The sequence below is a fragment of the Streptomyces sp. NPDC044003 genome, assembly GCF_056435185.1.
Window position 1 is genome coordinate 1 of sequence record NZ_JBWKFA010000020.1, and the last position, 82,858, is coordinate 82,858.

56 protein-coding genes, 1 tRNA gene and 11 pseudogenes are annotated in these 82,858 nt (G+C 70.1%); 32 read left to right on the forward strand and 36 right to left on the reverse strand.

All coding sequences use genetic code 11. The annotated features are described in order from the left end of the window. Positions 1-462: 462 nt before the first annotated feature. Entirely contained in the window at positions 463-1,056 is a 594-nt protein-coding gene (locus AC07AW_RS40035) for a TetR/AcrR family transcriptional regulator (RefSeq protein ID WP_478820389.1), read from the reverse strand. 109 nt (positions 1,057-1,165) lie between these two features. Between AC07AW_RS40035 and AC07AW_RS40040 the strand changes: the two genes are divergently transcribed. Further along, entirely contained in the window at positions 1,166-2,077 is a 912-nt protein-coding gene (locus AC07AW_RS40040) for a TIGR03620 family F420-dependent LLM class oxidoreductase (RefSeq protein ID WP_478820390.1), read from the forward strand. 273 nt (positions 2,078-2,350) lie between these two features. Here the strand turns inward: AC07AW_RS40040 and AC07AW_RS40045 are convergent, their stop codons facing one another. Together AC07AW_RS40045 and AC07AW_RS40050 are read right to left on the reverse strand one after the other, a co-directional pair. After that, on the reverse strand, positions 2,351-3,625 hold the full coding sequence (locus AC07AW_RS40045) for an MFS transporter (protein ID WP_478820439.1): 1,275 nt from the start codon (positions 3,623-3,625) through the stop codon (positions 2,351-2,353). 17 nt (positions 3,626-3,642) lie between these two features. Continuing rightward, positions 3,643-4,182, reverse strand: a complete 540-nt coding sequence (locus tag AC07AW_RS40050; RefSeq protein ID WP_478820391.1) for an ArsR/SmtB family transcription factor — start codon at positions 4,180-4,182, stop codon at positions 3,643-3,645. Positions 4,183-4,551: 369 nt separating this feature from the next. Here AC07AW_RS40050 and AC07AW_RS40055 point away from each other — a divergent pair, with 369 nt between their 5' ends. Next, on the forward strand, positions 4,552-5,064 hold the full coding sequence (locus AC07AW_RS40055) for a recombinase family protein (protein ID WP_478820440.1): 513 nt from the start codon (positions 4,552-4,554) through the stop codon (positions 5,062-5,064). 796 nt (positions 5,065-5,860) lie between these two features. Continuing rightward, entirely contained in the window at positions 5,861-7,069 is a 1,209-nt protein-coding gene (locus tag AC07AW_RS40060; RefSeq protein WP_478820441.1) for an alpha/beta hydrolase family protein, read from the forward strand. A gap of 524 nt (positions 7,070-7,593) precedes the next feature. Here AC07AW_RS40060 and AC07AW_RS40065 read toward each other — a convergent pair. Continuing rightward, positions 7,594-7,818 (reverse strand): hypothetical protein, encoded by a 225-nt coding sequence (locus AC07AW_RS40065; protein WP_478820392.1) that lies wholly within the window; start codon positions 7,816-7,818, stop codon positions 7,594-7,596. 387 nt (positions 7,819-8,205) lie between these two features. Between AC07AW_RS40065 and AC07AW_RS40070 the strand changes: the two genes are divergently transcribed. Beyond that, positions 8,206-8,460: a hypothetical protein gene (locus tag AC07AW_RS40070; protein ID WP_478820443.1), complete on the forward strand. Its 255-nt coding sequence runs from the start codon at positions 8,206-8,208 to the stop codon at positions 8,458-8,460. 20 nt (positions 8,461-8,480) lie between these two features. Here the strand turns inward: AC07AW_RS40070 and AC07AW_RS40075 are convergent. After that, positions 8,481-8,691 (reverse strand): annotated as a pseudogene (locus tag AC07AW_RS40075) (IS481 family transposase); the annotation flags it as partial. 56 nt (positions 8,692-8,747) lie between these two features. On the opposite strand from AC07AW_RS40075, the gene AC07AW_RS40080 reads away from it, so the two are divergent. Beyond that, positions 8,748-9,287, forward strand: coding sequence for a 2'-5' RNA ligase family protein (locus AC07AW_RS40080; RefSeq protein ID WP_478820393.1), 540 nt, complete (start codon positions 8,748-8,750; stop codon positions 9,285-9,287). Positions 9,288-9,658: 371 nt separating this feature from the next. Further along, a complete protein-coding gene (locus AC07AW_RS40085; RefSeq protein WP_478820394.1) occupies positions 9,659-10,342 on the forward strand; it encodes a Clp protease N-terminal domain-containing protein in 684 nt (227 codons plus the stop codon). A 138-nt stretch (positions 10,343-10,480) separates the two neighbouring features. Here AC07AW_RS40085 and AC07AW_RS40090 read toward each other — a convergent pair. Next, a pseudogene (locus AC07AW_RS40090) lies at positions 10,481-10,644 on the reverse strand (ATP-binding protein); the annotation flags it as partial. A 65-nt stretch (positions 10,645-10,709) separates the two neighbouring features. On the opposite strand from AC07AW_RS40090, the gene AC07AW_RS40095 reads away from it, so the two are divergent. Continuing rightward, positions 10,710-10,946, forward strand: coding sequence for a hypothetical protein (locus AC07AW_RS40095; RefSeq protein WP_478820395.1), 237 nt, complete (start codon positions 10,710-10,712; stop codon positions 10,944-10,946). A gap of 92 nt (positions 10,947-11,038) precedes the next feature. Here the strand turns inward: AC07AW_RS40095 and AC07AW_RS40100 are convergent, their stop codons facing one another. Continuing rightward, complete coding sequence (locus AC07AW_RS40100) at positions 11,039-12,388, reverse strand: tetratricopeptide repeat protein (protein WP_478820396.1); 1,350 nt, start codon at positions 12,386-12,388, stop codon at positions 11,039-11,041. Between the two features lie 335 nt (positions 12,389-12,723). Next, positions 12,724-13,182: a hypothetical protein gene (locus AC07AW_RS40105; protein ID WP_478820397.1), complete on the reverse strand. Its 459-nt coding sequence runs from the start codon at positions 13,180-13,182 to the stop codon at positions 12,724-12,726. Positions 13,183-13,500: 318 nt separating this feature from the next. Here AC07AW_RS40105 and AC07AW_RS40110 point away from each other — a divergent pair, with 318 nt between their 5' ends. Together AC07AW_RS40110 and AC07AW_RS40115 are read left to right on the forward strand one after the other, a co-directional pair. Continuing rightward, a complete protein-coding gene (locus AC07AW_RS40110) occupies positions 13,501-13,917 on the forward strand; it encodes a hypothetical protein (protein ID WP_478820398.1) in 417 nt (138 codons plus the stop codon). Then, positions 13,914-17,963: a WD40 repeat domain-containing protein gene (locus AC07AW_RS40115; protein WP_478820399.1), complete on the forward strand. Its 4,050-nt coding sequence runs from the start codon at positions 13,914-13,916 to the stop codon at positions 17,961-17,963. Before AC07AW_RS40110 ends, AC07AW_RS40115 begins: the two co-directional genes overlap by 4 nt. A 247-nt stretch (positions 17,964-18,210) precedes the next feature. Here the strand turns inward: AC07AW_RS40115 and AC07AW_RS40120 are convergent, their stop codons facing one another. Together AC07AW_RS40120 and AC07AW_RS40125 are read right to left on the reverse strand one after the other, a co-directional pair. Beyond that, complete coding sequence (locus AC07AW_RS40120; RefSeq protein ID WP_478820400.1) at positions 18,211-22,380, reverse strand: nSTAND1 domain-containing NTPase; 4,170 nt, start codon at positions 22,378-22,380, stop codon at positions 18,211-18,213. Then, positions 22,377-22,733 (reverse strand): CU044_2847 family protein, encoded by a 357-nt coding sequence (locus AC07AW_RS40125; RefSeq protein WP_478820401.1) that lies wholly within the window; start codon positions 22,731-22,733, stop codon positions 22,377-22,379. Before AC07AW_RS40125 ends, AC07AW_RS40120 begins: the two co-directional genes overlap by 4 nt. 1,441 nt (positions 22,734-24,174) lie before the next feature. Here AC07AW_RS40125 and AC07AW_RS40130 point away from each other — a divergent pair. Further along, positions 24,175-24,603, forward strand: coding sequence for a nuclear transport factor 2 family protein (locus AC07AW_RS40130; RefSeq protein ID WP_478820402.1), 429 nt, complete (start codon positions 24,175-24,177; stop codon positions 24,601-24,603). Positions 24,604-24,833: 230 nt separating this feature from the next. Then, a pseudogene (locus AC07AW_RS40135) lies at positions 24,834-24,893 on the forward strand (hypothetical protein); the annotation flags it as partial. A gap of 37 nt (positions 24,894-24,930) precedes the next feature. Here AC07AW_RS40135 and AC07AW_RS40140 read toward each other — a convergent pair. Beyond that, a pseudogene (locus tag AC07AW_RS40140) lies at positions 24,931-25,480 on the reverse strand (transposase); the annotation flags it as partial. Between the two features lie 251 nt (positions 25,481-25,731). Here AC07AW_RS40140 and AC07AW_RS40145 point away from each other — a divergent pair. Further along, positions 25,732-26,078: pseudogene (locus tag AC07AW_RS40145) on the forward strand (Tn3 family transposase); the annotation flags it as partial. Positions 26,079-26,175: 97 nt separating this feature from the next. Here AC07AW_RS40145 and AC07AW_RS40150 read toward each other — a convergent pair. Both AC07AW_RS40150 and AC07AW_RS40155 read right to left on the reverse strand, forming a co-directional pair. Then, the gene (locus tag AC07AW_RS40150) at positions 26,176-26,760 is read right to left on the reverse strand and encodes a DinB family protein (protein WP_478820403.1); all 585 of its coding nucleotides are present in this window, start codon (positions 26,758-26,760) and stop codon (positions 26,176-26,178) included. Positions 26,761-26,879: 119 nt separating this feature from the next. Next, on the reverse strand, positions 26,880-28,130 hold the full coding sequence (locus AC07AW_RS40155; RefSeq protein WP_478820404.1) for an MFS transporter: 1,251 nt from the start codon (positions 28,128-28,130) through the stop codon (positions 26,880-26,882). 89 nt (positions 28,131-28,219) lie between these two features. Between AC07AW_RS40155 and AC07AW_RS40160 the strand changes: the two genes are divergently transcribed. Then, positions 28,220-29,197: a winged helix-turn-helix domain-containing protein gene (locus AC07AW_RS40160; protein ID WP_478820405.1), complete on the forward strand. Its 978-nt coding sequence runs from the start codon at positions 28,220-28,222 to the stop codon at positions 29,195-29,197. Positions 29,198-29,248: 51 nt separating this feature from the next. Here the strand turns inward: AC07AW_RS40160 and AC07AW_RS40165 are convergent. Beyond that, positions 29,249-29,566 (reverse strand): annotated as a pseudogene (locus tag AC07AW_RS40165) (transposase); the annotation flags it as partial. Between the two features lie 145 nt (positions 29,567-29,711). Between AC07AW_RS40165 and AC07AW_RS40170 the strand changes: the two are divergent. Then, positions 29,712-30,542 carry a M55 family metallopeptidase gene (locus AC07AW_RS40170; RefSeq protein ID WP_478820406.1) on the forward strand — a complete coding sequence of 277 codons (831 nt, stop codon included), beginning with the start codon at positions 29,712-29,714 and terminating at the stop codon, positions 30,540-30,542. A 344-nt stretch (positions 30,543-30,886) separates the two neighbouring features. Here AC07AW_RS40170 and AC07AW_RS40175 read toward each other — a convergent pair whose 3' ends face one another. Next, on the reverse strand, positions 30,887-31,519 hold the full coding sequence (locus tag AC07AW_RS40175; protein ID WP_478820407.1) for a M15 family metallopeptidase: 633 nt from the start codon (positions 31,517-31,519) through the stop codon (positions 30,887-30,889). A gap of 209 nt (positions 31,520-31,728) precedes the next feature. Next, entirely contained in the window at positions 31,729-32,547 is an 819-nt protein-coding gene (locus AC07AW_RS40180; RefSeq protein WP_478820408.1) for an SDR family NAD(P)-dependent oxidoreductase, read from the reverse strand. A gap of 198 nt (positions 32,548-32,745) precedes the next feature. On the opposite strand from AC07AW_RS40180, the gene AC07AW_RS40185 reads away from it, so the two are divergent. After that, positions 32,746-33,174 (forward strand): hypothetical protein, encoded by a 429-nt coding sequence (locus AC07AW_RS40185; RefSeq protein WP_478820409.1) that lies wholly within the window; start codon positions 32,746-32,748, stop codon positions 33,172-33,174. A gap of 61 nt (positions 33,175-33,235) precedes the next feature. Here the strand turns inward: AC07AW_RS40185 and AC07AW_RS40190 are convergent, their stop codons facing one another. Genes AC07AW_RS40190 through AC07AW_RS40200 form a run of 3 tightly spaced genes read right to left on the reverse strand, consistent with a single transcriptional unit; the run spans position 33,236 to position 35,560 of the window. Continuing rightward, positions 33,236-34,327 carry an IS630 family transposase gene (locus AC07AW_RS40190; RefSeq protein ID WP_478820410.1) on the reverse strand — a complete coding sequence of 364 codons (1,092 nt, stop codon included), beginning with the start codon at positions 34,325-34,327 and terminating at the stop codon, positions 33,236-33,238. 43 nt (positions 34,328-34,370) lie between these two features. Further along, positions 34,371-35,174, reverse strand: coding sequence for a low temperature requirement protein A (locus AC07AW_RS40195; protein ID WP_478820411.1), 804 nt, complete (start codon positions 35,172-35,174; stop codon positions 34,371-34,373). After that, entirely contained in the window at positions 35,114-35,560 is a 447-nt protein-coding gene (locus AC07AW_RS40200) for a low temperature requirement protein A (RefSeq protein WP_478820412.1), read from the reverse strand. Before AC07AW_RS40200 ends, AC07AW_RS40195 begins: the two co-directional genes overlap by 61 nt. A gap of 1,403 nt (positions 35,561-36,963) precedes the next feature. On the opposite strand from AC07AW_RS40200, the gene AC07AW_RS40205 reads away from it, so the two are divergent. Continuing rightward, positions 36,964-38,025 (forward strand): alpha/beta hydrolase family protein, encoded by a 1,062-nt coding sequence (locus AC07AW_RS40205; protein WP_478820413.1) that lies wholly within the window; start codon positions 36,964-36,966, stop codon positions 38,023-38,025. A gap of 891 nt (positions 38,026-38,916) precedes the next feature. Here AC07AW_RS40205 and ppk2 read toward each other — a convergent pair. Beyond that, positions 38,917-39,714: pseudogene (ppk2, locus tag AC07AW_RS40210) on the reverse strand (polyphosphate kinase 2). A 265-nt stretch (positions 39,715-39,979) separates the two neighbouring features. Here ppk2 and AC07AW_RS40215 point away from each other — a divergent pair. The 3 genes and pseudogenes from AC07AW_RS40215 to AC07AW_RS40225 form a co-directional block, all read left to right on the forward strand. Further along, positions 39,980-40,246: pseudogene (locus AC07AW_RS40215) on the forward strand (CBS domain-containing protein); the annotation flags it as partial. A gap of 46 nt (positions 40,247-40,292) precedes the next feature. Beyond that, entirely contained in the window at positions 40,293-40,478 is a 186-nt protein-coding gene (locus AC07AW_RS40220; protein WP_478820444.1) for a hypothetical protein, read from the forward strand. A 409-nt stretch (positions 40,479-40,887) separates the two neighbouring features. Next, the gene (locus AC07AW_RS40225; protein WP_478820414.1) at positions 40,888-42,195 is read left to right on the forward strand and encodes a chloride channel protein; all 1,308 of its coding nucleotides are present in this window, start codon (positions 40,888-40,890) and stop codon (positions 42,193-42,195) included. A 33-nt stretch (positions 42,196-42,228) separates the two neighbouring features. Here AC07AW_RS40225 and AC07AW_RS40230 read toward each other — a convergent pair whose 3' ends face one another. From AC07AW_RS40230 to AC07AW_RS40255, 6 genes and pseudogenes are all read right to left on the reverse strand, one after another. Next, the gene (locus AC07AW_RS40230) at positions 42,229-42,519 is read right to left on the reverse strand and encodes an SHOCT domain-containing protein (RefSeq protein WP_478820415.1); all 291 of its coding nucleotides are present in this window, start codon (positions 42,517-42,519) and stop codon (positions 42,229-42,231) included. Positions 42,520-42,670: 151 nt separating this feature from the next. After that, a pseudogene (locus AC07AW_RS40235) lies at positions 42,671-42,943 on the reverse strand (DUF6325 family protein); the annotation flags it as partial. A 45-nt stretch (positions 42,944-42,988) separates the two neighbouring features. After that, complete coding sequence (locus tag AC07AW_RS40240) at positions 42,989-43,117, reverse strand: hypothetical protein (RefSeq protein WP_478820416.1); 129 nt, start codon at positions 43,115-43,117, stop codon at positions 42,989-42,991. Between the two features lie 372 nt (positions 43,118-43,489). After that, the gene (locus tag AC07AW_RS40245; protein WP_478820417.1) at positions 43,490-46,429 is read right to left on the reverse strand and encodes an FtsX-like permease family protein; all 2,940 of its coding nucleotides are present in this window, start codon (positions 46,427-46,429) and stop codon (positions 43,490-43,492) included. Next, entirely contained in the window at positions 46,429-47,166 is a 738-nt protein-coding gene (locus tag AC07AW_RS40250; RefSeq protein WP_478820418.1) for an ABC transporter ATP-binding protein, read from the reverse strand. The genes AC07AW_RS40245 and AC07AW_RS40250 overlap by 1 nt, the downstream gene beginning before the upstream one ends. A gap of 94 nt (positions 47,167-47,260) precedes the next feature. Then, a complete protein-coding gene (locus AC07AW_RS40255) occupies positions 47,261-48,478 on the reverse strand; it encodes an MFS transporter (RefSeq protein ID WP_478820419.1) in 1,218 nt (405 codons plus the stop codon). Positions 48,479-48,755: 277 nt separating this feature from the next. Between AC07AW_RS40255 and AC07AW_RS40260 the strand changes: the two genes are divergently transcribed. The 3 genes from AC07AW_RS40260 to AC07AW_RS40270 all read left to right on the forward strand — a co-directional run bounded on the left by AC07AW_RS40260 (position 48,756) and on the right by AC07AW_RS40270 (position 55,478). Continuing rightward, complete coding sequence (locus AC07AW_RS40260) at positions 48,756-50,453, forward strand: NAD(P)H-dependent oxidoreductase subunit E (RefSeq protein WP_478820420.1); 1,698 nt, start codon at positions 48,756-48,758, stop codon at positions 50,451-50,453. Next, positions 50,450-53,158 carry a formate dehydrogenase subunit alpha gene (gene fdhF, locus AC07AW_RS40265; RefSeq protein WP_478820421.1) on the forward strand — a complete coding sequence of 903 codons (2,709 nt, stop codon included), beginning with the start codon at positions 50,450-50,452 and terminating at the stop codon, positions 53,156-53,158. The genes AC07AW_RS40260 and fdhF overlap by 4 nt, the downstream gene beginning before the upstream one ends. A 274-nt stretch (positions 53,159-53,432) precedes the next feature. Then, the gene (locus AC07AW_RS40270; RefSeq protein WP_478820422.1) at positions 53,433-55,478 is read left to right on the forward strand and encodes a SpoIIE family protein phosphatase; all 2,046 of its coding nucleotides are present in this window, start codon (positions 53,433-53,435) and stop codon (positions 55,476-55,478) included. 39 nt (positions 55,479-55,517) lie between these two features. On the opposite strand, the pseudogene AC07AW_RS40275 reads toward AC07AW_RS40270, so the two are convergent. Further along, positions 55,518-55,700 (reverse strand): annotated as a pseudogene (locus AC07AW_RS40275) (universal stress protein); the annotation flags it as partial. A 41-nt stretch (positions 55,701-55,741) separates the two neighbouring features. Here AC07AW_RS40275 and AC07AW_RS40280 point away from each other — a divergent pair. Beyond that, positions 55,742-57,187: an ISL3 family transposase gene (locus tag AC07AW_RS40280; RefSeq protein WP_478820423.1), complete on the forward strand. Its 1,446-nt coding sequence runs from the start codon at positions 55,742-55,744 to the stop codon at positions 57,185-57,187. 9 nt (positions 57,188-57,196) lie between these two features. Continuing rightward, a complete protein-coding gene (locus AC07AW_RS40285; RefSeq protein WP_478820424.1) occupies positions 57,197-57,616 on the forward strand; it encodes an FHA domain-containing protein in 420 nt (139 codons plus the stop codon). A gap of 676 nt (positions 57,617-58,292) precedes the next feature. On the opposite strand, the gene AC07AW_RS40290 is transcribed toward AC07AW_RS40285, so the two are convergent. Continuing rightward, positions 58,293-59,087 carry an IS5 family transposase gene (locus AC07AW_RS40290; RefSeq protein ID WP_478820442.1) on the reverse strand — a complete coding sequence of 265 codons (795 nt, stop codon included), beginning with the start codon at positions 59,085-59,087 and terminating at the stop codon, positions 58,293-58,295. Between the two features lie 283 nt (positions 59,088-59,370). On the opposite strand from AC07AW_RS40290, the gene AC07AW_RS40295 reads away from it, so the two are divergent. The 3 genes and pseudogenes from AC07AW_RS40295 to AC07AW_RS40305 form a co-directional block, all read left to right on the forward strand. Continuing rightward, positions 59,371-59,733 carry a ferrous iron transport protein A gene (locus AC07AW_RS40295; protein WP_478820425.1) on the forward strand — a complete coding sequence of 121 codons (363 nt, stop codon included), beginning with the start codon at positions 59,371-59,373 and terminating at the stop codon, positions 59,731-59,733. 492 nt (positions 59,734-60,225) lie between these two features. Then, complete coding sequence (locus AC07AW_RS40300; RefSeq protein ID WP_478820426.1) at positions 60,226-61,545, forward strand: outer membrane protein assembly factor BamB family protein; 1,320 nt, start codon at positions 60,226-60,228, stop codon at positions 61,543-61,545. A gap of 227 nt (positions 61,546-61,772) precedes the next feature. Beyond that, positions 61,773-62,073, forward strand: a pseudogene (locus AC07AW_RS40305) (hypothetical protein); the annotation flags it as partial. 167 nt (positions 62,074-62,240) lie between these two features. On the opposite strand, the gene AC07AW_RS40310 reads toward AC07AW_RS40305, so the two are convergent. Continuing rightward, positions 62,241-64,448 carry a HEAT repeat domain-containing protein gene (locus AC07AW_RS40310; RefSeq protein ID WP_478820427.1) on the reverse strand — a complete coding sequence of 736 codons (2,208 nt, stop codon included), beginning with the start codon at positions 64,446-64,448 and terminating at the stop codon, positions 62,241-62,243. Positions 64,449-64,944: 496 nt separating this feature from the next. On the opposite strand from AC07AW_RS40310, the gene AC07AW_RS40315 reads away from it, so the two are divergent. Beyond that, complete coding sequence (locus AC07AW_RS40315; RefSeq protein WP_478820428.1) at positions 64,945-65,685, forward strand: PP2C family protein-serine/threonine phosphatase; 741 nt, start codon at positions 64,945-64,947, stop codon at positions 65,683-65,685. 120 nt (positions 65,686-65,805) lie between these two features. Here AC07AW_RS40315 and AC07AW_RS40320 read toward each other — a convergent pair whose 3' ends face one another. The 4 genes from AC07AW_RS40320 to AC07AW_RS40335 form a co-directional block, all read right to left on the reverse strand. Then, positions 65,806-67,275 (reverse strand): NUDIX domain-containing protein, encoded by a 1,470-nt coding sequence (locus AC07AW_RS40320; RefSeq protein ID WP_478820429.1) that lies wholly within the window; start codon positions 67,273-67,275, stop codon positions 65,806-65,808. A 204-nt stretch (positions 67,276-67,479) separates the two neighbouring features. Next, the gene (locus AC07AW_RS40325) at positions 67,480-68,532 is read right to left on the reverse strand and encodes a phosphotransferase (protein ID WP_478820430.1); all 1,053 of its coding nucleotides are present in this window, start codon (positions 68,530-68,532) and stop codon (positions 67,480-67,482) included. Positions 68,533-68,680: 148 nt separating this feature from the next. Continuing rightward, a complete protein-coding gene (locus AC07AW_RS40330) occupies positions 68,681-70,573 on the reverse strand; it encodes an ATP-binding cassette domain-containing protein (protein ID WP_478820431.1) in 1,893 nt (630 codons plus the stop codon). Between the two features lie 191 nt (positions 70,574-70,764). Next, positions 70,765-71,772, reverse strand: coding sequence for a hypothetical protein (locus AC07AW_RS40335; protein ID WP_478820432.1), 1,008 nt, complete (start codon positions 71,770-71,772; stop codon positions 70,765-70,767). 734 nt (positions 71,773-72,506) lie between these two features. Between AC07AW_RS40335 and AC07AW_RS40340 the strand changes: the two genes are divergently transcribed. Beyond that, positions 72,507-74,345 (forward strand): hypothetical protein, encoded by a 1,839-nt coding sequence (locus AC07AW_RS40340; RefSeq protein WP_478820433.1) that lies wholly within the window; start codon positions 72,507-72,509, stop codon positions 74,343-74,345. 786 nt (positions 74,346-75,131) lie between these two features. Here AC07AW_RS40340 and AC07AW_RS40345 read toward each other — a convergent pair. Next, positions 75,132-76,211, reverse strand: coding sequence for a CU044_5270 family protein (locus AC07AW_RS40345; RefSeq protein ID WP_478820434.1), 1,080 nt, complete (start codon positions 76,209-76,211; stop codon positions 75,132-75,134). Further along, positions 76,208-76,840, reverse strand: a complete 633-nt coding sequence (locus tag AC07AW_RS40350) for an RNA polymerase sigma factor (protein ID WP_478820435.1) — start codon at positions 76,838-76,840, stop codon at positions 76,208-76,210. The genes AC07AW_RS40345 and AC07AW_RS40350 overlap by 4 nt, the downstream gene beginning before the upstream one ends. Positions 76,841-77,682: 842 nt before the next feature. Here AC07AW_RS40350 and AC07AW_RS40355 point away from each other — a divergent pair. The 3 genes from AC07AW_RS40355 (at position 77,683) to AC07AW_RS40365 (ending at position 80,474) form a co-directional block, all read left to right on the forward strand. Continuing rightward, entirely contained in the window at positions 77,683-78,177 is a 495-nt protein-coding gene (locus tag AC07AW_RS40355; RefSeq protein WP_478820436.1) for a hypothetical protein, read from the forward strand. 695 nt (positions 78,178-78,872) lie between these two features. After that, positions 78,873-78,946 (forward strand) — tRNA-Met (locus tag AC07AW_RS40360). A 739-nt stretch (positions 78,947-79,685) separates the two neighbouring features. Beyond that, positions 79,686-80,474 carry an alpha/beta fold hydrolase gene (locus AC07AW_RS40365; protein ID WP_478820437.1) on the forward strand — a complete coding sequence of 263 codons (789 nt, stop codon included), beginning with the start codon at positions 79,686-79,688 and terminating at the stop codon, positions 80,472-80,474. 933 nt (positions 80,475-81,407) lie between these two features. Here the strand turns inward: AC07AW_RS40365 and AC07AW_RS40370 are convergent. Next, a complete protein-coding gene (locus AC07AW_RS40370; RefSeq protein WP_478820438.1) occupies positions 81,408-82,286 on the reverse strand; it encodes an META domain-containing protein in 879 nt (292 codons plus the stop codon). Positions 82,287-82,858: the final 572 nt, after the last annotated feature.

The window sequence follows — 82,858 nt, forward strand, 5'->3', positions numbered from 1 at the left end:
CTGCTGGATCAGTTCCCTCAAACCGGGTGGAAATGGGACGACACCAATCCCACGCGCTCCTGACCACTGCCCTTACGGAATGTGTGCCAGAACCCGCTACCCGTGAACAAAGCCACAGGTTCGGCGATCGCGCGTATCCCATCTCTGCGCGCCATGCCTCCGGTGCCGGGCGGGTGCGGCCGGCGCTGGTGCCGCCTCTGCTGGCGGCGCCTCAAGTCATGGCGATAGGAGTTTCAGGGCATCGACGAAGCGGATCGGCCTGTCACCGCCTGGCTGGCCGGCCGCCCGGGCTTTGCGCCCCAGCGCGACGGCCCGACCCGAGACCGGTGGGATGTGCTGATCCCGGGGTGGCTGCCCGCCCGGAGTCTCACCGCCGGCGTTCGGCCCTCACCCTCACCCTCGCCCTCGCCTCGCCCTCGTCCTCGGCCGGAGGGGGATCAACGTGCCGGTCCGGGCGGGGAGTCACTTCCTCCGGCGCGGCGCCCCGTGCACGGCGTCCAGCACCAGGTCCAGCAGCAGTTCGGGCTGCCCGGCCTGCTTGCCGTGGGCCGTGGACAGCGCGATCCCGATGACGAGTTGGATGAGGTCCTCGGCGGTCAGGTCGGTCCGAGCTGTTCCGTGCTGTTGAGCTCGAGCGAGCAAGCCGGCCGCCATGTCCAGGATGCGGCGGTGGCAGTCGAAGCCCAACTCGCCCGCTGATTCCACCAGCAGGGCGCTGCCCATGCCCTGGTTCACGCGGGCATGGGCGAGAAAGGCCCGGAGCCATTGCTCCAGGGCGTCGTCGGCGTTCTGTGAAGCGAGCAGCTGTTCCGCGTGCGCGCACAGTGTCTCGATGCGGTCTGCGAGTACCGCGGTGAGCAGGGCTGAGCGGTTGGGGAAGTGGCGGTACAAGGTGCCAGGGCCCACCCCCGCCCGGCGGGCGATCTCGTTGAGGGACGCGCCGGGTCCGGCTTCGGCGAACACTTCTCGCGCCGCCGCCACCAGACGTTCCCGGTTCAGGCGGGCGTCCGTGCGTTGCGGAGGCTCGGCCGGGGTGTGGCCCTGTCTGTTCGTCATCGTCCCGCCCTTGGGTCAGCTCCCAGGATGGCAAACCGGAGAGGTTCTCCGTATCCTAGCCCGATATGAAACCGGAGAACCTCTCCGGATAGCTGTCTGAGGAGTACGGATGACTGACGACGCGCGGACCGGGCTCGGCCGTGTCGGGATCTGGACCTTTGCCTACGAGGGGCAACCCGCCGGACGCGTACGTGAATCGGCCGCGGAGCTGGAGGAGTTGGGTTATGGAGCGATCTGGCACGGTGAGGGGTTCGGCCGCGACACGGTCGGCCAGGCGTGGTTACTGCTGTCGGCGACCCGCCGGATCACCGTCGCGTCCGGTATCGCCAATATCGCCTACCGGGACCCGATCGCCATGGCCAACGCGACACGCACACTCGGTGACGCTTTCCCTGGACGCTACCTGCTCGGTCTGGGCGGGCACCGGGTCGACGACACCGTGCATCTGGTGGACGGCTATCCCGTCCCGGCCCGGGGCAGGGCGCTCGCCACGATGCGCGCCTACCTCGAAGCCATGGACGCCACCCCCGCCCACGGCCCGGTACCGGACCCGGCGCCGCGCCGCGTATTGGCCGCCCTCGGCCCGAAGATGCTGGAACTGGCCGCCGAACGCACCTGGGGCGCGCACCCTTATTTCGTGCCCGTCGAGCACACCTCGCTAGCCCGGACGATCATGGGACCGGATGCCTTTCTCGGGGTCGAGCAGGCCGTCGTCCTGGACGCCGACCTCGGCCGGGCCCGGGAGGTGGCCACCGCGCACGTTGCTACATACGTCGCAATGGCGGCGCACCAGCGGGCGAACGTCCGAAGGCTCGGCTTCGGGGACGAGGACATCACGGGCGGACCGAGTCGCCGACTGGTGGATGCGATCGTCGCGTACGGCGACACAGAGGCGATCCGCCGCCGGGTGCAGGAGCACCTCGACGCAGGAGCCGACCACGTCTGCCTGCAGGTACTGAGCGCCGATCCGACCGTGCTGCCGCAGCGGGAGTGGCGCGAACTCGCCTCCGCTCTCATCTGACCCCGGTCATCGGCCCGAGCAACAAGGCGCCGACCCGCTTGCACCTCTCGTACGTCGACGGGAACTATGTGCGCGCCTACGCCGCCGCGGGGCGAACGCCGGCATTAAAGCCGGCGGCCCCCCGGCCAGGGCCTGCACCCCCTCCGGGGCCCGGGACGCCGCTGGGAGCGACGAGGATTGGCGGCCATCGCCCCCCAACCGCCCAGGCCACTTGTCGCGTCCCTCGGGGGCCCGGCATCCGACGTGTTGTGACGCCTAAGCAGCAGGCAGGCGTCACAACACCACGGGTGCCTTCTCCTGGGCGGGTTCCTCGGTGGCCGGGTGATCCGGACCGTCGGCCGGGGCGGCGGCGCGCAATGCCGCTTCGACCCGGCGGTTGTTGGTCATGGTTGCGGTGACGGCGGTCATCGCCAGGAGGAGGCCGGCGGCGGCGTAGAGGGGGGTACGGATGTCGTACGTGGTGGCCAGCCAGCCGCCGAGGAAAGCCCCGATGGGGGCGGCGCACATGGCCAGCATGCGGGAGGTGGAGGCGACCCGGCCCATGAGGTGGGCCGGGACGATCGCCTGCCGGAGGGACGGCGCGAGCACCATGGTGGCGCCCATGCCGGCCCCGCAGACGGCGAGCGCCAGCCCGGCCACGTACGGGTTCGGAGCCGCGGCAAGCCCGAGGATGGCGAGTCCTTCGACGGCGGCTGTGCAGGTCAGCGCGGTGCCGGTGCCGAGTCGTCGGCCGAGGAAGGAGGCGATGCCCGCGCCGAGCAGACCGCCGGTTGCCTCCGCTGTGAGGAGCAGGCCGAAGCCGTAGGTATCGATGCCGAGACGTTCGCGTGCGAAGAGGGCGAGTACAGTCTCCACCGCGAGGAAAGCGATGTTCCCGACCGCGGGGCGGAGGGCGAGCCCGAGCAGCAGGCGGTCCCGGAAGACGTACGAGGCGCCGGCCCGCGCCTGCCGCAGCAGCGACTTGCGGATCTCCGGCACAGGCCGGGGCATGGCGGGCAGCGACCGTACGAGCAGTGCGGAAAGCGCGAACGACACCGCGTCGGCGAGCAGCGGAACCGCCCGCCCGAGCGTGAGCAGCGCACTGCCCGCGGGCGGCCCCGCGAAGCCGGACATGGCGGTCTGGGCTCCGCGCAGGCGGGAGTTGGCTCGCTCCAGGAGTGCGGGTTCGCGGCCGAGCAGATCTGGCAGATAGGCCGTGGCGGCCGTGTCGAAGAAGAGTCCGCCGAGGCCGAGCAGGAAGGCGACCGCCGCGAGCAGAGGAATGCTCAGCACGTCCAGCGCGGCCGCTGCCGCCGGTATCGCGAGCAGCACCGCACGCGCCGCATCCGTGACCCACATCGTGCGCCGGCGGTCCCAGCGGTCCACCAGCGCACCGCCGAGCACCCCGAAGAGCAGCCACGGCAGCGTCCCGGCGGCCGTGACGACGGCGAGCGCCATCGGATCCCGCGTCAACGTCAGCGCGATCAGTGGCAGCGCGGCATGCGACACCCCGTCACCGAGCGAGGACACCGTCTGCGCAGTCCACAGCCGCCCGAACCCGACCGGCAACTTCCCGGAGGCTTTGGTCACTTGGCGCCCCCCTCGGCCTGCTCGCGCGATGCCGGGTGGAACAGTGCGAAGACGAGTGACGCGTCCGGCAGCGACGGATCGGACAGCTCCCGGTACTCCTCCGCCAGTGCCTGCAGCCGCGCCCCCAGCTCTGCGAACTGCGCCTCGGTGAGCCGCAGATGCATCATCCCCACGTGCCGCTCGCCGTCCGCCGGGGACGCCTCCAGGTCCGCCACCGCATGCCGCATCAGCACATCCGGCCCTCCCTCACCCGGATCCGGCAGCACGATCGAACGCGCGGCCATCGCGTAGTACCGCTCGGTGACACCCCGCACCTTCCGCGTGCGTACCACCTTCACCAGGCCGGCCCGCTCCAGCAGCCGCACGTGATAGCTGGAACTCCCCTTTGCGAGGCCCACCCGCTCGGCGATCTGCGTGATCGTCGCCGGCTCGAAGCGGAGCACGGCCATGATCCGGTGGCGTGTGAGGTTGGAGACGGCGCGCAGCTGCTCGTCCGTGGTGACGTGAAACGTCTCGGGAACTTCGTCGGTAGCCATGCGAGCAATGGTCAACGATTCTTGACCATTGGGCAAGGGGATTTTCGCGTGGACCTCCACAACCTGCTTGCCTGGCGCGCGAGACCTTCTGTCAAGCCCCCACCTGCTGCCGACCGGGTAGCGGTCAAACAACCTTCGCCCTCTGAAGGCCTCTCCCGATGGCCGCCCAGCCCCTCGGGGTTACGCGCGATCACCCGTCCCCGTGGACTTCCCCTGCCGAACGGCAGAATCGGAGTCTGATGTGAGACTGGGCCATGACGACCATTCAGGAACCGACGCAGGACGCGGACACGCTCGCTGCCGAGCCACTAGGGCGGGCGCACCGGGATCAAAGTCGGGTACGCCCGGTCGCTGACCGGCGGGCAGAAGCTGGAGTGGCAGCTCGACGCGCTCACCGCCGCCGAGCACCTGAAGATCTCCACTGACCAGAAGTCCGGAATGGACGCGCTCCGTCCCGAGCTGAAGGTGTGCCACGCGTTCCTCGACGCAGGCGACATGCTCGTCATCCCCTGGCGTGACCGCTACGGCCGCGGCCCCCAAGACTTCATCAGCGTGGTCGTCGAGCTGCGCGAGCGCGGAATCGGCTTCACCTCGCTGCACCAGAACCGGGACCCCCAGGTGCTGGCTCGCCTTCCACGTCACGTCTTCGCCGCGCTGGCGGAGTTCGCTCGCGAACTCATCGTCATCGGCACCAAGGAAGGCCTCGCCGCCGCCCGCGCCCGTGCCCGCGCCGGCGGCCGTTCAGGGTCGCCACGGAGGAGATCATCCGGGCTGCCCGTGACCCGCTGCCCGACCCGGGCCGCTCGATCAACTTGGTCACCTCGATCGCCGAGCTGCTCGGCGTCTCGCCGGGCATGCTCTACAACCACATTCCGGACCTGAGCGAGCTGCACTCCGGCGCAGCGCCCCGCCGGGCTGGAAGCTCCCACGCAGTAGGCAGATCAAACCAACACCAACCCCGGCGGCACTTTCCGTACCTCAACCACTCACACCCGGCAACGGCGGGCACATCCCCCACTCCGCCGGTCAACCCCTGCCCGGATGAGGGACCCCGTCACACGTCCCAAACACGACCATGCCGTCCCGTCTCAGCGACAGCCGTCAGCCCGGCGGTCACCCCCTGCCTCCGAAACAGGTCGACACGCTGTTCCTGGAGATCAACGAAGCCAAGCCGCCCGGCCTCGACGTGGCCATGCGGATCACACACCCCCTGCGGGCCCGTACCTCTCCGACGAAAACCCCGCCCGCACACCGGCATGCGCACCGCTACAGGCAGGGGACACACCAGGAGGAGTACGGAGGCTGTCCCCACCACGCATTCGGGTGCAACCTCCATCCCCCGCCCGCCTTCACGGGAGAAGGATCAGGGCAATGAACGCAACGGCCACCGGGGCCCGTCGATGTGGGGGAATAAGTGAGAGCTGGCGGGACGAGATCAAAGGCAGTCCGGGCCAGGGTTCGGCAAGTCACCGAGGCAAGCCGGTCGGGAGTGCTCGTCCTGTTGCTGGCCGCTGCCATGGTGGTCCTGACGCCCGCGCCGGATTCGGCGGTTGCCGAGACCGGCGGCGCTCACGTGAGCCGGACGGATGTTTCCTTCACGAGCGATGACGGCACGGTTCTGCACGGAACAGTTCTGCTCCCGGATACGCCGTCAGGCACCCTGAGCCCGGGCCTGGTGATGGTCGGTGGCGCTGGTCCTGGCCCGAGAGCGGACCTGGCGGAGGCGGCGGAGGCGTACGCCCGGCGTGGGACGGCGACGCTGATCTACGACAAGCGCACGTCCGGATACTCGGCGATCCATCGGGATTACGGAAAGCTCGCCGACGATGCGCTCGCCGCCGTGCGCCTGCTGCGCTCCCGTGAGGGCGTCGAGCCGTCGCGGGTGGGCCTGTGGGGTCTTTCGGAGGGGGCGTGGGCGGTGTCCCTGGCCGCCATCCGGTCCGACGACGTGGCGTTCCTGGTTACCGTTGGCGCGGTCGGACTCAGCCCGGCGCGCCAGCAGGCGTGGGCTTACGGCGGATACCTCCGCCACGCGGGCGTCTCGGGATCGCTCCTGCCTGTCATGCAGGTGAAGACCATTCGGCAGCTCGTCGGTACGGCCCTGTTCCCCGAGGCGGAGTACGACCCGGTGCCCGTATGGGAACGGGTCCGCCAGCCCGTGCTGGCCGAATGGGGCGCACTCGACCGCGAGGCGGCCCCCGCGGAGAGTGCGACGATCATCCGGCAGGCTCTCGACCGCGCGGGCAACAGCCACTACACGTTGCGGACCGTCCCCGATGTCCGGCACAACCTGCACCGGACCTTCGCGGACGGCTACGACCGGCCCGACGAGCTGCCCTCCGACTACGCCGACTACGAGGCGGCATGGATCGACCGACTTGCCGTCGGCCCGCCGTCGGTCTCCGTCGACCGGGAACCCCAGCAGGCGACCCCGAGCCGTCCCCTCGCCCCGCTGGCCTGGTACGAGTCGCCGTGGCTGCAGACCACCGCCGTCGCGGGTTGCCTGCTCGGCTTCGCGGGCTACCTGCTGACCGGCGCCATCCGGCGGATCCGTCGGTGCACACGACCCTCCGCCATGCCGCGCGCGGCACGCTGGGCGGCGCTGGCAGGATCGGCGGCCATCACCGCAACGATTGGCTACCTGTTCTTTCTGTCGATCACCGCGGCGGCCGTCACGGGCCCTGTCCTGCTCGGACGCCCCTTCGTGTGGCTGAGCGTCCAACTGCTCGCCGTGCTTGCCCTCGTGGCATCCGGCTCCACCGCCGTCACCACCCTGCGCAGGTGGACGTCCCTCCCGATCAGGGCCCGTGCCCGGCTCGGCATGCTCCTCCTCGCCGGCGCGGTGTTCGCCCCCTGGGCCGGCTACTGGGGTCTTCTCCAGCTCTGACCCGACCTACCGTGGCGCCGTCCCGGAAATCCTCCGGGCAGAGCTCTTCGGGTGCTGTGACGTCAGTCGGCCGCCTTGACATTCAGCCCGTGCGGCGGGGCCGTTGGGTGGCCGACGTCTTGAGACGGGACGCGGTGGTGCCCGTGCCCGTCTTACGGGTCACTTGGCGATCTTCTTGATCTCACGGCGTTCTGGAAGGGGGAACGTCTTACGCCGGCACACCCTTGTACGTCGGGTGGAGGAAGTCGAAGCCCTCGTCACTGATGTTTGTGGATCACGTTCCGGATCGGTCTGCGCCGGTGAACGGCACCGGCCTCCCCTCTGCGGGGATGGTGCCAGGAACACCGTGCCCTCGAGCCGGTAGGCCCGCTGCTGTCCGCCCGTGCACGGGAGTTGGAGCGTGGGGGTGGTTCGGCAGTTTCGGTGAAAGTGGTGGGGAACGGTTTCGCGGCGCCGTAGAGGCGCAGGTTGTGCGGTTTACTCCCCGTGCTTGTGGGGTGGCGGGGGAGTGCGAGGTCGGCTGTTCATCGCTTTGCCTGTGTTGCCGAGCAGGCGTCCCACAGCAAGCGGGAGGTCCCGAGCGGCGGGTCGAGGGGGAGCGCCACCCGTACCGCCCTGAAGAACGCCTCCTTGTCGGTCCGCCCGGAGATGGAGAGCGTGAACACGGGAACGCCTTCGCAGGCGGCCTCGTCGAGAATCCCTGGAATGTCCGCACCGGAAACCTCGTGGAAGCCTCTGCCGATCACCATGCCCAGAACCGTACCGGTGCGTTCTGCCGGTCCGAACCGTCCTGTTGATCGCGTGCGAGCGGCCGGTGTCCGGGGTGTCTGGTCCGCGCCCTGCGGGGATGGCTAGACAAGAAGTCATGGTCCGTCGCCGTCATCTGCTCATCCCCGTGCCCGCGGGGATGGTCCTTGTTCCTTCAAAAGGGGGCGGTCGAGGATCGTCTGTTCAACCGGTATGAGCGGTTACCCCGACGCTGGTGAGCAGCGAGCCTTATATACGCCGACCGTTTCCTGGGTGAGTTCCGGGAGCTGGAGCACGGCCGCCCGGACGGCCCGTCCCTGTACGCCTGCGTCCGCGGTATAGGTGATCCGTACGAAGAAGATCTGGTCCGCTACCTTCGTGCCGGCCGGGTGCTTGCTGCGACCGTATCAGCCGTCTATGACGTCCTCAGTCCGACGAAGGAGGCGATCGACGCTCTCCGTCTGCTCACGGATGGTGAGTGGTTCTGGCACACGGACCTCGTTCACTACGTCGAGCGGTACCACGTGCCGGTGGATGCGCGATTCGTCGAGCACGCACGCCTGCGAGGGTGGTCGCCACCACAACTGAGCGCTGCTGAGATGCTCCGGATCGAAGACGCCTTCTTCCCTGACGGCGAGGACTGACAGCCGCGCCATCGGGGGCTGCGGTAGGCCCAAGCAGCGTCGGCCAGGACCCGTTCGATCCGGTCGCTGCCCTGGCTGTTGAAGAACGCGGCCGCTGGTGAGGAAGCGTGCGCAGGTCGCGACCTTCTCGTCGCCGCGGATCTCGCTGCAGGCGAGGCGGGAGTGGTCGTCGACGGCGGAGTGGACGTAGCCGAGAACCATCTGGCTGCGGGTGGCCCGGCCGACCTGGCGGTCCGTGTCCCAGTGGAGTCGTGCCGTCTGCGGCAGAGGTGACATCATGCGATGTCATGGCAGATGACAGCACCAGTGCGTTTCAGGCGGGCCAGACGGGGCTCATCGTCCGGATCCCGGAGGCGGAGCCGGCCGTCCGCGGGTGGCGTGAACGGCTCGACCCCTCGGCCCGGGCCGGGGTCCCCGCTCACATCACCGTGCTCTTCCCGTTTCTCGACGCAAGCCGAATAGATGCGCGCGTCTACTCCGCTCTCGCGGAGGTGCTGGGCAGCCACCCGGCCATTGACCTGCGGTTCGAGAGATGCGGACGGCTGCCGGGAGTGCTGTATCTCGTCCCCGAGCCTGACACGCAGTTGCGGCGGCTCACGGAGGCGATCGCTGACCGTTGGCCTGAGGCTCCGCCGTATGGCGGCCGGTATGCCGAGATCGTGCCGCACCTGACCATCGCTCAAGGGCAGGAAGACACCGTCTTGGAGGAGATCGAGGACGATCTCTCCGGCAGGCTCCCGTTCACGTCTCAGGTCTCGTCGGTTGAACTCATCGTTTACGACGGTGTGAAGTGGCAGGAGCGGGCGTCGTTCGCACTCGGTGAATGAAGCAGGTCCCAGAGGCTTGGCTGCCCCCGCTGCTCCCTGCGCGCGCGGGGATGGCCCCCCAGTCGAGTGCCTGGATGCCCCCTGCGCGCACGGGGGTGTGGGTGGTTCGTCGGTTTCGGTGAAAGTGGTTCAGATGGGGGTCGGCGTACTGGTCTATGTGCAGAGCCCCGTACCCGTCGAACGTACAGAGCAAGGGGGCCGGCGAGGCGCCGGTGTCCTGTCTCTGTGATGTTCGGGCAGTCTCGGAGATTCCCGGGTAAGCGAATTGACGTCTTGATCATGTCCAAGCACTACCTCGGAAACGAGAGAGGCAAGTACACCTTGACAGTTTTGAAATGGCAAGGCGTACTTGCATCATGGCTCTCCCAGACTTGGACGATCTCATCGCGGAAGTCGACCGGAGGTGCGACACCGCACACCGCCCCGGCGGACAGGAACAGCCCGACTGGCTCGCGCTGCTCACCGTCGCCGCCCAACTCGCAGGCCAGCTACAGGCGCTGGCAGACGACTTGGTCGAGGACTACGTCGAACACTGCCGGATGCACGGCAGCTCATGGACCGATATCGGAACCGCCCTGGGCGTGACCCGACAAGCGGTCCAGCAACGCTTCCACGCCCCGCACAAGCGCTACAGTCCCGAGGTCATGACTGACGACCTCCGTCAGGCAATGGTTCACGTCAAGCAGGTGGCGGTGCACCACCGCAACAACTACATCGGCACCGAGCACCTGCTCTGGGGACTGACCGCGCAGGACAACAGCGCCACCCGTCTCCTGCAGGCCGCCGGCGTCTCACCGGACACCGTCCACCGATCCGTCGGAACCCGGCTGAGCATGGGGGCATCCCAGGCAGCCGAACGGATCGCCTGGACTCCCTACTCCCGCAAGGCCATCGACATCGCGGAGGCGCGGTCCGCGCAGAACGCCTCCGACCGCATCGACTGCGACGACCTGCTGATCGGCCTCGCCCAAGTCGGCCGCGGAGTTGCCGCCGACGTCCTGACCGACGCCGGCTTCGACCCGGCTGCCCTCGACACCGCACCTGCCGAGGCCTGAACCTTCACGGCTCCGGCACCCACTACTCCTTGCACTGCGGGAGCACGGCTCCGTGTCTGCACTTGAGTGAGACACATCGGCAAGTCTCGTCTCACTCAAGTGCGGGCCCGATAGGTCAGCGCAGCACGATGCCCGGACCTATGCGAGATGGGACACCGGTGTACTGATCTCAGCGGGTGAGGCCACGTCGTTCTCTCGCTCGATGGCCTTGAGACGGTTCTTCGGGCGGTGGCTGGGCCGTTGATGGGGATGACCTCACAGTGGTGGAGGAATCGGTCGAGGATGGTGGTGGCGAGGACCTGCCGAGCTCAACGCATCCTGCACGCCGCCGCCGAACGCCAAGACGCAGCTCGGGCAGGAGGTTCGCGTGACGGATGGCGAAGGCTCCGTCCTTGGCACTGGAATGATCGAGGGGAGCGGCATCACGCGGGGCCGGGCCTTGGTCAAGGGCTGTTCGGTCGGCTTCTCGTTCAAGGTTCCCGGTAGGTCTGAGAACTACCGGCTGATCATCGGCGACTTCGAACCGATGCCGTACAACCGAGAGGACATCCGCCGCGGACTCTCCTTCTACGAGACAGAACAAGGCACCCTGACCGCGAACTGACCTGCCGCCTGCTGGTGATCCGGAAGCCCTTCAGGGCTCTGCGGCGCTTACTAGGCATTGGCCGCATCGCAGAATTTGTGCCAGGCAGATCTTCAGAACGGAGGTTCTTCGCTCCAAGCTGCGGTGGTCGAAGGCTGTGGCGTACGAGGTTTGTCCTGGTGCAGGACGGCCACGGCCTCTTCGATGCGGCCGAGGTCGATGAGGTACCCGGCCAGGTCATTGCTGTTCTTGGAGGCGTGCTGTTCGAGAACGAGGACAGCCTCCTCGATGCGTCCGGCGCCGGCGAGCAGCTCGGCAATGTGTGATGCCGCGTACCAGGTGGCGCCCTCGGGATGGGAGCGGGCCTGTGCGATCGCTTCGTCGACGCCGTCGCGGGCGGCGATCAGCGGCAGCCGTATCCAGTACAGGTCCCAGTCCTCATCGCCCCCGCGGGTGGCGGCGAGGGCGTCGAGGAGTGCCAGGCCCTCCCCGGGGCGGCCCTGGCCGAGGCACAGGTCGGCGAGGGTATGGAGGATCCAGTCGTCCCCGTTGTGGGCGTCGGCCTGAAGGCGCATCACGTCGATCGCTTCGTCCCCCCGGCCGTGCCGCGCCAGGAGCTGCGCGAGGTCGAAAGCCGAGTTGGCGTTGTGGGCCACGGGTCCGTCGGCCTGCCCGTATGCCGCGATCGCCCCCTCCACGTCGCCGCGCTCCTCCAGCAACAGCGCGAGCCGTTGTACGGCGTACCTCGAGTCATCGGTCGCCGCAGCTGCGCGAAGCTCGTCGAGCCGGCCGTGCCGTGCCAGCAGCGCGGCCAGTTGCCGACGGTTGAGCAGCGTGTTGCCGTCGGGGCGCAGCAGGGCGATCGCCTCGTCGATGCGGCCCTGGCGCTCGCGGATGGTGGCGAGCAGCCCGATCGCCGTATCGCTATCAAGGCCCCGGCAGCACCACGGGAAGTCGGAACACCGATGCTCGGTCCGGGCGGCGAGCAGCTCGGCCGCTTCCTCGTCGCGGCCGGCGGCGCCGGCGACGTCGACCAGAGCCACGGCCAGGGACGGCTCGCCGATGTATGGGCGCAGCAGGGTGAACGCCTCCTCGGCGCGGCCGTGCCGGGCGATCAGGCGGGTGTAGAACTCCAGCGCCATGGGGTGTCCGGCCTCCATACGGACCCGGGTGATCTCGATCGCCTCGTCGACTCGGCCCCAGCCCTCCAGCAACTCGGACGTGGCTGCGACGGCCGTCCACCAGCCGGTTGCCAGGTACGGGGCGAGCACCTCCAACGCGTCGGCCTGCTCGCCCTGATTACCCAGCAACCGCGCCCACGCCAGCGCGCAGAACCAATCCCCACTTCCGGCCTGCAGCTCCACCACGTCGACGTGGCCGCGCTCGAGCAGCCGCGAGACCAGCTCCGGCGGGATACAGCCCGACCGCGTCCGGGTCCGGTAGTCAAGATCAGAAGCGTCCACGGCCACGCACCATAACGCTCGCCCCTGACAGCGTCTGCGCCGGCTCCAGCGGACAGTCAAACGCTGTGCCAGTAGCGCAGGCGAGCCTCAGACCCATTGATACGCACCGCGCAGTTCTTGAAGAGCTGCATCGGAGGCTGCCGGCCCTCCACCGGAGCCAGTGTGAGCTCCAAATCCTGCAACGGCTTGAGTACCGCGACGAACCTGGACCCATCCGGGTCCGGGCCTCTGAGGGCCGCCCACGCCTCGAACAACGCCCTCACGCTCTCCCAGCCCGGTCCCGGGGTGAAGCGTGCCAGGAAGAAAGGCTGATCGCAGCCGTACCCGTGGAGCGGCTATACCGGCCCCTCACACGTGTCGATCTCGGCGGGCCTGCGATCAAGGAGCGGACCGAGATGCTCCGCCATTGCAGCGGACCACCTGTCGAGGTCCGCATCGGTGTCGTAGAAGAACCAGGAGTTGAAACTTCCCAAGGCGTCCAGGTCCACTGCCGGCGCGTAGCGGAGCTCGCAGTGAACTTGCACGTAGTGGTCGTGCTCGCCATCTTCGCTGACGTTGAACTGCCTCGTCAGGTCCACAGTGAACATAGGTCGCCCGCTAAAGGCGTACGTGCCGTACTGGAAGAGCAAGCCGTCGGAGTCGGATGTGGGTGCTGTGTGAAAGCGCCTCCGCCCGAAACGCATGAAGGCGAGCCATGCATCCCGAGTCGTACCTTCGGCCGTCGTCGACTGCCCGGCCGTCAGCTCGGCACGCAGACAGTCGAGGGCGTCTGTCGGCCGCGATCTGTTGGGCATGCCGACTCCCTGGCTTGGTGAATGAGCACCATAGCTTGTGGGGGCGGATCGAATCCCACCTTGAGTGATGGCTGTAGTGCGCTGTGCCGTCTCGTGGTTGCCATCGGATCAGCGACGTCCAGTACCTCCAAGCCTGCATGGACCGCGGCGCTGCCGGTGTCGCCGGCGCAACCTTCTGATCGGCCCCGCTGGACCGCCAGGTCGCGGGATTGGCCCATCGGGCTGATGTAGGGCCGCGTCGGTGTGATGTCGATCGCGGTCAGGTGGAGGCGTCGACTTACGGTGCTTGTCTCGGGTGGTCCGGAGTGAGGGTGCGGGATGGATCCGATGGTGACGGCCGCGGGCACGGCATTGGTGTCGGCGATGGCGACCAGTGCGTGGGAGCAGGCCCGGGACGCGGTCGTCGCATTGTGGCGCAGGTGGCGTCCGGAGCGTGCCGAGCAGGTGGGCACGGATCTTGAGGCCGTTCGGGCGGAGGTGTTGGACGCCCGTCGGGCGGGCGACGCGGAGGCCGAGCGGGCGTTGGCCGGTGCCTGGCAGAGCGAGTTCCAGCGGTTGGTGCGCGAAGACGCTTCGATGGTGGCCGAGGTGCGGCGACTGCTGGAGGAGGGGCTCGTCCCTGTGTTGCCGGTCGAGGAGCGGACCCGGATCGGGAAGCTGGTGATGAAGGCGGAGGCGTCCGGCCAGGCGCGGGTGTTCCAGGCCGGCCGCGACCAGCACATCACCGGTTCGTGAGCGAGCCCGAGAGCGGTGAGACCGGCCTGCACGCCTGGGCCGCCGACCGGAGTCGGATCTTTCAGGCGGCTCGGGACCAGTACGTCGCCGAGCGGGACCTGCACGTGCACTACGAGGACGGGCTCCGCAGGACCCGGCAGGCCGTGCGGGGCGGCGAGCCGGACGGCGAGTGCCCGTACCCGGGGCTCGCGGCCTTCGACGCCGAACAGGCCCGGTGGTTCTTCGGGCGGGACCGCCTGACCGCCGAGCTCCTCCTCCGGCTCGACGAACGACTGGTCACCGGCGGGCCGCTGGTCGTGACCGCGCCCTCGGGGGCCGGCAAGTCCTCGCTGCTGCGGGCCGGCCTGCTGCCCGCGGTCCGGCGGGGCGCACTGCCGGTCGCGGGCTCGGCCGCCTGGCCCCACGTGCTGATCACCCCGACAGCGCAGCCCTTGGCCGCCTTGGCCGCGGGCCTGGCCGAACACACCGGCCTGAGCATCGGGGAGCTCGAAGGCGCGGGCAGCACGGCGGAGACAGGCCGGTTCGTGGTAGTGGTCGACCAGCTGGAGGAACTGTTCACCCTCGGGGTCGGCGAACGGGAGCAGCACCGGTTTCTCGACCTGCTCGCCGGACTCGCCGGGACCGGACCCGGCGGGCAGCGCCCGCGCGCAGTGGTCGTGTACGGGCTGCGGTCGGACTTCTACGGCTCCTGCGCCGGCTTTCCGCAGCTGCGCGAGGCCCTGCGACAGGGACAGCTGCTGGTCGGGCCGATGACCCGCGCGGAGCTGCGGGAGGCGATCCTGTTCCCGGCGCGAGACGTGGGCCTGGAAGTGGAGCCGGGCCTGGTCGAGCTGCTGCTGCGCGACCTCGGCGCCGACGACCCTGGGGAGCCCACGGGCGCAAGGGACGCGGGGACGGAGGACGCTGCGGGCGTCGGCGCCACCGCAGCAGGTACGGAGGACGGACGTGGGGGAGACGCGGCGGCAGAGGACGGCGGCACGTACGAGGTCGGCCGACTGCCGTACCTCGCCCATGCCCTGCGCGCCTGCTGGCAACAACGGCACGGCCACACCCTCACCGTGGACGCCTACCGGGCCACCGGCGGCATCCACCAGGCCATCGCCACGACCGCCGAAAGGATCTTCGGCGCGCTCGACCCGGCCGAGCGACAGGCCGCACGCACGCTGTTCCTGCGACTCGTACGGATCGGTGACGGCACTCAGGACACCCGGCGCAGGCTCGCCCGTACCGAACTGGCCGACCTCGGTGACGACCCCGTAGCCCTCACCGCGACCATCGACGCGTTCACTCGAGGTCGGCTGCTGACGCAGCGACAGGACACGGTCGAGATCAGCCATGAGGCCCTGCTGCGCGCCTGGCCCCGGCTGCGCCGGTGGATCGACACCGACCGGACCGGCCTGCTGATCCGCCAGCAGCTCGAGCAGGCGGCGCACGAGTGGGCCGACAACCGCCATGATCCCGGCCTGCTCTACCGGGGTCTCCGGCTGCAAACGGCCCGTGACTGGGCGAACCGTAGGGATCACGACCGGCCGACCGCGACCGCGTCCGCCTTCCTCGCCGCGTCCGGCCGCAACGCCCGGCGCTCGACCCGGATCCGGCGCTCGTTGATCGCCGGACTGGCGACACTGGCCGTCCTCACCTCCACCGCGGCGATCGTGGCCCTGCAGCAACGCTCCACCGCACAGGAACAACAGCGGGTCGCGGCGAGTCGACAGCTGATGGCCCAGGCCGAGGCGGCGTTGCAGACCGATCCACGGACCGCGCTGAGGCTCCACATCGCCGCTCATCGGCTGCACGCCGACGCCGACACGTACGGCTCGTTGCAGAAGGCGATCAGCACCACTCCGTTCGCGGGACAACTCACCGGCCTCGACAGCCCGGTGACCTCGGTGGTCTATTCCCCCGACGGCCGATACCTGGCGGCCGGCTTCGAGCGGGGCGGCATCATGCTGTGGGACGTCAGCGACCCACTGCGCCCGCGCCAGCTCGGTAAGGCGATCGGCATCCCGGACGCGCGCGGCGTCGAGACGGTGGGCTTCTCGAAAGGCGGGAACCGGCTCGTCGCTGCGGACAGGGACGGGGCCGTCGCCGTCTGGGATCTGACCGACCCACGGCATCCGCGGCTCATGGGAACTCCGCTGCGGGGGGTGGAGAAGAGCGGGACGAGCACCTGGCTGTCGCCGGACGGCACCGTGCTGGCCAGGTCGAGCGAGGCCGCCCCGGGGCTTCAGCTCCTGGATGTGACCGACCCCGCCCGGATCCGGCCGTTCGGGCCGCCGACCGCCGTCACCCGCGAGCCGGTTCAAGCCGTCGCGTTCTCGTCCGACGGCAGCAGGATCGCCGCGTCCGGCCGCCACACCTGGGAAGGACCCGTGACCCTGTGGAACATCCGGCAGCGCCGGGCGCCGCGGCAGCTCGGCCGGATCGAGCCCGCGCAGCGCGACCTTGTGGTTGCGCTCGCCCTCTCCGCAGACGGTAGGACGCTCGCACTCGGCGGCGGTCTCTTCGGCACCGATCTGTGGAACGTCGCCGACCCGGCCCACCCGAAACCCGCCCGTGCCCTCAGCCGCGTGACGCGCAGTTCGGGTCTGGCCTTCTCACCGCGCGGATCCACCCTGGCGGCCGGGTCGGTCGGGGACGCCGGGCTACTGCTCTGGGACGTCTCCTCCATCGACGCCCCACGGACGACCGACCAGCTGACGGCCGGCCAGACAGAAGCCACCATGGCGTTCTCCCCGGACGGGCTGAGGGCCGCCAGTGGAAGCACCGACGGCATCATCACCCTCTGGAACCTGGCGCGCGCCGGCCACCCGCGCGCCTTCGGGCCTCCCTTCGTCGGGCACACGGGGCGGTACGGCAGAATCGACGCCCTGGCCATGTCCGAAGACGGCACGATGCTGGCGACCGGCGCCTCGGACCACACGGTTGCCCTGTGGGACACCACCGAGCCCGCCCGGCCACGCAGGCTCGCGACGGTGCCCGCTCTCACCGGGCACACCGACGAGGAAGTCCGCGCCGTCGCCTTCGCCCCCGACGGCAGGACCCTGGCCACCGGTGGCAGCGCCCCGGACGGCGTTGTCGGAAAGGCGACGGTAGTCCTCTGGGATCTGTCCGATCGCAAGCACCCCCGCCGGCTGGGTTCCCCTCTCACGGACTCGGCCTTGACCGTGGGAGGCCTGGTGTTCTCGGCCGACGGCAGGACCCTCGTCGCGCCGGGGAGCCTCGCCACGGCGATCTGGGACGTCGGAGATGCTGCCAGGCCGCGCCGTCTCGCGGAAGTGCTCCACGATGAAGCCACGCTGGGCGTGTGGCGGGTCCGCGACGGGCGTGTCCTGGCCCTCGTGGCCGGCTCCGGCAGTCCGACGGTGACGCGCAGTCCGGTCCCCGAACCGACGATCTCGATCACGTACTCGGACAGTGCCGGCGTGCTGATCCAGGGCAATAGCACCACCACGCCGTTGGTCGGGTCGGGAGATCCGAACGGCGCACGGCTCTGGGACATCTCCGACCCCGGCCACCCACGCCGACTCGGGCAGGCTCTGACCGGCCATGCCCACGAGGTGGCCGGTGGGGCGATGTCCCCATCGGGCGATGTGCTGGCGACCAGCGACCTTGCGGGTGCCGTCATCCTCTGGGATCTGAAGGATCCCGCCCACGCCCGGCGCCTCGGCGATCCGCTCGTCCCGCACGGCAGCGACAGTCCCAGCGTGGCGCTCGCCCCCTCGGCTGCCCTCATGGCGACCGGCGGGAGCGACGGGAACGTCCTCCTGTGGGATCTTGGCAACCCCGCCCAGCCCCGACAGCTGAGCACCGCCCTCTCCGGCAAGGTGGACGGCATCACCCGGATGGTGTTCTCGTCCGATGGCCGGATCCTGGCCACCGCCGGCTTCGGCGGTGGGGTCGCGCTCTGGGACCTCCGGCCGGCCTACGCCCTGCGCGGCAGCCTCGACCGGACCGCCTGCCTGGTCGCCGATGGCGGCCTGACCCGCGAGGAGTGGGTCCGCTACCTGCCGGGCACCGGCTACCGGAACACCTGCCCCGACTGACTGCATGGTGGTGACCGCAGCCAGGTGTAAGAGTCCCTTCCCGGTCGTCTTCTTCACGATCGTCGCGGTTGCAGCGGCGATCGTCGGTGTCCGTAAGAGCCGGCGGCTGGGCTTTGGGTCGACAGGCTCTGCGCATGCAGTGGAGACGCGCCACGCCAGTTGAGCCGGAGCCGCTTCACGTGAACGAGCCACGACCCCGAGCTCGACCGCTTCGTCGACCTGCTCCCCGCCGCGTTCGCGCTAGTGCTCAGTCGCATACGGGGCTGGTGGACCGCCCCGGCAGGTACGCCGTCCGCTCCGCTGGGGTGAGGTCGCGGCCGACCGTGCGGCAGATCTTCTTGATGGCTTCGTCGGTCGGGATGAGGCGGACCTCCCACAGCCGGGCCGTCCGGTCCGCGCTCCCGGTGGCGAGGGTGTGGCCGTCGGGGCTGAAGGCCACGGCGGTCAGTGCGTTGAAGTGCCCCCACAGGATGGTGCGGGACTTCCCGGCGGCCACGTCCCACAGGATCGCGGACGAGTCGATGCTGCCGGTGGCGAGAGTCCGGCCGTCAGGGCTGAAGACAGCGGAGACCACGCCGTCGTAGTGCCCGAGCAGGGTCTTGCGGGTCTTGCCGGTTTTCGCGTCCCACACCCGGGTGGTGTAGTCGAGACTTCCGGTGGCGAGGGTGTCGCCGTGAGGGCTGAACGCCACCGACTGGACCTGGTCGGTGTGTCCGCGCAGGACGGTGCGCTCCTTGCCGGTTTTCGCGTCCCACAACCGCGCCGTGAAGTCTCCGACCGCGGTGGCGAGCGTGCTGCCGTCGGGACTGAATGCCACGCCGTACACCTGCTCGTCGTGGTCGAGCAGGGCGGTACGTTCCTTGCGGGTGGCCAGGTCCCACAACCGCGCTGTCTTGTCGCTGCTGCCCGTGGCGAGAGTACGGCGGTCCGAGCTGAACGCCACGGAGTTCACCCCGCCCTGGTGGCCGAGCAGCTGTCCGCGCTCCTTCCCGGTGGCCACGTCCCACAGGCGTACCGTCTTGTCGGCGCTGCCGGTGGCGAGGGTCTGGCCGTCCGGGCTGAACGCGACGGCGTTCACCGCCTGGGTGTGGCCCCTCAAGGTGGTGCGCAGCGTGCCGGCCGGCATGTTCCACAGGCGCACGGTGAAGTCGGCGCTGGCCGTGGCGAGGATGCGGCCGTCGGGACGGTACGCCACGGCGGCCACCTGGTTGATGTGCCCCACCAGGGTCGTCCGGATCGAACGCGCGATGTCCCACAGTCGTACGGTCTCGTCGCGGCTGCCGGTGGCGAGGGTCCGGCCGTCCGGACTGAAGGCCACCGCGTAGACCATGTTGGTGTGCCCCGCCAACTTGTCGCGGGGCGCACCGGTGGCCACGTCCCACAGTCGCGCCGTGTGGTCGACGCTGCCGGTGGCGAGGGTGCGGTCATCGGGGCTGAACGCCATCGAATACACCACATCGGAGTGCCCGCTCAGGGAAAGGCGCGGCTTGCCCGTCTTGGCGTCCCACAACCATGCTGTGCCGTCCCAGCTGGCGGTGGCGAGCGTATTGCCGTCCCGGCTGAGTGCCACCGACTGCAACGCTGCGGACTGCCCCTCCAGCTTTCTGAGGGACTGTCCGGTGTGGGCGTCCCACATGCGCGCGGTCCGGTCCCAGCTGCCGGTGACGGCGGTGCGGCTGTCCCGGCTGAAGGCGATCGACACCACCTGGTCGGTGTGTCCCTCGAGGGTGGCGCGGACCTTTCTGGTGCCCAGCTCCCACAGCCTCGCCTTCCTGTCGCCGTCACAGACGGCGAGGGTGCTGCCGTCGGGGCTGAACACCACCGCCCAGACGTCGTCGGACTGCCTGGGCAGGGTGGTGCGCAGCCTGCCGGTCTTGGCGTCCCACAGCCGTGCGGTGCCGTCCAGACTGCCGGTGGCGAAGGTGCTGCCGTCGGGACTGGCCGCCACCGCCGTCACCGTGTCGGTGTGGCCCTTGAGCACGGTGCGGGTCTTGCCGGTGTCCACGTCCCAGAGCCGTACGGTCTTGTCGCTGCTGCCGGTGGCAAGCGTCCGGCCGTCCGGGCTGAACGCCAGGGAATTGACCAGGTTGGTGTGGCCGGACCAGCGGCGGTGCAGCGGGAGGGTGGCGGAGGACCGCAGGCTGGCGGCGGACTCGCTTGTCGGGCTGGTGCGGTAGGCCTGGATGGCCAGGAGGGCGGAGAGCTCGGGGTTGGTGTCGCTCAGCGTGTCGGACTGGGTGGCGAGCTGTCGGGACAGGGCCGCCTGCTGTCGCCCGACCGCTGTCCGCCATTGCCACAGGGCGCCGCCCGCGGCGACGAGCGCGAGGACGAGCAGTCCGGCGAGGATGCCGTTGAGGCGCCTGCTGCGCCGGATCACGGCTTGCTGACGCTGCTTGCTGGCAGTGAGGAAAGCTGTGATGTCGCCCGGCAGACGACGTTGCCGCGACCATTCCAGGCCCTCCGCCAGAGCCGTCCCGGCCAGGAGGTCTCCCGGGTCGCGCTGCGCGGCCCAGCGGGCACGGCGTTCCCGTGTGTGGTCGAGCCACTCCTGGAAACGGTGGTCCTGACCGACCCACTCCCGCAGGGTGCCCCAGTCGCGGATGAGGGAGTCATGGACCAGTTCGGCCACCGCCCGTCCGGTCGGGGCGTCGACGCGATGGGTGATGATGATGCGGTGGTGCGCGAGGCCGCCGATGACCTCGTCCACGGCGTGGTCCCTGCCACCGCCACCGCCACCAGCTCTGCGGGTGTCGCCCTCGGTGCGACCGGCCCCGTCCGCTCCGCCGCCACCCGCCACCAGCTCGCGCAGTTCGTCGAGCGGAACCTGCGCACGAACGGCGGGAACGCGGCGGGCCGGGTCGGCCGGGTGGACCAGGGCGGTCAGGATGCCCTGCGCAACGGGCCGTTGTCCTGACGGCAGCTGGTTGAGTGCGGCGTCGCACCACGTGGCGAGGCTTCCGCTGACCGCTCCGATGCGCCGGTACGCCTCGTGGGTGAGGTAGCCGTCCTCGCGCCGGAGCCACAGCTGGCTGAGCGCGAGCTCCAGCATCGGCAGCACGGTGGCCGGTGCCCGGCGGCTCGTCGCCGCCTCCTCGGGGCTCGCGGCCAGGACGTCGGCGATCATCTGCTCGGGCAGACCCGGCTGGAAGTGCAGTCCCACGTCCTGGGCGGGCAGGACGATGATGTCGTGCAGGTCCTCCTCGCTCAGGGTGCCCTGTACGTTGAGGAGTCCCGGCATCGAGGCTTCGAGCAGTCGGGGGGCCACGGCGGCCAGTTGGGGGTAGAAGTCGTCACGCATGATCAGCACGACGGAGAGCGAGGCCGGTGAGCCGGCCGCCTGGGCGATCTGGTCCGCGACAGCGGCAACTCCCGTACGGCCCTCCTGCCCTCTTGCCGCAGGTCCGGTGAGGAGTTCCTCGAACTGGTCGACGATCAGCAGGACGCGATCCCGATCGGGCTCGGCGGCCAGTCTGCTGCCCACCGCCGCGGCGATGCCGTCCGTGGCCACGCCGGGCAGTCCCGCCCGTTCCATCTCGGCCACCAGGTCCTGACGCGGCCGGACGACGACGGGCAGCCACCGGTCACTGCCCGGCAGAGCGCCCGCCGCCAGCGCCCGCAGCACACCGGCCTGGACGAGGGACGACTTGCCCGAGCCGGAAGGCCCGAGCAGCAGGGTGAGCCGATGTCCGCCGGCCAGGTTGGCCACCACCTGCCGTACCGCCTCCCTGCGGCCCTCGAACCAGCGGGCCCGTTCGGCGGTGAACGACTCCAGCCCTTGGTACGGGCACAGGTCCTGCTCGGCGAGCGTCGGCAGGACCTCCCTGAGGACCTGCGTGGGAGTGACGTACGCGATGCCCTGCCCCCGTTCGTGCTCGTCGGGGGTCGTGATCTCCGTCAGCATGCCGATGACCAGGCCGGTCACCTCGTCCAGCACCGGTCCACCGCTGAAGCCGGTGGTGAGGTCGTTGGCGGCGGTCAACTGAAGATGCGCACCCCTGCTCTCGGTCGCCGGCAGCAGCTCGCCGGCCACACCGAAGCCGAAGTGTCCGTCCGGCGGGGCCTGGGCGGGGAACCCGAACGAGCGCACCGCGTGGCCCCGGCACCCGGCCGCGGAGCCCAGCGGCAGCGGAGCCACGCGCGGAGCAGTACTGCTCAGTCGTACGAACGCGACGTCCTCGGCCTCCGGGGCACGCCACGCCTCTTCGAGGACCTGTCCCTCGGCCTGGGGAGCGCCTTCCACGTGGGGGAACGCCAGGCGCACGCTGCCACCCGGGCCGCTTCCCGCCGCCCGGACGACGTGTGCGCAGGTGACCAGGACGTCCTCGGCCACCAGGAATCCGGCCCCGGCCACCCGGCTGTCCGGGTCGAGGATCTGCGCCACGGCACGGGGCAGGTCCGACTGCTCGGCGCCCTTCACTGCCCGGCCCCGTTCACCGATCGGCCCCCACGCTCGTCAAGAACCGCCCGCATCCACGACATCGTCACCTTCAGGTGACACATCGCCTGGCTCTTGGTGATCACAGCCCCGGCCTCGACCGCAAGGTCGAGACCGAACTCGACGGTGATCTGGTCGGGCCGGGCCTTGCGCAACTGTTCGAGCGTGGCGCGCGCCGCTTCCGTGACGGGTTCCAGAGCCGCCTGCAGACTTACCGGCAGTTCGTGCACGGCATCACTGATGCGACCAGCCTGTACGGGGCCGGTCGGCAGCCCCGACCCTTCGACGAGGATGCTGCCCCCGCCCGCCAACGGAATCCGGGCCAGCGGTGTCATGTTCCCTCCTCAGCGCGTCAGGCATCGTTCCCCCAAGCGTCGGTGGCCCCGGCACCGACTGCACCTCGGATTGGCCCGTGCGCACCACCGGTACCCCGGTCCATGCACCCGCGTGCCCCCATGGCCCCCCATGGCACAGGACAGCAACGCGGAGACGTACACGTACGTGGATTGTCCCGGGACGACGTTTCGGCAGAAGCGGGCCGGCGCTGCCTGTGGCCGCGTCAGACCACCCCGAGGGTCCCCCGCCGACCGCCCACCGGGGGTGACGAGGGCCCGGCAAGGCTCCTTGTTCCGAGCGCGGCTCTTGGGCGATCCCGGACGACGTGCGGGAGGTCGCTGAGCAGTGTCCGTGCCGGTATGGACACTGTGGAGGGTGCTGAGGAGCGGTTGGGTACAGAGCGGATGTGCGGGGGTGAAGGGCGGAGCCGTCCCAGGTCTTCGGTGTCTGGGGCGGTCGTGCAGGCGTCGAGGAGGCGGGGGTGGCGGAAAAGAATGGGATCTCTGGGCGAGCTGGTCTCCGGCGGTGCGCAGTTCCGACCAGGGTGAGGAAGGCGCGTTCGTGATCGCTCTTGCAGGGGCAGAGCGGACCGAGGTCGTGGTCGGCGCCGATACGCACAAGAACTGCCACGTTGCTGTGGCCATCAGCTTGCTTGGTGTGGTTCTCGGTACCGGATCGTGTGCAGCGGCTGCTGCCGGCCGGCTACCAGGAACTGCTGGACTGGGCACGGCCCTGGGCCTGGTGAAGCGGGCCGGTGTGGAGGGCATTGGTACCTACGGAGCGGGCTGACCCGGGCTCTTCGGGCTGCCGGTGTGGAGGGCGTTGCGGAAGCCGCCGCTCGGTCCGTGCTCAGCGGTGAGGCCGGGGTCGTGCCGAGGAACGGCGGCGGTCCTGTTGAGGCGACCGGGTTCTGAAGATGGCCAAGGAGCCGTTGGAGGGGCTGTCTCTGCCTCGGCTCGTCGTCCAGTGCGCCACGGGGGAAGGAACCTGGAGATGTCGGAGGCGGTGATAGTCCCTACGCTCGGCTGTCTTGCCTGGCGTATCCGGTTCCTTGACGCGGGGATCAGGGATGTCTTCAAGCAGATGGCATCTCTGAGGGTGGCCGCCGGGGCAAGTTGAGGCCCTAGCAACGCGCAGTCGTGGTCCTGGTGTACCTGCGCGAAGCCTGCCGCGGGCTTCCGGATCACCGAGGGCGTGCCCACGCCTACGTACAGAGCGTGATCGAACTCCTCGCCGCACAAAGGCCCTGTCAAATACACAAGCCCTGCGCCACGCGTGTCCTGAGTGCGTCCTGGTGGACGGCATCATCGCCGAGTGCGACCGGGCCGGGGGCCGTGAGCGGCAGTGCTCGGGCAAGGTCGGACGAGTGTGGGCCGGTGACTGTCGTAGGTGGTTGCTACGGTCGTCACGTTACGAAGATCCTTGACTCAGGGGGTAGTTGTGGGCGACCACGGCATGCGCGCGTTTGGTGTCGTCCTGTTCGATCAGTGGACGGCCATGTGGAACGGTGATCTCGATCTCGTCAACGAGATCATGGCGCCGGAATTCGTGCTGCGTTATGCACAGGCCGGTACCGACGCCTTCGACGAGATCCGCGCCCCGCAACAGCTTGCCGAAATCATCGCTTCCTGGCACAAGTCCCACACCGGGCTTGTCTTCGCAGCGGAGGGGACCGCCGTCGTCGATCTCACGCTTGCCGACGGCGCACCGTCCGGACTTGTCGCACGCCCCTACCTCGCGAGCTTCACGGCCGAGGGCGGGGGGAAGGTCGCCAGGAGCGGAATCGACGTCCTCAGGGTCTCCAATGGGTTGATCGTCGAGGTCTGGTCGGTCTCATCCGGCGCCGCTGGCCGGACTTTCTACCGCTAACAGACCGTTTCAGAATCAGATCGATCGGGAGAGCCGGGAAGGAGGGCCGCAGGCGTTGTGGGTCCGTCACGCGGCAGGCATGGGCAATGATCGGTCGCCTTCCTCTCGGCGAGCATGAAGTCCGCGCTGGCCCGTAACGGAGTGCTGGTGGAGGTGCTGAACCGCACAGCAGAGCTGGGCTCCCCAATTGGTACGTGACGGCGGGCTGTCGGTTCCAGACCGTCTGGAACGTGGTCACGGACAGCCACCCCACCAGCGGGATCAAGGACTACGACGTCTTCTACTTTGACGACCGGGACTTGTCTTGGGAGGCGGAGGCCGCAGTGATCACGGGCAGCCGGCGAAGCCTTCACAAGGCTGCCGGCGGCGGCCGAGGTCCCGCAACGACATGCCGAGGTGGAGGTCAGCCCCGGCGTCCGTAATGGATTCGCAGGTGCTTGAAGTGATGAAGCCAGGCGAAGGCGCGCTCTACGACCCAGCGCACCTTGCCAAGTCCGGAACCGTGGGCGACGCCGCGGCGGGCGATCACCGGCTTGATGCAGCGCTTCCACAGCAGACGGCAATACTTATCGAAGTCATGGCAGCGGTCGGCGTCCATGCCTCGGGGCTTGCGGGCGGCGGGGACGCCCACGCCGGCCGCGAATCGGCGGAACCTCGTTCAGCAGCGGAAGGAGCTGGGTGACGTCGTGGCAGTTGCCGCCGGTGAGCGTGACGGCCAGTGGAGTGCCGTGGCGGTCGACGATCAGAGGGTGCCTGGAGCCCGGACGGGCACGGTCCACGGGTGAGGGACCGACATGATCCGCCCTTTGAGAGCCGGCACGTGCGAGCCGTCGACAGCGCAGTCGTCCACATTCAGCAGGTCCGCGCGGCGGAGCTCCCGCCCCAGCCCAGCCCAGCCCGGCGCCCCGGCGCCGCCCGAGCGGACGCTCTCTGACGGGACCGCGGGGGCCCTGCAGAACTCGTGGAGACTTCAGCCTGCCGGAAGCCGCTCGCCGATCTGCGCCGCCTGGCGCACCGCCGTCCCGGGGCCGCGGGGTGAGTGCAATGCCGTCCACGCGCCGGAGTGTGCTGGACGTCCATCTGTACGGCGTCGGCCGCACAGCTCAGCGCCCGTACGAGCAGGCGATCTCCCGCCACAAGCCGGCCCGGGACGTGTGCCACGGCAAGCGCGGCACACGTCCACGAGGCATTCCGGGACGGTGTGGAGGACCAAACCGGCTCGCTCATCCTGATCCTCAGCACCATGGTGTTCTGGACGACCCGTTACGTCGACGCCGCCCTAGCCCAGCTACCAGGCCGAGGGCCATGAGATCCGCGAGGAGGGCATCACCCGGCTCTCCCCGCTCAAGCACCGCAACCAGAACCTGCTCGGCCGCTCCAGCTTCACTGCCTCGACCCCGGTCGCCGGCGCCCTGCGCCCGCTGAGCGACTCGGACGCGCTCGAGCGGGACGAGGACGACGAAGGCGTGGACTGAACGCCCATCAGCTGACGCGGGCTCATCGGGTGGCCGGGTGCCCGGAGATCGCAAGTGCCGGCAGGGGAGCTGACATCAGGCTGTCCGGGGTGCCCGACTAAGCCTTGATTGATGCGGCCGACCTGGCGGCCTGCTCGATCTTCGCGCGGTAGGCCGCACGGGCTTCCTCGTCGATCTGCTTCTCGTGTTCGGGGCGCAGCCCGGTCCGGCCGTCGAGGGTCTCGCGCAGGATGTCGGCGTGCCCGGCATGCCGGATGGACTCGCCGAGGACGTGGACCATGACGGCGAACAGGTTCGTGTCGGCATGAGGCTGCGGCCACCACGGCACGTGGCCGGAGGCGTCGAGGGGAAGCTCGGCGATCGTCGCGTCCGAATGCTCCCACGTGCGCCGGTAGAACCCGACGATCTCATCGCGGGTCTCGTGCTCGCTCGCCCACAGATCGCTGCCGTCAAAGTCCTGCCACCGGGGCAGCGGTTCCGGGGAAGGGCGGTCGAAGACCTCGCCGAAGTACCTGGCCTCGACGTTGGCCAGGTGTTTGACCAGGCCGAGGAGGTTGGTCCCGGTCGCTGTCACAGGCCGGCGGGCGTCGTACTCGGACAGGCCGTCGAGTTTCCAGAGCAGCGTCTCGCGGTCCCGCCGCAGTCGCCCGTGCAGTGTGGCTTTCGCGAATTCATCGATCATGCGGCATGAACCTTCCATGGTCTGTTCGTGGTTTCAAGATCCCGTACATGGTCCGCAACGGCTGGCAGAGCCGAGGCTTAGGACTCTTTACGCAATGAGCTACCGGGAATGACTGTCTGTCAGAGAGGCGTGGAGGTGGGCGGGTGCCAGGTGAGAATCCAGCCGGCGGTAAGCGCCGCCGCGCCGCCTGCCAGGGCGATTGCGCCGCCTGTTCCGATGCCTGCGGCCACCGAGCCGAAGCAGGCGGGCCCGACGCCCTGAAGCGTCATGCTGCCGGACCCGAGCAGACCGAAGGCCTGGCCCTGGCGATCCTGCGGCAGGGCGTCCAGGAGCGGCCGTTGCAGGCCGAGACCGTAGGCGAATCCGAAGCCGCAGAGCAGCAGCAGACAGGACGAGACGCCCACTCCGGGCTCGGCAGCGAAGCCGACCAGCGGCAGTCCCATCAGCGCAATCAACGGGGCTACCAGTCGCTCCCGGGTGGATGGCGGTAACAGTCGACCCACCAGAAGGTCACCGACAAGCATGCCTGCCGGCAGACAGCCCATCAGCACCGCGTACTCGCCGGGCGCGAAGTGGCGTCCTCCCGCGTAGGCGACGATCAGGCCTTCCGCGCCCGCTACGAACGCGGGCGGTAGCCACAGGGCCAGCATCAGTCGTCGCACCGTGAGTCCGCGCAGCAGCATGCCGGCGCCGTGCAGGCTTGCCCGGACGGCCCCGCCATCGCCTCGAGCGCTGCCGGGTGTGCCGCCGAACTCTCCCAGCTGCAGCCGCGGTAGCCGCATGCGGACAGCGAGCGCGCAGCCGAGGTAGAGGGCGGCGCTTACCGCGAGCGCCCGGCGCAGGCCGAGTACCGCGACGACCGCACCTCCCAGCGCCAGACCTAACAATTGCGCGCCGGAGGCAGCGATGTTGTTCAGTGAACGGCCCAGTACATAGGCGTCGCCCTCCAGCCACTGCGCGACCAGCCGACTCGACGCGCCGCTGAACACCGGTGTGGCGAGGGCGACCAGTGCCACGACACCGAGGCTTGCCGCGATCGGCATCCGCACCAGGGCGAGCAGCAGGGCGGCGGCGCACTCCAAGGCGTAGCCGCCGGCGATGAGCGCGCGGGGCGGCAGTTGGTCGGCCAGTGAGCCCAGCAGCAGCGAGCCGAACAACTGCGGGAGAAAGCCGATACCGAAAGCCAGTGCGCTCAACAGCGCGGAGCCGGTGGCCGCGAAGACCAGAACCGAGAACGTGGTGATCCGCAGTGAGTCCGCCGTGATCGCGACGGTGCGGGTCGAGAAGAGCAGCCGGAATCGCGGCTCGGCAAGCACCTCACGGTAGGTGGCACGGCGGTTGCCCTGCGCGGGTTCGACGGTTGGGGTCATGACGCCCAGCCTCGTCGTGCGCCCACGCCACTCACCAATGATTCGTCGCTGGACGAATCGGAGCAGGCGTCCGGCGGTAGCATCGCAGGGTGCTCCGTTTCGAAGTCTCCGTCGAGGACCTGCTGCGCAGCCGCTTCGCACTGTCGCCCGCGCTGGACCTCTGCCTGCTGCTGCGCTCGCTCGCCGGCCACGGCCGGCCGCTGCCGCGAGCCTGGGCCACCCGGCTCATGCCGGCCTTTGAACGGCTTCGCCGCGAGACCGAACTGGACGCCGCCCTCGCCCTGCAGGCCCCGCAAGGCGGACCGAACTTCGTCGCCCCGCCCCCGCGCGGCCTCAACCAGACCTGGGCAGACGACCTGGCCATGATCCGGGCCACACCGCTGGAATCGGCCCGCCACGAAATCGCCACCACCGCGACCGGCCCGTCCGCCCGTGATCCCCGCGTACGCGCAGTGCTGGACTCGACGGACGCCGTCTCCAGGATCGCCGAGGCGATGGACCAGGCGTGGCACGAGCTGCTCGCAACGGACTGGCCGCAACTGCGCGCGATCTGTGAGCGCGATGTCGTGCACCGGGTGGGTGTGATCGGCGAACACGGATGGGCCACGACCATCGAGAGCCTGCACCCGGGCATCGCCTGGTGCGTCGGCGGTATCGAGATCGGCTTCTTCCGAGGCGGAACAGTCCGCCTCGCCGGCGACGGGCTCCTGCTGATCCCTTCGGTCTTCGTCGGGCATATCGCCGCCCACCTGGAAGACCCCTGGCCCAGGACCTTGGTCTATCGTGCCCGCGGTACCGCCGCCCTGTGGGGCGAACAGGCGACCGTCCCCCAACCGGACGCGCTGACCGCCCTGGTCGGCCGGGCCCGAGCCCGGCTGCTGTTGGCGCTGGACGCCCCGGCCAGTACGAGCCACCTCGCCCGAAGCCTCGCCATGGCACCCGGCGCGGTAGGAGACCACCTCGCCATCCTGCGAGGCGCGGGGCTGCTCGTCCGCGCCCGGTCCGGACGGTCGGTGCTCTACCGGCGCACCCCGCTCGGCGAGGCACTGGTCGCCGGTTCGGGCTGAGGGCTCAGATCAGCACTGCTTCTTGAGGCACCGCCAGCAGATGATTGCGCAGCCGAGGGTACGGACCTGGCGGCGGTAGACGTTGTGGTCGTCACCGCGGTCGGCGTAGAGGACGTCGGGGCGCTGACGGGGTCGTCCGCGCTTGCCGCGGATGGGCGATACGACGTGGATCAGGGGCAGGCGCTGGGTGACGTCGTTGCGGTTGCCACCGGTCACGGTGGCGGCCAGGGGCATCCCGTGGACGTCGACAATGACGTGGTGCTTGCTGCCCGTCTTGCACCGGTCCACTGGCGAGGGCTCGGTGGCGTCTCCGCCCCTCAGGGCCCGCAGGTGGGAGCCGTCGAAGGAAGTGCGGGACAGGTCCTGCTCGGCCCGCGGTCCCCGGTCATGCCGTCCAGCTGAGCTGACGAGCGTGCTGGTCCCGGCGGGAACAGGACGATCGTGAGCTGGTGAAGGAACCAGAGCAAGAACGGCGGACGTCTCCTGAAACGATCAAGATTGAGGAGACTGCGCAGTGCGGATCTACATCAGTGTGGACATGGAGGGCATCACCGGGCTGGTGGATGCCGACGATGTCCAACCTGGCGGCCGGGACTACGAGCGTGGGCGGCTGATGATGGCAGAGGACGTCAACGCCGCCATCCGTGGCGCCGTCGCGGCCGGTGCCACGGACATCACCGTCAACGACGCACACGGCCCGATGCGCAATATCCTGCCCGAGTCGCTGCACCCGGCGGCGCGCCTCATCCGCGGCAAGCCCAAGCAGATGCTCATGCTCGAAGGCCTCGCTCCCGAGCACGACGCCGCGATCTTCGTCGGCTACCACTCACGGGCCGGTGCGCTCGGCGTACTGAGCCACAGCTTCATGGGGCACGAGATCGAAGACATGTGGCTCGACGGCCGGCCTGTGGGTGAGATCGGCCTGGCCCATGCCACCGCGGCCGCCATCGGCGTGCCGGTGACAGTCCTCACCGGTGACGACTGCGCCTGCACAGAGATGGCGGATTGGGACGCCTCGGTGACGACCGTGGCAGTGAAGTATGCGCGGGACCGGTTCACGGCAGATCTGCGACCGGCGGAAGAAGCACGTGCGGCCATCGAGAAGGCGGTCGCCGCCAGTCTTGCCGTACCGCCGAAGGCTCCAGCCGTCGCAGCGGCCTGCTCCACCCTCACGGTCCGCTGGCAGTCGGCTTCAATTGCCTCGACGCTCCTGGGAATTCCAGGCGTCACGTCGCCGGACAGCCGGACCGTCCGGGCGCAGGGCACACTGCCCGACCTCTATCGGCTGTTCGGCGTGTGGATGCGAGTGGCCGCGTCCCTGACCAACCAGCCCCCTTACTGCTGAACGCCGCGGGCGGGTCGCGGCTATGTCGCCGGTGCGGAAGTCCGCTGCTGCACGGGCCTGCGGCAGCGGCCTGGTCGCCTCCGCCGACGGGGCGCGCGTCGCCGGGCGGACAGGACAGGGAGAGGACTCGGGGTAGGCGAGATCGACCCGTACGAAGACGCTGCGCGGCAGTGGGCCGCGGAGCAGGAACCGAACTGACCGGCCGGACGGTGGCTGGGGGTCGGCCGGCCTCGAAGTGGGCCAGGTGACCTGGCCAGGGGTGCCGAGGCGTCGAGGCCCCAGCCTCTCCAGGGGATGTCGGTGACTGTGCCCTGGGTCTCGCCGGTTCGAGGTGGTCAGGCTGGTCAGGCTGGTCCATAGATGGCGCTGCCGGCCTTGGTGATCAGTGCCCAGTACCGGTCACCGTAGGACCAGTGCCACCACTCGGTGGGATAGTTGGTGAATCCGGCGTCGCCCATGGTTCGGGCCAGGAGGTCGCGATGGCGGCGTGCTTGGTCGGACAGTCCCGGGGCGTTCAGCGGACAGTACTTCTCGTCTCCCGTGCGGTGGCCGTTCACGGCACCGCCCATGTCCAGCTCGACGCCGTCGGCATCAATGAGCGTCAGGTCGAGGGCCGCCGCCGCGCAGTGTGGCGCCACCTCGACCGGGGAAACGAAGGCACTGGCCCGGCGCCGCAGGTCGACAGGGTCGGTGATGCCTGAGCGGCGTATGCGGTCCTCGTAGAGGGCAAAACGCCGCGCCTGCTCAGTGCTGCTGCGATGCCCTTCTACGACGAGGAACCTGACGCCGTCAGGAAGCCTCTCGGAGGCCGAACTCAAACGTTCGAGCACGCCGATCCTGACCCGACCGTATGCCCCATCCTCGTCTCGCTCCCGGGAGTCCAGTGCAATGGCCGGGACCGAGGCGATCTCTGCGAGAGGCTCGCCGCATTCCTCCACCGGGATATTGCCCACCTGGGGATCGCTCAGCAAGATCATGGAACCTGAGCCTAAGCGTCGCGGTCCTACGGCGAAATCCGCCCCCCCGAGCGTGTCGGCACGACCAGCCCTCAACCGCCGGACATACAGGCCAGAACCTGCCGGCGCGGTGTGGCCGGGGCGATGCAGGCCTTCGTCGACCTACTGGTTGACCAAGAGGAGCGGCCGGTCGGCTGAACGCGACCGGCGACCTCGGCCGTAGCCGTCGGTCAGGCCCGCGGGGCGCGGGGCTCCATCCGGAACTCGAAGCCAAGGGTGCCCGGGTCGAGCGCGGTCGCGCCGCCGTCGACGGTGAGCACCGCACCGTTCACGAACGAGGCGGCGGGCGACAGCAGCCAGGTGATCGCCTCCGCGACCTCCTGCGGTTCACCGGGCCGCCCGGCAGGCAGGATCCGGGTCACCTCCTCGTACGCCGCCTCCAAAGTGTCCCCGCTCAGGCCTGCCTCGTCGGCGAAGCGGTTCATTCGGCGGTCCGCCATGTCGGTGCGCACCCAGCTCGGGCACACGGTGTTGGCGCGTAGCCCAGCGCCCCCGTAGTCGACTGCGAGCGAGCGGCACAGCTGGAGCAGCGCCGCCTTGGAAGTGGCGTAGGCGGCGTTCCCGACGCCGTTGCGCAGGGCGGACACCGAGGCCACCGCGACCACCGCGCCGCGGGCGTCGAGCAGATGCGGGAGCGCGGCGCGCAGCAGCAGGAACGGGCCGGTGAGGTTGGTCCGCATGACCTCGTCCCAGTCCTCCAGGGTCACCTCGCCCACCCCGCCGCCCCGCCCGATGCCGGCGTTGAGCACCAGACCGTCGAGCCGCCCGTACGTGCCGACCACCGTCTCGACGAGCGAGGCCACCGCGGCGGGGTCCCCGATGTCCGACGGTACGGGCAGAGCGCCGGTCTCCTCGGCGACCAGCCGCAGCGGCTCGGGCCGGCGCCCGGACACCGCCACCTTGTGTCCCGCTCGGGACAGCGACTGCGCGGTCGCGGCCCCGATCCCCGTTCCGCCCCCGGTCACCAGGTACACGCGCTCGTCCGCCATGTCAGCCGCCTCTTTGTGCCTCGTCCGCAGTCCCTCGTCCTGGTGATCTTAGGCACGCTCCGCCCCGGGGCGGAGCTGGCCGGCGGATGACATGTCAGGGCGCATCTGGGTCGCGGGAGCGGGGCCGAGAGCGGTCTGGCGCTGGGCGAGCCGTACGTCGGATCACGAGGGTGATCGCGAGCGGTGGGGGAGAGCGAGATGAGTGACTGCACGGCCGGTTGGGGGCGGGTACGGGACGCGGTGGCGGAGGACTGGCCGACCGTCTGGCCCTTCTGGCGCAAGATCATTTCCATCGGCGAGATGTACGCCTGCGACCGGGAGACCGACGAAAGTGGACCGACGAACAGGCCCGACCTCATGGTTCAGAGTCTCGCCGTATGCACCGTGGTAGAGACCGAAGGCCGGGATCAGCATGCCGATCCGCTGAGCCTCGATGGTCCTGGCCAGGACCCCGAACGATGTATCGAAGAAGTCCCGCGGCCCGTCCATCGGGACGATGCCTCGAACGACCGCCGTCGTCTTCGAGTCCAGAAGGACCACGACGGGCTGCGGAACGCTCGCCTCGCCGTCCCATCCGCGACTGCCCATGCCTCTCCTCTCCGCCCACCACGCCTGCCGTGGCTGTGAACCCGCAGACCGTCGGTGCGCGGATGCCTCGGCGCCACGCCGCGCATTTCGGACGGACTCGCTAGTCTTCTGAGTCAGGAATTCTGTTCAGATATGAGGCGAGGCGTTCGAGGATCTCGTCTGCGGTCTTGGTCCAGACGTAGGGCCTGGGGTCGGTGTTCCATGCCGTGATCCAGGTTCGGATGTCGTTCTCCAGGGCCTGGACGGTCTTGTGGACGCCTCGCCGTATCTGTTTGTTCGTCAGCTCGGCGAACCATCGCTCCACCAGGTTGAGCCAGGACGACCCGGTCGGCGTGAAGTGCAGGTGGAACCGGGGATGGGCCAGCAGCCAGGTCTTGATGGCCGGGGTCTTGTGGGTGGCGTAGTTGTCGAGCACCAGGTGAACTGCGAGGCCGTCCGGGACCTCCTTGTCGAGCTTGATGAGGAACTTCTTGAACTCCTCGGCGCGGTGGCGCCGGTGCAGGGAGCCGATCACCTTGCCGGTGGCGACCTCCAGGGCGGCGAACAGGGTGGTGGTGCCGGCGCGGACGTAGTCGTGCGTCATCCTCTGCGGGACGCCGGGCATCATCGGCAGGACAGGCTGCGAGCGGTCCAGCGCCTGGATCTGCGACTTCTCGTCGACGCAGAACACCAGGGCCCGCTCGGGCGGATCCAGGTAGAGGCCGACGACGTCGTGGACCTTGTCCACGAAGTACGGATCCGTCGACAGCTTGAACGTCTCCGAGCGGTGCGGCTGCAGACCGAAGGCCCGCCAGACCCGGGACACGGTCGACTGCGACAGGCCCAGTTCCTTCGCCATCGAGCGCGTCGACCAGTGGGTCGCGTTCTTCGGAGTGGACTCCAGCGTCCTGGAAACCAGTGTGGCCACCTGCTCGTCCGTCACCGTCCGCGGGCCACCCGGACGCGGCATGTCACCCAGACCGGCGATCCGGTGCTCGACGAACCTCGCCCGCCAGCGGCCCACCGCATGCGCGGTCGAGCCGAGGCGAGCCGCCACGTCCTTGTTGGACGCACCTTCGGCACAGGCCAGGATGATCCGACATCTCAGGGCCCACGCCTGCGGCGTGGAACGGCGCCGCACCCACCCCTCGAGTGCGGCCCGCTCCTCGTCCGACAGGATCAACTCGGCCTTCGGCCGCCCAGTACGTGCCACAGACCAAGCTTATACATCTGAACAGAATTCCTGACTCAGAAGACTAGGTGGTGCCGGCGGGCGTACGGCGGGACAGGGCGGCCTTCGCGTACAGCAGGTGGGCGATGGCCTCGGCTGCGAGGAGCAGCACCACAAGCCACGGCGCGAGTACGTCCGCGCCGAGAACCACCAGGAGAGGGACCGCGATCCCGGGCAGTGCCCAGACCGCCACCTCACGCAGCGGCCGGCCGAAGCGCAGCGCGATCAGGGCGTGCGCTCCGTGATAGACGGCCAACCCGCCGGCGAGGGCCCACACCGCGCCCCTCGGCAGGTGGTCATGGCTGGACTCCTCCACGGCCGTCGCGAGTCCGGCGGCCATGGAGATGACGGCGGCGGTGACGAAGAAGTGCAGGAAGCCGCCCACGTCGCGGGCGAGGAGGTAGGCCTCGCGGGTGCCGGCGGTGCCGATGACGCGCTCCGCCGCCGTCGAGGCGAAGTCGAAGTAGGACCACCACAACGCGGCCAGCAGGACGAATCCGAGCACGGCCACGATGCCGGCCCGGGCGGTCCAGGTGTGGTCCGTGGCGGTGATGAGGGCCAGCACCGATTCGCCGAGGACGATGATCACGAACAGGCCGACCCGTTCGACCAGGTGGCCGGTGTGGACCCGCCCCGGGATGCCTCGCCCGCGCGCGGTCAGCAACAGGACCATCTCCGCCAGGAGCAGGACGGCCCACACCCCGTAGCGCCAGGGAGCCGGAACCGCCGCCGAGCCGGCCCAGAGCAGCCCGGAGAGAAGGCAGTAGGTCAGCGGCTCCGCCAGCGGGGCAGTGTGCGGGGCGGGGGGAAGCGGGTGGCGGGCCACCACAGGGCGAGCAGGACGAGGCGGGTGCCCGCGTAGCCGAGGGCGTAGGCGGGGGCCCGGTCCCCGTCGGCCTCGGGCACCGCGGCGGCCATCACGGCGAGGCACAGCATCGCGGTCAGCATGACGACGCGGCGGCGGGCACTGTCGTCCTGGAAGAGGTTGGCGGAGACCGTGAGGTTCGCCCACATCCACCAGGGCGGGAAGTAGAGGCCGAGGAACACACCGAACTCGCGCCACCCGGGGTCGCCGTGGAGACCGTGCGAGAGCTGTGCGACAACGGCGACGAAGACCAGATCGAAGAAGAGTTCCAGCCATCCGGCGTGTCGGGGCTCCGGCTCCGGGTCCGACGGGGGCGAGGGCAACGGCGCGGGGGCGTGCGGAGTGCTCATCGGGCCATCCGAGTGGGGGATTCGACAGCGGCTCGGTCTGACCGCATCAGATCACGAATCGGCTCATTCGTAGGCGAGGCATGCTCACCGAACGACGGCCGGACGGGGAACGAGGCTCTTCTGGAGGCGTCGCGACCGAGCTCGTCGTCGATACCGTCGAGCACAGCGGCAGCCCCGACATGGCCCTGGCGTGTGCGTTTCCCTGGCGACGACTCCGCGGCGTGCGGCGGCCGTGGCCGTGGCCTGGGGCTGGTGCGGGCCTGCGTGGCGGACTGCGAGATCGTGCGTACGGCGCGAGGGGCGCGGATGGCCAGAGCGCCGACGCCTGACACGGTGATCGGACAGCGGCGCTCTCCGGCCTCATCAGGAGCCGCAGATGCCGCAGCCGCACAGATCAGCCAGCCGAGCCGTGCTCAGCAGGGAGTGACTTCGGGGTCGATCGGAGGCAATCCCCCGGGGTCCAGGGCGCCGTTGCAGTACTCGGCGAGGAACTGGACAGCGTCGCCGTCGGAGTGCCACCAGCCTCCGTTCCGGGAGGAGATGGTGACGAGCCACTGTTCTGGGCTGCCACCCGTCGCGCTGGTGCCTGTGTACCGATCAAATCGTCAGTAACGGCAGCACGGTGACGCTCTGCTCGGCCAGCGTCTCCATGACACGCACCACGTCGACCAGCGTTCCACCCCACCCGTTCGAACAGGCAGGCCACGCTACACGGGCCGACCGTCCCCGGCTTGACGTCATAGCAACGTGATGTGTCTGCCTGGGCCCGGAACACGCGGCAAGGCATGCCCGCCCGGCCGGGGTGAGCCGGTACCGCCAGGCGCTTTCGGCAGGCTCTGCCCGGGAGCAGTGGCGACCGCCTCGAGTGCCGCCTGCAGCCACTCGGCCAGCAGATCTCCGCCAGGGGTCTGCCCGGAAGCCTGCGGTTGCAGGGCCCCGCAAGCTCGGGTCAGCCGCACCTGGATGTGCCAGACAGGGCCGACGGGTCAGTCCTGCATCACGACTCTCAGCTCGATCAACCCCCGGGGCTGCAACGCGGCCAAAGTCGCACCCGGGCCCGCATCGAGCACATGACGGCGACCCAGATGTTGCTGGACCGGTGTGGCCTCGACAGCCAGCTGGTCGGCACCATACGGAATCCATCGGCACTGTTCAGCTGGTTGCCGTTCCCGCATCGCGTGCCAGAGCCGGTTCTGCTCCCTCTCGTTGCCCTGGTCGGCCTCGAACAGGACCTGCAGACAGGTCTGCTGCCGCTCATGAGACTTCCGGCCGGCGTTACCTCCTGCGCCGCTTGGCTGCTGGCCGTGCGGTGTTGTTGTCTGCTCTGTGTCTGTGTGGTGGAAGCGTAAATTCGGGGATGTCCCTGATGGTGGTGTCGGGTGTGGTTGACGACGATGGGCCGTATGGTCGTAACCGTTTTGCCGGCGCCGACGGGGTCTTTTCCGGTGGGTACCGTGTCGGTGTATCTCGAGGATGTCTCCCGCCGGGACCCGTGGGTGGGGGATGCGCCGACGCGTGAGCTGATGATCACGGTGTGGTATCCGGCTGCTGTCTCCTGCGGTCCACGCGCGCGTTACCTGACAAAGGCCGAGTCGGCGGGGGCCCTGGCCGCCTGGCAGGTGGCCGTCGCGCCCGACGCGCTGAGTTCGGTGCGCACCAACGCCTTCCCGGACGCTCCGCCCGATCCCGAGCTGCGGGAGCTGCCGCTGGTCGTTCTCTCGCCCGGCTTCACCCGGCCCCGCGCCACGCTCACCTCGATCGGTGAGGACCTGGCCAGCCACGGATACGTTGCGGTCGCGGTCGACCACACCTACGAGACTGCGGCCACCGCCTTCCCGGACGGCAGGGTGGCTAACTTCGCTCTCGGCCACGGGTTTGCGCGTACTCCCGAGTTCTGGCACAAGGTGAAGACCGGCCGTGCCCGTGACGTCTCCTTCGTGCTGGACCGGCTGCTGGGCAGCAACCCGCCGTGGGCAGGCGCGGCCCGGCTGGCCCCGGACCGGATCGGCATGGCCGGACATTCCGCGGGTGGTGCGGCCACTATCGCGGCGATGCTGGTGGACGGGCGCATCCGCGCCGGCAGCAACGTGGACGGCAGCACCGACCCTCTGATCCCGGACACCGGCCTGGACCGCCCGCTGCTGTTCCTCGGCCGAGACGGCCAGTACTCTCCCGGCGACGGGCCTTCCGCGGACACCTGGGCGCGGGACTGGCCGCTACTGACCGGCTGGAAGCGCTGGATGGTGGTCGCGGGCGCCAAGCACCACTCCTTCACCGACCTCGGGCTACTGGCCGACCAGCTCGGCATGCCGCTCGGCGCGGCCACGTCGGGGCTGCGCACCATGGCGATCACCCGTACCTACCTGCGCGCCTTCTTCGACCAGCACCTGTGCGACGCCCAGCGGACACTGTTCGACCAGTTGGGCGCGGACCATCCCGAGGTGCGGTCCTGCGTGCCGGCCTGACCGTCCGGTTGGTGGGGGATCGAGGAAAAGCTTGATGGCGGGCTGCTGGCGGCATTCGTGCCCCGACGGTTGTCGGAGGATGCGGTGCGTTCGGCCGACTTGGCCCGCTTCATTGTGCAGCGGAACGCCGACGAGTTCGTCGTCGAACAGTTGGAGGCGGGCGTTTGGCCGGCTCGCCCGTACGTACGTCAGTCACCCGCTGATGGAGTAGTACGTCGAGATCAGGCGGTTACGGGAAGGGCTCTTCGACCTGCTGCGCGGGCGTCGGCACCCCAGCCAGACCACGCTGCTCCACCTTTCCGCCTCTCGCATCTGCGGCCTGTCGGCGCACGTCTGCCTCGACCTCGGCGACTTCGACTCCGCCGCCACTCATGCCCGTACCGCACGGGCCTGCGTCGAGGCTGCCGGGCACGAGGGGATGCCGGCCCGGGTACTACGGGCCGTGGAGTCGTTGATCGCGTACTGGACCGGCCGATACGAGCAGGCGGGCCAGGCCGGCGCAGGTCCGCCGCCGGCACCGGGCGAACAAGAGCATCGGGGCACGGCCGGCGAGTCTGGAGGCTCGGGCTTTGTCGACAGTCGGCGACTCGGCAGGCGCACTCGCCGCCTTGGCGGATGCCGAACGATCGCGTGAGGCGACCCCGGGTCGGGACGAGGAGCCCGGAGCCTTCGACTTCCCTTCGGACAAGCAGTTTGCGTAGGCCGGAACTCCCCTTCTGGCCGTGGGTGGGCAGGAGCACGTTCAGCATGCGCCACTCGGCCGCGCCCGTCGCTGTTGTCGCGCACGACTGACCCCGGCCGAGGACAGGCAGGGAGCACGGACCGTGGAGGCGGCGAACGTGCGGGGCGGAGACGGTGTGCCCTCCACCGGGGGCCGGAGCCGGCCGCCGCTCAGAGGTCCGCGGCGTGATCGGGAACGTAGGTCTGCAGATCACGCGGCGGACGCCGGTAGCCGGTCGACTCCGGGCGCTCCGGCAGCTCAAGGACCGGAGGGGGCACCTCCCGGTACGGCACGGAGCTCAGGTGGGCGATCATGTTCAGCCGGGCCCGGCGCTTGTCGTCGCTCTCCACGACGTACCAGGGCGACTCGGAGATGTCGGTGTGCACCATCATGTCGTCCTTGGCCCTCGAGTACGCCTCCCAGCGGGTGACCGACTCCAAGTCCATCGGCGACAGCTTCCAGCGGCGCACGGGATCGTCCAGGCGGCGCCGGAACCGGTCCTGCTGCTCGGTGTCGCTCACCGAGAACCAGTACTTGCGCAGCAGGATCCCGTCTTCCACGAGCATCCGCTCGAAGATCGGGCACTGCTGCAGGAAACGCTGGTGCTCTTCCTTCGTGCAATAGCCCATCACCTGCTCGGCCCCGGCCCTGTTGTACCAGGACCGGTCGAACAGCACGATCTCCCCGGCGGCCGGCAGGTGCTCCACGTACCGCTGGAAGTACCACTGGGTGCGCTCGCGCTCGGTCGGCTTCGGCAGCGCCGCGATCCGCGCCACCCGCGGGTTGAGGTGTTCCGTGACCCGCTTGATGGTGCTGCCCTTGCCGGCCGCCTACCGCCCCTCGAAGACGACGACCAGACGCGCGCCCTCGGCCCGCACCCACTCCTGAAGCTTCACCAGCTCCGTCTGCAGCCGCAGCAGTTCCTTCTCGTACACCTTGCGCGGCAGGCCCGCCGCCCTCTCGCTCATCCTCCCGCCTCCCCGATGGGTCGCCCCAGGCCGAACACCAGAACGTCACCTTCCTTTTCCGGGCGAGACGGTGCACCGTCGACGCCCGGCGACCTCACCGACCATCGTCTGCCCGCCGGCCGCTCTCTACGGAGAGAAAGCACCGTCATGACAGTACGTGCCGGCATCGACGGCTGCGTGTACCCGAACCGGTCGTGGCTGTGGCCGCAGTGCGCCGGCCTCGCCGCAACGACACATCCGTACCCCCCCAAGGAAGGGCACCACCATGAAGCACCACAAGGTCGGCTCCGTGATGACCAGGGACGTCGTCCGCGTCCGGTACGCCACCCCGTTCAAGGAGGTCGCCCGGCTGCTCGACGGCCACCGCATCAGCGGACTGCCCGTCGTCGACAAGGACGACCGGGTCATCGGCGTCATCTCCGAAACGGACCTGATGGCACGCCAGGAGACCGCCCCCGACCCGATCGAACCCACCCACGACCTCGGCTCGCCCGTCCTGGCCCCCGCAGCGCGGCGGCAGGCCGTCAAGGCGGTCTCCTCCTGTGGGTACGGGAGTGCCTTCGTCCGCCACTACAACGGTGCCCTGGCCCATTCACTCCCGCCCACTGGCTCCGTGCTTCGAGCACGTCCACCTCCTGCGCGTGCGCGTGCGCGACGGCGAAGCGGTGCGCCACGACCGTGGACTGCTGTCCCGGTACCTGTGCCCCGCCGACCGCCGCGTCACGGCGGTGGAGGCGGTGAACTCCTCCACCGACCGCCCGTAGCACGGGACGACTCGACCGGCCCCGGCGTCTCGCCGGGGCCGTCGCGCGTACGAACCGCGGGGGTCGGCTCCTCCGGCACGAGCGGGGTGCACCGTGCGCACGGGGCAGCGCGGCCCGGACGCGCTCTGACGTACGGGGCCGCACCGTGGCAGGCTGCGGCCGCCTGCGCGGTGCACGAGGCGTGCGTGCCCGGCACAGCGTCACGTCGAACCGGCGCGCACGCATAACCCTGCCGCCCTCACGGTATATACGCCCCCAAAGATGCGTATAACGCCATCCTGCGTCCCGCCGACCCGGCCGCCTGGAGTGGTGTCGAGCCGAGGAGGACACTATCGCCGGAACCCCACCTCAGGGCCCCTCGGCGGACGGTCCGGGCAGCCAGCCTCAGGAAGCCGACCTGCTGCGGGCCATGCTGCGGCGACCCGAGTACCGCAAGGCTCTGGTGTTCTGCGGGCTGATCGGCGTTCCGGTGGCACTCGTCGCCTTCTGGTTCCTCGTGGCGTTGCACCAGCTGGAGCAGCTCATCTGGACGGACTGGCCCAAGGACCTGGGCTGGAAGCAGGCTCCCTGGTGGTGGGGGCTCGCGCTGCTGCCGGTGGCCGGGCTCGCCGTCGGTCTGATGGTCGCACGCCTCCCCGGGCGGGGCGGGCACGTCCCGGCGGGTGGGCTGCAGTCGGGCGGGGCCTCGAAGGAGGCGCTGCCCGGTGTCGTCCTCACGGCACTGGCCGGTCTTCCGCTCGGCGCCGTGCTGGGGCCCGAGGCGCCGCTGATCGCCCTCGGAGGGGGGCTTGCACTGTTCTTCGCGGGGCTGGCCCGGGCGCCGCAGACCGGAGCGAGCACGGCGCTGCTCGGTGCGGCCGGGGCGGCGGCGGCCATCTCCGCGCTCTTCGGGAACCCGGTGGTCGGCGCCGTGCTCCTGATGGAGGTGGCCGGGGTGGGCGGGCCACAGCTGTTCGCGGTGATGCTGCCGGCCCTGCTGTCCAGCGGTGTCGGGGCGTTGATCTTCACCGGGTTCGTCCACTGGACGGGGCTGGAGACGGGGAGCCTGGACATCGGCCTGCCCCCACCGCCGCCGCTCGACGGAGCGGACGTGCTCTGGGTGCTGGCACTGGCGCCCGCCCTCGCTTTCCTCGTCCACTGGACCCTCGTGGGCGGCCGGTTCGCGGCACGCTTCGTGGCGACCCGGGTCGTACGGAACACCGTCTTGTGTGCGACGGGCGCGGCGGTCTGCATCACGCTCTACGCCGTCACCACCGGACGTTCACCGGCCGAGGCGGCCCTGTCCGGCGAGGCCACTCTGTCCGACCTGGCACAGAACCCGCACGCCTGGTCGGTGGGTGCCCTCGTCGCGGTGCTGGCCTTCAAGGGTCTGGCGTACGCGCTGAGTCTGGGCAGTCTGCGCGGTGGCCCCGTCTTCCCTGCCCTGTTCCTGGGCGGGGCGGCCGGAGTCCTACTGGCCCCCCTGCCGGGCCTGGGGCTGGTTCCGGCCATGGCGGTAGGCATGGCCGCCTCGGTGACCGCGGCCCTGCGACTGCCGGTGAGCAGCGTGATCCTCGTCGTGCTCCTGCTGGGCAACGCGGAGACGGTGGCGCTCGTGGTGCTGGCCGCTGTCCTGTCCTTCGTCGTCACCGAGCTTCTGCCACAGGGCCCGCGCATTCCCGCCTTCAGCGAGCGACCGAGCGGTCGACCGCGCCGTCCCTCGCCCCGGCTGCGATGAGCCACTCGGGGCGAGGCACGCTCGCGCCGGCGGTCAGGAACCGAGGATCTTGCTCTTCTGAGCCGCGAACTCCTCCTCGGTCAGCACGCCTTGTTCCTTCAGCTGTCCGAGTTCCTTGAACTGGGCGATCTTGCTGCTCATGTCGTCGCTCTGCGGGGGAGGCGGGGGCGCTGCGGCCGGTGGCGGTGCGTCGTACTTTTCGGCCGGCGCCACGTCCTGCCGGGCCCAACGGCCCGCCTGGCGTCGCGAGACCCTGTTGGAGACGGCGGTCGCCGTCCCGGCCACTACCGCGGTGCGCGCCACACCTCGAAGAAGTCCTGGCATGTCGGTCCTCCTTGGCCGCTTTCGAGTGGATCGGCTTTTCGGTCGCCCCGAGACGGTCGCCCCGAGACGGTCGCCCCGAGACGGTCGCCCCGAGACGGTCGTACGGCGACCGTCTCGGGGACAGTTGTACGGCGACGGTTGTACGCCGGGGTCAGGCAGCGGCGCTGCCGCCCGCTTCCTCCGCGGCGTCCAGCGAGGCCAGCAGAGCCTGCACAGGGATACGCCCGCCGGCCACGAGCTGCGCACCGCCACGCCGCAGTTCCCGCGCGAGGGGGGCGGCCCAGAGGTTCTCGTAGACGAGGATGCCGGCCGAATTGCCCGGCTCGAGGGCCATCCCCGCCTCGTCGAGGTCGTCCTGCCCGAGGAGTCCGGACGAGGAGCCCTCGAACACGGACAGGTCCAGCTCGCCGTCGGCGTCGAAATCGCACGCCCGAGCGCCTCGCACGTCCGCCCGTGCGTCGTCTCGCGCTCAGGCCGCGGTGTCGATGCGGGCGACGAGAAGGGCGATGTCGTCGTCCGCGGCGGCGTGAACGAGGTGGGTGAGGGTCCCTGTCCGCGCCGGTGGTCCTTCGTGGAAGGGCGCCTGCTGGATCGCCATCGCGGTTCTCCGACGTGGGCCCCCTGGGCGGCTGCCGTCCTCCTCGGTATGGGCGCGCTTCCGCGGTTCGTCGCGCGGACCGGGGATGCGGTCCATGCAGTCACGGTCATCCCGAGCTAACGGACTATCCGCGCTCACGCCTATGGCGCGCATGCACCCATGGTGTGGAGGCATGCCGAAGAGCGTGTCCCTGATGGCTGCCCAGGGCTATGCGGGCCCGTCCCGGCGGACTGCTCGGCCGTCGTTCGGAGAACACGGAGACCGGGCCGCGATCGGGGACCGGGCAGACGACATCGCCCGGCAGCTCAACGCGCCGCGCGCCCACGGTGTCCGGTAGCGACGCATCGACCTGCGGGTCATGGGAGCCGTGGGTCAATCCGCGACGCGGACCGCGCGTGCGGGACGGATGGCGGCGGCGCGGCGTGCCGGGCCGATCGTGGCCAGGAGGGAAGCGACGAAGGTGGCCGCTGCCAGGCCGCCGATGCTGGTCCATTCGACGGGGAAGCCGCCTTCGAGGCCCGTGAACGCTGCGCTGTTGGAGTACATGAGCCAGGTGGTGAGCACGCCGAGGAGGGATCCGAGGACGATGCCCTCCACGGCGACGAAGGTGCTCTCCCAGAGGAAGGAGCGTTGGACGGTCCGTGCCCGGAAGCCGAGGGCTCGCAGGATTCCGATGGTGCGGCGGCGTTCGCGTACGGCTCGGACCATGACGACGCCGAGGCCGGTGATGCCCACGCCGAGGCCCAGGGCGAGGAAGCCCTGCATGAGGTGGAAGAAGGCCGTGCTGGAGTCGAACTGGTGGCGGATCTCGGAGGCGATCGGCGTGGCGACCAGGCTGGACGACAACTGCTCGCCCTGCAGTTGGGTCGCCAGCGCGTCGGAGGAGGTACCGGGGCGGGTGCTGACGAGGGCGGAGGCGTTCTGGGCCTGGCCGTCGAACAGCTCGCGCATGCCCTGTTCTCCCATCACGACGGGGTACGTGGTCGAACTGGCGCCGGTGCCCGGGTAGAAGACCATCCCGTTGCTGAGCACGCCGGCGATGACCTTCTCTTCGCTGCGGCCCGTCTGCGGGTCGGTGACGGTGAGGGTGTCGCCGGGGTCGTAGTAGTCGCCGGCCGGGCCGCCGGTGCTGCCGAAGAATCCGTCGATGACGACGTACCGGGGATCGGTGGCGAGCGCGCGCCACACCGCCGGGTCGTCGGGCAGGTCGCTGAGCCGCTCGCGGAAGGTGATGCCGGTGATCGCACCGTCCGGCACGCCCACGGCGGCGACGTCCAGCGGTTGGGTGCTGCGGTGCCCCGGGTCGGTTGCCCGCCCGGTGGCGTTGAGCAAAGGGGTGACGGTGGAGATCCCGGCGGCCGAAGGGCCGCCGCGCAGCTCGGTGAGCAGCCGGTCGCCCGCGACCTGGGGGTTGTAGTCGAGCCGCAGGGAGTAGCCGGCGGTGGCGTCGGCGACGACTCCGTCGACTCCGGCGCGGAGGATGCCGGAGATCTCCGTGAGGAGGACGAGAACGAACACGATCAGCGTGTACATCACCAGCGTCGCACCTGTACGGAACCGTTTCGCCAACGGATAGGCGACCGCGAGCCGGGTCGCGAGTCCCGCCTCCGAGGGGCGCTCCAGGAGCCGCCGCACGGGGCGGAGCAGCACCTGCTGGTTGTCGCTGACGAGCACCACGGCGGAGAAGGCGGCCAGGGCGCCCTGGATGACGTACACGGACATCGAGGGCGTGTCGAAGATCCGGGGGCGTACGACCGGTGCCAGCAGGGTCCACGCAAGGACGGTTCCGGCTACGAGGGTCGTGACCGTACGCCGGGGGAGGACGCGCAGCAGCGCCGGAGCCGCGAAGGCGAGGGCGAGCGCCGGCATGAGGTAGGTCGCGTCGGGTTGGCTGCGTGCCACGGCCGGAACAGACACGAGCGCGCACAGGACCGCCAGCGCGGAGGACACGACGAGCAGTCGGCGACGCGGCTTCCGTCCGGGCGTCGTGGGGAGGTCGCGGATGGCGGCGATGATGTTGAACCTGCTGATGCGCACACTGGTCGCGAGGATCGCGGCGAAGGCAATGAGCAGCCCCATGGCCAGGCCGTTGAGAACGCTGGTGGGCGTGACGGCGAAGGCGATCCGGATGCTGCTGCCGCCGACCGACCAGCCGCTGAAGATCTCCGCGGCCACCACGGCGACGCCCCAGCCGACGCCGAGACCGATGGCCACGCCCGGCAGAGCCGACAGCAGCGCGTAGGCGGCTCCTTCGACGGTGAACGACGCGACCAGGCGCGAGCGCTTCATGCCGATCGCTCGCACCATGCCCATCTGGGACTTCCGCTCCTCGCCCAGCATGACGAAGATGTTCACGAGCAGCAGGGCGCCCGCGATGATGCTGAAGCTGCCGATCATGAGGAACAGCGCGCCCAGCGAGTCGCCGGCCTGCTTGGCGTCGCGCAGCACGGTGTGCTTCGGCGTCTCGATCGCCGTCTGGGCCGCGAGCGGACCCAGGGCCCGGTGGATGTCCGAGGTGACCTGCGGCGTCAGGGCGTCGCCGCTCTCGACGCCGCCGCGGTTGGAGACGAAGGTGACCGAGCGCGGCTCCGCGCCGGCGGCTCGGGCGGCCGCGTCCAGAGTGCCAGGTGCCAGGAAGGCGTCGCGGTTCAGCCTGCCGCCCAGCCCCACACCGGCCAGACCCTGCTCCGGCACCACACGGTCCACCCGGTAGGTGTGCGGGACCCCGAACAGGTAGAGCGTGATCGGCTTCCCGGCTCCCACACGGAGCGACTGGGCCAGGGGCGTGTTGATCACGACCTCACCGGGCTTCGGGTTCGGTCCGCCGATCCCGGACTGTCCGCCTGCCGCGCCGAAGCCGGATGCCTTGTCGAAATCCATCTGCCAGGCCAGGACGCGCGGTTCGGCGACGGTCTGGACACCGGAGCGTGAAACGGCCGATGCCTGGGTGGCCTGAGCGCTGAGTACGCCGTCGATGTCGGGATCGTCTCCCAGGTCGGCCAGCCGCTCGGCGACCGCTCGTCCGGCGGGGCCGGGTGGCGCGACGACGCGCTCGTCCACGGGGCCCAGGGTCCGGTACGCCTCCTGGCGCACTGAGAAGTTCAGGGTGTCGCCGACGACCAGGGCCCCGATGATGATGGCCGTTCCGAGCACCGATCCGCCGATCACGAGCGCGGCCTCGGTGCGCCGTCGGGCCAGCTGGCGGAAGGCCAGCCGGCGTGAGACCGGCTGCCGGACGGTGACCAGCCCCAGTGCCGCCAGGGCGAGCGCGAGGGCGATGAGCAGCGGAGCCAGCAGGTTCGGATACATCATCAGTCCCGGGACATGTCGGTGACCGAGTCCGTGGCCGGGATGCGCTGCCGGAAGTCGTCGACCAGCCGCCCGTCGCGCATCCGGATCAGCCGCGGGACGCGTGCGCCGATGGCGCTGTCGTGCGTGACCAGGACGATCGTCTGGCCCTCGTCCCGGTTGAGTGCGCAGAGCAGATCCATGACCTGGTCGGCCATGGCGCTGTCGAGGTTGCCGGTCGGTTCGTCCGCCCACACGATGGCCGGTCGCCCGGCCAGCGCGCGGGCGATGGTCACCCGCTGCTGTTCACCGCCGGACATCTCGCTGGGACGGTGCTCGACGCGGTGGGCGAGGCCGACCCGGTCCAGCATGGCCAGCGCCCTGCGCCGCGCTTCGCGGGGCTGCGTACCCACGAGCAGCAGCGGGAGCTCGACGTTCTCCACAGCGGAGAAGACCGGGATGAGGTTGAACGACTGGAAGACGAAGCCCATCGTGCGGGCCCGGTGCTCGGTGCGCGCGGCGTCCGACATCGCGAAGAGGTCATGGCCGTCGATCTCCACCCGGCCGCTGTCGATGTCGTCGAGTCCGGAGAGGCAGTTCAGCAAGGTGGTCTTCCCGGACCCGGAGGGGCCCATGACCGCCACGAGCTCTCCATGGCGCACGACGAGATCCAGGTCGTCCAGGGCGGTGACCGCCACCGAGCCCGTCCGGTAGATCTTGCGGACTCCCGTGGCGACCAGGCGGGGTCGGTCGCTGTTCATGCCTTCCATACCAACCCCGGGAGGAGTGGACGGCTACGGCCATCCGGGCCCCGGGAGGGGGACAACCGGCCCCATCCGGAGCCAGAAGGCGAGGTCACGCATGCGTGGCGACGCGCGCACGTCGCCGGACGACCGTGGTGGTCAGAGCGCCGGCGATCACCGCGGTGACGGCCAGGAGGACGAAACCCCAGGTGTAGTCGTGTACGACGCTGTCGACCGCCCCCATCACGAGGGGCGGGAAGAAGCCGCCGAGACCTCCTGCCGCCCCGACCACGCCCGTCACCGAGCCGACTCGCTCGGCTGGAACGAGCCGTGCGACGAGGGCGAAGACCGCCCCGGACCCGGCTCCCAGGCCTGCGGCCATGCCGAGGAAGGCCGCCGTTCCCACCGGGATCAGCTCCGCCTCGAACGAGGCGACAAGCGCGCACACGGCGACGAGTCCGTACGAGCCCGTCAGTACGGGGACGGGATGGGCCCGGTCCGACAGCCATCCGCCCAGAGGCCGCATGGCGACCGCGAGGACGACGAATCCTGCGGTCCGCAGCGCCGCGTCGGAGCGGCTGAGCTCGTAGGCCCGGGTCAGATACGTCGGCAGGTAGACGCTGAAGGCGACGAACCCGCCGAAGGACACGGCGTACAGAAACGCCAGATGCCAGGTCGAGGGCGTGCGCACGGCCGCTGCGGTGCGTGACCACACGGACCCCGTCGCCGTCGCGCGTCCCGGACGGTCGCGCAACAGGAACCAGGCCACCACGGCGTACACGGCGAGGAGGCCGGCCACGAGATCGAACGGGAAGGCGCGCCCGACGGCGTCGGTCAGCTGGACGGTGGTGAACGACGACAGGGCTGTGCCGCCGGTGCCGATGCCGAAGATCCCGAGGGCGACTCCCCGGCGCGCCGGTGGGTACCAGGCGTTGACGAAGGGGACGCCGACGGCGAAGGCCGTTCCCCCGAGCCCGAGCAGGAATCCGCCCGCGAGGACCTGCGCCAACGAGTCGGCGAGGTGCCCCAGGTACAGCACCGGCAGAATCGTCAGCGCCGCGACGAGGGGGAACACCCGGCGTGCTCCCCAGCGATCCGTCAGCGCTCCGGCCGGGATGCGGCCGAGCGCGCCGACGACCACCGGTAGGGCGACCACCAGGGACTGTTCGAAGGAACTGAGGCCGAGGTCGTCCCGCAGCCGAGGGCCGAGCGGTGCAAGGAGGGCCCACGCCCAGAAGCAGAGGGTGAACCCGGCAGTGGCCAGGAGCAGCATCTGCCACGGTCGGGGGGCAGCGTCCGTGGGGAGTGGTCTCCCGGTATTCCGGATCATGGTGCCTCCTGGCAACAGCCCGCGTGGTCGGCGCGGAGCCCTGCCTGTCCCCACCTTCGGCGAGCCGGGGTCCCGCTCCCAGGGGCCACTCGTCCCCTTCCGTGCCCGACCGGCCCTGTGTACGGGGTCCCGACCGGGACACCTGCGCGGTGTCCCGACCGGGGCCCGAGGAGAAGTGCCACAGGTGCCGGAGCGTTCTGCGGAGCGGGGAGTCGTCGCTTCCGGCGTGTGACCTCGCCGGGATGCGGGCGTGGTCGCACCCGGTCACTCTGGGACCATGGCCGGTCGGTTGCCCGCGGAGCCGGGCGGACACCGCGACGCGTTCCGTGCGCTCACCGCGCGGCACGCAGCGCACGGTGGCTTGCTGCCCGCCGGGCTGGAGCGGGCCAGGGCGGCATCCGCCGCCGACCCCGAGGAATGGGCGCCCCAGGTCGCGGCGGCAGCCGGACTGCCCGGCGCCGCAGGGCTCGGTCCCGCCACGTACTTCGCCGATCTTGCCGCCCCGCGCGGCGAGCGGCATGTGCGGGTGTGCACCGCGACGGCGTGCTTCGCCGCCCGCGGCGGACGGCATGTGCGGGAGGTGGAGGAGGCGCTCGGTGTGACAGCCGGGCACGTCGCCACCGACGGCCGCACCTCGCTGCAGGGGGTGCGCTGCCTCGGCTACTGCTACGCGGGCCCCGCCGCCCTCGACGGAATCCGGCCTCGGGCCGGGGCCGATCTCGCCGACCAGCTCGCCGGCCGTACGGAGCCCCGCGTACCCGGCATCCCCGTGGCCGACACCACCGGGACCCCTGTCCTCCTCGCAGGCATCGTGAACGAGGAGCCCGCCTGGGACGTGTGGCGCCGGGCGGTGGCCGCGGGGCGCCCCGACGATGTGCGCGAGGAGGTCGCCGCCTCTGGACTGCGCGGCCGAGGCGGCGCCGGGTTCCCCGTGGCGGCCAAGTGGAGCGCGGTGGAGGGCAAGCCCGGTGCCGTCGTCGTCGCCAACGGCGACGAGGGCGACCCCGGCTCGTACGCCGACCGGCTGCTGATGGAGGAGGACCCGGTGCGCGTCCTCGCGGGGCTCGCCCTGGCCTGCTTCGCCTGCGGCGCCCGACGCGGGACGGTTCTGGTGCGCTCCGAGTACCCGCAGGCCATGGCCCGGCTGGGGCGGGCGGTGACGGAAGCGGTGGCAGCCGGGGACCTCGCCCCCTCGATCGAGACCGCCGGGCCGCGGCCGTTCGTCGAGATCATCGAAGGTGCCGGCTCCTACGTGGCAGGGGAGGAGACCGCGCTCATCGCCCGCCTGGAGGGCGCCCGCGGCTGCGCCCGCCCGCGGCCCCCGTACCCGACCGACCACGGACTGTGGGACGCGCCCACCGTGGTGAACAACGTGGAGACGCTCGCCGCCGTGCCCTGGATCGTCCGTCACGGCGGCGACGCCTACACCCGGCGCGGGGCACCGGAGGAGTCGGGAACCAAACTGGTCTGTCTGTCCGAGCGGTTCGCGCGTCCGGGGGCCTACGAGGTCGAACTCGGCATCCCCGTACGGGACATCGTCACCCGATTCGGCGGAGGCCTCAAGGACGGCCGTGAACTCGTCGCCCTCCAGATCGGAGGCCCACTCGGCGGCTTCCTCGCCGGGAACGCCCTCGATGTCCCGCTCACCTCCCAGACGCTCGCAGATCACGGCGCCGCACTGGGGCACGCCGGTCTCGTCGCATTCGACGCCGACACCGACCCCCACGAACTCCTCCGACACGTATGGGAGTTCGCGGCCGACGAGAGCTGCGGAGCCTGTTCGCCCTGTCGGGTCGGCACCAGGCGAGGGCTCGAACTCGCCCGCGAGCGGGGCGGCGCACCGGGCGAAGCGTACGAACGGCTGGCGCGGCTCATGAGGGAGGCGAGCCTCTGCGCCTTCGGCCGCCGCGTGCCCCTCGCCGTTCGCAGCCTCGCCCAGGCCTATGGGGCCGCCCTCGCGGGGTGGGACCGATGACACACCCCCCGACGGCACGCCTCCAGGTCGACGGCCGCATGGTCGAACTACCTGCCGGAGCGACGCTGCTCGACGCCGTACGGGCCGCCGGCGTCGAGCTGCCCACCCTCTGCCACGACGAGCGCCTCCGTCCCGCCGGCTCCTGCCGGACCTGCCTGGTCCACGCAGACGGGCGGACCGTCGCCGCCTGCGTCACGCCCGCCACGCCGGCCATGACGGTCGACACCACTGGCGAGGAGGTGAGGAACCTGCGCCGGGACGCGGTCGCCCTCATCGCCTCAGCGCTCCCACAGCGCGCGCTCGCGAATGATGCTCCCAGTGAACTCGCGGAAGCCTGCCAGGCGTTGGGAATCCATCCGGACAGTGCCACCGGGACACCCCTGCGCGGGCGAGACGACACCCACCCGTACGTCCGTCTCGACCGAGACCTGTGCATCGCCTGCGGCCGCTGCGTCCGCATGTGCGCCGACGTGCAGGGCACCTTCGCCCTCACCCTCACCGGACGAGGCGCCGACACGGTCGTCGCCCCCGGCTCGGGCGGCGCCTGGGCGGAATCCGACTGCGTCGCCTGCGGCGGCTGCGTCGACACGTGCCCTACGGGCGCGATCTCCCAGGCCGGGCCCGGCCATGGCCTCACCTCCCGGCAGCCTGATCCCGACCGCGTCCGCACCACCTGCGGGTACTGCGGTGTCGGCTGCACCCTCGACGTCGTCGTCCGTGATGACCGGGTCGCGGCCGTACTCCCTGCCCGGGACGGGCCGGTCAACCAGGGGCACGCCTGCGTGAAGGGCCGTTTCTCGTACGGGTACCTCCGCTCCGCCGAACGTCTCACCGAGCCCCTGGTGCGCCGCGACGGCGTCCTGACACCGGCGAGCTGGGACGAGGCGATCGGCGTCGTCGCGGACGGGCTACGCACCGCCGTCGCGCACGGCGGGCCCGACGCGGTCGCCGCGATCTCCTCGGCTCGCGCCACCAACGAGGAGAACTACCTCGTCCAGAAGTTCCTGCGGACCGTCATCGGCACCAACAACGTCGACAACTGCTCCCGCCTCTGCCACGCCCCTTCCGCCGCCGGACTCACGGCGTCCTTCGGACGGGCCGGCGGCACCGACCCCTTCGACGACGTCGAGACCGCGGACTGCCTCCTCGTCGTCGGAGCCAACCCCGTCGAGGCTCACCCCGTAGTCGGCGCCCGGCTGCTCCAACGGGCCCTCGACGGCGCCACCCTGATCGTCGCCGACCCACGAGCGGTCGGTCTCGCCCGCCATGCCGACCTCCACCTGCGCCCCCGGCCCGGCACCAACGTCGCCCTCTTCCACGGCCTCGCCCACGTCCTGGTCGCCGAGGGCCTGACCGACCCCGACTTCCTCCGGGACCGCTGCACCGGACTCGACGAACTCACCACACTCCTTGCCGACTATGCGCCCGCGTCCGTCGCCGAGATCACCGGCGTTCCGGCTGAGGACATCACGAAGGCAGCTCGGTGCTACGGCCGGGCCGAACGCCCTGCCGTGGTCTACGGGCTCGGCGTCACGGAGCACCTCCACGGCACCGACGGCGTACGCACCCTGGCCAACCTGCCCATCCTGCGCGGCGCCGTCGGAGGCACCGGACGAGGCTTCGGCATCAGCCCCCTGCGCGGGCAGAACAACGTCCAGGGCGCCTCCGACATGGGTGCACTGCCGGACCTGCTGCCAGGCTATGTCCGCGTTGTCGACCCCGAGGCCTGCGCCCGCGCCGAAGCGGTGTGGGGCCGGCCGGTCCCGCCCACGCCCGGGCTGCGCATCCCCGAGATGTTCACCGCGGCCCGGGAGGGCCGACTGCGGGCCTTGTGGGTCATCGGCGAGGACGTGTGTGCCACGGACCCGGACAGCAGGCGCGTCGCCGAGGCGCTCGACGCCTGCCCGCTGGTCGTCGTCAACGAACTGTTCCTCAGCGAGACCGCCCGGCACGCCGATGTCGTGCTTCCTGTGGCCTCCTGGCTGGAGAAGGACGGCACCTTCGTCAACTTCGACCGCCGGTTCCAGCGGGTGCGCGCCGCGGTCCGTCCGCCCGGTGCGGCCCGCACCGACTTCGACGTCATCCGGGGCGTCGCCGCCGCGATGGGCTCCGACCTCGGCTGTCCCACCCCCGCCGATGCCCTCGCCGAATGCGCCCGGCTCGCCCCCGTCTTCGCCGGACTCTCGCACGCACGCCTCGACCGAGAGGGCGCGGTGCCCTGGCCGTGCACTTCGCCGGACCGACCTGGCGAAGCCACGCTGTACGCCGAGGAATTCGCGACCCCGGACGGCTGCGCCCATCTCTCCGCCGCTCCCTACCTGCCGCCGGGCGAGGAACCGGACGCCGATTACCCGCTCCTGCTCGTCACAGGACGCCGCTGGGCCCACTACAACTCCGGCAGCATGACCCGGCGCGGTGGAAACCTCCTGCTGGACACCCACGGCCGACTCGACCTGCACCCGGAGGACGCCGCCCGGTACGGAGTGCGGGACGGAGCCCCCGTCACCGTCGACAGCCGTCACGGACAGGCGCGGCTGATCGCCCGCGTCGGCGCCGACCTCGCGCCCGGACAGGTCTTCTGCGCGTTCCACTTCCCGGACGAGGGCGTCAACTCGCTCACTTCGGAGCACGCCGACACCGTGACCTCGTGCCCCGAGTACAAGGTCACGGCAGTACGGCTGCGGCCGACGAGGCCCGACGGCTGAGCAGGTCGCGGACCATGGGCCATCGCGCGGGCAGTTGCGTCGTACGTTGCACCGAGAGGGCGCGTTTCCGTTCACCAACAGTCGCCGGCCGTGAATCCTGTGTCATATCGGAACAGTCGGTACCGGCAGGGGAACGAGGCCCGGGACCCGCACGGTCCGTCCGCGCGACTTACCGGGGGACAGGCGCCCATACTGAGGATGGCAGCCGTCCAGGGGTGCGGACGTACGAGAACCGCGGTGGCGATGCGCGATGCAGCAAGTGCCCTTCGACGAAGTGACCACCAGCGCAGCCCGGGACGCCGGCGGATGGCTGGGCGCCTTGCCCGTGGCCGTGGTGGCCACCAGCGCGGACGGGGCGATCGTCCGCTGGGACCACGCGGCGGAGGACCTGCTCGGCTACACCTCGCACGAGGTTCTCGGCCTGCATATCGCCGACCTGCTCCATCCGGGCGCGGACCGCGGTCTCGGCCGCTCACTGTGGGAGGGGGCGGCCACGGGGCGTGGGGTGATGGGCATGGTGACCGCCTGGCACAAAGAGGGACGCCCGCTGGAGCTGGAGATCTGGGCGTGCCCGGTCCCGGCCCGGCACCGGGGCGGGACGACGGTGCTGGTGTTCGCCGCGGAGGCGGAGGCGGCACGACGGATCCGCGGCTCGTCGGCGGTGTGGGACGGGTTGTTCTCCCGTTCCCCGGTCGGCATCGCCGTCCTGGACACCGAGCTGCGGTTCCTTCGCGTCAACCCGGCACTGGAGGTGATGAACGGTCTTCCGCAGGCCGCTCACATCGGGCGCCGCCTCGTCGAGATCCTGCCTGATGTCAATGCCGTGGACATGGAGCGCGCGATGCGCCGGGCCCTGGACGAGGGGAGGCCCGTCCTGGACTCCCGCCGTACGGGCCGCACCCCGGCCGACCCGGACCACGACCACGTGTGGTCGGGTTCGTACGTCCGCCTGGAGGACGCCGACGGCCGCCCGATCGGGCTGGCCGCCACGCTGATCGACATCACAGCCAAGGAGCAGGCGCAGCTCGAAGCCGACGCGGGCCGGCGCCACCTCGCCCTGGTCAACGAGGCCACGCTCAAGATCGGCACCAGCCTGGACCTGGAGCGAACCGCGCAGGAGCTCGCAGACGTCGCCGTACCCGATCTCGCGGACGCCGTCACCGTCGACGTCCTCGACGCCTTGGCCGCAGGCGAAGAACTCGGCGCCGGCCTGGTCGGGGGCGCCACGCTGCGCCGACTCGCCAAGGCACCGCTGACCGGGTCACCCGTCACTGCCGTTCTCGTCCCCCTGGGACGCACCCTCGTCTTTCCCGCCAGCGCGCCGTACACCCGGGCGCTCGGCGCACGCCGCCCGTTCGTCGTCCCCGCGTTCGACGAGCAGGCCGTTGCTCCGGCAGCCGGACACTCCGCCACGCCAGCGGAGCTGCTCCGGCTGGGAGTGCACTCGTTCATGATGACCCCGCTGCTCGCCCGCGGTGTGGTGCTGGGGATGGCGACCTTCTACCGGACACGCCCCATCGGCCCCTTCACCGAGGACGAGGTCGCCCTCGCCGGTGAGCTGGCGGCCCGCGCCGCGGTGTGCGTCGACAACGCGCGCCTCTACCGCCGCGAGCACGACACCGCCGCTGTGCTGCAGCGCAGCATGCTGCCGCAGCACATCACCCCGCCGCCGGGGATGGAGGTCGCCCACCGCTACCTGCCCGCCAGCGACGTCAACGAGGTCGGTGGCGACTGGTACGACGTCATCGCGCTGGAGGACGGCAGGGCCGCGCTCGTCATCGGAGACGTCATGGGGCACGGCACCGCGGCCGCGGCGGTGATGGGGCGGCTGTCCGCGAGTGTCAGGGCCCTCGCCCGGCTCGACCTCGCCCCGGAGGATGTGCTGTACCAGCTGGAGGCCGCCCTGCACGATCTCGCCGAGCCGATGCTCGCGACCTTTCTGTCCGTGGTGGTCGACCCGGCCACCGGCCACTGCCGCATCACCCGTGCGGGCCACCCGCCCCCGGCAGCCGTCTTCCCCGACGGCACGGTCCGGCTGCTCGACGTACCGCCGGGCCTGCCCCTGGGGGTCGGCGGCATCGCCTTCACGACCACCGATGTCACCTTGCCCCTCGGCAGCCTCCTCGTCCTGTACACCGACGGCCTCGTCGAGGCCCGCAGCAGCGACATCGACGCCCGCCTCGCCGAACTGACCGATCTGCTCGGCGCGCCCGCCCCGTCCCTGCCCGCCCTCTGCGACCGCCTGCTCACCCATCTCGTCCCGGCCTCCGCGGACGACGACATCGCCCTGCTCATCGCCCGCGTCAACACCGCGGCCTGAGCGCCGGCCCCGCGTCACACGCAGGAACCACGCCGCGGGTCAGTCGTGGGGGACGAGGACGACCGGCGCGCGGCTGTGGTGCAGTACCGCGTGGGCCACGCTGCCGATGTGTGCGCCCAGGGTCGAACGCTGGGTGCGCCGGCCGACCACCACGAGGCTCGAGTCGTCGGAGGCCTGTACCAGCTCCTGTCCGGCCGATCCGATCAGCACGCGGGCGACTGCCGGGACGCCGGGGTACGGGGTGCCATGCCCGGGCTCGGCGGGTGCACTCCTGCTACGAGCGGTGTCTGGCCGAGCGGCCCTTGGCCGGGAGCAGGTTGCTGGTCAGGCTTAGGGTTCGGAGGTTCTTCTGCGATCAGGCCGCGTGCCGACGGCGAACGTTCGTCGAACAGGTCGGTGGGCTGAGCGAGCGATACCGCCGCTCCAGCCTCGGGCTGAAGACGTGGCTTCGCCAGGTCGCGGTCGAACTCGGCGGGCGGGCAGGCGAACGGCTGTGCCGCCGCATGCACGTCGCCGCCGGACGCACGCGACTGCTGGAGCTGCTGGATCCTCCGCCGGTGCCGGAGCGAGCCCCGCGGGTGCTCGGTGTCGACGAGTTCGCCTTCCGCAGGGGCCGCACCTACGGAACCATCCTCGTCGACGTGGAGGCCGGTCGAGTCGTGGATGTTCTGCCCGACCGTACCTCCGAGACCTTCGCCGCCTGGCTGCGCGAGCATCCAGGCGCCGAGATCATCTGCCGCGATCGAGCCTCGGCCTACACCCGCGCGATCAAGGAAGCGGCGCCTGACACTGTGGAAGTCGCCGACCGCTGGCACCTGCTTCAAAACCTTGCCGCCGCAGTGGAGAAGACCTGCCGCCAGCACCGCGCCTGCCTGCGCAAACGTGTCGACGAGGTGACCAGTCATATCCCGGAAGCGCCGCCTCTGATGCAGCTCCCGCTCCACGAACTACCGCGGACGCCGATCATGGAACGGACCCGGCGCCGTCACGCTGACGTCCAGAAGCTCGTCGCTGCGGGCTGGACCATCAGCGCCATTGCCCGTCGTCTCCACCTCGACCGCAAGACCGTCCGACGCTTCCGCGATACCGACCTCGACCAGCTCCTGGCCTCGGCAAACGAACGCCAGCCAGCCGGAGTGCTGGAACCGTTCAAGCCGTACCTGAACACCCGCTTCACCGAGAGCCTCGGTCAGGCCAGCGGCAGCCGCCTCTTCCTGGAGATCCGTGAACGCGGCTACCGCGGCAGCCGCCAGGTCGTCCGCAAACACCTCGCCGCCCTCCGAGCCGGCAACGCCGAACCCGTCCGCGCTGACATCCCCAGCCCTCGCAAGATCACCAGCTGGATCATGAGACCGCGAGATACTCTCCCGCCCGAACTCGAACGACGGCTGCTCGACGTGCGGATCGCCTGTCCGGACATCGCCCGCGCCTGTGACCTCGCCCGCGCCTTCGCCGAGCTTCTCCGACACCGACGCGGATTCCTGCTGCCCGAATGGATCCGCCAGGCCGAGCAGGACGCCCCGAAGCCAGTGGGCGGCTTCGCCGGATTCCTCCGACAGGACCTGGACGCCGTTACTGCCGGCCTCACTCTCCACTGGAGCTCAGGAATCGTCGAAGGCCACGTCAACAGAGTCAAAACGCTCAAGAGGGCGATGTACGGACGGGCTTCCTTCGGTCTCCTGCGGACCCGAATCCTCATCACGCCGTAGTCTTCCGACGTGCGCTATCTGGCAGAACCATTCATCCTTGGCGCCCTTGAGCGGGGCCGCTGTGTCGAGCAGTTCCTTGGACCGTCTGGAAGCCCCGAGCGGCTGGGGATCCACTGGGTCGAGCTACGGCCAGTACGAGGGACCTACGAGGTCTACCTGCACGCCGCTCTCGACTGCGAACCGCTGACCGGCGACCTGGATTCGCTGCCACCGCTGTTCGACAGCGACGAAGAGGACTTCGGTTTCCTCCTGGCAATCACGAACGATCCCCTTGCCGCCCTGGATGCTGCCGAGACCCAAACGGGAGCAGTACGCAATCGCTGGGTGAACCAGTTCATGGCAGGCGACGAGTACCGCGACTACGTAGTCGCCGGCCGCCCAGACAGGGCGCCTGACGGCCAGGCGTGGCCGACTCCACAGACTTCCTGACCTGGCATTTCACGGAACTCCGGTCAGAGCCTTGAAAACGGCCAGGGATGCTCGTCGCCCCACTCGGTCCGACGTTCAACGGATTGGGGAGTTTCAGTAACTGTTGCTTTCCGAATGAGGTCGGCAGGTTTCTGCTGGTCAGGAATGGCGGGGCTGGTTCGGCGGCAGGGATGACGGTGTCGAGTCGTCTCGCTGTGGAGGTGCCGGATGCCGTCGGTTTGGGGCTGTTGGAGGCGGGGGAGTCTGCCGCCCACGTTCGGGTGGCAGAACTGCGGGCTGAGGCGGACCGGGTTCTGGCCGAGCTTGCGCAGGCGGAAGCCGTGCTGGAGCGGCGGGTCGTCGCGGTGGCGGAACTGGCGGAGGCCCTGGATGCCGGCTTCGCGCCGGAGGAGGCGGTCCGGCCCGCGCCGGTGCCGATCGCGGTGAAGGAACTGGCGGCAGGGTCGATGGTGCCCGAGTGGGTCGAGGGCGTCGCCTCGGTGGCGCTCGCGCCAGATACCGGCGGCTGCTTGCGGTGCTGGAGGCGGAGTCAACGGGGCGGGCTTGCGGGCGCGGGATCTGGCCGGGCGGCTGGGTCTGAAGCTGGTACCGGCGAAGGTCGAGGGGGTGCGGGTAAGTGCGAAGCGGCTGGTCAGGCGGGGTCGGCTGACCGAGGAAGGTCCCGGGCTGTTCGCGGTCAGGCCAGCTGCCTGATCGCCTGGCGGGCGAGGCGGCGTCCCATGAGCATGGCAATCGACCACTGCACGATTGCCTCGCTGCTGGCGGGACGGGTCTCGTAGTCGCGGGCCAGGCGGCGCGAGCGCATCAGCCAGGCGAAGGTCGGCTCCACGCACCAACGGCGGGGGAGCACGGTGAATCCGGTGGTGTCGTCTGAACGCTTGACGATCTTGATGGTCAGCCGCAGGTGGTCGCGGGCCCAGTCGACCAGGCGCCCGGTGTAACCGCCGTCGGCCCACAACAGCCGGATCCGACGGTGGCGGGCGAGCAAGTGGGGCAGCATCCCGCAGACCGCCTGCCGGTCGGTGACGTCGGCCGGGGTGACCAGCACCATCAACAGCAGGCCCAGACAGTCCACGGTCACGTGCCGCTTGCGTCCGTTGATGTTCTTGCCCGCGTCGAAGCCGCGGGAGACGGCCGGGACCGACGCCGCGGCCTTCACCGACTGCGAATCCACGATCACGGCCGACGGCTCCGCGTCGCGGCCCTCGCTCTGCCGAACCCGGACGCGGAGCCGGTCGTGGAACTCGCAGACGAGACGGTGGTCGCGCCACCTGCCAAAGAACACATAGATGCGGTCCCACGCGGGGAACTCGCCAGGCATCGCCCGCCACTTGATGCCGTTGTCGACCAGATACCGGATCGCGACGATCATCTGCCGATGGCAATAGGCCTCCGGCTGCCCGCCCCTGCCGTTCATCCAGGCCGGCACGGGCAGCAGCGGCCGGATCACAGCCCACTCCCTTCGGTACATATCGGATGGGTAGCATCGCACACGTTCCCCGTGATCGGCCGCGTTCCCGCACTGATGCGCGAGGCAACCACACGGCCGGGACACCGAGTTGGACGCGGTGACGGACAGCACGGAAGACTGCGGCACCAGGGCCTCCTGGTCTGCTCGGGCTTCGACACCCACGAGCTGTGCAGGAGGCCCTGCCTTCATGCCGGCACCGCCACAAGATCACTCCACCGAGCCACCGAAACCCCAGGAGCGATAACTCGTGGCGTCCGGGGGTCCACCCGGGGAAGCTGAGCACATGCCTGTCGACTCATCCTCCAGCTCGGGACAAGCACGGGACCGGAAAGCCGTTGAGCACATCCTCGGCCGCCCCTTGAACCAGGCGTGGCCGCCCTCCGCACTCGCGCCCGGCAGCAGGGTCATGGTCATCTCTGATCCGCTGGCCGGCGGGCCGTGGCAGGCGGAGTTCCTCGGCAGCATCGACGACATTGGCGCCCCGGAACCCGTCCGACACCCCAGCGCGCACCCCGGAGAGCTCGCATACTGGGTCAGCTTCGACGAACCCCAGCACGACAGCAGCGGCAGCGGTCCCTTCCGCAAGGCAGAGATCTGGGCGCGCTACCTGCGGCCCGCGCGAACCGATATGCCACGTGATCGATAGAGCAACGGCTACTCAGCGCGCGTCGCGCGCCTTGTCGGCCGGGCCGCCCGCTCGTGCAAGCGTGCCGGTCGTGCCGGCAGGTCAAGGGCGCTTGCGGCGGCGCTCCGCGCTTCGGCCACCCTGGACGGCCACCGAAGCTGCGGCGAAGTGACAGGTAGCTCTCCGCAGTCAGGTCCGACCAGAGCCGGAGCAGCGCAACGTGCGTGCTGAACGTCCCGGGCGGGTGGAGCGCTCCAAGCGCCTGTCTAACTCGCTGACCTGCGACAGCTCAGTAACCAAGACTCGTCGGAGGTAATTCAACTCGGCACAAGACCTGGTAATCCCGAAGGTGGGGCTGATCATCGATCACGTACGCTGGGCGCCTTCGAGGGGGCAGCGAGGGGTGGGGGCCACATGTCGACGGGTGCGAATACAGATACGGACGCGGGTGCGAACGGGGTGGCCGTCGCGGATGCGGTCCCCGGGCGCCGTGGACGCCGCGGGCGGAAATGGGTGGCCGTTGCGGCGGGCGCGCTGGTGGTTCTGGGAGGTGCCGGCGCCATCGTCGGCGGCATCCTCTCCGACGCAGGCCTGCTGCCTGGTGACTCCATGGAGCTCGCCTGGCAGACCCCACCCGACCACAGCGCTGCCGCGTACGGCAACGGCGACTGGTTCGTCGGCGACACCGTCGTCCGCAGCAGGTATGACGCCGTCACCGCTTTCGACGTCGGATCAGGGCAGCGGCGCTGGGAGTACGTCGTGCCCGGCCGGGACGAGATCTGCGCCGTCAGCAAGGCGGCCGACGGCTCCGTCGCCCTGCTTGCCCACGGCGAGAGGGGGAAGACGGACGCCGACGACGAGGTCGAGCAGGGCGGCGGCTGCGCCACCGTCACCGCCCTCGACCTCGCCAGCGGCCGCGAACTGTGGCACACCCGCCGCGCGCCCGGGACCGGTGAGCTGAGCGCCGAGCCCGATCTCGTCGCCACCGGCGGCGGCCTCGCCGTTCTCCGTGACATCGACGACGACTGGCAGTACGAGCCGTCCGAGCACCGCCGCGTCCTGCCCGGAGACCAGGCCTTGCGCGCCTTCGACCTGCGTACCGGCACTCCGCGCTGGAAGGCAGCGGTGGCCGAGGGATGTGTCCCGCACCGGGTCGCCGCCGCCGCGCGGCAGGTCGTCGCCGTCCTCGCCTGCGAGCGCACCGAACTGAAGCTCGCCGCCTTCGACCCGGCCGACGGCAAGGAGCGGTGGACCGTTCCCCTGGACCGGCGTTCGGTCGACCTACGGGCCGACGTGACGTTTCTGTCCGCCGACCCGCTGGTCGTACGGGTCGTCGCGGGGGAGACGAGCGGGCTGCGGGCCTACCTCGCGTTCGGTCCTGACGGCCGTCCCCAGGGGCGCGTCGAGTTCGACAGCGGTGCCGGGAAGATCGACGAGTACGAGCCGGCACGCGTGACCGTGGACGGCGGACGGCTCTACGCCGTCACCAACGTCCGGTGCCGGAAATGGGATTGCGACCAGGTCGTCGCCTTCGATCTGGCCGGCGGCCATGAGCTGTGGCGCACGGTCCTGAACAACCAGGATGAGGGGCTCGCGCTGCGGGCCGTTGGCGACCGGGTGACGGTCCTTGTCGACCGTGGCCTCAAGCAGTCGAGGAAGGAGGGGTTGTATGTCCTGGACGCGGCCACTGGCGAGGAGGAGGACGAGCGCAGCTATTCGGAGGACGTCGACCATGACAAGTCCGTCGCCGACCTGATCGTTCACGACGACCTGGTCATCGCCGTGCAGTGGGGCGAAGGGGTCCGGCCCTTCACGGCCTACCGTCCCTGGTGACAGACAACCCGATCCTCGCCTCCCGTGCCCAGCCCCGGCCGGGGACCTCGCCCCGCCAATGCGGTTGCCTTTGCGTCGCGGGGATCGGTGCCGCGCTTGTGACGGGGTGGGACGCGAGCCAGCGGGTGCGGATCGGGATCCTGACGAAGGTGTTCACTGCGGAGCTGGTCGACGCGGCGATAGCCAAGCACGATCGGGCCGAGCGGCGCCGCCGGCTTCTGCTGTCCCGGGCGCAGGCCGTGCCGTCCCGCCCGGCGGATGCAGAGTGCCCGGACCTGAGGGTCTGGCCGTCTGCCGATGTGCTGGCGATTTTCCGTTTATGCCGACGATGCAGTCGACTTCGGCTTCGACGTCGACCTGCGGGAGTTGCAGGGTCAGGATCGACTTGATGTGTTCTGCGGCTTCCTTCGGGAGATCGGACGGCGGTTGGGTAAGCCGGTGCTGATGGACCCGGAAGGCGAGTATGGACATCCGGTACTCGGCTTCGTTGTCGAGGCTGATCGAGTGGTTGTCCTCGCAGGCCCGTAGGTCAGGTGACTGACGTCGACGGCTGCGGTTCGTAGAAGGTGCCGTCGCGGAGCATGGCGAACAGCACGTCGTTCCGGTGCCTGGCCCGGCAGAGCAGGGCCTCCATCGCTTAGCCCTCGTCGGTGTGCGGGGCTTGGCTCGCGCCCTGCGCGCCGACGCGGCGGTGCCTATTGCTCCCCGGCCGGCGCAGGTTCGGGGAGGTCTCGCAGACGCGCCGCGAGGGAACGGCAGAGGCGCTCGATCTCCAGGTCGGGAGCGACTGCATCACTCCAAGGGTCGTTGCCTCGGTGCGGTTGCGCGAGCGCCGTCTGGATCCGGGGCAGGGCGGGGCGTGCGGCCTGGCCCATGCGGGTCAGGCAGGCGAGGACATCGGGCGCGGTGGAGTTGTTGGCCTTCCAGGCGTTCAGCAGCGCCGGCACAACGGTGTCGGCCTCGCTGTCTCCGGCTATGTCCCACAGTGCTGATGCGGTGTGGACGAGAGTCCACGCGTTCCCCACGTTGAGTACGGCCGCATCGTCTTGCTCGTTTCGTGCGTTCATCTGCGTCTGCTCGTTCAGTATCTGTCGCAGGCGCGGCAGGATGGGAGCGGCGGGAGGTCCGATCCGGCCGGCGAGGCCGATGGCGGCGAAGTTCCGCTGGTGGTCAAGGAGGCGTTCCAGCAGCGGCACGACACCTTCGGGGCGTTGCTCGATTTCCCAGACGGCGGCTGCCGCGGCTGTACGGACACCCGCGTTGTCCGCATCGGTGAGGGGCCGGACGGTGTCCAGGGCGGAGGCGGCGCGGGTGGCGAACGAGGCGAGTGCCTTCAGGACGGGCTCCGCGGTGCGCCACTGCTTGTGCCGGACGGCGGCCTGGACGGCGTCGGTGAGGGCAGGTACGGCTGCCGGATCCCCCAGTTTGGCGAGGGCGGAGGAGAGAGCCGGGGGACTGACATCGGGCCACTCCTGTGAGTGGTCGACAGCGGCGAGGAGGCGAACGAGTCGGGGCGTGAGCTCGGCGGCGGCTTGGGGCAGATGTCCTGCCGCATTCACGGCGCGCCAGGCATCAACGCCGGTGTCCAGCGCGGTCAGCAGTCCGGGCAAGGCCCGCTCGTCTCCGAGCCGGGCCAGCGCCAGCACGGCCTGCTGATGGGCTCGGCGCAGCTCGGGGTGCGGGCTCGCCCACGCATCGGGCCTGTGTGTGGTGCGGTGGGTGGTGACGTAGGCGGCGAGGGTTTCCCGGGCCGGCTCGGCCAGCCGGTCCAGTGACCCGAGCGCCTCGGCCGCTGCCGCCGACGTGTAGGAGTCGCGCGGTAGCAGACACTCGGCGAGGAGCCGCACCAGGTGAGTGTGATCTCCCCGCCAGGAGGCGATCAGACCGCGTGCCATGGTGATCGCGTCGTACCGGGTGGCCGCATCGGGGCTGCGCAGCTGCTCGCGGAGCAGGGCGGTCCGGTCCTCGACACGCGAGTCGAGGACCTCGTGGAAGGTCACCAGCAGGGTGGTCGTCGGTGCGTGGACGCGGCCGTGGCGTTCGAGGTCGGCGAAGGCGGCGGCGACGTGCCCAGGAACACCAGGGTCGGAGTCGGCCTCGGCAGGACACGTGCACGGCCCCGGCGGCCCCTGGCTCTCGTCCTCTGTCTCGCTCTCCTGGGGCCGGGGTATCGGTGTGATGCGGCGGAGGAGTCCGATCGCGGTGGGCACTGTGGTGTCGTCGATGGACTCGGGAACGCAGCGGGCCCGCTGGACGAGCGCCGCAAGACGGATATCGGCGTCCACCGCCACCCCGTCGGCGAGGATGTCGAACCACTCCCGCGCCGGTACCCGCGCTGCCGGGAGCCGTAGCGCCAGGTCGCCCATCGTCCGGACCACCAGCAGCCGCTCCGTGATGCCGTCCTCGGCGGCGAGCCGGTCCCGAAGGGCTCCTACCGCCCGCTCGGCGTCATCCAGGAACAGTCCCAAGCCCGCGATGGCGGCGCGACGCACCTGCGCGTCGGCATCACGTGCATAGCCGACGAACGCCTCGCCGCGCCCGTGCATCAACGCTGCGGCGTCCTGGTAGGCAGTGGACTCCTCACCATCGGGACCGATCCAGACGGCGCCGGGGTCGTCCCGATCGACGGCTTCACGGCCGATGTTCACGATCAGTGCGACCACCGACGCCCGATCAGGCGTGGAGGGGGCGTCAGCCATGGCGAACAGGAACGGCAGACTGGCCACCGTGCAGGGATACACGTCCCCCTGGTGGTGGGCTGCGCTGTAGAAGCTGCTGAAGGCCTGCTCCCGGACCTCGGCGTCGGACGAGGTCATGTCGCGCAGCCATTGCGGAACATCACTGGCAGGTCCGTAGGCGTGACCCATGGACGCCCAGTCGATGCTCTCCAAGTTGTTGATCATTCCCGGCACTATGCCGGACAGCACTGACATCTCCGGCCGAACCGACCACGACGCCCGTCCCCCGACAGGTGTGGAGCCGCATCAGTGGGCGTCGACGCTCGGGGAATACCGCTCGTGCCGCCGTAACGGGTGCGGGCTGTTCACCGGTGGCGCCGGCGGGATCCGGTAGTGGACGTCGGCTGGCTGCTTGCTGTTCGGCTCGGGTTTGGGTGGTGGTGAGGCGGTGGGTGTCGGTTCCGGTTTCGGTGGTGGTGCCGCCGAGGGGGATTGGGTCGACGTTGGCGGCGCAGTGGCGGGGGTGGGTGATGGTTTTGGTCCGGCCGGCGAAGGACTCGGTGGGGGGTGATGGCGTCGCTGTTCTCGCCGACAGAGCCATGGACCTGAGGACTGTGTTCCTTGCGTGTCTCCTGGCCAGTAGTAAGGGCACTGGTGTGCTCGGGGCGCCACAATGGGTGGTGTGGGAGGCGCCTGTCGTTGCGGAGAGGCGGGGCCTTTGATGCCGTATATAAGGGTGACTGCCCTGAGTCATACGGGGCTGGTTCGTGAGCACAATGAGGACAGTCTTGTGGCCGGTCCGTGGACGTTGTGCGGCACCGTGACGGAGAACCCGCAGACGCTGGTGTTCCCTGTCGGCAGACCGCTGGTCGTCGCGGTTGCCGATGGTATCGGCGGGCAGCCGGCCGGCGAGGTGGCCAGTGCGTTGATCGTCCGGCAGCTGGCGTCGTTCGGCCCTTCGCTGGACAGTGAGGAAGCTGTCCGTGACGCTCTGAACATCTGCAATCGCGTGGTGTACGCGGCTGCCGATGGTGATCCGGCGCTGATCACCATGGGTACTACGGTCGCGGGTGTCGTCGTGCTGGCCGAGTCGGTGCTGGTGTTCAACGTCGGCGACAGCAGAGTTTTTGGCGTGGCTCAGGACGGACTTCGTCAGGTGAGCGTGGACGACAGTCCGCCGTTGCCGCGGGGACGGCGCACCACTTCGCTGGTCACGCAGGCGCTTGGTGGCGCTCCCCGGTTCAGTGCCATCACGCCACACGTCACAGCGTCGCCGTTCTCGGCCGGTGATCGTTACCTGGTGTGTACCGATGGTCTGACCGACCCTGTGCCGGAGGAGGCACTGGGTGACTTGCTGCGGGTCCATGGCGAGGGGAGGGCTGCTTTCGAGCTGTGGAAGGCCGCCATCGAAGCGGGAGGTCCCGACAACATCACGCTCGCGTTGATCGGCATCGGCGAGTAGTGGTCGATGTCGCGCATCCGCCGGCCATGCGATCCGGCGACACGATGGCCCGGGCGGGTATCGGGACCCGAACAGGCGCCGCATCCTTTCTTGTTCGTCGATGCGGTGCGGAGAGGCAGGTTACGGGGACCAGCCCGTTTCCGTATAGGGGCGGCCGGCCTGGATCCCTTCGATCGCCGCGTGGGTGTAGGGGACGATCTCCTCCGGGAGGTTGTCGATGTCCCAGTACTGCCAGGCGACAGTCTTGTCCGGTTCCCGGAGCTCGGGCGTGCCCTCCCAGGCACGCGCGCGGAAGAAGAGCTGGATCCGGGGCTGGTCTCCGGGGCGGTCGACCGCGTGCACCGTGTGGACGAGGGTGAGGTCGTCCGCGCTGATGACCAGTCCTGCCTCTTCTTGTGCCTCGCGCACCAGGCATGCGGTCGCGGCTTCGTACGCACAGTGACCCGCGAGAACGTGCCACATCCCGCCCGCGTACGCCGAGTCGGGATGGCGCCGGCCCAGCAGGACCTTGCCGTCCTGTTCGAGGACGAGGTGCACGCCGAGGATGTGGGGTTCGGTGCCAGGGGGCAGCGTCGCTGCGGTCGGGGTCTTCGCCGGCCGTTTGCTGACGTCGGCGGCAGGGTGGTCGGTGGCGTGCCGTTGGAGCAGCTTCCGGGTGGAGGGAAGCATGGTCAGGTACGGCAGTTGCTCAGGGCTTCGCCAGGCAAGGAGCTGGCCTTCGGTCACCGTCAGGGTGCTGGGGTCGCCGCTCCATGTGCCGGTGAACAGCTGAATCGGGACGAGGGTTCCGTCGGTGCCGGGCACGTGCTCGATCGCGTACGGCTGGAGGTCGGGGATCTGCAGGCCGGCCTCTTCCCGCAGCTCGCGGACGACTGTGTGCAGCAGGGTGGCGTCATGCGGTTCCCGGCCGCCGCCGAGCAGGTCCCAGCATCCTGGCGCCCAGATGCCGGGCTTCGCGTCCCTCAGGTGCAGCAGGTAGCGGCCCTGACCGTCGTGGATCACCGCGCCGGCGTTCACGGGTGTGACAGGGCCGTCCAGGGCGGCATCGTGGAGCTTCGCGAGCAGCGTCGGCGACCGTACCTCGTCCTGCGGCAGCCAGACAGCCCCCGCGGCTTCCTCTTCCTGGAGAGTGAGATCGGTGCTGTCGGCCGCCAGGCGGAACGCGAAGCGGAAGTCGTAGTGCTGATGTGCCCCTTCCCCTTTCAGCGCGTTGGCTTCGATGCTGTGGACGTCGATGTCGATGGGCGCGCGCCCGAACTCCGGTGTGGGGACGAGGAGGGAGGGCGGGATGCTGGTCTCCTCGCCGATCTCCCGCAGCGCGGCCGCGAGCAGGGTCTCGTCCCCCGCTTCGACGTGGCCGCCGGGGTTGAGCAGCAGCCCGGAGGCCTTGTGCTCGATGTGAAGGACGCGTCCGGCAGCGTCGATGACGACGCCGCTGCATGTGATGTGGCCGGGCAGCGAGGCACGGCTCGTCGGGTCCTCTTCCGTGTCCAGAGCCGTGAGGAGGCCGGAGAGTGCGTCGCGCTCGCCGGGGTGTCGACCGAGGTAGTCGGCGACCGTGGATTGCAGGTGGTCACGGGACGGGCGCATGTCAGTACCTCGCGCAGGTCGAGATGGTGGCCGGGAGCGGGGGAGTGGGGCAGGAAGCGCAGCAGGGCATGTCAGAACCTCACAGTGGTGGTGACGGGGACGGGTCAGACAAGGCCGCCGAGGCATCGCGTTGTGCCTCCGCGCCGGCCCGCCTTGGAGAGTGGCTGGTACGGCCCGGCAGAGACGGCTACCGGAGGTGGTTCCTCAGCACCTCCTCAGGTGGTTGCTCAGTACCTCCTCCGCCTCGTCGAGCCGTTCACGCAGAACGACAGCGGCCTCCACGCGGTCTCGGGCGTAGGCCTCCAGCGACTCGGTGACGGGTCCGAGGCCGTCCACGACCGTGTTGAGCGGATAGACGGTGCACCCCAGGTACGCGGCCGTCAGCCGGACCACGCTCACCAGCTCCTCCACCGGCACGGCCGGATGGCGCCGGCGGTAGACGGCGGCGAGGCGGGCCAGCCCCTGGGGCCAGTCCGGATGGGCGAGAACGGTACGCGGGTCGAGTGCCAGCCGGCCGAGCTCCCACATGGGGCTGCGCCGCCCCGGCGCGGCGAAGTCGATCACCGCGGCGACATCGTCCCCACGCAGGAGCACATTCGGACCCGACAGGTCCCCGTGGACCAGCTGCGAGATCGTCCGCTCCGGAGCCCCCTCCAGCAGCCGCTCCACCGCCGGCAGTCCGGCCAGCCGCTCGCGTGCCGTCTCCAGCGCCCACCGCTCGAAGTCCGTACGAGGAGGGTCCGTCTCGTAGCGGTGAACGAGGCCTTCGAGCCGGGACCGGCTGCGCACGGGGTCGACCGCTTTGTCGCGTGCATCGAGTCGGGGTGGCCCGAACCGGTGGCGGGCCAGGCCACGGTGCAAGCGGCCGATCGCCTCACCGACGGCCTCCCATCGACGTCCGGTGAGCCGGCCGTCGGCGGTGACCGTGTCGTGGAGATAGCGGGTGACGGACATGGTCATACTCCCCTCGCAGGCGACCAGCTGCTTCTTGTCGACCGTGTGGCGCGCGCGGGCGACCGGTACCCGGCACAGTCGGGCGTACTCGCTCAGCGCGGCGGCGCTCTCGGCCGTCTCTCGGCCTGTGCCGGCCGGGTAGGTCTTGACGAACCAGGCGGTGCCGGCCTTCGTGGTGGCCACGTAGTTACGAGTCGCGGTCCCGGACGGTCCGGGAGTCACCGACGCCGGAACGATGCCGAACGCGCAGGCGACCATCCGTGTCACGAGGGAGATCCGGTCTCGGGGGGTTGCGGTGGTCACGACGGGTCTCCTTCACGTGCGGGTCTCACGCGGGGGCGCGAAGCGGGCAGGCGGCAGGCGGCGGGGGGCGCGGCGATCGGCAGCGGTGAGGGACGGGAGCACGGCTCCTCCTTGGCTGTGCCGTACAGGATGGGTGGGGCGGCGGTGATCAGCGGTCCTGGGACAGCTCCAGCAGCTCGGCGAAGGTTCCGCCGCCGTGGACGAGGTCGTCGTACCGGCCCTGTTCGGTGATCCGTCCGTGCTCCATCACGACGATGTGGTCCGCGATCCGGGTGTTCTCCAGGCGGTGGGTGACCACGATCGTGATGCGGTCGGCGGCGATGGTCTTGATCTGCTCGAAGATCTGGTGCTCACCGCGCGGATCCATCTGTGAGGTGGGTTCGTCGAGGATCAGCAGTTCCGGGCGCCTGTAGAGGGCCCGGCAGCACGCGATGCGCTGCCACTGTCCGCCGGAGAGTTCTGTGCCGCCGAAGATGTCGCGGGACAGGAGGGTGTCCAGGCCGGCGGGGAGGTCTTCGACTGCCTCGCGAAGGCCGACCGCGTCGACGGCCTCCCACACGGGGACGTCGTCGTGGGTACGGGGCTGACCGAGGGTGATGTTCTCGCGGACGCGCAGCGGCCACTGCGCGAAGATCTGCGGCACCAGACCGGTGTTCGCCCACACCGTGGCGGGGTCCACCTCGGCGAGGTCGGTGCCGTTCCATGTGACCTTCCCCTTGTCCGGCAGGTAGATCCCCGTCAGCAGCCGGGTGAGTGTGGACTTCCCCGAGCCGTTCGCGCCGACGATCGCGAGGATCTGGCCGCGCTTGAGAGCGAGGGAGACCCCGTCGACAGCGGGCTTGTCCTTACCCGGGTACTGATAGACGACCTCGTCGAGCCGGATCTCCTCTGTCGGCGCGGAGTGCTTGTGGGGCTCGCGCCGGGGCGTACGGGCGGCGGCGTCGTCGAGGAAGGACTGCATGTCACCCAGGTACAGGCTGGTGTGGAAGAGCGCGGCCCCGTGGATGACGACCTGGGACAGCGCGGCGAGCGTGGTCTGGACGGCGATGACGGCCGTCGCGGCGACGGCGAGTGCGATGCGTGCGGACACCGCCAGCCAGGCCAAGGCGCCCCAGGTCGCGACGAGGAAGACTCCGCCGGCCAGTGCGGACAGCAGAGCGATCCGCAGCGTACGTGGGGCGGCGGCCAGGGTGCGGCGGTCGCAGCGGTCGGACAGGGCCCGGTACCAGAAGGCGAGGTAGTCGGTCATCGAGTTGGCGCGGACCTCGTCGCCGTACTTCGATGTGGTCGCCCACCAGCGCATCATCCCCCTGACATTGCGGTCCGCCACGTTGGCGTAGTGGATCTCGTAGTCCACCCGGGCGGTCAGGACGGCGCCGACGCCGGCCGGCAGCACGGCGAGCAGGAGCAGCGGCAGCATCAGCGGGTTCAGCACCGACAGCACACCGGCGGCAGTGCACATGCGGATCAGCGCGGACAGGAACCGCTGGGCGTCGGTGACCATCACGTGGGTGCGGAGCACGCCCATCTCGGCCGCCTCGTGCCGGTCCGAGAATCCCTCCTCCGCGTACGCGGACGCTTCGACCCGGCACACCGCCTCGACCAGAGCGCTGTCCGTCTGCGTCGTCAGCCGTGGGGTGATCCTCCGCTCGGCGTACGCGGCCACCACTGCTGTGCCGCGGCCCAGGGCGGCGGCGAGCGCGACCACGAGCAGCGCCGGGACAGCTCCGTGCAGCCGGTCACTGGCGGAGCCGTCGCCGAGGACGGGCTTCATGGCGCGTGCGGTGCCGGTCAGCAGCACGGCTGCCGAGACGCCCGTGACCGCCTGGCAGAGGAGCAGCAGCTGCACAGCGCGCCGGTCTGTCCGCCACGCCAGCCGGGCGATCCGGCCCAGGACGGCCGGGAGCTGTCCGCACATCCGCCGGAAGGACACCTCGGCGAGCGGATTGACGGAGTACTGCCCGCTGTACGTGATCTCCGCTGGTGGGGGTGGAGGTGGCGCGGCGGTTTGCTGCTGGTCATGGGAGGAGGCTGAGGTCAACGTTGGTCCCCCTGACGGTTGTCCGACATGGTCGTGAGGTTCAACGACACCGGCGGGCAGTCGAACACCTGTATTTCGGTCTCCCTCGGAACCCCGAGATCCGAGGCGTGGCGGAGGGTGGAGGATGCATCGACCCGCCTGCGGCAACAGGACGTCAGGGAAGCGATGTTGGCCAAAACGCCGATGGTGCTTCAGGAGAATCGAGTCTCCGACGCGGCGGCGCGCGAACCGGAGATGCCCGTAACGGTCTTGAATGCCTCGCCGACCGTGCGCCCGTCCTTGACCACGCAGGTCGCGGTGGCCACGGCGAGCGGCATGGGCAGGTCCCGGCCGAGCAGGCCCGCAATCCCGGCCGGTCGCCCCGGAGCCGGCACCCGGGTTGTCCGGGCCGTCACCGAAGGCCGGAGGGTTGTCCGGACCGTGGTCCCGCCGCATCTTGGCGATGTGCCGGTCGAGGCGTTCCGTACGGTGCTCCCTGACCCGGGCGGCCTTCCCCAGCGCGACGTCGATGTCGTCGGCCTCACCCTCCAGATCCGACAGCAGCAGCGGCTCTGCCGCCGGCGGAACGAAAGCACCCCCGCGGCTTCCCCCGCCCCGCAGAACTCAAGCTCCTCACTCAACACGCGGACCCGCTCCTGGGCCTGTTCGGCGAGCTCGTCAGCCCGCCGCCGCTCTGCACGGGCCTGCTCGAGCTCCACTTCCGCCGTGCTTCGCTGCTGTTGGCTGCGCTCAAGCTGCTCCCGCACGCGACGAAGCCCCGCCTCGTCGCGCAGTCGATCCCGCTCCCTCAGCAGCGACAGCCTGTCCCGCTGCAGCTTGTCGACCATCGCGAGCAGAACGAGCACCATGTGATTCGCGTCGTTGCGTTCCCGCTCCAGCTGGGCAGCGCGTTCCATGGCCCGCACGAGCTTGTCGGACACCTTGAGTTCCCTCTGCTGTGACTGAAGCAGCGCGGCCTGGGCGGATGTTCGTGCCGCGGCCCGTTCTTCGGCGGACATCCGTGCCTGCTGTCGAGCCACGCGTACCTGGTCGAGGAGGTCGAGCGATGCCGTCTCGTCGGCCGAGCAGATCCTCGCGATCGCGTGGATGAAGCCCTGCCGCAGCCCAACACCCGCCGGCCGCTTCGACACCGTGGTCCGGCTGGGCACATGCCTCTCGTCGAACTGATCGGGTGTCAGTGCGGCGAGGACATCGTCCACCCGAAGACTGCCTGTCTCGTCAAGCCAGCGCCGCAGGAGTTGAGCCACGGCATTGGCTTTCGGAGTCGGTCCCTTCAGGGGCCCCAGGGACGCGTCCGTCTGCCCGGTCGAGGCGCAGTCAGCCGCATCCCCCGAGTTGTGAACTAACCTAATTTTATCCGTACTTGTTGGTCAGGGGATCTGGACAACTGGACCGCCTCATCCTGCCTGGGTGACCGTGGGAGAGCCACCGAATCCGGCCCCGGATTCGGGCATGTGACCAGGAGACCGACCGGTGGACATCAACCTCCAGCAGGCTCTTGACCTGGTTGTTCACGGCCTACTGACCCACCCACCCACCCAGCTCATCACCGCCGGGTCTCCTGGCGGTGACGACAGCGGCCTTCCGTGCCTGGCGCCGGCGGACCCGTAGCCGCAGGGCTCCTCGCTGACGGCGCCGGCCGCGGCGTGACGAGGGAGGCACGGGCATCCGAGCCCGAATGCCTGTGGCCCGAGAGCTTGCCTCCCGCGCCCGGCCCGTCATGGGCTGACGCCCAGCCGTTCTGCACCTGAGCCGGGTCCCGGCCCCGTCACCCACCGCCGTTTCACTGCGGCAACCGGCCCCTTCGACGCAGCTGAACCGCCTTCGAGCCCCTGAGTGGAATCATGAGCGTGTGCAGCACCGAAAGAAACTCCACGAACTGCTCCGATGCGCCGGACTCACGGTCGTCGAGGACGTACGCCCGGGCAGCCTGTTGCCTCCGGAGGCCGGCTGGCGCATCGCGCGCGGGATCGCAGCGCCGGACGGAGCGGTCCGTGAAGCGCTCGACGCCTCGTGGTGGCGTCGCGTTGCGGATGCCGGCGGCGAGTTCTTGGTGGCCGTCCTGGGGCATCGGATCGGCGGCAACGACTCCTGGTGGACCCGGGTCCGCTGCGCCGAGGGCGGTGTGCCGGGGCTGACCGGCGATCCCGGGTTCGTGGCGCTCTCCCTGGACGGGCAGGTTCTTGTGACGCAGGTGCCCGGTGCGCACGGGCCCTTGGTGACGGCCCTCGACCGGCTGCCGGAGCGGTTGGAGGAGGCTGCCGCGGCTGCCGGGCGTGAGACGCAGACCGCGCGCGCCGAGGCGTGGGCAGCGGTGCCCGGCCGGCATGCGTGGCCTCTGCACTGGGCGGAGGGGATCGGATCGAACCCGGCCGCACCCGACGAACTGCTGATCCGGCTGCTGGATGTGGCGGAGGGCTTCCTGCACGGATGCGACCGGCCCGCCGTCCTCGACGCCGCCGTTGCGCACCCCGATCCACGGGTCAGGTCGACGCCCGCCGACACCTTCCGGCCCAAGCTCACGCCCGATCAATGGGTCCGCCTGGTCCGTGCCGAACCGTCGCCGCATCGGCGCGTGCTGTGGGCCGAGCACGCCGGCATCTGGGGCACCGAACTTCCCGGGGACCTGTACGACGACCTCCTCGCCGGCCCGTCCCGCGCCTTGGCCGCCGAACTCCCCGGGCTCCCCGCCCACCATCTCCCCGGTCTCGCATCCGATGCCGATCCCCGGGTGCGGGCGGCTGCCTGCGCCCGGTGGGAGGACCTTGCCGCGCCACTGCGGGAGCGGCTGCTGGCCGACACCGACGACGTGGTGCGTACGGCGGCGCTGCTCGCCCACCACATCGGCACCCCCATGCCTCACAAGGTCCTTGCCGCACTGCCCGCGCCCCGGCGCGCGCTCGAAGAGTGCCGTCTCGCACCCGAGCTGGAGGCACAACTGCTCCGAGACGGGGACCCGGAGACACGCCGAGCGCTGGCCGCCAACCCACAGCTCAGCGCGCACAGCGTCGCCGTCCTGGCGGAGGACCCAGACGACGACGTCCGCTCGGCGGTGGCACTGCGGCCCGACCTCAGCGAGGAGCAGCGTGCCGCGGTGCGCTACGCATTCGACCCGACGTCGCTGTCGCACACGGTGCCCTGGGTCGAACGCCTGCATGAGGACGCAGAAGCCATGCGCCGCCTCGCCGCATCGTCCCATCCGCTCATCCGGCGGAGCGTGGCCCGTGCCCGGAACCTTCCACCGGACGTGGTGGAGCGTCTGGCCCGGGACGAAGACCGCAGGGTCCACCTGTTCCTTGCCGAATCGTGCGACGACGCGCCGGCCGAGATGCTGCTGGAGGTCTGGCGCTGGTGGGACGGCAGCCTCACCCACCCCGACCGCCCCCGCAAGCACCCCAATTTCCCGCGCACGGGCCTGCTGCGCTACGCCGACGACCCCAGCGGGCGGATGCGCCGCCTGACCCTGGACGACCCGGAGTCCACGTCCGCCGACGTCGCACGCCTCGCCCGCGACTCGGAAGCGGAGGTGCGCCGGCGCGCTGCCGAGGACCCCCGCCTTGCACCGGCCGACGCGGTGCGGCTGCTGAACGACCCGGCGGCCTACGTACGCGGGACCGCGATGCGCAATCCACGGCTTCCGGCCCGCGTTCTTGCCGGGTTGCTGCACGATGCCGACACGGCACGCGCGGCGGTCGCCAATCCGGCGATCCCGGTGCCCGTCCTGCACCGCATCCTGGACGCAGCTGCGGCAGCCGTAACAGCCCGGCGCTGAACACCGCCGACCCGCAGGCCGGCCGCGTCACCCGACCCGGAACTCCTGCACCCCGCTGTGATGCGGACGGTGGGACGGATGTGCACCGCTTGGCGACCACTCTCTGCATGGGCCCACCGAAAGCATCCGCAGCTCCCCGCCGGCCGGGGGCCCGCGGCCAGTGCAGCGCCGACGGCCTCGGTGCCCTGTTCCCTGTGCCCGCGCGGGGGTGGTCCTTTGTAGGTCGAGTGGATACCTGGTCGAGGCATCCGTCGGCCAGGTCGTGCACGCTGCCAGTGGTCCTGCCCTCGAGATCCAGGATGCGTCTTTGCCCGCGGCGGCCGGGGTGCTTGCCATGCCCGAGTCGGTTGCGGCTGCCGCCGCGCTGACTAAGCACGAACCAGCTCCGGCCGGGGCGAATCGTGATGCCGGCCGCCCCGCCCGGTTTCCGTCCAGGCCTGCGTGGTTGACGGCATCTGCAGGACCGGGCGGCCGTGCGAGAGCACGCCGGCGGTGCTCCTGCTGAGGCCCGTGCGCATCGCGGGCGCCGCAAGGCAGATCGACTCCGACCGCCGGAGCGCTGCTCTCGAGCTTGCCTCGTGCCTCGCGCCCGGTCCCGGCGCCGGCCACCATGCGGTCGAAGAGGCCTTCTGGCCGGGCCGCGCCTCGTCAGCGAGCACATGCCTAACGCGGTCGTCAGCCGCGTAAGGTCCTGGAACGGTGAGAACGTCGGCGGTGAGGGACCGGACACGGCGGGTGGTGGAACTCCCGTCCGTGTCCGGTCCTTGGGTGTGTGGCCGGTGGCGGTCAGCCGGTGTGGCGGGGGGTGTCTCCGGGCTTGTTCGTGATGCCGCGGGTCAGGACGGCGGTGGTCGCCGTGACCTGGCCCGACTTGGCCCACTCGGTGTCCTCGACCATGACGCCTCGCTCGCCGAGGAATTCCAGGGTGTTCTTGTCGAAGATCCACTCGGTGCGCTCGCCGGCGTGGACGCGGGCGACGGCGACGCCGTGGCGGCCGGCCGCGTCGACCGAGTCGCGAACGACGGTGACGCCGGGGATCCGGGCTGCCGCCTTGTACAGTGCGGCGCTGACCTTCGGCGGTGCCAGCTGCTCGCGCAGCAGGTCGCCGATGGTCACGAAGGCCTCCTGGTCGGGACCCGGCCCGGACCCCTTGGTCTCGTCGTAGATCTTCTTCAGGAGTGCGTCGGGGTCGGTGGGCAGCGACTCCAGGTAGCGGTACGTGGGGTTGTTGAGGGTGGGAGCCGGGTTGCCTGCGGGGTGGTCGGTGGCGGGACGGCCGCTCTTGTCCAGGTCGCCGGCGAGCGGGATTTCCTTGCCTTTCTCGTGGAGCAGGCCGGGGCGGCTTCCGTCGACGGAGAGCCAGACCTTGCGGCTGTGGGGCGTGTCCAGTCGCATGGTGGGGTCGATGTCGCTCTGGCTGGACCAGGCGACCGTGCTGGCGATGTAGACGTACTGGTCGTCACGGACGGCGGGTGCGGGCTTGGACGCGGCGACGGTGGCGATGCGGTCGAGCAGGACCGCGGCCGGCGTCGCCTGCGGCGCCGTGCTCCCCGGGGTCGGGACCCCGGCAGCGTTCGGGTCGGCGGCCGGTTCCTGGTCGAGCAGCCCGCTCGTCGCCAGCGTGAGGGCCAGGGCGCCCGCGGCGAGCGGCACGGCGGCGAAGGTCAGGCGGCGGACCCCGAAGCGGGGCTTGGCAGCGGCGGGAGCGGTGTCCTGGCGGAACTCGCGCAGCAGTTGGGCTTTGAGGGCCTGGTGGTGGCGAGCGGACAGGTTCCGCTCGGGCGGGAGCGGCAACAGCCGGGCCATCTCCTCGCGTTCAGCGGGGGCGGGTCCGGAGGGGGTGGGGCGGGACGGGGTGGTGCTCATCGGGTTTCCTCCTGAGTGAGCCGGACCGCGGGAACACGGTCACCATCTGTCTGTCCGGGCCCCGGATCCGGGTTCCCGTTCCCTGCCAGGGAGCTCGCTTGGGCGTACTTGTGCAGCTTCTTGCGGGCGCGGGACAGGCGTGAGCGGACGGTTCCCACCGGGATGCCCAGCGCTTTGGCCGCGGCCGCGTAATCCAGTCCCGACCAGACGCACAGCGCCACCACCTCGCGCTCCGGTCGCCGCAGCCGGGCGAGCGCCGTCCGCAGCGCCGCCACCCGTTCGGCGTCGTCGATCCGGCCGACCAGGTCGTCGGCGAAGTCGGGGGAGACCTCCTCGCGCGGCAGCCGGTTCACGGCCGCCTCGTGACGCCTGGCCGCCCGGCGGGTGTTCCGCGCGACATTGGTGGCGATCCCGAGCAGCCAGGGTCGCAGGGACCCGCCGTCCGGATCCACCGATCCCCGTAGCCTCCAGGCCTCCAGGAACGTCAGCGACAGCACGTCCTCGGCGACGGACCAGTCTCCGGTCAACCGGAAGGCGTGGTGGTGCACCGCCCGCGCGTAGTCGTCGAAGAGACTCCCGAACGCGTCGGAATCTCCCGCCCGTATTCGGGCACGCACACTCATCTCCATATCACCGCACTGTCCGCCTGGCCCGAACCAGTTCCCGGAACGTGACGCACACCACAACGGCCCCGCCAGGCACTCCGGACTCGGCGCAGGCGACCCGGCTCCCTTCAGCGGCGTGGCCTGCGCCCTCGGCACGCACCGGGCGAAGGCCAACGGCTGACCACTTCGCCGTGATCCGTCGCCGACCGGAACATACGCCGGTCGGATCTCTGCCCGTGCAGCCGACCTCAGCGCCGCTCGGACACACGCAGAGAAAGTCACTGTGCGGACAACCGTTCACACCCCGGCAAGACCTGGGGGCCACCGGGCCTGGAGGGGCGTCCGCGCAGGACAAGGCCACCGAGAAGGGTGTCTCGGGTCCGGCAGCATTGAGAACCCGAAGAATGCTCCGGTTCGCGGGCGATGGGCCAACCAGGCCGTCGTGCAGAACGAATACGACGACTTCGTCCGGGCGTGCCGTCCGTCCGGCAGGTCACCGGACGGGCAGGTTCGGCCTGTGCGCACCGGCCCGTGATACCCCTGATCGGGTGTTCGCCGATCATCACCGGAGCTGAGGCACTGACGATCCTGAGACGTCTGCAGGTCTCGCGGGCGGTGAACGCCTTCACGCACCGCATGACGTCCCTGGCGGACATCTCTACGGCCGTTGTCGCCGTACACGGGAACGTGCCCAGTCACGTACGGATGAGCGTGCTCACTGCTGCCGTCCCGCGGATTGGTCGTGGGCAGTCTGCAACCAGCCTGTGAAGGGTGGCGGAGGGCGGCTGACTGGGGTCTTGGACCCGGACCCTTGCTTGCGCATCCCTGCCCCTCCGCTCCCGCTCGCCGGGCGGCAGGATGGGCGGATGGCGATGAACGAGACGGACCTGCTGGCCCTCCTGCGCGAACTCGACGACCCCGAACGGCTAGAACAGCCGCTGCACTACGACCGCGCCGCGACCGGCCTCGCGTTCAGCAGGCTGCTCCGCCGGCTCGAAGCAGACTTCGAGGCCCCGTGCGAGTCCGAGCGGGACACCCAGAACTCCAGCGAGTACGGGCGCATCCGCGTGCCCGCGGACGCGACGATCTGCAGGACGCGGATCGTGGTCTGCGTGAGCAAGTTCGGCTCGCTCGCCGAGATCTGCGCTGAAAATCCGGGAGCCTTCCTCGGCACGGACGAAGCTCGTGAGGAGGGAGCGTTGGATCCCGTCGACCTTGCCACAGTGCAGCAGGCCCTGACCCAGCTCGGCTACGTGAGCGTCCCCGAAGAACTACTGGAGAGCGACTACGAGGGCCCCAGCGCGCTGGAGCACTTCACGGCGCGACCCACGTGGTGGACGCGGTTTTTCGGCCTCTGCTGATCTGCCCCACCCCTGGCCCCCGCCGCCGGCCCCCTGCATGCTGACTGGAGCCCAGGGCTGGACCTCGGCAAGATCCGAAAGAGGCAGCTTGGACCGGGGCCGGATCGGGGACTCATCGAACATGCAGATGCCTGGCAGCGGAGACGCCTCTTCGCCTTCCGCAGTGAGGATTTCTCGTGCCAACTGCCGGGCGCGTGCCCACCCGGCATCGGTGGACAATGCCTCCCTTGTCCACCGATCCACCTCGGTGCCCTGGGACATCTCGCTGAAAACTTCATCGATCATCTGCAGCGAGGGCAACACATCACAACTGAGCTGACCCTCATCGACCAGTCGCGCAGCGAGGCGGTAGGCGTCATCGAAGCCCAAGGCGATCTCGTCCGGCGGCACGTCGTATTTCTCCAGCCAAGCCACCTGATCCGAAGCAGGCGACGCGACCACGACGACTGCCTCAATCAGCATGCGGCGAGGTGCTGACAGGTCAGGGCTCTCCACAGAGCCATCGTGTCACGACTCCGCTCGAGTCGATCGGACAGCCGGTCATCTGCTGAGCACGTTCGTCCGTACTTCACTGAGCACATTCCCGAGTATGCCTACGGCGGTGTGTCTGGCGACGCCGTTTCGTAGGCCTGTTCCCCGCGCATGCGTGGGAAATCCGTTGGCGGGGGCGGGTGTTGGCGTCTTACAGTGAGGGTCGCCGGGTGGAGCAGGTCGGTAGCTCGCTGGGCTCATAACCCAGAGGTCGCGGGTTCGAATCCCGCCTCGGCCACGAAGAGGAGCGGGTCCGTCGCACATGATGCGGCGGGCCCGACCCCTTTTTACTGTTCGGGCTGTCTGTTTCCTGCGCCCCACGGGGATGTTCCCCGGCCGCGGGCTCACCATCGAGGAAACCATGACCGGATCCCTGCGCTCCGTGGGGATGGTCCCCACAACACCGACCGAAGCGGTGGAGCTGGCGACTGCTCCCCGCGCATACGGGGATGGTCCCCCGGGCTCGACCATGGCCCGGTCGCACATGCCCTGGTCCCCGCGCGTGTGGGATGCGGGCCGTTGGGTGTTGCTCTCTGCTTTCTGCCTGCACGTCAGTGAGTCGTGGTGAGTGAGCTGGTGTCGGACTCACCATGCCGCTTACCACCGCACTTACCATGCTGCTCCCCGCGCATGCGAGAGGGGCAAGGCGGTGTCCGTTCGGGATGCCGTGACACGGCCTGCCACCGTCCATGGTGGCAGGGGGCGCCGAAACGGATGCGTCGACGAGGCCCCGACGGGGCCGCCGGCGGTGGCGAGGGACGCATGATGGGGATTGTTGAAAACGGCAAGGGCTGCTCGTCGCCTCACTTGGTCCGCGGTTCAACAGAGTGGGGGAGTTCCAACGAGCGTGGCGTGCTTGTCGGCCGGAGCCGCACGCTTGCGGGGTGCGCGGGCCGGGTTCACACGCCTGAGGCGCCGTGACCGTCCCCGGTGTCCATCGCCGCGACATGGCCGGTGCGCGTGCCTACGCTGAAGTCATGGCGACGGTGCAGGTCCACGGGATGGAGGTGGCCTACGACCGGGTGGGCCAGGGGCCGCCCGTGCTGTTCCTGCATGGTGCGGCGCAGGACGCCCGCGTCTGGCGGCCGCAGCTCGACGCGCTGTCGGATGTGTTCACGGTTGTGGCCTGGGACGAGCCGGGAGCGGGCCGCTCCTGCGACCTGCCCGAGTCCTTCGGCCTCGCGGACTACGTCCATTGTCTGGCTGCGGTCGTGGAGTCGCTGGGGATCGGTCCGGCGCACGTCGCTGGTCTCTCCTGGGGCGGGACTGTCGCCCTGGAGTTCTACCGCCACCACGCGGACCTCGTGAGGACGCTGATCCTCGTCGACACCTACGCGGGCTGGAAGGGTTCCCTGCCGGCGCAGGAGGTGCGGGCCCGGGTCGAGGGCGCGCGCCGGATGCTGGCCGCGCCGCGCGGCGGGTTCGATCCGGCTCTGCCTGGACTGTTCGCCGGCGAGCCGCCCGCCGCGTACGTGCCGCTGCTGGACGCGATGGCGGCTGCCGTACGCCGGGAGACCATGCGGGCGCAGCTGTCTGTCATGGCCGAGACGGACCAGCGGGATCTCCTGCCCACCGTGAAGGTGCCCACCCTCCTGCTCTGGGGAGAGCAGGACGTGCGCTCGCCACTGGCTGTCGCGCGCCGGTTCCAGGAAGCGATCCCGCACGCCGAGCTGGTCGTGATCCCGGGCGCGGGTCACGTCAGCAACCTGGAACGGCCCGAGGAGTTCAACCGAGCCGTGCGCGGCTTCTGCCACGCCCACTCCTGAGTCGGCGCCGGGCCCTCACTGCGTGGCGGACGGATGCGCAGGCCGCTGTGGAACGCGATCCGAGCCCGCTCGACGGGCGGAGTGATCACAGGGGAGCCGGGTCACGCTCCCCATGTGGCTGGGAGATCCATCGAGCAGGTGTGGGATCACTTCATATGGTTCTGGCTCACATTCCGTGTCGCTGTTACGGAGAGTCAGATCTGCGGAGCCATGCGATGGCGGTGTGGAGGGGCGCGGAGCCGAGGTGGGGTGAGTTCCAGGGGCCGGGTTGTCGCGTTTGGCGCTCATGTGGTCGAGCCGGCGTTCGTACCGGTCGGGGAAGTCGGTGGCAAAGGAGACGTCGGGGTCCCGGAAACCGTCGCTGTTCCCCGTGAGGACGCGGCCGGTGAGGGGACCGGTCACCGCGATGACGCAGACGTCGGTGCAGCCCCGACGTGGGGGAAGAGGTCGCCTTCGTGTGCCCCCGGTCCTGCGTCGTCGAAGCTGCAAGGTGTCCCTGGGTCTGCGCGCGGATTCATGACCAGCAGGGAACACCGCTCCGGCGGCATGAGGCCGTAGATCGGCGCCGCGCCTGAGCCATCGATGTGTGTGGGGAAGGCCGATAGGTGTCGGGCAGGACGATGTCGTGCTCGGCCTCAAACGCAGCGACGCGTGCTTCGGTCAGCCTGGGACCGAGGTAGAACGTGTGTTTCTCTTCTCCGAAGGAGCGGCTGCGCAGTGGTTGGAACAAGATCGCACAATGACTCGAGGATCTTCGCGGTGAGACAGCCTTCGCGACTCGCGCTGATCTCCTCCTCGCCTGGAGGCTTACGACGTCGTGCACGGACACACCGATACGCGGACATGCGGACACGGATCGACAGCCGCAATCCGTGACGCATCGAGGGTGTGTGCCGGGCGCCATGGGTGCTGTGCGGAACCTTCAGAACCCCCCTAGCGGTCGGACATCGCCACCCAGCCGTATCCGAAGTAGTTCAGGCCCTGGGTCTCGTCGATGGCCTCAAAGGAGTGGGTCAGGGCGCCGCACCGCATCCGGCGCGGGTTCTTCTCGTCCGTCAGCAGGCCGTGTTCCTGGTCCATGAGCTCTTGCGAGCAGGTCCGGTGGGTGGTCCGGGTGAGCCGGTACATCGAGAGGACGTCGCCGTCGAAGGTGGCCCTGCCGGTGAAGTCGTTGCAGCCGGCCTTGCCGGTGACGGTCCCGTCCCGGTGGAAGACGTAGTACACCTCCTTGCCGCCGATGACCGGCGCGATGGAGTCGCCCACGACCAGATGGTCCAGCCGCCATCGGGAACCGTAGAGCCCCTTGGGCCGCATCAGTTTCACCGCGACGTAGTCGCCCCGCTGGTTCTTCAGGTCCATCGTCAGGTCGTCGACGCGCTGATTGATGACGAGCGGCCCGCTGAAAAGCTTTCGCAGCTTCCCCTCGAAGGCGAGATGCGATGCCGGGCACCGCCCGGCCGGGGCCGCCCCGTCGGTTCTCTCGCCCACGGTGAGCACTGTCTCGGTGACGGTGGTCGCCGCCTTGAACGGGGTGCATCCGTAGCTGCCCTCGGTCGTGTTGTCGTAGCCGAACTCGACCCAGGCGGCGGCACGGGGCGGCGCGGTGATCGACCGCCCGCCGACGGTGACCCACTGCACGTACCAGCGCGCGCCCACCAGCAGCCCCCCGTTCCCGCCGGGACCCTTGGGGGTGGGCGGGGCCGTGGCCCGTCTCGTGTCCGTCGACGTGCACCCGGTGATGAGGAGCAGGGCGGCGAGCAGGGATCCGACGATGGTGATGGCACGGAATCCGCGCTTGACGTTTACATGCATGAAGTGTCAGACGGACGCGGCCCGCGTGGGGTTGTGGAGTCCCTCCTCGACGCCGCGGTGCCGGCAGCCCGGCCGCGGCCGCCTGATCACACGTCGCTCGATCCACAAGTCTTGACAGTTGCTCGCGCATACCGCAGTTCAGGGCGCAGTGGTGGTGCGCGCGCCCCCCAGGGGATCCACCACACAGTCCTTGCGCCCACAGCCCTGGAACGGTCGCATCGTTCCGGATGCCGAGTCGGCGGCTGACGAACTTCGTGAACGGTGTGGCGCGAACAGACACGAAGGTCACGTCCAAAGCAGCCGTCTGTTCGATGACCATGGAGATGGCGGTGGCCTGCGTGGGCTCACCTCGCTGGCGGCGGACACAGGGGCCAAGGTGATCGGTCTTCCGCGAGGCTCGTGACGACGGCGGACTCACTGGCTTACGCCGCGCATGTGGGGATGCTCCCGAGACCGCCACGGCGAAGTTGCCGAGCGCGGCCTGCGCCCAGCCTGCGCGGGGGTGGTTCTGGCCTCTGTCAGTTCGGCGGGTGTTGCGCTTGGCTGTCGGCGGTTGTGGGTGTGGTGAGTGC

What these genes read in the sequence shown, in the direction of transcription:
- AC07AW_RS40035 (WP_478820389.1), bottom strand. Translation starts at nt 1,056, where the DNA reads ATGACGAACAGACAGGGCCACACCCCGGCCGAGCCTCCGCAACGCACG.
- AC07AW_RS40040 (WP_478820390.1), top strand. Translation starts at nt 1,166, where the DNA reads ATGACTGACGACGCGCGGACCGGGCTCGGCCGTGTCGGGATCTGGACC.
- AC07AW_RS40050 (WP_478820391.1), bottom strand. Translation starts at nt 4,182, where the DNA reads ATGGCTACCGACGAAGTTCCCGAGACGTTTCACGTCACCACGGACGAG.
- AC07AW_RS40060 (WP_478820441.1), top strand. Translation starts at nt 5,861, where the DNA reads ATGGTCGGTGGCGCTGGTCCTGGCCCGAGAGCGGACCTGGCGGAGGCG.
- AC07AW_RS40065 (WP_478820392.1), bottom strand. Translation starts at nt 7,818, where the DNA reads ATGGTGATCGGCAGAGGCTTCCACGAGGTTTCCGGTGCGGACATTCCA.
- AC07AW_RS40080 (WP_478820393.1), top strand. Translation starts at nt 8,748, where the DNA reads ATGGCAGATGACAGCACCAGTGCGTTTCAGGCGGGCCAGACGGGGCTC.
- AC07AW_RS40105 (WP_478820397.1), bottom strand. Translation starts at nt 13,182, where the DNA reads ATGCCCAACAGATCGCGGCCGACAGACGCCCTCGACTGTCTGCGTGCC.
- AC07AW_RS40110 (WP_478820398.1), top strand. Translation starts at nt 13,501, where the DNA reads ATGGATCCGATGGTGACGGCCGCGGGCACGGCATTGGTGTCGGCGATG.
- AC07AW_RS40125 (WP_478820401.1), bottom strand. Translation starts at nt 22,733, where the DNA reads ATGACACCGCTGGCCCGGATTCCGTTGGCGGGCGGGGGCAGCATCCTC.
- AC07AW_RS40150 (WP_478820403.1), bottom strand. Translation starts at nt 26,760, where the DNA reads ATGATCGATGAATTCGCGAAAGCCACACTGCACGGGCGACTGCGGCGG.
- AC07AW_RS40155 (WP_478820404.1), bottom strand. Translation starts at nt 28,130, where the DNA reads ATGACCCCAACCGTCGAACCCGCGCAGGGCAACCGCCGTGCCACCTAC.
- AC07AW_RS40175 (WP_478820407.1), bottom strand. Translation starts at nt 31,519, where the DNA reads ATGATCTTGCTGAGCGATCCCCAGGTGGGCAATATCCCGGTGGAGGAA.
- AC07AW_RS40180 (WP_478820408.1), bottom strand. Translation starts at nt 32,547, where the DNA reads ATGGCGGACGAGCGCGTGTACCTGGTGACCGGGGGCGGAACGGGGATC.
- AC07AW_RS40185 (WP_478820409.1), top strand. Translation starts at nt 32,746, where the DNA reads ATGAGTGACTGCACGGCCGGTTGGGGGCGGGTACGGGACGCGGTGGCG.
- AC07AW_RS40200 (WP_478820412.1), bottom strand. Translation starts at nt 35,560, where the DNA reads ATGAGCACTCCGCACGCCCCCGCGCCGTTGCCCTCGCCCCCGTCGGAC.
- AC07AW_RS40205 (WP_478820413.1), top strand. Translation starts at nt 36,964, where the DNA reads ATGGTCGTAACCGTTTTGCCGGCGCCGACGGGGTCTTTTCCGGTGGGT.
- AC07AW_RS40225 (WP_478820414.1), top strand. Translation starts at nt 40,888, where the DNA reads ATGCTGCGGCGACCCGAGTACCGCAAGGCTCTGGTGTTCTGCGGGCTG.
- AC07AW_RS40230 (WP_478820415.1), bottom strand. Translation starts at nt 42,519, where the DNA reads ATGCCAGGACTTCTTCGAGGTGTGGCGCGCACCGCGGTAGTGGCCGGG.
- AC07AW_RS40240 (WP_478820416.1), bottom strand. Translation starts at nt 43,117, where the DNA reads ATGGCGATCCAGCAGGCGCCCTTCCACGAAGGACCACCGGCGCGGACA.
- AC07AW_RS40245 (WP_478820417.1), bottom strand. Translation starts at nt 46,429, where the DNA reads ATGATGTATCCGAACCTGCTGGCTCCGCTGCTCATCGCCCTCGCGCTC.
- AC07AW_RS40250 (WP_478820418.1), bottom strand. Translation starts at nt 47,166, where the DNA reads ATGAACAGCGACCGACCCCGCCTGGTCGCCACGGGAGTCCGCAAGATC.
- AC07AW_RS40255 (WP_478820419.1), bottom strand. Translation starts at nt 48,478, where the DNA reads ATGATCCGGAATACCGGGAGACCACTCCCCACGGACGCTGCCCCCCGA.
- AC07AW_RS40260 (WP_478820420.1), top strand. Translation starts at nt 48,756, where the DNA reads ATGGCCGGTCGGTTGCCCGCGGAGCCGGGCGGACACCGCGACGCGTTC.
- fdhF (WP_478820421.1), top strand. Translation starts at nt 50,450, where the DNA reads ATGACACACCCCCCGACGGCACGCCTCCAGGTCGACGGCCGCATGGTC.
- AC07AW_RS40290 (WP_478820442.1), bottom strand. Translation starts at nt 59,087, where the DNA reads ATGTACCGAAGGGAGTGGGCTGTGATCCGGCCGCTGCTGCCCGTGCCG.
- AC07AW_RS40295 (WP_478820425.1), top strand. Translation starts at nt 59,371, where the DNA reads ATGCCTGTCGACTCATCCTCCAGCTCGGGACAAGCACGGGACCGGAAA.
- AC07AW_RS40310 (WP_478820427.1), bottom strand. Translation starts at nt 64,448, where the DNA reads ATGATCAACAACTTGGAGAGCATCGACTGGGCGTCCATGGGTCACGCC.
- AC07AW_RS40315 (WP_478820428.1), top strand. Translation starts at nt 64,945, where the DNA reads ATGCCGTATATAAGGGTGACTGCCCTGAGTCATACGGGGCTGGTTCGT.
- AC07AW_RS40320 (WP_478820429.1), bottom strand. Translation starts at nt 67,275, where the DNA reads ATGCGCCCGTCCCGTGACCACCTGCAATCCACGGTCGCCGACTACCTC.
- AC07AW_RS40345 (WP_478820434.1), bottom strand. Translation starts at nt 76,211, where the DNA reads ATGAGCACCACCCCGTCCCGCCCCACCCCCTCCGGACCCGCCCCCGCT.
- AC07AW_RS40350 (WP_478820435.1), bottom strand. Translation starts at nt 76,840, where the DNA reads ATGGAGATGAGTGTGCGTGCCCGAATACGGGCGGGAGATTCCGACGCG.
- AC07AW_RS40355 (WP_478820436.1), top strand. Translation starts at nt 77,683, where the DNA reads ATGGCGATGAACGAGACGGACCTGCTGGCCCTCCTGCGCGAACTCGAC.
- AC07AW_RS40365 (WP_478820437.1), top strand. Translation starts at nt 79,686, where the DNA reads ATGGCGACGGTGCAGGTCCACGGGATGGAGGTGGCCTACGACCGGGTG.
- AC07AW_RS40370 (WP_478820438.1), bottom strand. Translation starts at nt 82,286, where the DNA reads ATGCATGTAAACGTCAAGCGCGGATTCCGTGCCATCACCATCGTCGGA.